Source organism: Arthrobacter sp. 05T420 (assembly GCF_056396305.1).
On the sequence record NZ_JBFTLG010000007.1, the window covers coordinates 1 to 115343 of the forward strand.

Here is a 115343-nt window from a genome sequence, read left to right on the forward strand (position 1 = left end):
ACCCGATGCCTTCGGAATAGCCGCTGCTTGCGGCCTTGGCGTCCTTGCGCTCAGCGTTCTGCTTAGCGGCGCGCTGAGCATTTTAGCCGTCCGGGTCGATACGCCTAAGAATCTGACCTAGGGCTAGTAGCGCGCCCGTAAACCGATCCTTTACCGGACACAGGCGCGACGCCCAGCGGGAATAGATGATCCTATGGACAAGTTCGACAGGACCGAGCTAGTTCAGGGCTCGTTCGGTGAGCAGGTTCAGGCTGGATGCCGATGCAGCCAGTTCAATGCTTCCCTTGTTCGTACTCAGAACAATGACGCTTCCTTTCGGGAAAACCGTCCATGGTGCTTTTACCCCGTCGCGCACAAGCCGTGGCTCTGAATAGATTTCGACTGGACCGGCCACGGAACCGGTGAGGCCCGTCTTCGCTTGAAATAGCACTTTGCCTGGCTCTGCCTTCACGTACCCTAAAGCCCATTTTCGCTTGAGCGCTGATCCTTCCTCACGATGCGCGCATTCAAAGAGTCCTTGCTCCGCGTCCAGCGCAATCCGTTTTCTCTTCATCGGCTGTAAGAGCACTTCAACTAGCTGTAGTGCCGCGAAACCTGCCAGAAAGACGGTAGCCAAGGCGGGCCAAAATCCTATCGATTCCTCTAGAGGTGAAAACAGCGACACAAGAATTACGATCAAGAGGTAGCTGGGAACATTGGCGTCTTGCAGCTTCTCAACCCATCCCCTAGGCGCGGGACTCAGGTCTTGTTGTCGCATCCGTGCCCGTCCTTCTTTCGGGTCGTCCAGAAATTGGCCTCCCGCTTTGCCAGCTCGTCGCTGTCGAACCGTGCATCCGGGGAACTTCTCCTGAATTGTCCAAAGCCTAGCCCCACCAGTCAACGTGCCCACGGCATGATGTTCGCCCACTCCTGTTCGGTCAAATGCGGTCCTAGGCATCCACTTAGCATCGTCCGTAAGCCGGTCGATCATCGTGCCGGCGGAGTACGCCGACGCGTACCGCGCAGCTGCTGGCCCAGGCATGTACGTAGGACCCGCACGGTGATATGCACGGTGACGGGGGGATTACTGCAACCATGGTCCTCATGACTGGAATGAAGATCGGCTATGCCCGCGTCTCAACGAACGATCAGGATTTAACCGCTCAACGAAACGCCCTCCTTGCCCTGGGTGTTGAAGAGCAACAGATCTTCGTCGATCACGGACTTACAGGGGCTAACCGTCTTCGCCCTGGACTCCGTGAAGCGATGGCGGCCTGCCGAACCGGCGGTACCCTCGTGGTGACCAAGCTCGACCGGCTGGCCCGCTCCCTTTCCGATGCCCGGGACATTGCCGATGAGCTCACGGCCAAAGGGGTTGTGCTTAGTCTCGGCGGCAACAGTCACGACCCGACCGACCCGGTAGGCCGGCTGCTGTTCAACATCCTGGGAATGGTGGCCGAGTTCGAAGCGGATCTGATCCGGGCGCGCACCCGCGAGGGCATGGCGGTCGCAAAGGCCAAGGGACGGCTGAAAGGCAAGCAACCAAAATTGTCCAAGACGCAGCGGAAGCATCTCCTGACACTGCATGACGCCGGCGAGCACACGCAGGCCGAACTGGCCGAACTGTTCGGAGTGTCACGGACGACGGTGTACCGCGAGCTCCAAAGGCGCATCACGTGAAGACCGATGCGGCGCCCCCTGTTAAGAGTGCCACTTAGGCTGTAAAAAGACCGCGATTCCCTGGACGCCCGCGTCAAGGGACGCACCGCCGAGGACGCCGCGCGTCTCGTTGGCTGGAGCCGCGCAACGTCTACAGTCCGTTCTGCACGCGAGAGCACCACAAAGTAGAGCGGAAACCACGCGCTGCCTGAAGACACTGGTTTCCGGCCCTCGCCCAGCTAGCGCCCAGGTCTACTGCACGGACCTCGCTGCGCTCGGGCTGTAGAAGCGCTTTTTCTGTTTTTGCTGCTGTCCTCCGGATCGTACGTGCCCGCTCCACCGGCTCAACCGTCCTGCGGACGGCTGCGCAGCCGATGCCTTGTGTCGGCGCTTCGCTTATTTCCTCCCACAACCCAACGGCTGCTTGCCCTGCGGGTTGCCCCGGCTCCGTCGGGCACAGCTACGCGCTGCTCCGCCAGCAGGCAAAAACAACCGGGGGAGAGGGAACGCTGGCCGGTCACCAAAGCCGCCCCACCCACCGGATCCTCAGCAAAGGACGAGAGAAACCATGAACGATCGCATTGCACGCGCAGCACTGACCCGACTCTTCGAACCCGGCGACCGTGTCGGTCGGGCCCTCGTGGGCAGGCTCGGCGCGTACGCCGCGTTGAGGCTTGCCACCGGCGCGCAGCCCGTACACACCTTTCCGGAGGCCATGGCGGAAGAACTGTCAGAGGCCCTCAAGCGGTGGGCTCCACGGGTTCCGGAAATCGACCCGGAGAAGGACCTGGTCACCATCGAACGCCTGGGCGGCGGGTTCCTCATCCCCGGAGATGAACACTGGCCGGAAGGCTTGGACGATCTGCCCGACGCCCCGTACGGGCTTTGGTACCGGGGTAACATCGACAACGGCATCCCGGCGCCTTCGAAGTGTGTGGCCCTGACCGGTTCCCGGGACTCGACCAGCTACGGTGCCTCCGTGACAGGGGATATGGCCTACGGGCTGGCGCAACGCGGAATCTGCGTGATCTCGGGGCTGGCCTACGGCATCGATGCGCACGCGCACCGGGCCGCGTTGGCCGGAAGCCAAGGAGAAGGACCGGCAACCCTCGCGGTACTGGCCGGAGGCCTTGACCGGGACTACCCGTCCGGAAACGCTGACCTCGCGGCCGCGATCCGCGGCAACGGCCTGACCCTCTCCGAGCTCCCGCCCGGTTCCGCCCCGACCCGGCACAGGTTCCTGCAGAGAAACCGCATCATCGCAGCCCTCGCAGGCGTGACCTGTGTCGTGGAAGCCCGCTGGCGTTCAGGGGCGCTGAACACCGCCCACCACGCCGAGACCATTGCCCGGCATGTCGCGGCCGTTCCCGGGAGCGTGCACAGCGCCAACTCGGCAGGATGCCACCGGCTGCTGAAGGACGGCGCGGCGGTGCTGGTGTCGGATGCTGCCGAACTGGCCGAACTCCTCGCCGGGTAGTCCCTTTAGGTGGCCGTCCCGTTGCCGGGGCGGTCACCGGTGGCGGTCCGCCGTCGTGGCCGGCTTGGGCGGTGGGTTGGCGGCGGCGGACCGCCATTCGCGCACTCAGTGCCGGGGACCAGGGTGCGCGGCCGACGGAGTCGGGGATGCCGTAAGAAGACTCGGGGTGCTGATGAAGGGTTCGCAGGGCTCACCCAGGAAAGGGCGTCCGCTGGCGCGGTCGGCTGTGGGGTCCAGTGCCGGCTCCGCAGGGCTCCGCCGCCTCTGGCCCTGTTCTGTCTACGACGTTTTGGCTGCTGTCCTGTCGGATTGTACGTGTCCGCTCCGGCCCGTCTAGCCCCTCCTTCGTCGGGGCCTGCGGCGCACGAAATGTCCCTGCGGCGCTCCTTCGTCGCTGATTTCCTCCGGGAATTTCCCGGCCCTTGCCCTGCGGGTAGACAGGCCTCCGTCGGCCACAGCTCGCAAGCTTCGCCAGCAGCCAAAACAACGGGGGGAGAGGGGAGCTGGCCGGTCACCTGAACCGCCCCCGCCCACCGGAATCCTCAGCAAAGGACATCAACCATGAACGCCGCAATCCGCATCTCCAGCCCCGCCGACATCCTCGGGTTCATCCCGCACACGCTCGGGTTCGTGCCGCGGGAATCCTTTGTGTTCCTGACTCTGCGCGAGAACACCCTCGGCGCCACACTGCGCGTCGACGCACCCCTGTTCGGGGATCCTGTCAGTTTCGCACGGACCATGGTGGACTACCTCGCGGTAGACGAACAGGCCACCGCGGTCCTGCTGGCCATCTACACGGACGATTCCCCGGACGCTGGGGCGCAGCGGCCGTTCCACGACCACGTCGAGGCTGTGATTCAGGAACTGGAGACCGCAGGCACCCCGCTGAAAGACGCCTGGCTGGTCACCCCGTCGCACTGGCAGAACCTGCTGTGCGACAGCGACGACGGGTGCTGCCTGCCCGAACCGCTGGAATCCATCACCGACGGGCAACTGAACGCAGAACTGATCTTCCGGGGGAGCAGCTACCAAAAGGAACCCGGCACCACCTACCGGCCGTATACCGGTCCCGCGGACGCCGCCGAGCAGATCCGGGAGGCCTTTCCCGGAGTATTCGCCGGAGAGCTGCAAACCGGCCGGACACTGTGGGCCGATGCCCTGACCCGGGACGGCTGGACCGACCCCACCACGGCGGTGGAGCTGCTGGCATGCTTTCAGCGCCCTGACCTGCGCGACGTGATGTTCTGCAACGTGATTGATCCGGAACGTCCCGACGCGGAGGGGAGCGGAAACCTGCTGATCGGGCAGGGAATCACGCCGGACTGGAACCGGGTCGACCGGGCACAGGAAAAGGCGCGGCTCCTGATCGACGCGGCCCCGGAAGGCTATCGTGCACCGTTGCTGACCCTGATCGGCTGGCTGGCGTACCTCAAAGGCCACTCCTCCGTGGCCGGAGACCATTTCGCCCTCGCGATCGCGGATACACCCGGCTACCGGCTCGCTGAACTGATGGAACAGCTGGTAAACCGGGGAACCATCGCCCCGGTCGCGCAGGACGCAGCCACCGCTTATAAGAGGCACCGCTAGGAACAAACGGGGCCGGACCGGTAACGGTTCGGCCCCCGCGCGGTGGCGGCCTCCCCCGCTGGCGCTCCTCCGGCCGCCGATCAACGCTGACGCGGGCGCAGCACCCACGAGCGAGGCAAAGGACTGCCGCCGGGCTACAGTGAGGAGGCAACGGACCCCACTCACGCCACGGAGCACAACCTTGAGCCACGACTTCATCCTCACGGACGACGACGCCGCACCCGCCGATGCCACCCATGCCCAGGACGTTCTCGAGCTCTCGATGTTGACCATGCCGCAGCCAGGCGCCCCCATCGTTGATATCTCCTGGGAGAAATCCCCGCTGGGCCTGTAAATTTCCGCAGCAATGACGCTGCAGCACTGAGTTTCCTTTTGCTGAGGGAAAAACGGAGGCCGGCCCCAACGGGCCGGCCTCCTCCCTTTTAACCGCTGAAAAGGGCCTCGCTCCGCTCGGGCTGTAGAAGCCTTTTTTCTGTTTTGGCTGCTGTCCTGACGGATTGTACGTGTCCGCTCCGGCCCGTCTAGCCCCTCCTTCGTCGGGGCCTGCGGCGCACGAAATGTCCCTGCGGCGCTCCTTCGTCGCTGATTTCCTCCGGGAATTTCCCGGCCCTTGCCCTTTTGGGTAGACAGGCCTCCGTCGGCCACAGCTCCGCAAGCTTCGCCAGCAGCCAAAACAACGGGGGGAGAGGGGACGCTGGCCGGTCACCACGAGCCGCCCCCCTCACCGGCGAAACTTCTTGGTCCGCGCCCGCACCCGTCTCCAGCCGCCGCTTGACAGACATAGAAGCGTCGGGGGAGAGGGGAAGCTGGCCGGTCACCACAGCCGCCCCACCCACCGGAATCCTCTGCAAAAGGAGCAACACCATGAACACCGCACCCACCCTCGAAATGCTCGACCCGGCCACCCTGACCGTGGACATCAACGTCCGCAAAGACGCCGCCCTGACCGCCGATTTCATTGCCAGCATCAAAGAGCACGGCGTGATGGAACCCGTCATCGCCCACCGCAGGGACGACGGGACCGTGCATGTCCTGATGGGACAGCGCCGCACCCGGGCCGCCGTGGAAGCCGCCCGGCCCCTGATTCCGGTGATGATCATCGAGTCCCCCGAGGAAGCCGAACGGATCGTGACGCAGGTCGTGGAGAACATCCAGCGCGCCGAACTGACCGAAGCGGACGAGGCCGACGCCTACCACCAGCTGTCCCTGATCGGTGTGTCAGCCGCCGCGATCGCCAAGAAGACCGGGCGGACCAAGACCACCGTGGAAGGGGCGCTGAAGGCCAAGTCCTCGAGCGCCGGAGCCGCCGCCCTGGGCAAGGGATACACCATCGATGAAGCGCTCATCATGGCCGAATTTGAAGGGGACCAGGACGCCACGGCGGAATTAGAGTCCGTGATCGCGGACGAACCCGACCAGCTCCTGCACGTCGCGCAGCTCCTGCGGGACCGCCGCGACCGCGCCGCCGCCCTCGCCGCACTAATCGCCGAGTTCGAGGCGCAGGGCAAGACCGTCGTCGCGGACGCCGGGCACTACTCCAACGAAGAGAACCTGTACGTCTCGGCCGCGAAGCGGGCCGACGGGGAACCGGCCACCGACGAGGACGCCAACGCCTACCTGATCAGCACCGACTACCGGGGCCAACATAACGCCAACCCCGTCATCACCGGCTGGAAGGACCTGGGCTTCACCCCGAAGTACGAACGCTACGACGGCGGCACACATGCCCAGAAAGGCCCGATGACCGAGGAACAGAAAGCCGAGCGGAAGACCCTGATCGCCAATAACCGCGAGATGGAAAGCGCCACGAAGGTCAGGCGCGAGTTCGTGAAGACCCTGCTGTCGCGGAAGACCGCGCCGAAGGGCTGGCAGTACTTCACCGTCCACGCCATCACCCACGACCCCGAAGCCGCCAGCGGCTACGACGGCAAGGTCGCCACCGAGATGATCGGTGCCAAGACCGGCGAGGACACCGACCGGTGGGGCTGGAACCCGCTCCGGGACCACACCGCTAAGACCACAGCCCGGCCCGAGTTCTCCCTCATCGCCCTGATCTGCGCCGGGTATGAAAAGACCATCCAGAAGGACTCATGGCGGTCCGCCGAGAAGCGGCACTTCCACTACCTGAACCAGCTCACCGCCTGGGGCTACACCGCCAGCGCCGTCGAGAAAATCATCCTCGACAAGCACACCACCGACACCGAGTAACCGGACAGTGCGCCGGGCGGCTGTACCCCAGAGGCAGCCGCCCGGCCCACTCACCCCAGCAAGGGCCAGGAACCTTCCAGAAGTGGGGCGGTCCGCCGCCCAGGGCGAACCACAGCAGCCACTCACCCCAGCAAGGGCCAGGAACCTTCCAGAAGTGGGGCGGTCCGCCGCCCAGGGCGAACCACAGCAGCCACTCACCAGCGCCGGACCGCCATTAACCGCGACAACGCGGCCGGCACTCCACCACCCGCGCGACTAGGAACAACGAGGTACCAGGCCGCGGCAGCACCACAACCCATTCAGCTAAGCTGAACCACAGATTTCCTTTGCAGAGGGAAACAGGAAGGGCCGGCACATATGTGCCGGCCCTTCCGCATTACATCAGGAGTGTGGCGTGGTCGGGATCGTGAACCGCGGCGCGTCAGTTAGGCCGCAGCCTCGTCCTCGTCCTCCGAATCCCCGTTCTCCGCAAACGCGCCGTTCACAAGCGCGGTGCACGCAGCGATGACGTACTCCGGAACAGCGTCGAAGTCTCTTGGATTGAGCTGCATCACATACTCGTTTTCGATGTGATAGGTCTCGTTGACGAACTTCGTAAAGACTTTGTCCCCCTTCAATGCGATGGGGTTTAGCTCGGACATGATTCTAAAGAGTTGCACCTTTTCATAGCCCACGTCCGTAGCGTCAAACTTGGCCTTCAGGGCAACGGCGTCCTTGAGCTCCGAAAGGATCCGCGCGTAGTCAAAGCTGGGGATGTGCTCTTTGACGGCCTCGGTTGCTTCGAGGATGCCTGTTTTTGTGAGTGGCGTCTGCTGGGTTCCCGTCTTTTGTGTCGGGACCTCCCGCAGATGAAGCAGGCTCGACAGGAGGTCGTACTCACCGCCGCGGGAACCGTGCACCTCGAACCGGCGTCGCAGGTAGATGCACTTGATGGCATCATCGCTGGCTGACGAAATATTGGAGTCGCATACCTGGGAGAACGTATTGATGTCGTTGGCCTCGATGGGCTTCTCGCTCACCAGACCTGCCCGGCCGCTAAGGAAGTGCACAGCAGGATCTGCCGCCGTGAACTGACCCGACGTTCCGGTCAGCACGATGTCTACGGCCGGTTCGATATCGTGAGTAAGAAGAAGCGATGTTACATCGCGGAGACTGTTCTTACCGTGGAACAGCTGGTGGAGGATTGCGAACTTCTTCGTCTTATCGAAGCTGGAGATCGGATCGTCCAGCACAACCAGGTCCGGTTGCTCCCGATTTACATGATGCATGAACAACACGAGTGCAAAGGCGTTCTTCTCGCCATAGCTCAAATGACTCGACGCAGACTCGAGATGTCCGGGAGCGTCCTTGTGTTCCAGGAGCATGCGATATGAATCCCCAGTGGCCTCAATCCGGACAGAGTACTGATAGCCCGCGGAACTGAGGAACTCATTTATCGATGCTTGATTGACCTGAATTAGGTTCGAAACCCTCCTCTTCTGGTCTGAAATGCTGCGTCGAACATCGATGATCTGGATCGCAACTTCGTCAAGCTTCGCGTTTATCAGGTCTACGACCAACGTAGTTGCGTCCGAATTGAGTGCATGCAGTAGGGACAGATCGACCTTGAGGTCTTTTAGGACGGCTCCCACATCTTTTTCGTCTCGCAGGGCATGAAACGACAGTCCTTGCAGCGCGGAAAGCTTTAGGAGGAGCGTCTCCACCTGCCCTCGCAAAGTGGCAAGGAAGAGGCCCTCCTCCGGCGTGATTTCAGTGAGGGATGTCGTCAAGGCTTCTAGCTGCTTTAGGTAGCCGGGCTCAAAGTAGCGGCCGAGCTTATCTATGGCGTTCCGCAGCGCACTCATGTTCTTGACCGCGGCGGACTCGTATTCCGCAGATACCTGGGTTGCAGTGGCCTTGTCCACACTCTGGACCGAGCAGAACGGGCAGTTTTCGGAGAGGTCGAGGAACGCCTTCCCCTTCGATTGCCAGGTGATCCAACCCGCTGGATCACTGCTTTGCAGAAAACCTGTGTAGCCCTGTAGCGGCGCAGGAATGTTCTTGAGCTTGCCGCCAACTCCCAGGGCTTTGAATCCTCGGCTGGTCTTTGCGACGACACCTGTCTTTGTAACGTTGAAAGCATCACGCAGCTCAGTGAAGCTGATCAGAGCTTCGTTGAACTCTGTCTGCTGCGCAAACGTCTCCTTCAGAGACTGGAACATGGACTCGATCTTTTCGAGTCCCTGCTTGTAGTCGTCTGTGTTGATGAAAATCTCGAAGCTGTTTTTGAGTACCTCGTCAGGCTGGAACACAAACTGCGATACGTAAGCATCGTTGAAAGTCAGCACGCTGTTTATCTCTTCAGCGCCTTCTACGACCGGTCGTGGGCCGTCGGCTTTTGCCCGGTACTTGAAGGGGGTCAGTTCATCCAGGTTTCCGCCCTCGGTACGTAGAGTGAGCGCTCGAGCGATCGTGCTCTTGCCGAGGCCGTTGGGGCCGTACTTGATGTTTAGAGATGACCGGCGAAGGGAGATATTCGCCTCGCCAATACTGTTGCAATCCTTGATCCTGATTTGATAATCAGCTGGCACGTTTGGTTCCACTTTCACAGTGTCAATCTCGGGCTCAGTCATGGCCCACCCCCTATATATTTCATGACGATCTGCTTTAATCTGCCCTTCCGGCTCGTGGTTCAAGTTCGACGAAAACGTGAGCTGCAGGGATTTTGACGGGTGAGCCATGTGTGTCGGCCACAGAGTCAGCCGCAGGTGCCTCCCGCGCCTAGCTCGACAGCCGTGTGCCGGCGGGGCGGGGTCATTTACCGGCGGGTGTGCTGCGTTTGCGGAACGTGCCGGCGATGGAGAGTTTGCTGGAGTATTGGATGGATCCGTAGCGGAAGAGGTGCACGGCAAGGCGGAGGATGAGAAACCCGATGATGAAGAGTTCGGCGATGACGATGGTTGCCTCGACGGGTGAGAGGGTTCCGAAGCCGTTGCGGAGCAGGGCTGTTACGGGGGCGGAGAGCGGGAAGTAGGTGAAGATCTGCACGATGGGTGCGTTCGGGTCGGAGATGATGAGGGTCATGGCGTAGAAGGGGACGAAGATCAGCGCCATCAGGGGCCCGAAGATCGTGCCGGCGTCTTTGGCGGTGGGCATGACCGCGCCGATCGCGACCAGGACACCGGTAAAGACGGTAAAGCCGCCCAGCAGCAGCAGCGCCCCGACGATCATGGTGCCGGGTTCGAAGCTCAGGGTCGACAGGTCCAGGTCGGGCATGGCGAGTTTGTCGCGGAAGAAGGCGTAGCCGACGGCGATGGGGGTGAGGAAGACCAGGATCTGGAGAAGGCCGACCATGAACAGGGCGATGACCTTGCCGATGATCAGGGTGGTCGGGTTCAGGGTGGTGAGGATCATTTCGGTGACCCGGTTTTCTTTCTCTTCCAGGGTGCTGTTGAGCATCTGGTTGGAGAGCAGAATGATCGAGACGTAGAAGATCAGCAGGAACAGCAGCGGCGGGACCGCGGAGCCGAAGCCGCCGGCTGACTGGCCGTCCTTGAAGGTCTGGGATTCGGTCTTGACGTCGCCGCTGGCCGCGGCCATCAGTTGCGGGGAGCCGATCGTGGCCTGGGCCGAGGCGGTGAGGAGCTGTTTGGCGACGGCGTCGTACTTGCCGTTGTCGAAGATCCCCTGGTCCTGCCCGTAGACCTTGACCGGCTGGGTGGCGATGTCGGCGGGGTAGGCGAAGTAGGCGTCGGTTGCCCCGTCTTTGACGTCCTGCAGCGCCTTGTCCGGATCGCCGGCTTCCCGGCCGCCCATGGCGGTAGCGATCGCCGGGGTGATGAGTCCGGAGGCATCGGTGTAGGTGAAGGACATGGCCGCGGTCTTCTGGGCGTCGGCGCTGGCCGCGGTGGAGGAGTTGCTGAGGTAGATGAGCGCGAAGACGATCGCCATCACTACCGGGATGGCCAGGGTGGCGATCCAGAAGCGGCGTTTCTTCACGGTGCGGGTGAATTCGAACCCGACGACGGTGCCGAGGTTGTGGCCGGCGAAGGGGCGCTTCGGCGTGGGCGGCGGGGTGGACTGCGCCGGGGCGGGGGAGGGGAGCTGCGTGGATGTTTTCTGTGTCATCGGTCTATGCCTCCGCCATGTCGTGGGTTTCGCCGTAGACCTTGATGAAGACCTCGTCCAGGGACGTCCGGGCGGTGGTGAAGGACTTCACGGCCACGCCGTGGCCGACGAGTGCGCGCAGGACGGCGGCTTCGTCCGCGCCGGGGTTGGGGGAGAGTTCGGCGTGCCCGCTGCCGGCACTGGCGATGTCATACAGGGCCGAAGAAGGCAGGGTTCCGCTGTAGGTGAGCCGGTAGACGGTGCCGCCGAATTGTTCCTGGACCTCGGAGACGGTGCCGTACGCGCGGGCGGTCCCGTCCTTGAGCAGGATCACCCGGTCGCAGAGCCGTTCGACTTCTTCCATCTGGTGGGTGACCATGATGACGGTCGCGCCGGCGAGTTTCTGGTCTTCGATGATGTCCATGAGCAGGCGCCGATTGACCGGGTCGAAGCCCTTGGTCGGTTCGTCCAGGATTAGCAGTTCGGGGTCGTTCATGATGGTCACACCGAGCTGGATTTTCTGCTGCTGGCCGCCGGAGAGCTTATCCAGCCGGGTGGTGGCCTTATCGGCCAGGTCGACCCGTTCCAGGTAGTCCCGGGACCAGGCCCTGGCCCGGCTCTTGTCCAGGCCCTTGAGCCGGCCGAAGTAGACCATCACATCCAGGACGGACTCTTTCTTGTACAGGCCGCGCTCCTCCGGCAGGTACCCGAGCCGGGCCCCGTCCTGCGGGGCGAAGGGTTTGCCGCCTATGTGGAGGATCCCGGCGGTCGGCTGGTAGATGCCCAACAGCGCCCGGAGGGTCGTGGTTTTCCCGGACCCGTTGCTGCCCAGGAACCCGAAGGTTTCCCCCGCCCGGACATCGAAGGAGAGGTCCTTGATGACCGTCGTATCCCCGAAGTCCATCCGGAAGTCTTTGATGTGTACGAGCGGCTCGGCGGCCGCGTCCCCCAGCGTCATGGCAACACTCTAACCGGGGCGTGCCGTCGCCAGTGAGGAACCGCACCGGAGGCGGAATCTTTCGGGGGTTAGGCACCTGCTCTGCCTGGCGTCCGGAAGCCGATGGTTCACCGCAGCTCTCCGCTGACTGGGCAGGAACCACTGCTTTGAAGCTTCAGCAGTGCCTGCGGCCGGAACCCACCGGTAGAGCGTCGGCACGGAGACGCCGAGGCTACTGGAAAAATGTCGCACCGGCACGAAGGTGGATCGGAGGCCGTACCTTACCTCCAGAGTTTAGACGGAGACAGGCTAATGCGTCTCCAGACTGTGCTATTGCATTGGTAGGCGGCATTAGCTAGTCTGGAGACACAAATTAGAGTCTCCGAAAGGATCAGCAAATGTCTCCCAGTGAAATTTACCCTGTACCGGTTCCCGCCGAGGACCTCGATGCGGTGTACCAGCTGCTTGCCGAGCGATCGCGAGCTCGCAGCGCCGCTTCGTCCGCGTCCGCCCCAGAAACGCCTCTCCACGAGGGTGGGTCCGAACGGTCCGATGCTAAAGACGATGTGTGGACGGAAGAGCAACTGGCACGCCTCGCTCAGGGTGACACGATCACCACCCAAGTCCTTACCGACATCATGGACGTCATCGCACGCGACCCTCGCGGCACGCACGAGTACAACCAGGAGAGTCTCGTGGAGGAGACTGGGCACTCAGCGGGTCGCGTCAAGGCCACGTTCACCAAGCTCACCCCCCACTTTCGGAAGCACTACGGGACGGGCTGGTGGCCGATTATGGCCGACTCGGGGGCCAGCTTCAAGCCGGCGCGCTCAGGCATGTATTACTGGATGACTCCGACGATCACCGATCGGTGGAAGCGAATCCGAAACCTCTGAAATCCCCGAAACGAGGCACCTGAGCAGTTCGATCACTCGGGTGCCTCTGCATGTGAGCCGTGTGCCGGCGCGGGGCGTGGACGAACCCACATCGCCAGGAGTCAGCGACGTCCCCCAAGTGGCTCTTGTGCGGCCGGCTCTTCCGCTGTGCAGATGACTTCGGAATCTGACAGTGACTGTCGTTTTCAGAAGCTGACTGCACAAACTTCCGCTGAATTCCAGGGTTTGTGCAGGCGGCTCGTGACCGCGGGGTGTCCGGCACTCCTATGCACAAGTTCTCTTTCGCTCGGTACTGCTATTCACAAATGCACAGACAGGTCTCGAAACCGAGGGAACCGTGTCGCTTTCTTTCTCGCAGGTAGCGGCGCCCGGCCGGATAGCTCAAAATGACCGACGATGCCCTAAGCCCCGTCGGCTAGCTCTTTCATCCGCAGACGCTGCCCTTCCCACTGCTCGGGCGTGAGGTCTGGAATGTTCGGCGCGGATGGGCGCAAACCGATGAAACCGTCTAACTGCTCGCGCACGATGTCCAGGTGTCCGGCATGACGGTGAGACTCGGCGATCATATGCACCAGAAGGCGTTCCACCGTAGTGTGCCGATGCTTTATCCACCACTGCACCACGGCCGGTGAATCCAGCTCCATTCGTCGAGCACTGCATCGGATGCGACGTTTGTCTCCCGATAGATCTTAACCGCATCGACCAGCGTCATATTCGGCGGCGGGAGGAAGGCTGCCTGAGTGTCCTCGGCTTCGATAACGTCCCGGATAACGGGGTTCTCAATTTCCCGTCCAAGACACGAAATGAAGTACTGGGGTTCGGTGACGGCCAGGTGGAGCAGTAAGCCCATGACATGGGTGCCTGTCGGAGTCAGGGGAGTACGTGCCTGGGCATCACTCAAGCCCTCACATTTCCACAAGATTGCTTCGCGGGCATCGTTCAGATATTCACGAAGCTGTGCCCCTCTGCCATTTTTATCGATTGGCATGAACTGAACGCTGCTTTCTACTCGGTGCCCCCAGGGCTCTCTTCAACGGAATCCATAAGCACACGAAGTGAAGGAACCCAACGCACCAGGGAGTCAAGCCGATCCCACTCCACCTGGACAGAGAAGCCTGCCTGTCGGGGTCGTTTGCCGTGCGTTGGACGCAGGACAACAGCAACTGAGTAAGGCACTTCTAGAACGTCAAGATGATTCGTAATCTCGTCCACGCTGACCTGCCATTCCTCGCTACCTCGCGCACGCCAGATGCTCAGTCCCTCTTTACGACTGACGACGGCGCTACCAGCCCGAATGAGACCAACAAGTGACCGTTGCGCAGACCGCTGCGCCGAAGTGAGTGCCATAGTCACCAAACTTATCCCGCCGGTTGCTGATCGCTCAGTCGTACCGTCTAGGTTGAGCAGGCAGCCAGCTTCTGACAATGGCGGATTTGGCCCTCTAACCAGGCGAAGTGCAGAGGACTTCTGACATAAGTGCAGTCAGCTTCTGAAATCGACAGTGACCGCCCGGAGATGACGGTCCCCGCCGTCGTGAGTCTTGCCAAAAAGTGATGCAAAAATGCCTAGAAATCAACGAATTGCGGCTATTCATTCAGTTGAATGATTGCTATAATGGGATGTAGCAGGTCAGCCAGACGGACGAAACTTATCGAGATACGAAACCAGGTGCTGAAGTGACCCTCACCATCTACACCAAGGCCGCCGGATGCTTCGGCTGCACCAAGACCAAGCAGAAGTTCACTGACGCCGGCATCGCCTTCACCGAGGTCGACGTGACCACCAACCAGGCCGCCTTCGAGTACATCACCGAAGAGCTCGGCTACTCCCAGGTGCCCGTCGTGGTCTACGACAAGGAGAGCAGCGAAGACCACTGGTCCGGGCTGAATCCGGCCAAGATCGCCCGGGTCATCGAGATCGAAGCCGCCGTGCGGCAAGGCGCTCTCACATGAGCGTCGGAACCGGCCTGACCGTTATCGGCAACCTCACCGCCGACCCTGAGCTGCGGTCCACCGGGTCCGGGACGGCCCTCGCCCGCTTCACCATCGCCTCCACTCCGAGGACCTTCGACGCCGCCACCGGCAAGTGGGCCGACGGGGACACCCTCTTCCAGCCCGCCACGGCATGGCGGGGCATTGCCGAACACGCCGTCGCATCCCTGACCAAGGGCATGCGCGTGATCGCCACCGGAACCCTCAAGCCCCGGTCCTACACGACCAAGACAGGGGAGGAACGCACCGTCGTCGAGCTCGACGTCGAGGACATCGGCCCGTCCCTGCACCACGCCGCCGCCGAGGTCACGCGCAGCGGTCCCGGCCCGGAGCAGGACGAGGAGCACCCGCCGGACAGGTTCAGCCTGTCCCCCCGGGACTACGGGGACGACGATGCGTGGTTCGGCCTCGCAGCCAATCCCACCGGCAACATCGACGTCCCGGCCCCCGCGACTGAGGCCCTCTAGATGGCGCGCATCCCGGCCTTCGGAGAAGGGGTTCGGCTGGCCCGATGTCGTGCTGGCGTTAGCAGGTGTGTTCTTGCCGGTCTTCTGGCCCTTCGGCTCGTTCTCTATACCGGCCCTCAGGAGCCACGCCGGAAGCAAGCATTCATGAGCCGGGCACTGCGTGAGGGAAGATCAACGGGATGAAGAAGATCGCGGCATTCACGCCCTATTTCACAGAGGATGAGGCCGGGCAGGTCCGTGCGGCGTTCCTGGCAGCCGGCCACCTGGAGGGCGACGCGAGCGTGTCGGACTTCATCGTGCGGGCCACGATGCGGGAGGTGAAGCGGCTGCAGCGCCGCCACAACGCCGGCCGGGCGTGGGCCCCTGTCCCCGCGGGCGGCCTGCGCCGCGGACAACGCACCAAAGATGAACTGCAACACCGGAACGAGGGAACCTGATGATGGCAAGACGGACCGAGGACACCGACGCGCCGCCGACGCCGGCGGCTGGTCCGGCGCTGCCCAGGATGCTGACGCTGGACCAGGTGAAGGAGGTCCTGAACGTCAACACGCCTTTGGTGTATGCGCTGGTGCGCAGCGGGGAACTGCGGGCCGCGCAGTTCGGCGGCCGGAACGTCTGGCGGGTCCGGGAAGATGACCTGCTGGCCTACATCGACGCCGCGTACGAGAAGACCGCGCACCGGATCGCGGCCGGGCAGGTCCCCGAGGAAACCACCACCGAGGACTGACCCGCCTGGGGTTCCCTGGACCCGGTGCTGGGGCAGAATGAAACCATGTGCGGCAGATACGTGATGTCAAAGGCGACCGGTGATCTCCTGAGTCACTTCGAGGCCAAGGAAGTCGAGGGCAGCCCGCCCCCGCCGAGCTGGAATGTAGCGCCCACGCAGGACGTCCCCATCATCACCGAGAAGCTTGATGAGGACTCCGTGGAGCGCCGACTCCTGATTGCCCGCTGGGGTCTCGTGCCGTCCTGGGCCAAGGACATCAAGATCGGCTCTAAGCTCATCAATGCGCGCAGCGAATCCATCCTGGACAAGCCCTCGTTCCGCAAAGCAGCCATCACGCGGCGCGCCCTGATCCCGGCCGAGGGATATTACGAGTGGGAGAAAACCGAGGACGGGAAGAAGATCCCGCACTACTTCTATTCCGAGAAGAATGACCTGCTCGCATTTGCGGGACTCTACGAATTCTGGCCCGACCCGTCCCTGCCGGAGGATGACCCGCATCGGTGGCTGCTCAGCTGCACCGTGCTGACCACGACGGCCCACGATTCCCTCGGCCACGTCCACGACCGCGCCCCGGTCATCGTCCCGCCGGAAATGTACGGGGCCTGGCTCAACCCCGGCACCACCGGAAAGAACGATGTGCAGCACATGTTGGACGCCATGCCCGAACCGGTCCTGACACCGCGGGTCGTCACGGACCGGGTGAACAGCGTCCGCAACAACGGACCCGAACTCCTCGACCCGCCAACCTGAATCCGCCCGACCTCCCTTTCGGGGCAGCAGGGAACACGTCGAGGCAAGACAACGCGGATTGGCCGCCACCCAAAGGTGACGGCCAATCAGTGGGTGCGGTGCACCCGCTTGCGGGTGTTCTTTGTGGTCCTTGGCTGAAGAAAGCCGGCCCTGACGTGGGGTGTGCCGGGCGCACCGTCTTGGACCATGGGGAAGGGCCCCGCCGCTCCTTAGGACTGTGTGGGCGCGGTGTCCAGGATGTCACCGTGCGGGGGAGCGGACGCCTGACCTGCGGTCTGTGACGCGGAGGTTTTTCGCCGGCGTGAGACGGCCCCTGGTTCGAGTCCAAGCTTCTTCAGCTCCTCGGTGCTCCACCCGTCCTTGGTGGCCCGGACGTATGAGCGCTTGTCGTCGCGTTCAGCATCCGCGAGTTGTTCCTTGAGGTCAGCGACCCGCTGCCGGGCCTTGACCAGCTGCGTGACGGATTCGATGCGCGAGTCGAGCAGCGCGCGGGCCTGGTTACGTGTCTTTTCAATGTCGAGGTTCGCCATGCCTCCACCCTAACCACCACATCCCCGAGTCCACGGGACGAACCGCCGCGGAGACAATGATCCGGAGAAGCGGCGGAGCAAGCTATACATTTACACGGGTGTAAATGGCGTGTCGCTCCCGCGCCTTCGGCGGTTTGCTTGGCACACTCGTTGGTGTGGTCCCCGGCTTCGGGGTCGCTGCGCTGGGCTTTGAAGGATGGGGGAGTGCTTGACTGAGCAGAATGAGTCCCGTCCGCGCCTGTCCAAACGCCGCCGCGAGAATTCGCCGGCGGGGACGAAGAAGCGCCGCGAAGTATGGGTCACTGCTGGGGAAGAGGCCGCGCTGGTTGCGCGCGCCGCGCGGGAGAAAGTTACTGTCCCGAACCTGCTGATCACTTCGGCATTGACGGAGTCGTCTGAGACACCTACCGAGCGCAGGGCGGCGATGGCGGAACTGATGGCCCTGCACACGCTCCTGGCGCGGGTTTCGAACAACGTGAACCAGATCGCCCGTCACGCGAACGCCGGCGATGAATTCCCGCGGGATGCAAAGGCGGCGCTGGCCTATGTGCGCGAGGTCGCCATGCGGATTGACCGGACCATTGAGGGGCTGATGTAGCCGATGATTCCCAACATCACCCGCGGTTCCAGGATGTCCGGGCTGCTGCTGTATCTGGCATCGACCGATGCTGACAAGACGAAGAACTCCCACACCGATCCGCACCTGGTGGCCGGTGATGCGGCGATCATGGCCTGGTACGACGACGGCGTCCTGGACCGCGATGATGCCGTGGCGATCGCGAAGCACCTGGACCAGCCCCGGAAGTCTTTTGGCGTCGAGATCGTACAGAAGGATTTCCGCTGGGATGCGGCATCGAAACAGCGTGTGGAGAACGGCCACAAACCGGCTGATGTGTGGCATTGCTCGCTGAGCCTCCGCGCCGAAGAGGGGCCGCTGACGGATCAGCAGTGGGGCGACATTGCCAACGACTTTGTCGACGCCATGGGCTTCACCGAAGCGGGCGGCAAAGCCCAGTGCCGCTGGGCCGCGATCAACCACGGCACGTCCGAGAACGGCAACCACCACATCCACATCGCCGTGTCCCTGGTCCGCGAAGACGGCACCAAAGCCTCCACCCACGGTGACTACAAGCGCGCACAGGAAACCTGCCGCGAGCTGGAGGTCAAGTACGGGCTGGAAGAACTCTCCACGGTGCACGCCACCCGCGGCTATGACCGTGCCGAGAAGGCCACCGCGAGCCGGGACGACCGCGAGATGCACCGCTCATCCCTGGCAAGGAAAGTGCGCGCCAGCGCCAGCGCCTCCGGGACCGAAGCGGAGTTCGTCCGCCGGGCCCGCGACACCGGCCTGCTCGTGCGTCCGCGCTACGCGAAGAACACCACCGACGTCGTGGTCGGCTACTCCGTGGCCGAACGCCCCACCCGGGGCGAACGTCCTATCTGGTTCGGCGGCGGGACCCTAGCCTCCGACCTGAAACTCGGTGCCCTCCGGGAAGAATGGCCAGACACCCCGCAGCTGGCAACGGACGCCGCAGCGGAATGGAACGCGGCCGCCCGCAACAAGCGCACGGTCTCCAGGACCGGCCCCGAGAACTCAACACCGCCGGCAGAAATGTGGGTGGAATACACCCGCAACGCGGCCGCCCTGGCCGACCAGCTGCGCACCATTCCACGGGATGATCACGCGACCTGGGCGAAGGCTGCACGGGACGTCTCCGGCGCGTTCGCGGCATGGTCCTACCGGCTTGAACCGACCCCCGGTCCGCTGGCGGCCACCGCCGCTGAACTGTCCCGCACCGCCCAGTTGCGCGCACCACGGCAGCACAGTAAACCTGTCGCTCTCCCATCGATTGCCGGGACGGCCATGTTGTTCATGGCCGCGTCGAGCAAGAACAAGACGGCCGCCCAAACGGCACTTATGGTGCAGCTGATCAACACCGCCTTCGCCGTGTATGAGATGCACGCCCAGTCGGGACGGACCCGTGAGGCCCAGCGCATCCGGTCCGTGGTCGAGGAGCGGCTCGCCCCGTTCACCGGCACCATGCCCAAGCCGGTTCTGGTCGGTGCCGGGCAGCCGGCACTTGAGGCTGCGCCGCGGGCGATCGATATCGCCCGGCGCGGCATGGTCCCCATCCGTCCCGGGTCAGTACTGCCCACAACGCCAACACCGGCGACGCCGGCGAAGACCTACCAGCCCAGCCGGCGCGACGCCGGTCCGGGCCTGGACCGATAGACCACCACCAACTGCAAGGGGGACACGATGAGTGAATCAGACGGAATGGATGACGTCCTGGACGGCGGCCTGCGGCAGTCGCTGATGATCGCATCACGCATTGCCGAGACCCTGGCCCGCCGACGCCAGGAGAGCCAGCGCCAGATCGAACACCAGGACGCCCAGACAGCGCACGAAGCCCAGGCCCGCCTCGCTGCCGAACGCAGCGCCGCGCACGCAGCGCTGGCACCCGTGGAGAAGGACCAGTGGTGGGACAAGGCACAGCCCAGCGACATCGCCACGGCACACGCCGCCGCGGAAGGGTGGAAGCACCACGACCCCGCCGCCCTAGCAGCCTCGGCGAAAATCCGGCAGGAAGTCCTCACTCGCTACGGCATCGACACCCACGACGTCGGCACGGACACCGCCTATCTGGAATCAGGGATCCAGACCATCACCACCGGGAAGGCCCGGCAGGACGAACTGGCCCAAAGCCAGGAAAAGACCCGCGAAGCCGCCGCCGAACACGGGAAAGCCATGCAGCTGCTCGCCGCTGCCCGCGCCGAAGAACTCCGCGCTCAAGCCGAGACACTCGCCCCGGAAATGGAACGCCACCACGTGCCCGCAGAATATCTGGCCAACCCCGAGCTGACCCGGGCGCTGCAGACCGCCCACAGCGCGAAGACCCCCACGGCAGTGGAGGCCGCGGACGCCACCGTGCAGGAACGCATGTTCCTCATCGGCAAGGACGGGATCAACGGCCCCGACATCGACCAGCTTCGGAAAGAGACCACCGCGATCGTCAACGGCGCCGCCGACTCCCACTTCGAGGACCCCGGGTTCGTCAAAGCCGCCAAGGAAATGCACGAAGCCAAACTCCTGGCCGAGGGCGGGTTCAAAGGCTCCGGGCGGAAGCCCGTGGAGCAACGGTACGAACAAGCCGAAAAGGAACTCTTCGTTCGCATGGAAGGACTCGGCCGCGAGATAGAAAACCGCGTCACCGGCAACGACAGCAGCCCGCTTAGAGACCAGGGGCTGAAGGCAGAAACCGTCTCGGTCGCCGACTACGGTTCAGCCGCCCACCACGAGAAGTTCGCTGAGTCCCTGGCAAACACCGGCGCGAATGAAGCCCAGATACGCGGCCGCCTCGCCGCTGCCCGCAGCGAGGGCAGCCACCCTATCGCAGCCGTCACCATGGGCAAGGATGCAGCCAAGGCACGGAAGTCCCGCTCCGGGACAGCAGTAGGCTCAGAGCGCGGGAAGAATGGACTGAGTCGCTAGAACGCGTCATGCAGGCCCACGAGATGAAGAGGGCGTTGACTCAAATCGGCTGACATCGTGAAGATTAGCGGTGAAAGCTCCGCGCGCGATGTCCCCGGATGTCTGACGGCGAAATTTTCCCCACTCCTCGTGTGTCATCGGGGCGCGCAGGACCTCACTCGTCACATGACCTGCTGGCTGAGCATGGCAAAGCCGCTAGTTGCCGGCTGGGGTGGCAACTAGCGGCTTTGACGGTTTGTCGCGCTTCAATGCTCTACGCGAAAAGGGAGTGGATCCACTCGATCAGCGTATGTACGTGTTTTTGGGCTGCTTCGTCGTAGGCTTGCTTGCCGGCCGCGAAGGCAATGCCTCGCGCAAGCTGCCGTCCGAGCTCTCGGGCCGGGTCGAAGGTGGGGTCGTCGTGGTTTTTAGGCTCGTTCTGCTGTGGGGGGCCCTCGTTTCCTTCGTAGGACGGATTGTGTTTGTCGCTAGGGTTCTTGGCCATGATTGACCTTCTGGCGCTTTTTTGTAGACCGATGCGGTTTACATTCGGTCCGGCGGGGCGCCACCCGACGACTGTTACTCCGATGCGTCTCCCGACTCCCGATAGCCATCAAGCGTGGCGAGCAGCGCAGCCTTAGCGAGCTGTTGCTTGCTGATACCAAGCTCCTTGGCGATCTTCGTTGCGAGGCGATCGTCCTTGGACGACAAACGGAGCGAAATTACGGGACCGGACGAATCGCGATCCTTCAGCTCTTGAATCCTCTTGTTGAGGAATTCCGTAGCCACTACCTCGGGTCGCCTCCTTCAAGGGAAACGGCGGTGAAGCGACGTGCTGGAAATCCTCGTGGCCGTGCGGCCAATGTGATGTTCATCTGGTTCCTCCTATATTTCTGACATCCCTGGTTGGGATGTGCTTCAACTTTGTACATCCCTTTGATGGGGATGTACGTCTAATTGTAGACGTAGCGGATTCTTTTTGTAAACAACAGGTGTTTACAGTTGTATACGAGCCTCAAGAGGACGCGAAGTCCCGCTCCAAACGACAACGTGAGCAATGTCAGACTCTGTGCCTCAGGTCGGGTACGGTCACCAGATGGACTTCGAAAACATGGTGGCCCCTCTGATGGCACCCAAATACGGAACTGCTGATCAGTGGCTCTTTGGAAGTGGTTTCCTCGTCCGGATCAACGGCGAGATCTTCCTCGTTACGGTTGCGCATCTGTGCGATCACCAGTTGGCACCGAGCGCTGACTGGTCGCTGTGGCCGGACAACATATTTCTTGCTGACACAGCGGATGTGGATGAGGACGATGGATGTCCCAAACGGATGGAGAAGTTTGATCTTTTCTTTGAAGGCCACAAGGGCAAGAGGGTTCCCCGGTTCAAATACCTGCTGCGTCAGGAGCGGCCCGGTACTATCGCGGACATCATCTTGCTGCGTCTGCAGTCCGACGACCGCATTGTGAAGATGTACAGCAGTTTCGATCTGCCTGCCGACAAGGGCGAACACGAACCCGGTGCTGTGGTTACCCAACTTGGCCGCCGAAGCGAGTTTCCGGCGCTAAGCGTTACCGAACACCGTTTCACACTAAAGGACGGACCCGTTCGCCTTATGGTTCCAGAGGGTCAGGAGGGAGATTCCGGAGGTCCTGTCGTAAGTTCAACCGGACTCTTGTTTGGCATGAATGTCGGGTCACACGTGAACTTCCCCGAGGCAGCCATGCTGATGTCGCCGGAGGCTATCGAATCCCTTGCCGAAGCTGTACGCGGCGTCGCCAAGAGATGGCCACAGTTTGAGTCCGGGGGTCCGACCCCACCGCAGTCGTAGACATAGTCAGTAACGCAAAAGGGGTTGACCGCCGAGTGGCACTCTCCTTCTCTTCTCGTGCCCAGCCCGAGTGACCCTTGTCTGCCGTTCTCCTGAGCCAACTCCGGCCCACTGTCCGAATCCGATACGGAAGTAGGCCGTTGAAAAGACGACTTAGTCGTTCTCCCACTGCAGCCCGAGGAGGTGGAAGGCCTTGCTGATTTCGGGGCTGTCGTGCTCCAGCGGTTCTTCGCGGGTTGCGTCATGGATGTTCGGCGTGATCTGTGGATCGCCGGGGCGCTCGAAGATGGCCCAGAGGTGGAGATCGTCACCGTGACGGGAGGTAAAAGTGACGCCGTCGAAGTCTGTCATTTCGTAGAGCCAGGCTGCGACAGCCTGGGTCAGGCGCCGGGGCCGGGCGTCCTTCAGCGCCGCGGTGTCAAAATCGGCCAGGCCCAGGCTCAGGGCCACGCCGATGAAGTGCGGGTACAGGGCCGCGACGCTGCCCGAGGCGGTCACCTCGCAGTAGCGGCCGGACAGCTTTGCGGACGCGGCGGCGCGCACTTCCAGCCACTCCCGGGGGACACGCCCCTGGGCGATGGTGGGATGCAGGACCTTATCCTCGTCGTCCTCGACGATCTCGTCCAGCTCCAGGCTCAGCCGTGCATCCTTGCGGAAGTGCGCCAGAACCTCGAGCAGGCACGCCAGAAGGGTGGAACCGGCGTAGATGGTGCGGAAGTTGCCGTGCAGGTCATCCCACCGTCCCGGGAATCGGCCGTCGGTGGCCCATTCCCAGCCGCTCCAGGCCCACGGTTCCGGGCGGAAGCCGACACGCCAGACCCTGCCGTCGGCCTCGGCCACGGTCAGTTGCGCAGAAACCACCGATCAGCCTGCGGCCGCGAACGCGCGGGCGGCGGCCAGCACCTGCGGACCGGCGTCGTCCAGCTGGCCTTCGCGGAGCAGACGCGCCGGCGGGACATCGTCCAGCTGCGGGTTCATGCCCTGGAACCATGCCTGCACCACGGCCCGGGAATCCCGCTCCGCGAGCAGGGCAGCCACGTGGTAGGCCGTGCGGAGCCGGTGCATCACCTCGGCGGAGGGTTTCCGTTCCCCGTCGGCCCACTGCCGGACGGCACGGGTTTCCTTCACCGAGCCGATGTAGGCGACCAGTTTCGCCCCCAGGAGGTCCCTCAGATCCCGGACCAGCACATCGTCGGCCAGTCGGATGGAGTCCTGGTGCGCCTTCAGCCCGCCACGGGCGCCTGTCACTGCAGTCATAGTTCATGGTCCCACGAAAACCCGCCCCGGATCAATGGTTCAAACATATCTCAGATCACACCCTAAATCACCGATAACAATGATTATGTCAGCCTGAATGATGATTATTGCATCAGATGCAATATCGCTGACCCCAGGGACTCTCCCATCGCAACGGAACCATTCCGACCAGTTAACCTGGCCCTGACCTGAGTAAACGCTTCGACGACGGGCGGCGCGAGGCGTTCTGCCGGAGTCATCCGGACAGCCTCCCGGACACCTGTTCCCACAGAACATGAACCATTGACCCGCGGATTTGCAACGATCGTGCATTAATTGCATGATTCATTCATCCAATGCAATGTCAGGAAGGGTTGTTGTGGCGGTTGATTCTGCCGGCCGGGTGCTGGAGTTCGGCGATGTGCGGTTCCTGCATCCCGAGGATCAGGTGTTCGCCCAGATGCTCACCGGGTGGCGCAATCAGCAGCTGAGCCGGAATCTCGCCCTGGGCACCATCGAGTCCCGGGAACGGCTGGTGACACGGTTCCAGGAGTCCACGAACGAGTACCCCTGGCAGTGGACACCGGCGCACGTCGATGAGTTCTTCGGCGATCTGCGCAGTGTGAAGCATGCCGCCCAGTCCACGATCCGCAGTTATCAGGCGGCCTTGCGGGCTTTTTGCTCCTACGCGGCCTCTCCTGACTACGGGTGGGACAGGGTCTGCGAACAGTACTTTGGAGCGCATCCCTCGCAGGTCTGTTTCGACTGGAACACCGCCGTCCACGCCCAGGCCACTGAATCGTCGCCAGGCCGGCGCCCGTTCACCCGCCGCGAGCTGCAGGCCTTCTTTGACCGTGCCGACGATGAAGTGGACCGGATCGCATCGCTGGGCCGCAAGGGCTGGCTCCCGGCCTACCGTGACGCGGTCCTGTTCAAAGTCGCGTACTGCTGGGGGCTGCGCCGCAATGAGGTCCGGCACCTGCAGACCGTCGATTTCGCCAGGAACCCGCACGCCCGCGAGTTCGGCAAATACGGGGTCCTGCAGGTCCGGTACGGGAAGGCCATGCGGGGTTCTCCCCCGAAGCGCCGGAGTGTCCTGACGGTGTTCGACTGGTCGGGCGAAATCGTCTCCGACTGGCTTGAACGCGGCCACGCGCACATGACGGACGGGCTGGATCTCTTTTCGTCCGAACGCGGCACCCTGGTGTCCGAGACTGCGTTGAACCGCCGGTTCAACCGCTACTGCGAGGACCTGGGCCTCTCCCCCGGCCTGGACATCCACTCGCTGCGCCGTTCCTACATCACGCATCTGATCGAGGCCGGCATGGATCCCCTGTTTGTCCAGCATCAGGCCGGCCACGAGCACGCCTCGACCACCGCCCTCTACACCTCGGTCTCGAGTGACTACCGGGTAAAGACCCTGCGCCGGGCCCTGGATTCCACGGTCCGGGACGCGCTGGCCGGAATGGGAGACTGATCCTCATGAAACGAGAGATCGACTACCGCTGGCGGCTTCCGGAACTGATGGCAGCGCGGGGACTGCACAACAGCACCGACCTCAGCCCTTTACTGCGGGAACGCGGTATCGAACTGTCGGCCTCCCAGGTCTACCGGCTCGTCACCCAACGCCCGGAACGGATCTCGCTGATGATGGTCGCCGCCCTCTGCGACATCTTCGGCTGCGGACCCGAGGAGCTGATTACGGTCACGGCCTCGGACGCGAAAGTCCGCAAGGTCGCCTCCGACGCCAACGTCGTCGATCTGAACAAGACGATCCGGCCCAAACGCGCCCGCGTGATCCGCGATGACGGCTGAGATCACCCCGCGACCCATCAGGCGCGGCCGCCCCCGCACCACAGGCGCGTTCACCTGTGACAGGTGCTCGAGGGCGGCCGGCCGGCACCGGGCCAGCTGGCCCGAAGGCAGGATCTGTGGGACCTGCTTCACCGCGGCCATGCGCACGCACGGCCCCTGCCCGGGCTGCAGCACGGACCGCATGCTCCCCGGACGATCCCCGGCCCACGGCAACGAACCTGTTTGCGTTGACTGCGCAGGCATCACGCAGGACTATCACTGCGGGCGTTGCGCCACGGAGACAGAGCATTACCGCCAGGACATCTGCGCCCGCTGCTCGCTACGGGACGACCTGACCGTGCTGCTGCGCGTTGACGAACCAGCCCCAAGTCCCGAAACGGCACCGGCAAAGCTGCTCACTGCCCTCTGCGGAGCACAACGCCCCGAAAGCATCCTGACCTGGCTGCGCAGGGCCGGCGTCCGTGATCTGCTCGGGCGGCTTGCTGCCGGCGACATCCCTCTCAGCCACGAGGCGCTGGACAAGGAACCGAACAGCCTGAGGGTGGAGCACGTCCGCAGCCTGCTCATCCATCACAAGCTGCTCCCGGAGCGGGACCACTACCTCGCCCTTTTCGAACGCTGGCTCACCAGCAAGGTCGACGCCGTCGAAGACCCCGAGGTCCGGCGGCCTGTTGAATCCTTTGCCCGCTGGCATCACCTGCGACGCATCCGGAGCCTCTCCGGGGACGGGAGCCCCACGCGCGGTCCCGTGCACAGCGCGAAGCAGGAAATTACCGAAACCATCAAGTTCCTTACCTGGCTCAAAACCACCCACGGCCGGGTGGTTGAGTCCTGCGTTCAGGGCGACGTCGATGCATGGCTGGCCGACGGCCCGACCACCAGGCACGCCATCCGGACCTTCTTCATCTGGGCGGTCAAGAACCGGACCTGCACAAACATCACTATCGGCCACCGCCAAGCGAAAACCATGCCGTTGCTAGGTCAGGACCAGCGGCTCACCATGCTCAAAGCCTGCCTCACGGCCGACGTCGACACTCTGCCATACCGGGTCGCCGCCACGTTCCTGCTGCTTTACGCCCAGCCAGTCGTGAAGATCGCCGCAATGAGAAGCACCGATGTGATCCTTACGCCCGATGGCCTGCGTCTGTCACTCGGGGAAGGAGATCCAGCGCCAGTACCGGAACCTTTCGCCGCACTGCTCACAGAACACGTGGCCTCACGCCCCAACATGCGCACCGGCAACACTTCCGGCAGCGAGTGGTTGTTCCCCGGCTACCGCCCCGGCCGGCATATCCACCCCAACACCCTCATGGAACGTCTCCGGGAGGTCGGCATCGACCTCCTAGGCGCACGCAACGCAGCCCTCCGCGCACTCGTCAACGAGGTGCCCGCACCGCTCGTCGCCGAAATGCTCGGCTACAGCTACCAAGTCACCCACAAGCACGCCATCGCAGCAGCCGAACCATGGTCTCGCTACTCGCGCCAAGAGAGGCTGCCATAGTCACCGGCAGGAAGCTTCCGTAGATTTGTTGCCACCGCTAGGATCGCTGGATGCAAGCCGAGGAGAAGAACGGTGGAATCAATCCACGCAGCATTGCCCGCGCTCTGAATACGTGCCTGGCCTTTGGTATCGCGCTTCTTGTCATGGCGTATGCCCTGGGCTTTCACAACAGCACCCCCCAATACTCCGCGATATTAGGTGGGGCACTCCTCTGCTTCGTAGCCGCGCTGGTCATTTTGATGCGGCACCTTGCCAAGCGGGCACAAGATTCGTCTCGTTCGTTTCCTCGATCGGCCGCATGGGTTGTTTCCATACTGATGGCCGGGTCGGCGGCACTCTTAATTTGGGGAACATTCGTTGACCAGCTAAAAAGCTGACACAACCGGGCCTGCGCTTCAGCAATCCACGGCGCGCACGACCACTGAGATTGCTCAAATAGTTCGAAAACGAATATCGACGGTTACCAGTAAGGGTGACGAAAGGTTGGGGACGGGCGGCCTTCGTCAGCTCCCGGCGGAAGTGCTGCACCGGTGGCCGGTTCGTTGTCGGTGAGCATCCCCGCAACGGGTCGTTTTGTTTCTCGCTGCATCTGCTTTAGCGGATGCTAGATCAATCTGAAGTTGGTGAATAGGAGGCCCATGCCTGGTATGCCAACCAGAACGCAGAAAGGTCCGCTGACGATGAGATATCCCTACCGGTGATCTCTTTGATCTTGGCTAACCTGTAAGACAGGGTTTGGCGATGGATCCCTAGTTCCGCGGCCGTTTCGTTCCATCTGCGGTCTTTTGCAAGGAAAGCGAAAAGCGTCTCACGAAGAGCTGAGGATTTGGCGTCGGGCGCAGCCAGTTCACCTAGCACTTGCTGCACAATTGCTGACGCCTCTTTCCTTGATCGGGTCAGTAGCGAAATTGGTACGCCCGCGAAGTCGAGCCACTGGTGATTTGCTCCACCGGAGGACAAGACTTTATGGGCTTCCTCTGCGGCGAATTTTGCGTCCCGGAGATCAATATAGGTTGATGACGCGGCGGCTCGGATTCCTAGCCCTTCAAGGAGCTGCCGGACGTCCTTGCGGATTCTCTCGGGCATAAGAAGCATGAACGAGTTGCGTCCGGGGCCGGCGAGCACTGGCATTCCCCCGATCGAGACTGCCCTGGCGGCTTTGGGCCCTTGGTCCGTCGCGATCGCAACCATCTGATACCCAGCCGCGATGGCACCTGGCTTCAGAACAGCATCGAGATTATCGGGTATGTGGCCGTCGAGAAGGGCTTCAAGCGCGTGTGCGGAGCGTTCAGCTCGTTCTCTAATCGAACTCAGAAGTTGGCTCACTGCGACGTCGATAACCTGCAGGACGTGGATCAGCAGGAAGCTACCGATTTCTTCGCCGGGAAATTCGGTGACTCTTAGCTTTACCTTGGTATCGCCGGGAAGGGAGTATGAACGCTCGCGAGCCTTCGGCGACATCGTGGTAACGGGCGGCCCCTCGAGGATGGTCAGGCCCGTCTGGGTGTCAAGCACGCTGAGCCTAGCCCCTAAGAGGGCCTGAAGGTCGTCCATCAAACGCTTCGGATCGGCGTGGGCATATGTAGAAAGCTGGTAAAGCTTGCTCAGCTTGAGCACCTGCAGTGTCTGAGTGGAGGCGGTTGCGGCAGCAACGGTGCGGCCAAGGGCCGCAAAGGGGGTTTCCTCATTGGTGAGCAGAACTGGAAATGCTCGGCGGTCGGCCTCATCCAGGAGTTCCTGAGTTAATGGCGGCAAGCTTGGGTGGTCGCCAAGGGCTACTCCGGCCAAACCCGCTTCGTCCAACCTTCTGATAAAAGCCAGTTGCTCCTCGGCTTCGTGCGGGACGCACAGCCCAACGGTCATGAGCAGTTCGTGGGGCCCCAGCCAACGGTCCGGATCGCTTAGCTCGCAGCTGTGGGCCCAAAGGACTTGTCGGTCAAGACCATTTGCCCCTGCCAGGACTCGGGTCCCCAAGCTCTGGGTGCTTACTAGGTCATTTACGGTCAAAACAGACTGGTCCACGTATGAAATGGTACGCCTAAACCAAATTGCAGTGAAATTCTTGCATTCGTACGATATATCTCCCCTTTCATGGTCAGTACTGTGAGTCACACGACATGGAAGCAACCATCAAAGGAGATGCACCGATGGCCCCAAGCTACGGGCTTGCAGCTGATTTATGGCGTAAAGCAGCACACCGCCCAGGTATAGCCGCGGCCAACGCCTCGTTGTGCGTCGGTAGGGAGACAAAACAATGAGTACCCTTCGTGAAGGTGCCAGAATTGCCGTGCTCGGCGCTGGTCTTGCCGGTCTGGCCGCTGCTACCCAGCTCAAGAGCGACGGATTCCAGGTAACCGTTTTTGAGGCCCGGGACCGCTCCGGCGGCCGCGTCTGGTCAGAATCCATTTCGGCCGGGCGTGAGGAACCGTGCATCATCGAGCGTGGCGCAGAGTTCGTGCTTAACGGTTACACGACGATGCGCCGCCTCTTGGCTCATACCGGGCTTGAACTCGTCGACACGGGGATGAGCTACTACGTCCGTGCCTTGGCAGACACGCCGAAAATCAGCACGGATGATGTCGTCGAAGCAGGACGGGCCGCTGCAGCCATCGCCCGGACCTACGATACGCCGCCCTCAGCCGAAACCGTTCTGCAGCGGTTGGAGCTAAGCGACCGCCTCGTCGACGCACTGCGGGGCCGCATTGAGATCTCGACCGCTGTAGCGGCGGATCAGGTCAGTGCTGACACCCTCGAGCACATAGCCTCTTTCGAGCCACTCCCTAGCTGGCGAGTCAGCGGCGGCAACCAGGAACTGCCAAAGGCCCTGGCGGCCCGTCTTGGTAGTGCAGTCCGCTATCGGGAATACGTTCACTCGGTACAGGATTCCGGAGCCGGCGTCGTCGTGGAAACGACAGGCGGAGTGGCAGTTTTTGATGCAGTGGTTGTGGCGCTGCCCCTGTCTCTGATTAGGGACGCGGCCACCATCGCGCTGCCCCTGCCCGGATGGAAGAAGGCGGCACTGGGTCGGGTGCTGCAGGGAGACGCTGCCAAGCTCCATCTTCCTCTCCGCTCTGCGCCAAAGACCAGCGCAGTTATGTCGACGAACGGTCGTTTTTGGACCTGGACCGCGACCGACAGTACCGGGACAGTGACGCCGGTGCTCAACTCATTCATGGGCTCCCCCGGAGCGCTGGACAGGGCCGCCGGCAGTGACGATGACTTTCAGGCCTGGATTACACACGCCCAGCACATACGACCGGACTTGGACTTCGATGAGTCCGAAGCTGTAACCACAATTTGGCGTCACGACCCCCTCGCCCGGGGCGCCTATGCTGCGTTCGGCCCAGGCGGAGGGAAGAAAGACTCCGAAGAGCTCGAACGATCAGTCGGCCATATCTACTTTGCAGGCGAATATGCAGACCCCGATTTCACGGGCCTCATGGAAGGTGCCTTGAGAAGCGGGGAGCGCGCAGCCGCCAGGATTCATCACGCTGCCGTCGGCGTTGCTGCCGAGGTGGTGGGTGTCCAATGACAAACGTCGTAGCAACGATAGCCACTGTTCAATGGCCAAAGAAGGTAGCCATCAGCCCAGAACGTGTGATTTCCGGGAGTCCTTCCGCAAGCACCTTTGTCCTTTACCGCGATTCCCGCACAGAAGCCGGGCTCTGGAAGGTCGAACCAGGTGAGTTCACGACCAGGCTGACCGGCTACAGGGAATTTATCCACATCGTCGAGGGCGCAGGCCAACTCATCCACGATGACGGCGAAACCATCGACCTGCGCGCCGGGACTGTCGTAGCACTGCCAGAAGGATGGGCAGGCCGATGGCGAATAACCGCGCCTTTGGTCAAGTCCTACTCCATCGTCAGCCAGTACTGAGGCCGCCAACCTGCGGATGCTCCGGCAACCAAAGGCCGTTCAATCCAGCCGGCACCCCGGCCCCTATCCACAGAAACAAATCCGAAAAGGAACCAAGTCATGAACTCCGACATCGAATTCGCCCGCGTAAGCAACAGCTTCTTCAGCAACGGTGAATACTTGGCAGCGCCGCACGGGCGTGACGTTATCGATCCCTCCAACAACACCGTGTTGGGAAGCATGGCCGAAGTCCCCCATGACGACATCGAGACAGTCATTGCCAATGCCAACTCCGCGCAGAAGCTCTGGTATGCGAAGACCGCCCTCGAACGGGCTGAAATCCTTCACGAGGTCGCAGCAGAGATGAAGAAAATCAGCCCGGAAATCGCTGAATTGCTGACGCTTGAAACCGGCAAGCCCTATAAGGAAAGCGCAGATGAGATGGGCTGGTCCGTCTCGGCCGTTGACTACTATGCCGAGCTGGGCAGGCATTCAATCGGTTCCATGCTTGGCTCGACCGTCCCCGGGCAAACCCATTACACGCTCAAGGAACCTATGGGCACTGTCGTGAGCATTCTGCCCGCGAACTTCCCGATTCTGCTGCTCATGTGGTCTGCGGCGGCAGCGCTGGCCGCCGGTAACTCCCTCATCATCAAGCCCTCGGAGACCGCGTCTCTGACAACCCTTTCGTTCATGCGGGCCTTCGACGCTCTTCCGGCCGGCCTGGTGCAGTGTGTGACCGGCGGACCAGATGTCGCCAAGCAGCTTGTCTCCCACAAGAACACACACATGATCGCATTCACCGGCAGCATCTCCACCGGCCAGGCTGTCTCCCGCGCCTGCGCCGAGCACTTCAAGCCGCACCTCATTGAAGCCTCTGGGAGTGACGTCTTCCTAGTCATGCCCTCGGCACCCATCGATGTGGCCGCACGGGCGGCCACCTTTGCCTCCTTCTTCAATGCAGGTCAGGTATGCACCTCGGCAGAAAAGTTCCTTGTCCACGAAGACGTCTATGACGAGTTCATGGAGGCCTTCATCGCCAACGTAAAGAAACTGCGCATAGGACACGGCCTCGACAAGGTTGACCTTGGCCCTCTGGAAACCGCCCGTGAGCTTGACCGTGTTGAGGCCATCCTCGCCCGCGCGGTGGAACAAGGCGCGACAATCACCCTTGGCGGAAAGCGGCTGAACCTCGGCGGAAAGCTGGAAAACGGCTTCTTCTTCGAACCGACCATCCTCGAAGGCCTGCGCCCGGACATGGACATCTTCACCACCGAGGTCTTCGGCCCCGTTGCCCCTGTATACAAGGTATCAAGCTTCGAAGAAGCCCTGAAGATCACCAACGACTCCCCCTTTGGCCTCGGCTCCACCCTGTACTCCAAGGACGTGGAGGAGATCACCCGGGCAACGAACGAAATTGTCGCCGGCATGGTCTGGATCAACGCCCCGATCCTCGACAACGACGCAGGACCCTTCGGCGGACGCAAAATGTCCGGCATCGGACGCCAGCTGGGTGCCGAGGGCCTGGACACGTTCCGCCACACCAAACTTGTCATGATCGACCCGGCCGCCACCAGCCATGACTTCTGGTGGTTCCCGTACCAGGACGATGAAGCCTGGAAGGGTGCAGACAACCAGTCGGCCGAAGCCGTCGAAGAGCAGCCCATCCACCACTTCGCACCTGCCGGGGCCTGACCGCCAATCCAGCGCAGCACACATTAGAGGGAACCCGGTTGCCGCCAGGCCGGGTTCCCTCCCCCCCGGACGTAGCTGATTTCAGTCGAGGCAGCACGCGTCCAAATGATCTGCCGGAGTCTTGCCCACCTTTCCAGCGAGGCTGCAGCTGGGTACAGAGACCCCTAAGTTTCTGACCAACCACATCCCGGCCACCACCCACATTCCTAAAGGAAAACATCATGATCGCCACGATCAACCCGGCCACGGGCGAACACCTTCAGTCCTTCGATGCACACTCGAACCGCCAGGTTGATTCCATCCTGACCACAGCAGCCGAGGCCCAAAAAGCGTGGAGGCTTGTGCCTGTTGAAGACCGGGTGCAAATACTGCGAAACACCGCCAAGATCCTCCGTGAAAACAGCGGGGAATACGCCCATCTCATCACCCTAGAGATGGGCAAACCCATAGCCGAGGCCCGTGCTGAAATCGAAAAGTGCGCCCTAACAGCGGACTACTACGCCGAGAACGCCCCCCGGTTCCTGAGCTTCGAAAGCATCGAGAGCGGGGCTCAGGACAGCGGAGTCGTTTTCGAACCATTGGGTGTGGTGCTAGCGATCATGCCCTGGAACTATCCGTTCTGGCAGTTCTTCCGGTTCGCGCTTCCGGCACTCGCTGCCGGTAACGGAGCCATTCTCAAGCACGCAAACAATGTCCCGCGCTCGGCGCTGGCCGTCCAGGACGTTCTCGATAAGGCGGGCCTGGCCCCCGGCCTATGCGCTACCGTCCTCGTCGAGCCTGAACGGGTAGCCAGCATAATCGCAGATGACCGGATAGCGGCAGTCACATTAACCGGCTCCACACAGGTCGGCAGCATAGTGGCTGCGCAAGCCGGGGCTGCCCTGAAGAAGCAGGTGCTGGAGCTAGGCGGGTCAGATCCATTCATCGTATTGGCTGACGCGGATATCAAGGAAGCAGCCAGGGTTGCTGTCAAAGCCCGATTTACCAATGCAGGCCAAGCTTGCGTTAATGCCAAGCGTTTCATCGTCGATGAAAAAATCGCTGACGAGTTTGTTGCCGAGTTCGTGATTCAAACCCGGGAACTTGTCATAGGAGATCCTTCAGATCCTGCAACAGAGGTCGGGCCGATGGCCCGTGAGAACCTTCGGGCCTCACTTCACGACCAGGTCCAGCGCACCCTGGATGCAGGCGGACGCCTCCTGCTCGGAGGCGAGGCTGTTGAGGGACCCGGATTCTACTATCGCCCCACCATCATCGACCGCGTCAAACCGGGCCAGGCGGCCTTTGACGAGGAAACGTTTGGACCCGTCGCAGCAATTACTCGCGTGGCATCCACCGATGAAGCCATCGCGCTGGCAAATCAAACGGAATTCGGCCTCGCAGCCGCGCTGTGGACCCAGGATCTTGCTACCGCCTGGGACCTGTTGCACCGGATCGATGCCGGAGCGGTATTCGTCAACGGTATGGTCGCGTCTGACCCGCGCCTGCCCTTTGGCGGCATCAAAAAATCCGGATACGGACGCGAGCTGGGTCCTCAGGGAATCCGAGAGTTCACGAACATGAAGACGGTCTGGATAGGCCCCAACACCGGAGGGAGTTAGAAAAGCATGAAAGGCCAGTTACAACAACCGGGAAAAGGACATACCGTCTCAAACCCTGTGCCTGACGACTTCACTTCGGCCAACGCCGTGTGGGACTGGATTGACCTGACCCCCGGAGACGTTGTCCATGTCCGCACGGACACCGGGGTAATTAGCCGGGCGGTGGTCGACACGCTCACCGATGACGGAACCATGGTCTGGCTCCGGAATGATCCCATGGGCTACCGATCCCTCCACCTCATCACTGACCCACTCACCTTGTACAAGCAATGACCAGTAAGGACAGCGATCAGCCGCTCCGGTCGCTGTCCTTCAAATGGAGTGCTTCTCCGACCAAGTTTGATGTGGTGAGCAACGGGGGCTTCATCACTGACTTCCCTGTAGGTGGCCCCCGCACAGACTTCCGGCCAAACCAGCTGTACTTAAACGGGTGTCGGTAAAACCTTCCGTAAGCAGAACCGTGCCCAATCCTCGCCAAGCGGGTCGTCAAGCCCTAATCCGTATAACATGATGCCGTCGAGCATCGCGATGACGAGTTTAGTGTCATCGACTGAAAGGTGAGGTCTGAGCAGTTCACTGAACGCCACTTCCCACCGCTGGTTGAGGGACCGCAGGGCTGGCCTGCGGTAGGCAAGCACGTGCACTTCATACTCCAAAATGCTCATGTCGCGGCGAGTGTTCGTGTAGATGAGCGCCAGGTCAACCAGCGCGTCTTCAAGATCGCGGGTCAGGTCCCATGACCGGTGCCATTGATCAAGGACCTCAAGCTCACCATCGCTGATCCACTCCAATGCGGCGGCTAGAAGGCCGTCGAGATCCTCAAAGTGATAGGCGATAGAGCCGACCGGTACATCGGCATGAGCTGCTACCGCACGGTGATTGAGCGCTAAGAAGCCGTCGCGTTTCAGCACGTCGGCGGCCGCCCGGGTCAGCCGCATTCGACGGTCCGGGTCGTAGCGTCGCGGGCGGCGTCCTCCTCCGGACGGCTTGCTTGCCTCGGGGATACTCGGGGCAGCAGGTTCCGTAGGCTCTGGTGAACTATGCACCGTCGTCTCTGTTCTCATGACTGGACCGCCGGACTTGCGAATAGAGTCTGCTTCGGACCGGCCACGGTTGCTTCCAAACCGGAGTGCATGGAGCCGCCGGGAGTTCGCGGCCTTCCCTGCCGCGCCTCGTCATCCCGACGTGCACCGTTGACTCCAAACATCGGGACGGGCATGGCTTCCAGAATGCGTTGAATTTTCAGAGCGACATGCAGTTCGACTAGATCGTCCATATTGTCCAGCCGGCGGCCGGTTAGCTCGGTGACCCGGCCGAGCCTATATCTCAGCGTCTGACGGTGCACATGAAGGCCGGTGCTGGCAGACTCCCAGGAACGGTTGCAGGCCAGAAAGTATTCAAGTGACCGGACCAGGTCGCTGCGATGCGACGCATCATATTCCACGAGCGCGCCGAGTACCGTTTCGACAAGCTCTCTTGCTCCGGTCAGGGTGGCAGGGGCCAGTGCGCGGCCTATCAGGTTAGGCCTCTGGTACTGCTCTGAAGCAAGGTGGCGGGCCCATGCGGCAGAGCGGGCGGCATCAGTGAAGGATTCAATCGACCAGAACTTGTCGCTTTGCGGTAGCTCTTGGCCCGCACCCGCTGCCCCGCGGTCTTCGTCGAACCTGACCGCATCGACAAGAACCGACACTCCTCCCGCGTATGTCAAGGGGATATGCGGAATACCGGCCTGTTTGAGACAGAGCAGAAAGTCTGATGAGGCTTCTGCTCCCACATCGATGACCCGCCAGGGAGGTTGCCCCAATCCTCTTCGGGCAAGCGAATTCAGGGCCTGCTCGACGTCGATTAACCCTCCAAAGTATCTGACCATTGTCTCCGTGAGGGCTGAGCTATCTCCATTGTGCTCCACGTAGTAGCGCTCGACCTCCACGGCGAACAACGTACAGAGGTGGAGCAAACTGCGGCGGTCGACGACTTCCTGATCAGCCGGTGTCATTAGCCACACATGGTGTCGTCCCTTGATCGGCAGTACATAGTAATCGCGGCCGGCAATGGCTGCCCGGCGGTCAGCGGAGCCGGTACTACCGATATTGAGAAGCCGTCGCCGCTCGTTCAGGACGCCTGAGTCCACCGTCGATCGCGTAAAGAGTGAGCATCCGGTCTCGGCCTCCACCACCTCTACCCGTATGCCCAGCATGGAGGAAATTTCGTCACTCAAAAACGGCCGCGCCGTTCGACTAAGACTCTTGCTGTAGGCCTCGTAGACGTCGGCAACTTTGTTTAAGCCGGCCTGGGCCTGCTCTGCGGCGTCTTTCGAGACAAAGGCCGCCAAAGTCGAAAAAGGTGTCTCCCAGTTGACTTGAAGCAGCGGAAACCCGAGGTGTTCGGCAGTTCTGCACATCACCTCGCTGAATGGCGAATTCCCGCGCGGATCCGAGGCTGCGAGGCCTACTATGCCGTGGCGATCCAACTGCTGAATTAGAAATTGTTGCCCTCGTGAGTCTGCCGGGAGCGCATCACGGGTCACCATCAGCAGTTCACCACTGGAGAGCCACCGCCAAGGGTCGGTCTCGGCGCAGACGTTGGCTGCGTCGATGAACCGCGTTTCACCGCGGCCGCCCGCGATCAGCCGAGCTCCGGCATCAGGGAAGTGCACTAGTTCGCGAATCGTTGTCATAGTCAATCCTGTCCTGCAGCGATATGAACCATTGTACATATGGATGAGTGCTGGATCACAACTCTGTGCGAACCGACGATATTCAGACGCGGCGGTGGGATCTAAGCTGGCTCAAACGCTTCCGCCGGGGCCTCGGGCTCCATAGCCGAACGGGACACGGGGGGCTACCTCTGAACAGCAGCCCGGGCAACACGCGCGGCTCCGCCACCAGAAGCCAACGACAAGGCACCAGTGGCCGCAAGCAGACACTCACGAACAGGAATTCGCAAATGACTTACGTTTGGACACAAGAACAGATCCAGCGATACTTCGGCTACTACGAGGGCCTCGCGACCCGCAACACGTACTCGTACCTCACCTTCTCCACTTCCGAGGAATTCGCACGTTCGGTGCTGCCGCCTTGTTTGGAACCCACGGATACACCTGAAGTGACCGTATCCTTCATGTCTTTCATGGAGGTCGCGAACGGCCGCACGAACAGAACAGGCCGGGACCGCTGCGCCATGATCCACATCAACGCCAAGTTCGGTGACGCCGAAGGAATCTACTACCTCAGCGTTTTGGAGACCGAGGAAGTCAACCTCGAGACCGGACGCGAGCTCTGGGGCATGCCGAAGAAGCTGGGAACGATCGATTCGTTCGACGACGGCGACACCCTGTTCGCGTTCGTCGAACGCAAGAACCACCGGATCATGGAGTTCCAAGCCGAAATGGGACCGGAACAGGGAGCCCAGCCCTTCCAGGAGGAGTTCTACTTTGAACTCCGTGGCCACTTCGGCGCTAACGGGTTCACGCTCAAAGACCGCGAACTGGTCGTCTTCAAGCTCGGCTCGACAGTGAACCGCTACCGGGAACTCCACAACCCGCACATCGTCCTCAAGGGCTCCCCCTGGGACCCCGGCATCGGCAGTGTCCCCCTTGGCGAATTTACAGGGGGAGGAATGACGGGCGGAAGGATGACGTGGGAGATCGTCGACGTCGTCAATCTGAACGACGACGGCCACGACTACGCGCCCTACATCCTTGGCCGCATGTACGACGACTGGCCGGACCTGCGCGAGACCGCCGGCCGCCACACTGAAGAAGCAACGCTCAAGCAGGACGTTCCCACACTGGCCCTGGCCTGAGCCATGGGTGCCAGGCCTATGGTGTTCCGCTGGCCGCACTCGTGCCAGCCCATCCTTCCGTCAAGTCCATGGAGACTCTCATGACACAGCAACACAACGCGATCAGTCCGCCGCAAACTGATGAAACAACCCTCAGGCACGGTCAGGCATCACTTCTTTCCGTAACCATCCTTGGGCTTTCCGCCCAACAGATCGGCCCCGGGATCGCTCTGGCCGGAGGCTACATGATCGTCTATGCCGGCGATGCTTCCTGGGTGTCGATGCTCATCGCCTTTCTGGGTGCCTGTGCCATCGGTGCCATGGTGACGACGTTCTCGCGGCGCCTTGTAGCCACCGGCGGGCTGATGTCTTATGTGGCCTCAGTGCTGGGCCCCTACGCCCGAGCACTCGTTGGCGCGGGATATGTCGTGGGCATTCTGATCGCTGTGGCAGCTGTTGTGACGGGCGTTGTCATCTTCAGTTCCAGTTTCCTGGTTCAAATGGGTATGGACTGGGCCGCGACGCCGATGGGTCAAGCGCTTTCGGCCATTGTCATAGCTGTCATCGCGGGGGCCATCGCCTACCGGGGGCTGGACGCTTCAGTGAAAGTATCTGCAGTTCTGTCCTTCATCGGCATCCCTTTCGTCATCTGGGTTACGGTGGCGGCGGCAGGAGCGACTGAAGGCTACTCCCTGGCGCCTCAATTCGATTTCGGCAGCGAGGCAATGTCGTGGGATGCCATCCTGCAGGGAACCCTGATCGCGCTTGCCTACTTCGTGGGCTTTGAGGGATTGAGTGCCATGGCGGGCGAAACCAGGAATCCTAAACGCAATGTGCCCCGATTGGTCTTGTGGCTTCTGGGTGTCACCGGTTCGGCATACATACTGACCCTTTGGTTTCAGATTCCGTCACTGGGAGCCGGCCTGGACCAGCTGGCGGCCGGTGAATCACCCGCTGCGGTTCTGGCGCACATCGGCGGGGTGGGGTATCTGGCGGCACCGCTGGACCTCCTCCTCGCGGCAGCGACATTCGCTGGCCTTATCGCGACGTTCAACTATGGCTCACGTATCGTGGCGACCGCGGCGTCCGCAGGGCTCCTGCCAAACAAGCTTTCGCGCATCCACAAGCGTCATCACTCTCCCTCGGCTGCGGTGTTCTTTATGACATTCATCGCTGCGGGAATTCCCATCACCCTGCAGCTGGTTTCGTCTGCCCCGCCGTTGGAGTCATCTGTGTATCTCTACACACTGTTTTCCTACTGCTACCTGCTGCCGTACGTACTGGCATCCGTGGCTGCTGTGGTTTTAGTGGTTCGGGAAGGGCGCCCGAATCCAGTACTGGTTGCGACCTTTATTGTCGGCGGGGGCGCCTGCGCCTACGTGCTCTACTACGCGCTAACAAGCGCAGGTGAGGGTGTCTTCGGAGCACTCCCGTGGATCGCGCTAGTCCTGACCTTAGTCGCCTTCCTGGCCTTCGTCGTTGCGCATAAGCGCAAGCCCGCCGCGGAAGACGCTTTGGCGGACCTCCTCTAACAGAACTCCGAACATCACCGGTGCCATGGGCGCTGGAGAATTGGATTGCCTCCCGTAAGCAGAGGGCGCCCCGTTTCCAAACGAAATGGGGCGCGCCCTGCTTAGAGGGAGCTACAACGTGTGCAGCTCCTTTTCCTTCACCGAAAGCGGGCACGGAAGCACGCGTACAGGTGTTGCGAGCCTGCGGCGCCGTGCCGCATCCGGCGAAACCATATCGCCGCTGACGCTCAGGTTGAAGTCAAGGACTTCCGCGCAGCGGCTTCCACGACATTAGCCAAGAGCATGGCCCGGGTCATTGGACCAACTCCCCCGGGATTGGGCGATATCCAGCTGGCGACTGTGCCGGCGTCGGCTTCAACATCGCCCCTGAGTTCCGCCTTTCCGGTGTCCTCATCAACAATGCGCGAAACGCCAACGTCCAATACAATCGCTCCAGGCTTCAGTTGGCTGGCTTTAACGAGTCCCGGCACGCCTACAGCGGCAACAACGACATCCGCGCGGGCTATCAGGCCGGGCAGGTCCAGCGATCCTGTATGAGCCAAAGTAACAGTGGCGTTGATAGCCCGGCGTGTCAGGAGTAGGCCCAGCGGACGACCGACCGTCACCCCCCGTCCTATGACCAAAACCTCCAGCCCCTGAAGTGCTATCCCGTGCCTGGCCAACAGCTCCACGATGGCGTTGGGAGTGCAAGGTAGAGGAGAGCTAAGGTCAGCACCAACATTGAGGACAAGTCGTCCAAGATTTGTTGGGTGCAGGCCGTCGGCGTCCTTCTCCGGCGAAATTTTTTCCAGGATGGCGTTCTGATCGATGTGGGCTGGCAAAGGAAGCTGGACAATATAGCCGGTGGTTCTGGGGTCGTCGTTCAGTTCTTCCAGAACGGCCTCCAGTTCGGTCTGGGAGATGGCCGCTGGAAGATCCCTCCGGATTGACTTAATTCCTACTTCCGCACAGTCGCGGTGTTTTCCTGCGACATAGGAGCGGCTTGCAGGGTCGTCGCCAACCAGGACCGTTCCAAGCCCGACGTTTGTGCCGCTTTCCTTCAGCGCAGCAACGCGGTGAGCCAATTCGCTCTTGATGGCCCCTGCCATTGCTTTCCCATCCAGGACCCGCCCTGGTCTGCCCGCCACGGCGTTTTTCTCCAGTAGATTCCCTGCCATCTTTTGCTCCTTACTTGATGCTGAGGTTCTGTTTGACCGGCGCTGGCCCGCGTACGCCGATTCTTCGGGAGGCGGTGCAGTGCACAGGCGTGATTGTTAGCCGCGGAGCCGTTCGCCCTTGGGGTCATAGAACGGTCGCCGTGAGACCGTTGCCGCGTAGTTCTGTCCCTTGCATTGAACTTCGAAGGCACCGGAGAGGTCGGTATCAGGGTTGATGGCTGCGATGCCCACGGCTCGGCCGAGCGTGTGGCCGTAGCTGCCGCTGGTCATGCGGCCGACGGGGAGACCGTTGCAGTAAACGGTCTCATCGTGGACAAACACGGGCTCCGGGTCCTCCAGCGCCACATAAACCGTGCGGTGTTCTGGTGCAGCGGGGTCCAGCTTGAGCAGCGCGTCCCTTCCAACGAAACCCCCTGGTTTGTCGAGGGCCACCGTGAAGCGCAGACCCGACGAGTAGGGGTCGTCGATAGGGCCAATGTCGTGGCCAAGGTGCCTGAAGCCCTTTTCGCTGCGCAGCGAATCCAAAGCATGATAGCCAGCCATTTTGATGCCCAGATCCTGGCCGGCTTCCCACAATGCATCAAAGACGTTTACTGCCAGGTCGGCACTGGGGTACAGCTCGTAGCCGAGTTCCCCCACGAAGCTCACCCTCAGGCTGTAGGCGTAGCCGTCCGCGATCTCTACCATCCGGCCATGGGTGTACTCCTGGGCCTCGTCGGACCAGTCCTCAGGTGAAACCCTGGAGAGCAGTTCCCTGCTCTTAGGTCCCATGACGCCGATCGTGGCAAGTCCCGCAGTGCAATCGAAAACAGCCGCTGCCTTTCCCTCAGCAAGGCGCTGAAGGTAGGTCAGGGTCTTTTGCTGGGTAAAGGATGGCGTTACTACCAGGAAGCGGTCCGCACCCAGGCGGGTCACCGTGCCGTCAAGTTCGATCCCGGCAGCCTCGTTGAGGAACAAGGTGTAGACAGCCTTATCGAGCTGTACATCGACGTTGGCCGTCGTCGCTTGCTGGCACACCGCCAGAGCGTCAGGACCGGCAACTTCAAACTTGGCGAATGGGCTGAGGTCGAAGAGGACTACGCCTTCACGGGCTGCCTTGTGTTCGGCGGCGACCCGCTCAAACCAGGTCGGACGGCCGTAGCTGTAGTCATAGCTGGGCGTCATTCCAGCCTCGCCGTACCAGTTGGCCCGTTCTCCGCCGTTGACTTCACCAAAACAGGCTCCAAGCTCTGCCAGCCTGGAATGCAAGGGCGTGCGGCGAACATTTCGTGCCGTGTCCATCTGCAGACTCGGCCAGTGCATGGCATACAGCCGGCCCAGGCCTTCTTTAGTTCGTGATTGCAGGTACCTGCGGTTGTTTTGGTGCCTTGAGAAGCGCTGCACGTCTACACTGGACGAGTCGAAGCCGGGAGTTCCTGAAATAACCCAATCCGCCAGTTCCTTACCCACTCCAGGGGCAAAGATGATTCCTTGTGAGTTGAAGCCCGCCGCCACGTACAGGTTCGGGGCTTCCGCGGTCTCACCAATGGCGAAATTGGCGTCAGGGGTGAAGCTCTCCGGGGCGTTGAGGAATCGGTCATACCCGACCGTAGTGAGCGCTTGGACGGTTGCTTCTGCCTTCGACCGGATCGGAGAAAAGTGGTCCCAGTCCGGATAGAACTCGGCGAATCCATTGCCGGGAATGTCTTCGACAGGTCGCGGCAGGCCATCGGGTTCGAACGCTCCCACCAGAAGACGCCCAGCCTCATGGCGCAGATAATAACTGCTGTCCAGATCCCTGAATACGGGCAGCGCCGGACCCGCCCCATCTATAGGTTCGGAGCGGACGTGAACGTGTTCGGCCGCGTATAGCGGCACCTTCACCCCCGCCGTCGCAGCGAGTTCCCGGGTCCACAGCCCGCAGGCAAGGATCACCCGTTCGCAGTGCACAGTGCCCTGATCTGTGAGGACACCGACGACCCGGTGCCCTTCGCGCAGAACCCTTTCGACCTTTACGCCTTCGCGGATCTGTGCATCCAGTTCATGAGCCAGCTTGGCGAAGGCAACAGTTGCGTGCCCAGGGTTGATGTGTCCGTCATCCGGCAGCAGTAGCGCGCCCAGGACCCCTTCATGGCTGGCCAGAGGCCACACTTCTTTAAAGCGGTCTTCGGTTAGCCATTCTGTTCGCAAACCCTGCTGGCCGGCGACATCCTTTGCGTAAAGGATCTCATCGACCCGCCCGGCTGTACGGGCCACGCTGAGGGACCCTGAGCGTTGGAATGAGACGTCAACGCCGGACATCTGCTCGAGCTTGCCGTAGAACTCCAGCCCGTACTTTGCGAGCTTTGTCATGGTTGTCGAGCCGCGCGCGCCCGTCACGAGACCGGCGGCGTGCCATGAGGTGCCGCTGCCGAGGACGTTGCTCTCCAAGACAAGGATGTCGCTCTCCCCCGCCGCGGCGAGATGATAGGCGATGCTGGCGCCGACGATGCCGCCGCCAACGATGACGGTCCGGACTCGTGCGGGCAGGGGGTCGTGGGACGTGTCCGTGAATGCTTTGGCGCTGATGCTGCGGTCGACAAGCCTGTCCATGGGGTTCTCGCTTCTGTGATGGTCAGTGCCCTGCGTGGCAAGGGTGTTGAAGTTGGTAGTTAGTTGAAGACGACGGTGCGGTGGCCGTTAAGCAGGACTCGCTGTTCGGCGTGCCACTGGACAGCCCGCGACAAGGCAAGCCGCTCGGCGTCCTGGCCTGTAACCGCGAGCTGCGCCGGGCTGTAGTCGTGCCCGACCCGAAGGACTTCCTGCTCGATGATCGGCCCTTCGTCCAGTTCTCCGGTCACGTAATGAGCGGTGGCGCCTACGAGCTTGACCCCCCGGTCGAAGGCTTGGTGGTAGGGCCTGGCGCCCTTGAAGCCGGGGAGGAACGAGTGATGGATGTTGATGGCCTTGCCGGCAAGTTTCCGGCAGAGCTCGTCGCTGAGGACCTGCATGTAGCGGGCCAGCACGGTCAGGTCCACTTGGTGTTCGTCAATGAGGGCGAGCAGCTTGTCTTCTGCTGCAGGTTTCGTCTCAGGTGTGACAGGGATGTGGAAGAACGGGATCCCGTGGGCGTCGGCCACAGGCTGGAGCGTCTGGTGGTTCGAGGCAATAAAGGAAAAATCGACTTTCAGTTGGCCTGCCCGCCAGCGGAACAAAAGGTCATTGAGGCAATGTTCGGCTTTGGACACCATCAGCGCTACCTTGGGACGGTCAGCGGTGTCAGCCATGGTCCAGGACATGCCATAGGCATCCGCTGTGGCCCGGAATGCCGTCTTCAAGTCACCAATTGATACCGTCCCCGGATAGGTTGCATGAACCCTCATGAAGAACGTGTCTTCGGACGCGTCGTCGAACTGCTGGCTGGCGAGGATATTGCACCCATGCGATACCAGGAAACCTGATACTGCATGGACGATTCCAAGAGTGTCGTGGCAGCTGAGGGAAAGAATCACTTCGCGGGGATGTGCGTGATTCATAGGAACTCCTAGGTGGGGATTCGTCACGTTGGTGTCCTCAAGCCGGACGCCATCCGTGGATGGGCGAAAATTCCAGAGGTTTCAGAAGGAACGCCTCACAGCACTGGAAATATCGCGTTCAACATCGACCATATGCGACCAAAAATCCCAACTCCATGCTGAAAATGCAAGAAATGCGGGCATTTTTCATACTCTGGTACCCCCGAGGGGCGTGAAGTGAAGTCCCGGCCGTGCACTTCTTTGCGCTATTGCTCGGGGTCGGGACGAGACTGATCGGGTGCAGAATTTTCCTGAGAAATGGCGCTGCCGTGCAGCACCTTGTCGGTGCTGCACGGCAGTTGCTTTTCAAATCCCACGGAGGGGGAGGATCACACGGGGGCAGCGGGGTGGGATTGGTCGGATCCAACGAAGTAGCCGGCCGTAGCACCACCGTCGACGGCGTAGACCGTTCCGTTGGCATACGTGGATTCCATAAAGTGGCGAACAGTGGCCGCAATTTCTTCGGGCTTCGCGAAACGGCCCAACGGCACAGAACTCTTGTAGAACTGCACCTCCTCTTCGGAGCCTTTCGCAAAGAGTCTCTTCGCCATGGGTGTTTCCACGAAGCCGGGACAAATGACGTTGCTGCGCACACCGACGGGGCCGAAATCCAACGCGAGACACCGAACCAGCCCGACCACTCCGTGTTTTGCAGCTACATAAGCCGAGTACCCCTGGGCACCATTTGTCCCTGCGTCCGAGGCAATCGCGGTGAACGTCCCCCGGGTCTTGATCAGCGAATCAACGGTTGTCTTTGCGGTCACGAACGTTCCCGTTAGGTTGACCGCAAGGGAACGGTTCCATTCCTCCAGCCCAAGATCCAGGACACTTCCCTGGACTTCCACGCCGGCGCAGGCTACGGTCGCGCTGATCGTGCCCAAGAACGACTGACCGTCTTTCACTGCACGCCGCATTGATTCCAGGTCAGTAACGTCGGCAACGAAGGCTGCGGGGCGGCCGCCAGCCTCCACGATCAGGGCTGCGGTCTTTTCAAGCTCTCGTTGATCTCGGTCCACAATGATGACCGCATGCGTTCGTGCCAGCTCGAGCGCCGTAGCTCTGCCAATGCCGCCCGCTGCCCCCGTAATCAGTGCTACGGGTTGGTCGTTGGAGTTCATGTCTTTCCTTTCAGGGTTCGTGCAGCGCAGCTGCAGGCAGCGGGGCTCAGACGTCCTGTCGTCCGATGCGGGCGTAGGTATCAGGCTTGGTGCGGCGGAAAATCAGCGCCAGGATGATTCCAATGACGAGGCATCCGTAGAACAGTGCCATCAGGAATGCCGCCAGGGTTTCGTCGCCTCCAATCATTACTGCGATGTTCTGGGTGGCGAGGACGCCGGCGACGATGAGACCCAGCGTCGCGGCGACGGGTGCAACCTGGCTTCTCCAGCGGTTGACCTTGAGTTCGGGACGTTTGTGGAAGTAGACGACGACGGCTGCGCTGGTGAGGATCAGCAGGAGGATCAGGGCATAGCCGCCGACTCCTACTAGGACCGCATAGAGTGTTGCGCCCGGGGCTCCCGCGATCACTACGACTGCCAAGAAGATCACTGCAATCACGCTGGTGGCTAGGGACGCAACGTGGGGGGAATCGTGGCGGCTGTGAACCCGGCTGAGGGCTGCCGGAAAGACACGGTCGACGCTGAGGGAGTAGAGGTAGCGGGCGCTGATGTTATGCGTGGCCAGGTTGGCCGCGAAGATGCTCGAGCAGAGAAGCACGATCATCACATCCATGACGATCTTGCCCAGGAGCTGGGAGACAACGCCCATGACCGTCCCGGTGGGGTCTGTCGCAGAAGCTTCAACGACGGTCCCGGGACCGATGGCAATGATTTGTGCCCATGCCGTCAGGGCGTAGATAGAACCCATGGAGAGAATGGCGATGTAGGTTGCCCGGGGCACGGTCTTTTCCGGGCTACGGGCTTCCTCGCGGAAGACAGCGGTGGCTTCGAATCCGGCGTAGCAGACAATGCCGAAGAGGAGGGCGAGCCCGATGTTTCCCGACAGCATGTTCGCCGGTTCAAAGGGTGCCGTCGTGAGCCCTTCCGGACCACCGTTGATGAAGGCAGCAACATCGAAGGCCACCATCAGGATCACTTCGAAGATCATGGAAACCGTCAAAATCTTCGCGGAAAGAGTGATCTTGAAGTACCCCAGGGTTCCGACGATTGTCATCAGCAGCAGCGTATAGGCCCACCACGGCACTTCCGGGCCGCCAAGCACGTCAGTTACCAGCGCTTCCAGTGAGATGCCGCCGAATGCGTAGCCTCCAACCAGGATGAAGAAGTACGACACAATAGCCAGGAAAGATGCCCCAAGTCCCAGGGGCTTGCCCAAACCTGCTGTGATGTAGGCATAGAAGGCGCCGGGGTTGGGAAGGTGCCGGCCCATCGAGGTGAATCCGACGGCAAAGACCAGAATCAACGCCCCTGCTGCGAGGTAAGCGGTGGGTGCCCCCAGCTGGTTTCCGGATCCAATGATGACGGGAATAAACCCAACAAACACCGACAAGGGTGCATTGAAGGCCAGGACGGTGAAGACGATGTCAAACGTGCTGAGTTTTCCGGTCAGCCGGCGTGAGGGTGTCCCGGGCTTTGAGCCCGGGCCTGCCGCTAATTCGTTGAGGGTGCTCATAACTGGCTCCTTGGGGGTGATTCAAGATGTGTGTGCGGCGCGTTCGAAGAGTTGCCGGGTGTTGGGGTAGACGCGTCACTGCAGCTGAATCCCCTAGGTTCAGGCAGAAGATGTGTCAGAGAGGATTGGTATTGGTCGTCCAGCGTGGCCGTTCAGGTGCTAGGACAGGGCTGGTTTGCCCGGTTGGCGAAGTTGAGAAGAACAACTCCGCCGATGATGGCGGCTATGGCTGCGGCTTTCCCCCAGGAGATCACTTCGTTGTGTAGGAGGACTCCGGCAAGTGCCACGGCCACCGTGCCGATCCCGGACCAGGTGGCATAAGCAATGCTCAGAGAGACGGATCTGAGCGCACGGGTCAGGAGGTAAAAGGACAGGGCGTAAAGGGTGAGCGCCGTTGTTGTCTGCACAGGGAGCCGAAAGCCCTCTGAGAAGTCGAGAAGTATCGTGCCTGTGATTTCGGTGACGATCGCTCCTGCGAGGAACAGCCAGCCTGTGACTGGCTTCTTCCGTAGATCTGGCTCTGCCGGGTCATTTTGGGTGGTTTCTTCCTTAGAGTGCAAGGTACCCCCCATCCACAATGAGATCGGTTCCAGTCACAAACGATGATTCCTTTGATGCGAGGAACAGGACGGCGTGGGATATCTCCGCCGGGGCAGCCATTCGCTTCATGGGCGTGGCGGCAACGTATGAGTCCGCGTCGACTTCGGCTTCATTCATGGGTGTCTGGACCATGCCTGGACATACTGTGTTGACGCGGATGTTTTCCGGGGCGAGTTTGACGGCGGCACTGCGCGTCATGAGTCGTAGTGCGCCCTTTGTGGCGTTGTAGGCGAAGTATTCTCCGTCCCCGATGTAGCCGAGTATGGAGGAGATGTTAATGATGGACCCGCCTCCAGCCCGCCGCATGGAAGGAACGACGGCCCGCATCCCGAGGTAGGCGCCGGTCTGATTCACTGCGACGGTCTTGGCCCAGTCGGACGGTCCCTCGATTTCAAAGCCACCGGGCGTGCCGGTTATGCCGGCGTTGTTGACCAGCACGTTGATCTGGCCGAAGGATTCGTTGATTTCCCTGACCGCATCAAACCAGGATGCTTCATCCGTGACGTCCAAGTACAGGTAGTGGATAGATAGGCCCCTGGAAGCGGCATCTTTTGCGAAACCTTTTCCCTCCTCGTCGAGTATGTCCCCAATCACGACCGTTGCTCCACGCTGGGCGAGGATTTCGGCATGGCTGGCCCCCATTCCCCGTGCTCCCCCGGTGATCAGGACGGTTGTGTCGGAAAGTCGTTGATTCGTTTGCATGTCAGTGTCCTAGTTCATGGGATGAGAGCCAGCACGAGACTGGGAAGACCGGCGGACTGGCCTTGGGCTTGTCGGCGGCTTAGTGTCCGCCCTGAAGATTGAGAGTGACGACGCCGGCCACGACGAGTCCCATCCCCAGGGCATGTTTCCAACCGGCTTTTTCGCCTCGGAACATGACGCCTACGGCCGCGACGGCCGCAGTTCCCAGCCCTGCCCAGAGTGCGTAGGCGACACCCATGTCGGTGAATTGCAGGATCTGGGCCAGTAAGGCAAACGCGATGGTGTACAGGCCTGCGACCGCCAGGGTGGGTTTCAGTTTCCTGAACTCGTTGGTCCTTGGAAGCAGAGTTGTTGCGGCCACTTCAGCTGCGGTGGCGAGTAGGAGAAGCGGCCAGATCATAGCGGCTTCCTTTCCGGTGATCGGGGCGGGTTGCCGTGGTTGTACTTCACGGCAACCCCGCCATTGTCAGAATCCGATTCCCGGGCGCCACCGGCCGGGTGGGCGGCTTGCGCCCCGGCGGGAGCTTGGGCGTGGGCTACAACTATGCGTTGAGCTGCTCTGTCTGACGGTCGGGATCAGGGTTCAGCTGGTCCAGGCCCTTAAACCGGTGTGCGATCGGCATCCAGGTGGGATCGTCGAAGCCGCGGCCCCACATGTACCCGGCGTAGATGTTGTCAGGGTCTTCCAGTTCGATCTGCTGCCCGAGAGGCCAGTAGCCGGCAAACTGGGCGTCGATTGCCTTGTCGATGGACACGATGGGGATGGTGTCCGTGGGATCCCATTTGGAGTGGCCCCACTCGAGTGTGGCGGTTCCTTCCCGGTAGGAGGTGTACTCATACTTGATGTCCCAAATGTTCAGCAGGGGCGGGTACTGGAGGCCACGACCGTTGGAGTGGGGGAACATCTTGATGTCGAAACCGTTGCTGTCAACCACGTGTGGGCCATGGTCCGGGCCGGTGATGTCGGCGTTGATTTCCATGAGCTGGATGCCACGTCTGTCTCCTGTTGCGCGGACGTTAGCCCCATCGCGCCAGATTCGCCCGTTGCCGTTCTTCTTGACCTCACCCCAGAGCTCGCGTCCGATCGCTACGGGAAGTTCCGGAGAAATGATCTCAGTCAACATCCAGTAGCCCTCGATGTCGCCGTACTTGCAGAGGATTGAGACAATTGCTCCGTCGAAAGTCCCACAGTAGGCGCTTTCGTACTGGGTGACGTTTGCATACGCGTTGCAAGTTCCTGCTTCCTCGTCGCCCAGTGGCTCAAAGATGGGAGGCAAGACAGACTTTGCGTACTCCCAGGTCGTCTTGAAGTAGACTCCGATTTCGTCGCAGGTAAACCTGGACGGCGCAACGAAGTCCTCGATTCGCTGCACTTCTTCTTTGTTTTTCACATAACCCGGCATGGGAAGCCCTCTCTTAGCTGGTGACACGCCCTTCGCTGGTGCTAAGGGTGTTACATAAACAACACCACTCCCTGCCGAGCATCCCAATAGTACAAAGGCAAGAAATTGTGATGGCTGTCATACTGATGGCCAAAAAAGTGACAGTAGTCACTGTTGGATTCCTTGCGGGTTGGGCAGCCCACCGTCCTCGATCGGACGTGAGCGCCCGATCCTTCGTTCAGCCCACCGAGCACCGCGGTCCCCCAGTGTTTCCGTCAGGTAGAACCACACCCAAGCTGACGGTTAGGGGCCTGGATGTCTTGACTTCCTTCTGGGACGGGCCTCCTGTGAAAGTACACCGTGAATCCACGGCATGTGCTTTGCACCGCATGATTGCCAGGCTGTCGCCGGACATCCGGTCCGGCGACAGCCATGCGTTTCCTTTGCCTGCTCCTACCCGAACAACGCCCGCAAGGGAGCGTTTAGGAAGGTACCGTTGGGGTCGAGCGCCCTCCGCACAGCATTGAAGTCGTCCCATTTGGGATAGCGGGACCGCAGGAGGTCGGGGGCAAGAAAATATGGTTGTTTGCCCCAATGGGGTCTGGCATCGAATTCGGACATTGCACGGTCAATCGCTTGGAAAAAGGGCAGATTGTCGGCGCCGAACGTCCTGCAGAAACCAAGAGCCACGGAATCCCTGCCAAACATCGGGGAGAGCCATGATTCGTCTCCTGCTACCGTCCGCACCTCCAGCGGAAAATCATCCGGGAAACGATCCAAGATGGGCAGGCAGGCCGATATCGCATCCTGCGCCTTGTCGTAAGGGAGGAAATACTCCACTTCATCCCATGGCGTGGAATACAGATCAGGGTAAATGCGGTATGGGCGGTTGACGCGTGCGCCTGGTGTGGGATCGTCTTCAGCGTCTACTGGGACTGTGTCGTAGGTCCGTACCAGCGTTGGATCATCCAGATCGCGGGGCAGCGGGGGCAGCTCAGCGGACATGTCGTACATGGGGCCGCGTACGAAACTGAAGTGTCGGTGCGTCCGGTTCCTCTCATCCCAATCGCTGAGAACCTCCGCAAAGGGGTGGAAAGTCAATGATTCCTTCAACTTGAATGCGGGCTCAAGCTGCAGATCTACGCTCACAAGAATGCCAAGCATGCCCATGGACGCCCGGAGAGCAGGCAGACGTGGATCGTCCGGTCCGATTCGTTCAAGTGTGCCGGCCGCAGTTATCAACTCTGCTCCGATAACCGATCCCGACAGGGCCGTAAGCTGCAGTCCTGACCCGTGGGTGGATGTGCTAATGGCACCGGCGATCGTCTGGAGATCAATTGCTCCTTGGTTCTTCAAGGACAGGCCGGCGTCCCATAAGGGTTCCCCCATCGCCCAGATGGGGGTGCCTGCCTTGACCCGCACCTGTGCCGCTTCCCTGTCGATGTCTACGATTCCGGAGATAGCCGAGATGTCGAGCACGATTCCGTCGGTGGGCACCAAGGGAGCAAACGAATGGCCGGCCCCCACCGGTCGAACCGAAATCCCCCGTTTTGTGGCGTCCTTGACTGTCTCGCTCACCTGCTCAACAGATACTGCCTTCACGACCGATTCGGGCTGGCATGTTTGTGTTCCCGCCCAATTGCTCCACCCCGTCTGAATGCTCACTTTTCCAAATCTCCGTTCTATGGCACCTAATGGGTATCCCGCCGCTGAACCAACCGATTCAGTTTTGGACACGGTCATACGTCGCGGTTGGGACGGGCTCATCGTGAGCTGATGCTCGTGACGAAGATGAAGAACCCGGCCGCGGCGATTAAAAAGGCTGCTGCACCCGCTGGTACAAAAAGAATGCGCCGCATGTTGGCCATGTTTCGCGGTTGACGGGCGGGCTTGTCCACATGTGGGCCAACCAAGCCCAACCCGGCCGCGACCAAAATGAGGAAAATTCCGAAGTATTCCACCTACCCTCCCTCTCTGGCATTGTCAGGGTCCATCGCCACGGCGAGGTGCTTGCTCGAGCGCCCGGGGTCTATCTGCGAGACCTGCATGGCGCAACTGAAGCCGTCGGTGAGAACAAGGGCGTCAGCGTCACCTTTCGCGAGGGCGGCGATGACGGAGTGCTCGGCGACATTCATGGACATGTCGAAGTGCTCGGCCTCAAAACCGAAGTTGCCGGCGACGCCGCAGCAAGAGGATGATTCCACGAGGTTCTGAACTCCCCAGGCTTTCAGGACGCGTTTCTGGGCACCTGAACCGAATACGGCGTGCTCGTGGCAGTGAGTTTGCAGCACGGCTGTTTCGGGCGCCGGCGCCGTGGGCTTCCACCCGCGTTTGATGGCCTCGTCAACAGCGACGGAGAACGAGCGGACTCTTGCCGCGACCCTGGCGGCGGCCGCGCCGCCTACCAGCTTCGGGCCTTCGTCACGGATGGTCGCGGCGCAGCTGGGTTCTAGGACGACGATATCCCGGTTCGTGCCGTCGTCGAGCTTTCTGATCAGCCTGGCCAGCCGCCGTCGGGCTCCATCACGTTGCCCGGTGGAGATCCAGGTTAGGCCGCAGCAAGCGTCCGGAGTGCACCCTACCGAGCTGCCGGTGTCGCGGAGCACCCGGGCTGCAGCCGGGACGACCTCGGGCCGGAACGCGCGCGTAAAGCTGTCGATGAACAGAAGGACGTCGGCGTTGGCCGCGAACCCGGCTTCCCGCACCTGTCGCCGGATCCTGCCGGTCGTCGCGAAAGCTGGAAGCCGCCGTCGGGCGCTGATGCCCAACCATTCCCCGACAAGCCGGAAGGGGCGTAAAGCTGTCCCCACATTCGCCAGGGGTGCTACGCGGGTCAGCAGCGGGAGCCACCGGGGCAGCCAGCCAATGGAGTAGTGAGTGAAGGGCCGGATGCGCCCGCGGTAATGCTCGTCGACCAGTTCCGACTTGGCCTCAGCGATGTCCACTCCGGTGGGACAGTCGGCGGAACAGGCCTTGCAGGACAGGCAGAGGTCCAGTGCCTCCCGGACTTCCGGGCTCGACCAGCCGTCCTTGCTGCTGCCTTGGGTCCGGGTCAGTTCCTGCAATACCCGGGCCCGGCCGCGGGTCGAATCCTTTTCATCCTTCGTGGCCCGGTAACTGGGGCACATGAAGCCGCCAGTGGTGGACCGGCACCGTCCTACACCGATGCATGCGTGGGTGTTCCCGACGAACGGACTCGCCACCGGGAGCAGAGTACGGTCTCCGGAGGAAGGTACGACGGCGGCAGTCGCGGTTGCGGTCAGCTCACCATGGGCGGAGCCGGGTGCAACTACTCCTTCCAAAGCCAGCGAGGCAGAGAAAGGTTCCGGGTCGACGATGATCCCGGGGTTGAGGATACCTGCCGGATCCCAGAGGCGCTTGAAGTCCTTGAAGATGCCCACCATCTCCTGGGAGTACATGACCTCAAGTAATTCGCTGCGCGCCCGACCGTCACCATGTTCCCCGGACAGCGAGCCGCCATGGGCCACCACCAGCTTGGCCGCTTCACGGGTGAAGTCGCTGAACACCCTGCGCCCGGAGTCACTGCGCAGATCGTAATCCAATCGCATATGGACGCACCCTGCACCAAAGTGGCCGTACATTAGGGCCGTATAGCCGTACTTTTTTACCAGTGGGAGCAAGTCCGCCAGATAGTCGGCAAGACGCTCCGGTGCAACCGCGGAATCTTCCCAGCCGGGCCACGTTTGCACTCCATCGATCCGTCTCGATGAGAGCCCCGCGCCGTCTTCTCGCACCCTCCAAAGTGCGGCCCTGTCCAGTGGTTCCGTGACGATCGAATGGTCAAGGACGCGGCCGTCGACGCTGAGCTTGTCAACCAGGTCTTCACAAGAGGCGGCCGCCTGCAGAAGGGTGTCATCCGAAAACTCGACCATGAGAAAGGCCTTGCCCTCCGGCAATGATTCGACGCTGGCCGCTCCCCGGCGGTGCCGCATGATGTCCACGATCGATACGTCCAGGCCCTCGATGGCGCTCGGCTTTGCGGCCAGGATGGTCATCACATCGCGCGCGGAATCGATAGTGCTCGCGTAGCCAAGGCACAGCAGCGCCGTGGTCAGGGGCTTCTGCACAAGGCCCACCTTGGCCCGCACGACAACGGCGCATGTGCCTTCGCTGCCTGCCATTGCACTGGCAACATTAAAGCCGTGTTCCGGCAGCAGATGGCCCAAGTGATATCCAGAGATCTGCCGGGGAATGGTCTGCAGCTCCACCCGGAGGGCCGCCAGATGTGCTCCCGCCAGCGCTTTGAGGCCCTCCAGCAGCTCCTCAGCCCGGGCAACGGAATGGGTGTCGTTATCGTCGACAGCGCGGAGGAATTCCCGCCCCGCCCTGAGGTACGCGCCGTCGGCCGTGACCAGCTCCAACTCCTGCACGTGATGGGTCATGCGGCCGTAGGCTACTGAGTGGTTTCCGCAGGCGTCGTTACCGATGGAGCCACCCACTGTGGCGCGCGTCAGGGAAGAAGGGTCTGGGGCAAATGTCAGCTTGCCTCCGGTGACCTTCTCAACCTGCGCACGCAGCTCACCGAGGACGACCCCCGCGTCGGCCCACACCGTCGCCTGGCCTGCATCGAGGGATCCCACAGAGGTCATGTGGCGGGAAAGGTCGATCACCACACCGTCGCCTACGGCGTTCCCTGCCATCGAGGTTCCCCCGCCGCGTGCGGTGGTCGGTACTCCCGTGGCCGAGCATGCCCGCAAAACTGTCCGAACGTCGTCGACGTTTTTCGGGAAGGCGACGGCGGCAGGCCGTACCCGGTAGTTCGATGCATCGTAGGAATACTCAGAGCGTCTTCGCGGAGAGTCGTCCACCTGGATGCCGTGATCCCTCAACCTGGCGAGCAGCTGCCTGAGTTTCGTGTCACCGTCGTCATCGTCGGGCATGGTTGCATTCTCCATTCGTATTGGTCCGCAGGAAGTGTAGGCAGCTGCGGTAGACGCGGGGGTGTGCCAAAACAGAACGGGCACAGCAGATGAATCCGCTGTGCCCGTTGGATTGATGGAACTGCCTACTTCAAGAACTCGGAAAGGTTGTCCTTGGTGATGAGCGTGAATGGCAGCGTGTAGCGGTTCTCCACGTTTCCGCCTTTAAGGAAGTCGGTGACAACCTCGACTGCCTTGGTGCCCTGTCCGGCTGAGTCCTGGCGTACAGTTGCCGAAATTGTCCCTGCCTTGATGTCCTGGAGGGCGGGGTCGGTGCCGTCGACGCCAACCACTGCCTTGAATTCGGCCGTGCGGCCCGCGTCAGCAATGGCCGAGGCTGCACCGATGGCCATTTCGTCGTTGTTCGCCACCACGGCGTCAATCTTTCCGGACGGGAAGCGCTGAAGGGTGTCCTCCATGTTGCGCTTGGCGTCGTCACGGCTGCCCTTTGCCTGGAATTCGGCGACAATCTTGAAGTTCTTGTTGATTGTCTTGTCGAAGCCCGACTTGCGGCGGTCGGTCCATGACGCACCGTAGACGCCCGCCGCGAAGACGAGGTTGCCGCCGTTGGGAAGGAGCTTGTTGAGGTACTCGGCCTGCATTTCGCCGGCCACCGTGTCATCGACACCGATGTAGCTCTTGTAGCCGACGTTGGCACCTTCTGCGAACTCGGTTGACAGGATGAACAGCGGAACGTTGGCGGCGATGACCCGTTTCGCAGCGTTCTGGCTGGCATCGCCATCGAGAGGCTGCATGATGATGGCGTCAACCTGGCGGGTGAGGAGGTCCTCAACCTGGTTGAGTTCGCTTCCGACGTCTTTCTTGGAGTCGGTGATGTTGAGCTTGACGCCCTTTTCGTCGGCCGTCTTCTTCATGGCGTCAGTCATGTGGGCCAGGTCCGGGTCCTGCAGGTCGAGGACCACAACTCCGATGTTGTAGGTCTTGCCTGCGGCTGAGCCGTTGCTGGCATTGCTGCCGCCGGCACACCCGGTCAGCGTGAGGGCACTCGCGGCCAGCATTGCTACAGCCGCGGCGAGCTTACGTCGCATTCCCATGGTTGTTCCTTTCAATGATTTTGTCTGTGGTGAAGGAAATTGGTGGTTTGTTTGTCGTTGGTGAGGGTCAGTCCGACTTCCAGCGGTTCAGCAGTACGGCGAGCACCAGGATGATGCCCTGGACTCCTTGCTGGAAGTATGAGGAGACGCCCAGCAGGTTCATGCCGTTCATTACGACGCCCAGCAGGAGCACGCCGACGACGGTTCCCCGGATGGTGCCCACACCGCCGAACAGGCTTGTCCCGCCGATGACGACGGCGGCAATCACCTGCAGCTCGTAGCCGGTGCCGGCCACGGGGGCCGCACCATCGAGACGGGCAGTCAGGACGAGGCCGCCCAGCGCGGCGGTGATGCCGCCGATGAGGTAGACGGTGAAAAGCACCCGGCTTGTGGAGATACCCACTTTCTTGGCGGATTCTTCATTTCCACCCACGGCGTAGACGTGCGAACCAAACTTGGTGCGGCTCAGCACGAACTCACACAGCAGTGCAGCCAGGAGGAAGATAATCACCGGCACCGGGACAGGACCAATGAACCCGGAGCCGAGCCACTCAGCCGGGCCACTCAGCCCGGAGACAACCTGCCCGTCCGTGATAACCAGAGCCGCCGTGCGGGCAATGGCCATCGTCGCCAAGGTTGCCAGAAATGGCAGGATAGCTCCCCACACCACCAACGCTGCGCTGAGGAAGCCGACCAACAGGCCCACTCCGAGCCCGGCTATCAGCGGCAACCAGAAGGCACCTCCGCTGGCCGGGGCCAGTAGCGCGAAGGTCATGCCGGCCAAACCCACTACGGATCCCACAGAGAGGTCGATTCCTGCGGTGATCATGATGAAGGTCATCCCCAGCGCAATCAATCCGATGATGGATGATTGCCGCACGACGTTGACCAGGTTGTTCAGCGTGAGGAAGTTCGGGGCGGCAGCAGCCAAGAAGACGATGATGAGGACGAAGAAAATGAGGATTCCGTAATCCCCGATGAGGCGCTTGGTTTTGGTGGCAGCGGATTCCTCATTAAGCTCAGCCGGTCCCAGCTTTGTCTTCAGATTTTCCATTGTGAGGCTCACGAGTCGCTCCCGTTCGTCGTACCGCGTCCGGCCAGCGCGTCAACGACACTCATCGACGAGGTGCTTCCGATTTTGCGGCGCTCGTCCGGAATGCCGCTCCCATTGTCGACATAGTCGTCCAGAGTGCCGTGTGAGATGAGGTGCGCCACTTCGGCTTCAGTGACGTCTCCTACGTGGAAGCGCCCCACCACCTGGCCTTGGCGCATGACCGCGAAGCGGTCGGCCACTGCAAATGCTTCATCCAGGCGGTGAGTGATGATGATGACAGCGATGCCCAAATCCTTGAGCCGCTGCGTCACCTCGATGAGCTTGTCCACCTTGGCCACTGACAGGTTCGCGGTGGGCTCGTCCATGATGATTAGGCGTGCATCAAAGGCCAGTGCCCGCCCAATGGCAACGGCTTGCCGTTGTCCACCCGACAAGCGCTTGACCTTGAGCCGGGGGTTGATAGGGATGTCCAGCCGCTCCAGCACCCGCCTGGTTTCGGCTTCCATTTTTTTCCGGTCGATGATCTTCAGCAGCGGACCCAGAATGTTCTTCTGCGGCTCCCGCCCCAAGAAAATGTTGGTACGGACATCCAGGTTGTCAGCCAGGGCAAAGTCCTGGTACACCATCTCGACCCCTTGGTCGCGGGAGGCCGACGGAGTGGGAAACTCCGTCCTCTTTCCGTCCAACTCGATGGAACCCCGATCGGGTTGGTACACGCCCGTGAGTACCTTCATGAGCGTTGACTTGCCGGCGGCATTGTCGCCAAGCAACGCGAAGGTTTCGCCGGGCTGGACATCGATGCTGACGCCGCGCAAAGCGGACACCGCCCCGAATGTCTTATGTATGTCCTTTAGGGCGACCAGTGGAGGGGTCGCCGGTGGTGCGTCGGTCATCTCATCCTCGTTCGATAGGGCTATGCAATGAACCGGTGAAACGTTAGGCGGCGGTCGATCAAATTTTTGTTTGATCCTGCAGTTTCAGGGGTAATCCGGGGAAGCCCTATATCTGCGTGACCCCCACCACACTGTTTCACTTACTTGAACTTTGACGGATTCGAGAATGCGGGATGTGTGCCAATTTGAAACAGGGGAAGGAATGCCGAACAGACCATGTGGATCGTTTCAATTAATAGCGGATTTAGGGGCTCGTGCTGGCCCGAGATTGGCCGGACGCCGGCTTATCTCCCTATAAGAAGGCTGCAGCCGTCCTGTGAAAGAGGCGACGCTCACCCCTCGAGACAACCCACATGATGTCCCCTCGGGAGCTTTGTCCTCTACGTATCCGTCGAGCAGTACCCGCCCGGCTTTTGCAAACGGACCAAGGTCCCCTGTCTCTGTTTGCAAATGCCAACCGACGCCGTCCAGCCAGTCAGCCGTCATGTCCTGGGCCTATGAGCTGCGACGACACCGGCTTTCCGCCCAGCTCATCTGGGTTGGTTCTGTGTGATCAGCGAAAAGAGCCTGACCTGGGTCGCAGATGCTGTTGCGAAACATCGGGGCCCAGTTCAGGCGGCATCTTTGGCCCCTCTAGGTATGGTCCACTTCTATCGCAACCCCGGCCCGGGCCGATTTCTCTGCGGCGTCGGCCAGGATCAGCGCTGCGCGGCCGTCCTCAAAGCCCGGGTTCCGCGAAGGAAGTCCCCGCACTGCGCGCAGGAATTCGGCCACTTCAAGACGGTAGGCCTCCGCATAGCGCTCCAGGAAGAAGTTCTGGTAGGGACCGATCGCTTCGACTGCCCTGGCACTCCAGTGCCGGACGAGCGTGTCATTCTTGTTGCCCACTTGCAGCAGTCCCGTTGAGCCAAATGCCTCAATTCGCTGGTCGTAGCCATAGGCTGCATGACGAGAATTCACAATCGTCACTAGCTCGTCCTTGGACCCGCGCAGAGTAACCACTGCCGAGTCGAAGTCTCCGGCGTGGCGGGCGTTCTCGCTGAAAACGTTCGCGCCCTGCGCTGATACCTCCACGATGTCCGGTATGAAGTACCGCGCCATATCCAGATCGTGGATGGTCATGTCCCGGAAGATCCCACCCGAGTCTGCAAGATACGATGCCGGCGGCTCCCCAGGGTCGCGACTGGTGATCACCATCTGCTCCAACCTGCCAATCTCGCCAGCTGCTACACGACGCTTTAGCTCCACAAAATGCCTGTCGAAGCGCTTGTTGAAGCCCAACGCGATGGGAACGTCCGACGCCGCCGCTTTCGCACGGAGCGCATTCACACGCGCGATATCCAGATCGATTGGCTTCTCGCACAACACGGGAACACCTGCATCAATGGCTCTCTCCACCAGGTCCACGTGGGTTGCAGTTGGTGAGGCGACAATGACGGCATCGACTTCTCCTGAGGCGAACACTTCCTCGGGGTCGTCGCTCACACGGCCGCCAAACTCGGCGGCTGTCCGTTTGGCACTTTCGATAATGGGGTCACATACCCAGGCAAGCGTGGCTTCGTCCAAGGTAGCCAAACTCATGGCATGCACCTGACCGATCCGTCCGGTACCGAACAGGCCAATCCTGATCTGTTTCGTCATTGCAATCTCCCAGATGTAGATATGTCGCTGAGGGGAAATGGGGAACTGTCAGTCGACCTTCTGCCGCCCCAGCCGTGCATACACCTCAGGGCGCTTGGCACGCAGGACGAGGGCGTAAGCAATGCCGCCTAAAAACAATGCGAAAGTGAACGTCATGAAGATGACCGTCAAGACAGTGGATCCGCCGATGAGCTCAGGGTAGTTGGTGATTGCCAGGTAAGTGATGAGTCCGAGGAATCCGGCGCTAATGAGCGGTGCGACTATTGTCTTCCAGACCGACTCCGGCGCAAAGCTACGACGGCGCAGGAAGTAAACGAGAACCGCGCAGCTCGTGATGAACATCAGGAGCAAGACTGCGAAACTGCCGCTGCCGCTGGCGATTGGATAAAGGTTGTCCGGGGATACTGCCAGGATCGTGAAGATCACGGTCGCCACGCCCCAGACCAGACCCACAGCCAGCCCCGACACGTACGGGGACTTATGGCGGGGGTGTACCCGCCCAAGGATTGACGGCAGCACCCCATCGGCCGCGAGGGAGAAGCTGTACCGGGCCGCGATATTTTGCACAGAGAGCATCGACGCCAGAATCGAGGTGATCAAAAGGATCGTGCCCACATCTGCGAAGATTTTTCCGAGCAGCGCTGTGGCGGCGTCATTGAACAAGTTGACGGTGTTGTCTTGGGCGGCAGTCTGGGCGTTGTCAGCTCCCAGGAACGCGATATAGGCCCAAGCCGCAATGGCATAGAACAGGCCGATACCGGCCACGGCAAGGTAGGTTGCCCTCGGGATCGTCCGCTCGGGGTTCTTGACCTCGTCGCGGTAGATCACTGTGGCCTCAAATCCGAAGAAGTTTCCAACAGCGAAGAGCAAAGCCAGTCCCAGTCCGGCGTCTGCCAGCCCCGGCATGGCAAAGCCGATGCTGTGCTCCATATTGCCGCCGCTCGAGGCGAAGGAGGCGATGTCGAAGATGACAACTACCGTGGACTCAAGGAGCATCACGATCGTCAAGACCCTCGCCGAAAGATCGATCCGATGGTAGGCGAGAAACGTCGTCACCGCGATAATTCCGAGTGCATACCAATACCACGGGATGTCCGGGCCGATTAGGGTGTTGACGACGAAAGCCTGCAGCGTTACCGCGAACAGCGGCGGCGCGAAGAAGCCGATGAACATGTAGCCAAAGAGCGCAAGGAAGGCCCCTCCCAGACCGGCGGGCTTACCGAAGCCCGCCGTGACGAAGGAGTAGAAACCACCGGGGTTCTTGACGCTCTGGCTCATCTTCACGAATCCAACGGAGAAGATGAGCAGCATTACAGTCAGCAAAATGTAAATGCCGGGCGCGGTGTGGCCGCTGAACATCAGCAGCACAGGGATGAAACCTGCGACCGTTGTCAAGGGCGAGGAGAACGCGAGCACGCTCATCACGAGCTCGCCCACGCCCATATTTCCGCTGAGCTTATGTTCCTGCGTATGGGCCGGCGTCTTCGTCGTACCTCTTGGTGTGCTTGACATGTAAAATCCTCGTCACGAAATAATTTTGAGTGCTAAATCACACTATCGACGGGGATCGTGAGAGCACTGTACCAGCTTGGGACACGGGATCCCATGGGGGTATTCCGGCCCGTTTCTAGAACCCGGAATACACCCCATGGAATGGCTTCATCAGGGCGCTTCAGACGCCAAGGCAGGAGTAGCCGGACCAAGCTTCTTCAGGTCCACCACGTCCTGGAGCGGCTCACGGGCCTTCCACAGCCTGAGATTCCGGGCAAAGCAATCCACTACTCTTCCCCGCCAGCCGATCAAGTCGCCGGAGGCATGCGGGGAGACCAGGATGTCCCGACGACTCCATAGCGGATTCCCGATATCCAAGGGCTCATGTTCAAACACATCCAGTGCCGCCCCGCCCAGATGTCCGGCGTCAAGGGAGTCAAGAAGGTCCTGCTCCACCACCACCGCCCCGCGGCCTACGTTGACCAGACGCGCCCCGGGCCGCATTGTGCGGAGCCGCGACGAGTTGAACAGCCCGCGGGTTTCTGATGTAAGCGGCAGGGTCAGCACCACGTCATCGGCTTGGCCAAGAAGCTGGTCAAGCTCATCAAAGCCGGAGATTGAACCCAGCTGGGGATCGTTCCTGGCAGACCGGCCCACAACGTTGACGTCCATTCCTGCAGCGCGCAGGAGGAGGACGGTTTCGCGGCCCACCGGACCCGGCCCCACTACCAGGACTTTCCGTCCCAGCAGCGGCTCGGTTTCTCGGTGCTGCCAGATGCGCGCCTGTTGCAGCTCTATGGTGCGGCGCAGGTCTTTGGTGAACATCAGCAGGACGCCCAGTACCCACTCTGCGATCGGCCGCTCGCACACGCCGCGGGAGTTGCTCACAACGATGTCGCTGTTGACGATTTCATCGGTCATCAGGCTGTCAACGCCGATGCTTGAGGTGTGTATCCAGCGCAGCTCTCCCGGCCCCACCTCACGCAGGAGCTTGGTCCTGAAGTCGTTCAGGAACAGGATCTCCGCACCGGGCTGGGCAGCCCGGAACTCGTCCGCGGTGCGCACCACCACGACATCTGCCTCGGCTTCCAACCGTTCAACAGGAGGGCGCGGGCGGCCCTCCTGGACAATCACCATCACTTTTGGTCTTGACACACTTACCCCTTCCCGGGGCTGCCCCTCAGGAGCAGCCTCCGCTTGTTCTTGTGTTTGGAGTTTGCTGTCGTTTACCAGCCGCCCTGCCAACCGCTCATCAGACCGTACGGCAAGCGTTGTGGCTCCTCGTCCGGCAGGCCCTTGAGGAAGTCGAAGTCGCAGCCTTCATCGGCCTGGTTTACGTGATCGATGAAAAGCCGTCCGTAGCCGCGCCGGTATTTCGGTTCCGGGAGCTTCAGTTCCGCCAGTCTGCTCTCGATCTCCTCGGCTGGGATGTCCAAATCCAGGCGCTGGTTCTCGACGTCCAGCACAATGGGATCTCCGTCCCGGACAATCGCCAGCGGCCCACCCACGGCAGCCTCTGGAGAAACGTGCAGCACTGTGGTGCCAAAGGCGGTGCCGCTCATGCGGGCATCCGAAATCCGGACGATGTCACGGATCCCCTGACGCAGGAGCTTCTCGGGAATGGGGAGCATGCCCCATTCGGGCATGCCGGGAGCTCCAACCGGTCCACTGTTGCGCAGAACCAGCACAGAGTCTTCGGTGATGTCCAGATCGGGGTCGTCAATCCTGCGTCCCAGGTCGTAAATGTCCTCGAAGACCACTGCTGAGCCTTTGTGCTGCAGCAGATCCTTGGACGCAGCACTCCGTTTGATGACCGCTCCGTTGGGTGCGAGGGAGCCACGGACGACGGCAATGCCTCCGGAAGCATCGAAAGGGGCCTCGAGAGTACTGACCACGACGCCGTCAGGTTCGGGGGCCGAACGGTAGCCATTCTCAAGGGACTCCCCAGTGACCGTGATGGCGTCCCTGTTCAGCAGCGGCGCCAGTTCCTTTAGTACGGCGGAGATGCCGCCGACCTGGAACAGTTGCTGCACCAAGTACTCGCCGGAGGGACGGACGTTGACAATGCGGGGGGTCCGTTGGGAGATCTCGTGGAAGCGGTCCAACGGCAGTTCATAACCAACCCGCCGGGCCAGTGCCAGAAGGTGCACCACGGCGTTGGTGGAACCACCCACAGCCATCAGGAGGGTGATTGCATTATCGAAGGCCTCTTTTGTCAGTATTTCGCTGGGCTTTGGCCCCTGCGACAGTGCCATCTCCACTGCCCGGCGGCCGGTGGCTTCCGCCGCTTGAGCGCGACGCGCATCTACCGCAGGGATCGACGCAGTGCCCGGCAGACACATGCCGAGTGCTTCGACGAGGGACGTCATGGTGGAGGCCGTGCCCATCTCGCTGCAGTGTCCTGCAGAAGGTTTCGCAGCCGATTCAAGCTCGTCGAAGTCCGCCTCGGTGATCTTCCCTGCGCGGAGCTCATCTGCGTACTTCCAGGTGTCTGTGCCGACCCCGAGCTGCTTCCCCCGGAAGTGTGCGGGCTCTTGGGGGCCGCCTGTCAGCATGATGGTTGGTACATCTGCACTGGCGGCCCCCATGAGCTGGGCTGGGACTGTTTTGTCACAGCCGCCGAGCAGCACGATGGCGTCCAGCGGGTAGGCGCGGATGGACTCTTCAACGTCCATGGCCATCAGGTTGCGGAACTGCATGGCCGACGGCTTCATCAGACTTTCACCCAGGGAGATGGTGGGGAATTCCAGCGGAAGACCGCCGGCCATGAGAACGCCGCGCTTCACGGCGTCCGCCAACAGCTTGAAATGGATGTTGCAGTTGACCAGCTCCGACCAGGAGTTTGCGATTCCAATCACCGGCTTGTCCTTGAGAGCAAAGCGCGAGAAGCCCTCGGCCTGGATCGCTGTGCGGTGAACGAATCCGGTGAGGTCGTGCGGTGCGAACCATCGCGCACTTCGGAGGTCCTTGTAGTTCGACTCTTCCATGTCCTTTAAACTCCTTGGGCTTGTTCGGTCTTGGCGGGTAAATTGGGGCGTTCCTACGCAGCGGTTGTGCCGCCGTCGAACGCCATGCTGGTTCCGGTAGCAAAAGTCCCTTCGACAGCCAGGAAATAGATAGCCGCTGCCACCTCGTCCGGATCCGCGAGCCGGTTCAGGGGCACGGTGCTTTCCTTCAATCTCCGGGCTTCCGTTGGATCCGGCGCCGCCGCCAGGCCTGCCCGCACCATGGGCGTATCAATCGGCCCGGGGCAGACTGCGTTCACTCGGACAAGGGGTGCCAGTTCCAAGGCCAAAGCCTTGGTGAGTCCTACAACGCCGGCTTTGGCCGCGCAGTAATGGACAAGCCCGGGTGCACCCATGGCGGCGAGGTCGGAAGCGACGTTCACGATCGAGCCTCCCCCGGACCGCCGCATATGGAGCCCGGCCTCACGGGAAACGTAGAAAGTCCCGGACAGGTTTGTCTCCAGCACGTCGTGCCAGCGGTCCTCGTTGAGGTCTTCCAAGGCCACATGCCCGGCCACACCAGCAGCGTTGACCGCTACGTCCAGGCCCCCCAGCGTATGGATCGCACCTCGGACGGCGTTCTTGACTGCGGCGGCATCGGAGACGTCGGCAACCACTGTGTGCGCGCCGGCGCCGATCTCGTCTGCGACGCGCTGCAGACCGGCCGACCGCCGGCCCAGCAGTGCCACCCGGGCGCCTCGTTTGGCGAAAAGCTTTGCGGTCGCTTCCCCGACGCCGGATGCCGCACCCGTGATGAGCACGCGCAGGGGTTCCGTTCGAAGCTGTTGATTTCGGTCCATCATCATCGACGGAACTCCTTCTGTAGGCACAGGTGGCTGGCATGTTCCACTAAAGCAGTGCATCCCCGCCGCCAGCTGTCTCACATTGAGACACATCGCACACTGCCTGCGTTCTTAGGCTGGTCAGCAGATGCCGCCTTCATTCCGTGGCACAGCACCGCTGAGAGCGGCACAGACTAAGGAGTCCTTTTGGAACAGCAGAACCGCATTGGGGTTGGCTTGATTTCGGTCGGATGGATGGGCAGGTTGCATTCGCGCGCGTACCTGGCCACCAAGCAGTTCTTTCCGGAACTGCCTCGGCATCCTGAGTTGGTGATCGCCGCGGACCCGGACGACGCCGGTCGCCACCATGCCGAGGACGCACTCGGTTATAAGGAAACGGCCACGGATTACCGCAAGGTGCTGGAGAACCCGGACGTGGACGTTGTGTCCATTTGCTCCCCCAACTTCCTTCATCACGAAATAGCACTTGCCACCATCGAAGCCGGCAAGCACTTCTGGATTGAGAAGCCCATGGGCCGCAGCGCGCAGGAGTCCCGCGAAATAGCCCAGGGCGCAGAGGCCGCAGGACTCATCACATCTGTGGGATTCAACTACCGGCACGCACCCGCTGTGGCGGAAGCCAGGCGGCTCATCCGGTCCGGAGCCCTGGGCCGAATCACCAACGTGCAGATCCGCCTCCTCACCGGATACGCCTCGGATCCAAGCCAGGTGTTTACGTGGCGCTATGAGCAGGCCCGCGCAGGCTCCGGAGTCCTGGGCGACGTCCTAAGCCACGGCTTCGACCTCGCACAGTTCCTGGTGGGCCGCATCACCTCGCTGAATGCCGTGACGGAGACCTTCATCAAGGACCGGCCGCTGCCTGCCGGCAACTCCTCGAATTCCTTCGACATGGGCCAGGCCTCGGACGTCACCCGGGAGGTGGAAAACGAGGATTACACCGCCATGCTGGCCCGCTTCGAAGGCGGCGCGATCGGCATGTTCGAGTCCACGCGCGTGGCCATCGGACCCCATGCCGAATACATCATCGAGGTCTACGGCACTGAAGGCTCCCTGCGTTGGAACTTTGAGCGCATGAATCAGCTTGAACTCGCCACAGACCGCAGCGGCTACCGCACCATCATGACACCGCCGTCCTTCGGCGAATTTGGCCGCTTCCAGCCCGGTCCCGGGCCCGGGATTGGATTCAACGACCTCAAGACCATCGAGGCCGCGCTGTTCCTGCGTTCAGTTGCGGAAGGAAAGCAGCTTGGTCCGTCCGCCGCGGACGGCTGGTCAGCCTCCGAACTCGTGGATGCATCGCTGCGCAGCGCCGGTTCCGGCGACTGGGTTGAGATCCCGGAAGTTTCCGGGAACACGACCTACCAGGCCTAAGCCCACACCGCACTCCACTCGCAACAAGAGGAGGCCGGATCTGGATGATCCGGCCTCCTCTAGCGTTTTAGTGCTTGCATAAAAGGTTGCTACTTGGCGAAGCGGAACAACTTCTTGTTCGCGAACTCCAGCATGCCCACCTTGCCCAGTTCGCGGCCGTAGCCGGACTTCTTGACGCCACCAAAGGGAACATCGGCTCCGCTGAGGTCGTATGCGCCGATGAAGACCATTCCGACGTCGAGCTGGTTGCCGACGCGCTCAGCGCGCTCAAGATCGTCGCAGATCACCACGGAACCGAGGCCGTACGGCGAGGAGTTGGCGAGCTTGATCGCTTCCTCGTCGCTGCCGACCTTGTAGAGCTGGGCCACCGGGCCGAAGAGCTCTTGGCTGTAGACGTCCATGGACGGCGTGATGTTGGTGATCACCGTTGGGGTGAAGACGTTGCCCTGGGGCTGGTTGTTGCCCACCAGGATTTCGGCGCCCTGGTCGACGGCTCCCTGCACCTGCTCTGTGAGGAACTTAGTAGCCGAATCTGAAGAGAGCGGGCCGAAATCGCCGTTTTCGTAGGATTGCCCGGCAATGGCTGCTTTGAACTTCTCTGAGAATTCATCGAAGTACTTGTCCAGCACCACGATCCTCTTGGAGCCATTGCAGGACTGGCCGGTGTTGCCCATACGGCCCATGACGGCCTTTTTAACGGCCTGGTCAACGTCATCGGTGTCCAGCACAATGAACACGTCAGCGCCGCCGAGCTCCAGCACGCACTTCTTCAGGGCACGCCCGGCCTGCTCAGCCACGATCGCACCTACCTGCTCCGAACCTGTGAGTGATACCCCCTGGAGGCGGTCGTCGGCGATGATGTCCGAGATCTGCTGATGCGTGGCAAAAAGATTGACGTAGGCACCCTCCGGGAAACCGGCGTCGCGGAAGAGTTCCTCAAGGGCCAGGGCCGACTCGGGGCACTGGCTCGCATGGCGGACGATCACGGTGTTGCCCAGGATGATGTTGGGAATCGCGAAGCGTGCCACCTGGTAGTAGGGGTAGTTCCACGGCATGATGCCGAGGACCACGCCCAGGCCTTGGTACCGGAAGAAGGTCCGCAAGCCGTCGGCTACCTCAAGTTCTTCATCGGCGAGCCATTGATCCGCGTGCTCGGCAAATGCTGCCGCGATGGCGCCGGAAAACTCTGCTTCCCCCACTGCCTGTGGAAGGGGCTTGCCCATCTCCCGGTTGATGATGGCCGCGAGCTTGTCCTTGCGTTCCACAAACAGGTCGGCCAGTCGCCTGGCCAAGGCTGCCCGCTCGGCCACGGAGGTGGTGCGTGACCACTCCTGATAGGTTTTTTGCGCTGCGCTGAGGCCTGCCTCCACCTCTGCGTCGGTAGCCGCAGGGTATTGCGCGTGGGTGGTTCCTGTGGCGGGATCTACAACAGCGAATGCACTCATGGTGGATGCTCCTTTGTCAGAAAATTGAAAGAACGGGGTTGCCCCGTAGAACGTCGGGCGGGACCGCTCCAGAGCGGTCCCGCCCGGTGCGTTTAGCGCGCGTTAGGTGCGACGGTGGCTGCGTAGAAGCGCTGGCGGGCACGGCCTTCCAGGTGCTTCGCAGTCCCTTCCTGGCTGCCCGGGCGCTCCGAGGTCATGGGAACTCCGACATCCCAGAAAGCACCGTTGCCGGACAGGTAGCGCGCACGCTCGACACGGGCCACAATGACTGCAGGCCCGTCCACTTCTTTGGCCTCGGTGAGCGCCGCCTCGAATTCCTCGATGGTGGTCGTGGACCAGGCTGCACAGCCCATGCTGGCAGCATTGGCCGCAATGTCGAAGTCCAGAATTGCTCCGTCGAGGCGACCGGACTCCTTGCTGCGTTCCCGGTACTGGGTACCAAACTCGCGGCCCCCGCCCTTCGCCACCTGGAGCGGCCAGATGCACTGGTGCCCGCGGTTGTCGACCACGATAGTGATGATCTTCTTGTGTTCCTGTACTGCAGTGACCAGTTCAGTGGGCTGCATGAAGTAGGTGCCATCACCGATCAGCACGTACACCTCGCCCGGTGCGTCCCCGCGGGCGATCCGGTAACCCAGTCCGGCCGGGATTTCATGGCCCATGCAGGAGTTGGCGTACTCGAAGTGGATCTCGGTGCCGTTGGACGGATCCCAGGCCTTGTGGATTCCTTCAACCGCACCGCCAGAGCCCAGGACCAGGGCGTCCTGGCTGGTGGCCGTCCGGTTGAGCACGTCGATCACCTGGGCCTGGCTCATGTTCTCACCGGGGAATGCCTGAAGGTCGTGCCGGCGTACCTCGAAGGTGGCCTTCCGGGCGTCCGCGATGTCGCTGCGGAAGTCCTGGGACGTGCCGTAGTCAACAGCTGCGAGGCGTTCCCGCAACGCAGCAAGGGACAGTTTGGCATCGCCAATGACGGGGAATGAGCCCATCTTGTGGGCGTCGAATGAGCCAACGTTGAGGTTCACGAACTTCACATTGGGGTTCTGGAACAGTGAGTGTGATGCAGTGATGAAGTCCTGGAGGCGTGAGCCTACAGTGATGACAACATCCGCGCCGTCGGCGATTTCGTTTGCCCCCACCGTGCCGGTCACGCCGAGGGCGCCCAGATTGAGTTCACTGATGGGGCCGCTTCCCTTGCCGGAGTACGTCTCGGCCACCGGAATGCCGAACTCGGCGCTGAAGCGTGCCAGCTCCTCCTGTGCCTTCGAGTAACGGACGCCACCACCTGCGATCAGAAGGGGGCGCTCGGCGTTCGCAATGATTTCGGCAGCATCGCGATACTCGTCCTCCACAGCCGGACGACGACGGATGTGCCACACACGCGGTGTGAAGAAGGATTCCGGGAAGTCGAATTCCGCGCCCTGGATGTCCTGGGGCAGGCAAACTACTACGGCGCCGGTTTCGACGGGATCGGTGAGGACCCGCATCGCTTCAGGGAGTGTGGACAGCAGCTGGGCCGGGTGGGTGATCCGGTCGAAGTAGCGGCTGACCGGGCGGAAACAGTCGTTGGCGGATACATCCCGTTCTACCGGGTGCTCGATCTGCTGCAGCACGGGATCACCGAAACGGTTGTTGATGATATCCGCGGGGAACAGAAGCACCGGAAGGCGGTTGGTAGTTGCCGTGGCGGCACCTGAGATCATGTTCGTCGCTCCCGGGCCGGCGGAGGCGGTGCAGGCGAGGGTTGCGGCGCGGTTTGAGGCCTTCGCGAAGCCAATGGCCGCGTGCACCATCGATTGCTCGTTCTTGCCCTGGTAGTGGGGGAAGTCCACGCCATATTCGTCGATTCCCTGCGCCAGGCCGACGGAGTTGCCGTGTCCGAAGATGCCGTACATTCCGGCAATCAGGCGCCTCCTTTCACCGTCCAGTTCGCTGTACTGGACCTGAAGGTATTCAACGATTGCTTGTGCGACAGTGCGGCGGCGGACGTTCTTGATGTCGACCTCGGTGCCGATATCAGCAGCGGCTGTGCTGGTCATGCGATCTCCTAAATTCGTAGGTGCGTCGGCATTTGCAAACCGATTCGCCAGAACATCAGGTTTTCATCCTGGGGAGGCAATGTTGTGTCCCAGTTTGATACGCAGCTTGCCCACGGGACACAAAACAGCAGCCGACGACGGCACGTCAGTACCGCCGTCGGCTGCTGCAGTTGTTTACGTCCGTCCCTCTAGTCGAAACGGTAGGGCTCCTGTGGCCCCACCGAAGGCAGCGGCCGTGGCCGCTCGCAGGTGCTTTCAATCTCGATGTGACGGCCCTGCTCCGAGGATGCTTCAAAGGCCAGAAGGACTTCCAGCACGTGGTAGGCGAAGTCGCCACCGGTGCGCGGCTCCACGCCCTTGCGGATGGCATAGCCGAACTCGGCCAGGCCGATGCCCCGGTAGGCATCGTCACGGTGAGTGATTGACGTTTCCCGCCAGTCGCCACCGCCTGGAGGAGTCATGTCCAACGCCAGGTCGCCGGGCTCGCCACGGCGCAGAACAGGTGCCCCGGAGAAGTGGTCCGGGTTTGGCGCCGCCAGCGAGCCACCCGTTCCGTAGATCTCCAAATGCGGCAGGTTGTGGTTCCAAATGTCCCAGCTGACGATCACGGTTGCGGCCGCACCGGACTCGAAATCAATGGCGCCTGTGACGTGCGTCGGGGTCTTGATCTGAATGACTTCGCCCTCTTTGCCGGGACGGGGCCGGGTCTCCGACGAACGCGGTGTTGTTGCAGAAACCCGCTTGACCGGGCCGAAGAAGTTTACAAGATTGGTGATCAAGTACGGCCCGATGTCCAGCATGGGGCCGGCTCCCGGGCTGTAGAAGGGGTCGACGTTCGGGTGCCAGTGCTCATAGCCGCGGCACGCGAAGGACGCGAAGGCGGCCACGGGTTCACCGATCCAACCGTCATCGATGAGCTTGCGGCTGGTCTGCATGCCGGAACCGAGGAAGGTGGTGGGCGCGGAGCCCACTTTCACCCCGGCTTCGCGGGCTGCGTCCAGGATCTGGCGTGCTTCCTCCAGGGAGGTGGCAAACGGCTTTTCCGAAAGGACGTGCTTACCTGCGGCGATGGCTTGGAGGGTCACCGGCGCGTGGAGCTTCGGCGGGGTGAGGTTGAGGACCAGCTCTACCTCGTCGTCGGCCAGCAGTTCGTCCGGCGAGAGGGCCTTGGGAACCGAATAAGCTGCTGCCCGGGCTTTCACGGCCTCCGCGTTAACGTCTGCCAGTGCCACAACCTCGACATCCGGGTGGACGTCGATCTTGTCCAGGTATTGGTTGAGAACGTTTCCGACGCCGATGATGCCGACTCGAATGGGTTCCATGTGAATCTCCGTCATTAGTTGGTGAAACCTCCCGGGGCGAGGAACATACCCCGCCCCGGAATCAGTTGCTATGGCTGATACTTCTAGCTGGGCAGACGCTCTAGGCGGGTCTTTGCCGTGGCCGCTTCGTCGACGGCGTCGTCGGTGATGACGACGCCATATTCGGCAACCGCCGCTTCAAGGGAAACCCGCGACTCGCGGTAGTCATCGAGGACCGCCAGTACGTCACGTTCCAGCGGGTCGCCGTATCCGCCACCACCCGGGGTGATGGACACTACCTTCTCGCCGGACTGCAAGTCGTAGCGGCCCACCACGGGAATTTCACGGCGTTCACCGGTCTTGAGATCTTCCACCCAGGTCGACGGCACGGTCCCGTCGTGTCCGCCGCGGACGCCCTTCGGCGGGTTGAGCTTACCCTCGATGCCGTATGTGAGGGTGACGCTTTCCCCCCGGGGTTCCATGGTGACGCGGGTTGCGAGTCCGCCGCGCTGCCGACCTGCTCCGCCGGAGTCGGCTACCAAAGTGCGTTCGTGGACCAGGATCGGATAACGCTGCTCATCCACCTCCACGCTGTCGTGGTAGAGAAGAGCACCGCAGACTGGCCGCTGGTACGTCGGCCAACCGTCGACGTAGGGGGTGGCGGGGCCACCGACGCCGCCCACCAGAATCTGGTTGACGTAGGCATTGCCGTTGCGTTCGTCGATGCCCGAAATGACCGACTTGGCGGGTGCCTGCCCGGCTGCCCCCTCAGCGGTGCCGTAGCCGTCGTCGATTTGGGAGAACGCGGCCTGGACGATGTTGACCACGCGGTCGGCGAGGTTGGTGGTTCCCGACGAGCAGGAGTAGGGGTGCTTCGGGACACCGACTGCGCAGCCGTCACGGAGCAGCACCTCCACCCTGCGGAAGGTTCCGGCGTTGCTCGGCAGGTTCTCCGGGATACCGGAGAGGATACCTGCCAGTGCTGCACCCGTTGCCGTTGCCCTGGTGAGGTTCAGGCCGTTGGGGAGGTTGTCCGGGTTGTCTCGAAGGTCAATGGTGATCTTGCCCTGCTTGGGCTTGACCTCGATGGTGGCCTGCAGGTGCACACCGTCCGGGCCGGTGCCGGGGAAGGGATCGTGGACCGAGGTGCCGTGGAGGACGTACTCGGGCAGCGTTTCGATGGCACTGGCGGTGAGGCGTTCCGAGTAGTCGAACCAGGCGTCAACGAAGTCCACCAGGTCATCGACGCCGAATTTTTCGGCGAGCTCGTGGATGCGGCGCTCGGCGATGCGCGATGCGCCCACCGATGCGAGGTAGTCGCCGTACCACTGGTCAGGAACGCGGATGCGGGAGCGGCACATGCGGATGATGTCGTCGATGTCCGTGTAATCGCGCTGGATCCTCACGCAGGGGAAGATCAGGGCGCCTTCCTCGTAGACGTCACGGGCGGTGGCGAAGAACGTGGTGGGCAGCGAGTTACCGCAGTCGGCCTGGTGGGCCTTGGTCACGGCGGTGAAGAGGTGGCGTCCCTGGATGAAGATGGGCACCAGGATGACGTGGTCGGCGGCGTGGGAGTTGCCCATGTAGGGGTCGTTGTGGAGGAACGCGTCACCCTCACGTATGTCATCATGGAGTTCCACCATGTCCTCGCCGAGAGGGCCGGCGCCGAAGACGTGCACGGGGACGCCTTCCGCTGCTGCGAGGAGCTGGTTGTCTGCGGTCAGCACGGCGCAGGAGAAGTCGCGGGCCGTGTTAATGACGGACGAACGTGCCGAGCGGAGCAGGCCGCTGGTCATCTCGCGGACGATGCCGTCGAATGCATTGGCAAGTACCGAAAGCTTTACAGGATCAAATTCGCGCGTCACGGTTATGCCTCCTTACGGGTGAGGTAGATGTTGGATCGTTCGTCGAGCGTGGCGTTCCACTCCGGCGGAACGACGATTGTGGTGGTGGGCTGGTCAATGACTGCAGGCCCCACGATCTTGTCCCTCGGTGCCAAGGTGACGCCGCGGTACCGCTGGGTGCTGAAGGCCTCGCCCCCAAAGACGATGTCATCGGTACGGTGGACCTCGCTGGTGCCGGTGGTGCCGGCCTCGTCCTTCGTGTGCTCGGGCCGCGGGATCTCCACACGGACGCCCCAGGTGATGATCTCGACGCGGCTGTCCGGATCGTGTGTGCCGTTGCGGCGGTCGTGTTCTTCGTGGAAGGCCCGCTCAATGATTCCAGCGGCATCGCCGGAGGTGTCGGGGGCGGCATCCAGGTACACACGCAGATCCCAGGCCTGGCCCGGGTAGCGGGCGTCGACGAAGTAGGTGACGTTGGCTGCCTCGCCCACCCCATCGAAGCGCTTCACGAAGAACTCGGCCTTGGCCGTCAGGTCCTCCACAGCGCGGGAGGCCGAACCGGCGTCGAAACTGCGGGTGTCGTTGTGCAGCGGCGAGAGGAACTCCGTGGCGATGGGTGCACGGTGGGCGCCGTAGGCCGCCAGCACACCTGCGGTGGCCGGAATGAGGATAGTCTCAGCTTCGAGGAGGACACCAATCGCGGCGGCAACCATGGCCCCGGCGCCACCGCCGGCAACGATGAGCGCACCCCGGGGGTCTACACCCTGTTCCAAGGCAGCCTGCCGGATAGCCGTGGCCATGTGGTTGGCAGAGACGTCCAGAATGGCCTGTGCGGCCTGCAGGGTGTCCATCTTCAACGGTCCGGCGATGCGGGTATCGATGGCCCGCACGGCGGCCTCGCGGTCCAAGGTGAACCCGCCTTCGAAGCCCTCGGTATCGAGGTAACCGAGTGCCACACATGCATCCGTAACCGTTGGCTCTTCGCCGCCGCGGCCGTAGGCTGCCGGGCCGGGGGTGCTGCGCGCGCTCTGCGGACCCACGCGGAGCAAGCCGCCGCCGTCGATCCACGCGATGCTGCCGCCACCGGCACCGATGCTGGAGACGGCAACGGAGGACAGACCGGTGAGGTGTCCTACGAAGGGCTCACCCAGCCAGGCCTCCCTCGTGTGGCGGACCACGCCTTTTTCAACCAAGGACACGTCGAAGGTCGTGCCACCCATGTCGCAAACAACCACAGTGTCGCGGTCCGGAGCCGCTGCCGCGCCGACCAGCGGCGCCATGGACGGGCCGGAGTTCAGCAGCAGAACGGGACGGTCCAGGACATCGGCGACGTCGAGAACAGCACCTTCCGAGGTCACCACCAGAAGGTCACCGGCGAAGCCGTACTTCTGGAGGTCCGAGCGTAGCTTGCCCAGGTGGTCGGCCATCAAGGGCTTCAGGGAGGCGTCGATCGAGGCTGCAGAGGAACGGCGGTATTCGCGGATGGTGGGGTTGGCCTCGTTGGAGAGCGTGAAGGGAACATCAGGGAGGATTTCCTTTATCAGCTCGGCAACCCGCTTCTCGTGGGTGTCGTTGATGATCGACCAGAGGAAGGATACGGCAACAGCTTCAATCCCCTGTTCCTTGAAGGAACCCAGTACTTCCCGGACCTGCCCTTCGTCCAGCGGCACCAGGACATCGCCTTCGGCGGAGATGCGTTCGGTGATCTCGAAGGTCAGCTGGCGGGGAACGTAGGGCGGCGGGTAGGCGGCCTTGGAGTCGAAAGCATCCCGGCGGCCGCCTTCGCGGAGCAGCAGAGTATCCGCGAACCCGTCCGTGGTCAGCAGTGCGGTCTTGGCAACCTTGCCGGTCAGCACTGCGTTGGTGGCGTGGGTGGTGCCGTAGACGATGACGTCGGCGTTGCGGAGCACCTCGTCGCCGCTCCAGCCGACCGACTCCGCCGCACGGCGGACAGAAGCTTCGAAGCCGGTGAACACGCGGTCGTAGGTGGTCAGTGCCTTACCGACCGCCATGTCGCCGCTGTTGGAATCGACCACGACGTCGGTGAACGTACCGCCGGTGTCGACGGCGATACGGTACCTGGCCTCGCCTGGTTGTGTTTGTACTTCACTCATGGGTCTTCATTACTTTCGTAGAGCTTGCAGGGAATTAGAGTTGGGGCTTGCCGACGGTGTTGCGAAGCAGTCCGACCTTTTCGATCTCGATCTCCACGGTGTCTCCGGGCTCAAGCCAGACAGGCGGGTTCCGCTTGGCACCGATACCTTGCGGGGTACCTGTGGCGATGACGTCACCCGGTTCCAGGGTGAGGAAGCTCGAGACGTAGGAGACGATGCGGGCGATGGGGAAGATCTGGTATCGCGTGTTGGAGCGCTGGACCTCATTGCCGTTCACGCGGGTTGCCAGTTCCAGGTTTTGCGGATCGCCCACTTCATCCAGGGTCACCAGTGCAGGGCCCCAGGGGGTTGAGCCGTCGACGGCCTTGCCAGCAAGCCATTGGGTGCCGCGGTATTGGAGGTCGCGTGCCGTGATGTCGTTCAGCGGAGCGAGGCCGCCGACGTACGCCAGCGCGTCCTCTTCTGATACTTCGCTGGCACGTCGTCCGATGACCACTGCCAGTTCACCCTCGAAGTCAAGGTTCTCGCTGACTTGTGCACCACCGATCTCGTCTTCAGGACCAACCATGGTGGAGGCGAACTTGGCGAAAACGTCCGGGTACTCGGGGAAGGCTCGTCCGGTTTCTGCTACGTGATCTTTGTAGTTCAGTCCAACGCAAAGGACCTTGGAGGGATCAGTCACGGGTGTGGTGAGGCGGATCTCGGCCCGTGCACCAACGCGGGCCACGGGGTCCTGACTTGCCAACGTGTTGACCTCGGCAGAAATGGCCTCAAGCCGGTCACCATACAGCTCGAGGAACTCACGGACGACGGTGGTGGCTCCATGAACGGCTTGCTTGGAACCCTGCAAGAGCAGCTCCAGGTCGTAGACGGTATCTTCGATCAGGACACCGCCACGAACGCCGGATTCGTGCTCGTAGGAAACGATCTTCATGGTTATTTGCCGCCTTCCGTTGCGGGAGTCTTTGCGGCAATTGCCAGCACGGCATCTGCCAGACGGTCAGCGATGTCGCTTACCACCTTCTCGTCCATGGGTGTGGACAGGGACAGCAGGTTGGCTGGGGAACCGAGCAGCCCCCGTTCGTAGGTGGCCCACCACAGCTGGTGCTGGGTCTGTTCGTCCACTTTCTCTGCGCCAGCCGGGACCGCGCGGAGCAGTGAGCCACGGCCGCGGATTTCCCAGCCTGCCTCAGCGACCCGGGAGTTCACTGTGTCCCGTGCGGAATCGCCCAGATGGTTCAGCCGCTTAACTTCCTCTTGAGTGTAGAGACGCAAGGCCACGGCCCCTGCGGCCATGCTGACCGGGTTGCCGGAGAATGTGCCGCCATGCGGCAGGCTGCCCGGCCGGGTCGGGTCCACCTCGGCCATGAGTTCGGCCTTGCCGCAGAGGGCTCCAACGGGGAAGCCGCCGCCGATGAGCTTGCCGGTTGTCAGCAAGTCGGGGGAGACGCCGTATTCGCCGCTGAAACCGTTGAATCCGAGCCGCAGGCTGATGACCTCATCGATGATCAGGACGATGCCGTACTGGGTCGCAAGCTCCCTGGCCGTCTGGACGAACTCTTTAGAGATCGTGAGCAGGCCGGCGCGGTTGGGCAGCAGGTCGAGGATGATTGCCGCGTACTGATCAGGGGCGGCCTCAATCGTCTGGCGCAGGAATTCGACGTCGTTGATCGGCACTGCGGTGACGTCGTCGATCACGCCGCGGGTCACCCCACGCTGGTAGGAGGGTCCGCCGGGCACCAGGGCTACCTCGGACGTTCCGTGGTAACCGCCCTTGGTGACGACGACGCGTTCACGGCCGGTACTCGCCCGGGCGACGCGGATTGCGGACATGACGGCTTCTGTGCCGGAATTCGCGAAGCGAACCTGGTCGAGGTCGGGCAGGCGGGATAGCAGGAGGTCGGCAAGTTCCCATTCGTAGAGGTTTGGGATGCCCCAGCTGGCTCCAGCGGTGAGGGCTTTGGTTGCGGCCTCCGTGATTTCCGGGTGGGCGTTGCCGTGGATCAAGGACGTGAAGTTGTTGTTCGCGTCGATCAGTTCGCGGCCGCGGTCATCCCATACACGGTAGCCTTCGCCTTTGATGGCATATGGGCTCGGGGCTCCGGTGTAATAGGTTGATCGGCCGTAGCCGCCCGGCAGCAGCGGAAAACCGCGCGGCCCACGACGCACGTGCGGATCTTCCGTGGGATTGAGCTCCGCGACGTTGTCCAAGTTTGTTGTTCCCAATTTCGAGTCTCCAGTCTTTTCAGTTCACGAGGTCGATGAGCGGTTGCCCGGTCAGTGCCAGGCGGACCCGTTCCACGGCTCCGTCCTGCAGTGCGCCCGTTGAGCGGTTGGAGCGCCAGGCGATGTGGGGAGTCAGGATGGTGTTGGGCGCTGAGCGGAGCGGGTGTCCATCACGCAGCGGCTCCTCGGCGAAGGTGTCGATGCCGGCGCCGGCGATGTGTCCGGAGGTCAGTGCTTCGGCAAGAGCTGCTTCATCGATGAGGCCGCCCCGGGACACGTTGACGACCACCGCGCCCTTGCGCATCCGTGCCAGGACATCCCCGGAAAGGAGGTTTCCCGTGTCTGCGGTCAGTGGCAGGTGCAGCGAGACGACGTCGGAGTTCTCCAGGATGTCTTCCAGGGCAGCCAATTCCACAAAGCTGTCTGTGACAAAGGGGTCATAAGCCCGGACGCGGGCTCCGACAGCCGAGTACATTCGGGCCACATGCTGGCCGATGCGTCCCATTCCGAGCACGCCGACCTCAAGCTCGGAGAGTACCGGTGTATCGTAGCCGATGGTTCCGGCCCAGCCCAGGTCGCGGATCGAGGCATTACCGGCCGGCAGGCGACGGGCCAGAGCCAGGCCCATGGCAAATGCGTGAGAGGCGACTTCCTCGGATGCTGTTCCTGGAACAATTGATACCGGGATGCCGGCTTCCGTGGCTGCGGCAACGTCGATGTTGTCGTAACCGATTCCGTACCTGATGACCGCACGGCATTTGGACATGATCGGAAAATCGTCGGCAGTGAGTTTGGCGTAGGGCGTGATCATCACAATGTCGGCCTCAGGAAGCCCGTCGCGGAAGGCATCGGTGTCTGCCGCAGGGTTGAGTGTGTAACCGAACTCTTCCGCGAGTGCGTGTTCGCGGTCCAGATTCGGGAAATGGTGGGGAGCCACAAGAATGGTTCCCTGGGCATCGAGGGTCATAGTCTGTCGTCCTGTTCGTGTCGTACCGTCGTTCGCTGCCGAACACTCCATGGGACGGGGTGCCGGTGTCGGGTGATTTCAAGTACAACGCGATATCGAAGCCTCTATCCGTGCCAGATCGAGACACAAGAGTGGGACACCTGTCCCACGGGACAGGGTTGCCGGGCAGCACGCAGGAGCCGGTCATCCTTTGATGGCCGGCTCCTGCGTGCTGCCCGGTGGAATCAGAGGTCGATGCCCCGACTGCGGAAGTAGTCCATGCGCCTATACAGGGTGGAGCGGCCGATCTGCAGAGTTTCCGCTGCGAGGCTGCGGTTGCCTTTCGCCTCCTGAAGCGCGGTGCGCAACTCGCTGAGCTCGGCGTCTTCCAACCGCGAAAGCCGGCCCTTGGTCAAGACCCGGTGGAAGCCCTGTGACAGGTCGTCCCCCGTCACTTCGGCACCTTCTGCCCGCTCCACGGCGTTGGAGACGACGGACCGGAGCTGGTCTATGTTTCGCGGCCAGTCGGCGTGTGTGAGCGTCGAGACGAGCCTGCGGGAAAGCCTGCGCTCCCCCAGTTCCTCCGCAATGGCAGTGGCGAGTTGCGGGATGTCTTCCCGTCTGTTCCGCAGCGGGGCCACTGGGATCTCAAGGACGTCAAAAGACTCGGAAAGCAGCAGGGTGGCTTCTGTGGGCCGAGCAATGGTGAAGATCAGTTTGGTGGCCGAATTGCCCCGCAGGTTGCGGGCGATCTCGCTGGCTTCGTTCTGGGAAAGCTCATCGGCGTGCTCAACAATCAGCGTCGCAGGCAGTTCCGTAGCCACCCGGTGGAGCACGTCCCTGAATTGGTGGTTCCTGAGGGTGCCACTGCGTGCATCAACTGTCATTTGGCCACCGCGCAACGATGCGATGGCGCTCGCCAAGCGGCGTTTCCCGCTGCCAAGTTCACCGATCATTACCACGGACCTGCCCTCGTCCACCGCCTTGCGGGCCAGGTTCAGGGTGCGCTTGAATTCGGTGCTGGTGCCATCCAAGTGCTTCATCAGCCGCTCAACTGTTCCTTGCGGGGAAGACTCCAACTGCAGAGGTATGGCTGCAGCAGCGACAGCCCGATCCTTGGTCGGAGCATGGGGCCGGACCACAACAATCGCCCCGACACTCGCAGGCGACAGGGTTACAGGGGAAACTTCCAGAGTGGACAGTCCAGGCCCCCGCAGCATGACCTCGCAGTTCATGCTGCGGCCGGAAGACATCACCGCCGTGGCGTAGCCGGATATGATCGAGAAATCGCTGTCTTCCAAAGAAGCCGATGCAGAGGTGTTCAGGAGGGAGTTCTTCCCATCAACTGCTATCACCGCGTGGTTGCCCCTTCGGCGCGAGATTCTCAAGTACTCATTCAGAAGCGCCCGCTCCTTGGAAGAGGTCCGCACCTCGATGTCGCGTTCGATCCGCGAGGCCACGCCCTCAAGCATCAGCAGCGTCGAGGAGGGTTCCAAGGTGGAGACGCGGTTGGCTGGGAGTGTCAGACCAATCACTGCCCGCACGCGGTTGTGGAGCGGGTCCCGGACCAGGGAAGCAAAGCACCAGTTCCCCCGCATGTCTTCGCGGAAATGTTCCTCCGGGGCAAGCCAGACTCCGCGGCCTTCCTCCAGCGCCAAGCCCTCACCGTTGCTGCCGCAACTTTCTTCCAGTAGCGAATATCCGGCCGGGAAGCCGTCGTCACGAAGGAAATTGGCCTTGACGAGTACGCCGTTCGGTGCCGTCAGGCTGACATATCCGCCCAAGTCGGCAGCCACTTCATCCAGCTTCTGCAGATGCGGGCCGGCCGCATGGATTGTGTATTCGTCTACCCGGCCTTCGTCAAAAAAGCCTCGATCGGCTACGGCGTCGACCCCGGCGGCCCGGCTGCGGTACCAAGAGCGCGCCACGATCGGCCGGATTCCATGGAGATCCGCATGAGGTTGCATGAGGAAGAGTTCACGAACTCGATCTGTTTCGCGCAATGAATTCTGCGGCCAAGGGGATAGCAGTTCAGCGGAGGCCATGGATTAACGGTCTTTCTGGAGAAAGTAAGAGGGTCTAGGAGACAGCGGCAGCACCGCTGCCGTGTGATGCGCGTCGCCGTGCGAGCCACCCCGGGATCCGAGGGCGGAAGGCCTGCTGGGCCTGCCAAGCTTCGTCTTGGGACGCGTTATCTTCCAAGGCTCTGGCGCTGATGTGCGCGGCAATCATGCCCGAAAGGCCGCTTCCAAAGTTGTTGCTTTGCTGGCTGGCCCCCCAGCTTGTATTTTCGGTGACCATGTTCCGCTCTTCCTGCTCAGAACCGCATCTATACAACGCCCAAGGCGGTTGTTTCTTCGTGCCACTCCAAGAGTACCTAACGAATGATCGTTAGCCAAGAGTTTTTGAGACGTTATTTGCTTGTTAGGGTCGAGCTATGAGTGGTACATCTTATGTGACTGCACGCGACGATTTTGCAGACCGCCTCGAGGAGTGGGGCTGGGCCGGACAGTCAGTCTCGCGTCGGCATATCCTTGAGGCTTTCCTTGAACTAGCCATAGCGAACGGGTTCAACTCAGTCTCGATGCGGACCATCGCGAATGCCGTCAACATCAAGCCTCCAAGCCTTTACTCACACTTTCCGAATGGCCGGGATGAGATTGTCACAGAGTCGCTGAGGTGGCACTTCCATCGGTTCGGCGTCGCACTGTTAGAAGCGGTTGGCCAAGCCGCATCCGCTGAGGACTTCTGGGATGCCATGGTCAGGCTCCATTTCACCCGTCAGGTGCGGCTTCCGGAGAGCAATCTGTGGGATCTGCTGGTTGCCACGGACAGAGCGGCACGAATCCTTCCGGCCGAACTCCGCGCCCAGGTCGATGACTGGGTGCGGATGCACCAGAACATGTATGTAGCCGCAGCCATGGATATGGGTTATCCGGAGGCGGAAGAGCGAGTCAAAGTTGTCGTGACATTGCTTGAAGGTGCGACCCGGTGGGCATCACCCGACTGCGACGATGAAGAGTTGGAGAAGCTGACCGACCGGGCGGTCCTGCTTTCACACGCCGTTCTCAAGCTGGATCTCCATGCTGCAGCGCAACCGCTATAAACGGGACGGTTCGACTATTGACGGGCGTGGCTTCGAACGGACTCTTGCCGCTCCCGAAAGAGTGGCCCTTTACTGCATCTCAAGGTGTAGCCAGGAGGCTCGCAGGATGCAGGGAAGAAATGAAACGTACCGCGATGCTGCTCTCGGCAGCTGTCAGAGCGATCCGCGACTCCAATATGTAACCAGGACCTGCAGGACGTCGCATTCGGTTTGCAAGTGAAAACCTTTACCGATCCACTTTCACGAGGTCGTAACCGTCGTGCTCATGAAAGAGTCGCCGCTCTCCGAGGCTGTCCAGAAGCCACACGAAATCACCGTCGGGAGTACACTCATCAACGGTTCCCACTTGCACGAACCTCCCCGCGAAACTTACTTCCACTACGTCGCGTCGAGCTACGTTGTCTCAACGTGTCCCTAAAATTCTCGTCATAGATGCTGCACCATTTCTTTGTCGAATTGCTTGATGGTATTAAGCCTTAGTGTCCAAATAACTTGCGCATTAGTGGATGTCTGGAGATGCTTAAAGCATCAGCTTTGGGTTTACCAAGAGACCGTGTCAGTTTGGGACACCCTGGCGCGACCCAGAGTTTGAACGGCCCATTAAAGCTCCTGGACTTGGAGTACGCTCAAACCGTAGTCTTCTCAGCGCTTCCTAAAACGAGGACGCCCCTAGCCTGGAACTCGAAGTCCCGGCCCCCGACCTGAGCTAGAACTCGCCAATGGCCTCCTGGGCGGCGAGGGTCTGGGTGCCTGGGCTCAGATCCCCAAAGTCACGGCCGAGGCCACCCTCGGACGATACCTGTCCTGCCGGCCATCCGGGCAGAGCAGTTTTCAGCGAGCTTGCCGAACCGTCCCGTGGGGTTGCACGGACGGGCTGTTGGCTGGTCCGTCGTTTAAATGATGCTGCCCTCGATTACAGGGCTTCGGCGTGCGTGATACGGAGCGAACCCCACGGCAGCGGGATATGGAACCCGGACCAGTCGGGGCTCGGGATGGTTGCGGGACCCATAAGGAACGTCTGCTTGATGCGGGCTACTTCCTGGCCGGCACTGCACTGAGGTCTCTGGTGAGGGAAGCGATGGCATCAACGCCGCCTTCGTGCAGAGCCGACACAAGCTCCGAGCCGACAATGACGTCATCAGTGTAGGCGGCGATTTCGGCAACCTGCTCTGCGTTGGAGACACCGAGGCCAACACACACCCGTTCGGCGCCGGCAGCCCTGGCAGCGGCCACGACGTTCGTGGCGGGCGAGCTCACCGATGCCCGGGAACCGGTGACACCCATGATGGAGGCGGCGTACACGAAACCACAGCTCGCCTCCACGGAGCGTCGCATGCGCCCCGGGGTCGAAGAGGGCGCCATCAGGAAGACGCGATCGAGGCCGTACTCCTCGGAGGCCTCCATCCACTCGGCTGCCTCGTCTGGAATCAAATCAGGGGTAACAAGTCCTGCTCCGCCAGCCTCCGTCAGGCGCCGCGAGAACTCGTCCACACCCATGCAAACCACTAGGTTCCAGTAGGTCATGACCAGGACAGCAGCGTCCGTTTCGCTGTGATCCCCGCAACCACGTCGAAGACCTGGCGGACGGAGAACCCCTTGGCCAGGGCCTCGGCAGTGGCCGCCTGGATGACCTGCCCATCCATGACTGGGTCGGAGTAGGGAATCCCGATTTCGATAAAGTCGGCACCGTTGCGTGCCAGGGCGATGCCTGCCGCAATGGTCTCCTCCACACTGGGGTAACCCAGGGCAGCCCGGCCTTCCGCTCGGGCCTTGTCGATGGCACACGCTGATTTGCTGGTCGACTGCGCGGTGCTCACAGCTGTTCGCCTTCCTTGCCGATGGCTGCCTCCGGCGAGTTCTTGTCCTGAAGGTCGAACCATTCTGCGGCGGTCGCCACGTCCTTGTCGCCCCGGCCGGACAGGCTCACAAACACGACCTTGTCTGCTGCCCCGGCGGCGCCGACCTCGGCAGCCAGCCGCTGTCCGACTTTGATGGCCCCGGCCAGGGCATGGGAAGACTCGATTTCGGGAATAGTGCCCTCGGTGCGGCACAGAAGGCGGAAGGCTTCCATGGGCTTCGCTGTCCGTAATCGGCTCGTAGCCGACACGCCCGATGTCAGCCAGATAACAATGCTCGGTCCGACGCTCGGATAGTCCAGGCCGGCCGAGACGGAATGTGATTCGATGGTCTGCCCGTCGTCGTCCTGCATGAGGTAGGAGCGGGCGCCGTGCAGCACGCCGGGACGACCAAGCGTGATGACGGCGGCGTGGCGGCCGGTTTCCACGCCGTCGCCGCCGGCCTCGAAGCCGTAGATCTTGACGGACAGATCATCCAGGAAACCGTGGAAAAGGCCGATGGCGTTGGGCCCGCCACCAACACACGCGCAGGCGGCGTCTGGCAGGCGGCCGGTCTGCTCCAGTATCTGGGCCCGGGCCTCCTCGCCGATGACCTCGTGAATGTAGCGGACCATCACCGGGAACGGGTGCGCCCCGGCGGCTGTACCCAAGAGATAGTGAGTGTTCCCGACATGGGCCACTCAGTCCCGGAGAGCTTCGTTGATGGCGTCTTTCAGCGTCTGGGATCCATTGGTGACCGGCACGACCGTGGCACCGAGGAGCTCCATCCGGGCCACATTCAGCGCCTGCCGCCGGCAGTCCTCCGCCCCCATGTAGACGACGCACTCCAGCCCAAGCAGTGCCGCAGCGGTGGCGCTGGCCACGCCGTGCTGGCGCGGCTACCTTGGCTGCTGGCAGTGGTCGCGCGGTGGTGCGCTTCATTTCGATTGCCATCAATTCCTGTGAACAAAAACCCCGTCCGACTTGAGAAATGCTTGGTTTTGGGATTGGTTATTCACAATCCACAGCACTCCCCCGCTCTCCGAGACTTCTTCCACTCGACCTTGGGCAACGATCATTGCATTCCTCAAAATGTTTACTCGTTCACCGTCTTGCAGTTCTCGCCAGTCGGAAAGCGCAGCATGCTTTCTCTGTCTCTTGTGAGCTTCTCGAGCCTTCATTGCTTTCACCCTAATCTGTAAAAAAGGAACTGTTTGTGCGCAGCAGCTTGGGCGCCGATTGAGGTCGCCAATGACCTAGACGCTGAGAGCGGCTAGTCGGACCTGCCCAGCCGGTAAGAACCTGTGGCGGAACGTACCGTCACTGCCACGCGGGCCTGTTCACAGACCCTGAGCGCCAAACTCAATAGTGGGTGGATCCCGTGACCCCCGCGCAAGCATTACTTTGTATCCGCGTCCTCGCCGCACCGTGTCAGGCCACTGCCGCCATGGTGTCCGGCCAAATGCCATCGAGGGTATGGCCGACAACTGAAACCATTGATTCGTTGGAAGCAGGCAACCGCGGCCCCATGGGCTCACTCAACTCCGAGCGCTGCTTGCGCTGGACCGACTCGTCGTCGAAGGCCCCCTGCGGGTTGCATTGCTCATTCGCGCGTAGCCCCCACTCGAGGTGCCGACCGTGCGCAAGCTTCCGGTTCATCATTCTGATCAACTCACCAAACTTTGAGATCTAAAGGGTCTCCTCCAGCATGAGATCGGGGGCAAGGAACAAAACGTGTCACTTTGAGACAGCTGGCGACGCCAATTCCCCGCCATGGCGAGGGGTCTTTAGGTAGCAACAAAATCCATCAGAGCAAATGCAGCATGTACCTGCGGCCAATGGCCAGGTGGCCGGGGCGCTTAGGTTTTCAAACATTTCTCGCCCTGTTTCCGTAGCGGTCGACGCGACGCTACCCACCCAGATGCCTTCAGACGGTGTGAGGACGTCTTCGATCCTCTCGACCGGAAGAACACTGGGCTGGACGCTCTGTCCGCGGTGAACGCGTCGACACCACAGACAACACCTTGCCGAAACACCGGCGTCCGGGCGGTATCAAAAGAGGGACATAAACCCCTCCATCCCGGCTTTCCAAAGGGCAAGCCGCCTCGGCGACTTCGCTGTCGTGAATGAAGACAGGCCCGCTCCGTTATGAGCATCCTAGGCTTCGTCGTAGGCATTAGGCCATGTGTCCCAGGAGTGGGGCTGCTCCTTCAGCCGGTCCCTCGAGCGGCCCCCGGGATCCCAAAATACCGCGCACGCCACGGCCAGTACTTCCGCGCTGCAAGGGTTGCCAGAGATGCAGAGACCGTACTCTCACATCCGGCTAATTCGGAAAAGACTCTTGACCGGTCTCTAGGCACAGGGCATGATCTACAGGCATTCGCATTTTACGAAGGGTGTTCGCATATATCAAATAGCTCTAGGACCTCAAGCACAGTTGCAATGGCCCTCCGGGTGCTCAAGCTGCTGAGTGAGAATCCTGATGGTATTGGGGTAAGCGACGTTGCCCGAAGGATGGGAATTGGGCGCAGCACAGCACACATGCTCCTAGCCACCCTTGTCGAACAGGAATTCGCCCTGCAGAACGAGGAGAGCCAGTATGTTCTGGGCATTACAGCTTTTGAGGTCGGAGCAGCTGTACCGGACGCGGCCCGCTTCGGGGGTGAGCTGCTTGGGCCGATGCGCGAGCTTGCAGATCTTTCCGGCGAGGCCGTATCACTGGCAATCCCGTGGCATCGCGACGCGGTTATTGTCCAGCGCTTTGAGACCAATCACGTCCTAAGGGTGGACATTGGGGTTGGGACTCGGATGCCACTCATCAGTTGCGCGTCCGGAAAAATCATATTGGCTTCCCTGTCGGATGCAGAGATCGACAATCTCTACCCGGAGGACGACCTGCCCCCCGTGACGGAACACAGCATCCGTTCCAAAGACCTCCTTAAATCCGTGATCCTCCCAACTGTGAGGAGGCAACGATATGCGGTGACCGAAGGCGAATACGCAGTAGGGATTGATGGTGTGGCTGCCGGAGTCGCCGATTCCACGGGTTCTGTGGTGGCGGCACTGAGCGTGGCGGGACCAAGCAGCCGATTCTCAACAGACAAATGGGTGAGCGGCCTGCTCCAGGCCGCAGACGACATGACTGCACTTCTTGCAGCCCGCCGCCGCAACTCAGCAGTGAACACACGTTTCTAACGAGAACGATGAAGGAACAAAACTTATGGAATATATCGCTGGGATCGACGTCGGAGGCACATTTACCGATGTGGTCCTCCACGATGCAGAAACGGGAAGACTACGGATCGCCAAAGTCTTCTCCACACCCGGGGACCAGGCAGAGGGGCTCGTGTCTGGACTCAACCAACTGGAAGTACCGCTCGAACGTCTAGGTGCAGTTGTCCACGGAACGACTGTTGCCACCAATGCTGTCCTGGAGCGCAAGGGTGACCGCTGTGCCCTTGTAACGACCCGCGGATTCCGGGACGTGCTTGAGCTTCGCCGCCGCGACCGGCCCACGACCTATGGTCTGACTACTGGTTACACCCCAATCGTGCCTCGAAGCCTGTCCTTCGAGATCGATGAACGCATCGATTCGAAAGGCCGTGTTCACGCTCCTCTTAACGAGGATGAAGTACATGCCCTGGCAAGACGGCTGCGAACGGCGAACATCGAAAGCGTCGCCATATGTCTGCTCAACAGCTACGTCAATCCCGCTCATGAACAACGAATTGTCGAACTCCTGACGAAACTACTCCCGGACGTGGCCGTTAGTGCGTCCTATGAGCTTTGCCCCGAGGCCGGCGAATTCGAACGGGCCAACACCACGGCTGTCAACGCTTATGTAAGCGCCACGATGAGCCGATACCTGGACAGCGTTCAGAAACGTTTGAACTCCCAGGGCTTCAGGCACGAAGTTCAGGTCATGCAGTCCAACGGCGGGCTGACTCCCGCCAGCCGAGCTGGGCATTTGGGCGCACGGACCCTGTTGTCCGGACCTGCCGCGGGCACCGTCGCCGCGGCCGCATTCGGGGCCGCATCGGGCCTTGCCAACGTCATTTCCTGCGATATGGGCGGCACCAGCTTTGACGTGGCGCTCATCCCTGATGGCAGCCCAGCCATCACTTCCGAGAAGAATATCGACTACGGAATGCCGATCAAACTGCCGATGATCGACATCACTACCATTGCCGCGGGCGGAGGATCAATCGCTTCAGTCGACCGCGGAGGCATACTGCAAGTCGGCCCTGAGAGTGCAGGATCTGACCCCGGACCTGCCTGCTACGGCCGTGGAGGTATTCGGCCCACCGTGACAGATGCCAACGTCGTCCTCGGCAGAATCGCCCCTAAGCAGCAGTTGGGGACACAAGAAGGTTTCAAGATTGACCTCAACGCCGCACAAGATGCCATCCGCAATGAAGTCGCCGAACCTCTCGGACTCACTGTTGACGAAGCCGCGCTGGCGATCATCCGCATCGCCAATGAAAAGATGGCCGCTGCTATCCGAAGCGTCAGCGTTGACAAGGGCTATGACCCGCGCAACTTCGCCTTCGTCGGTTTCGGCGGCGCCGGCCCAATGCACATTGTCGAACTTGCCCGGACTGTCGGTGCCACCACAGTGCTGATCCCTCCCCACCCAGGCGCCCTGAGCGCCTACGGCTGCTTGATCGCGGATGCAAAGTACGACTACGTAACCGCAGTCAATGCCACCGTTGAAGGCAGCAGCTTTGCCGACACAGTGCAGCACATTCTCGCCGAACACCGCGTCACCGGTGACGTACTGCTGACCAACGACGGCTTCGACAACACCGTCATAACAGTCGAACACTTCGCTGAAATGAGTTTCAGCAAGCAGAGGTACACACTGCGGATTCCCCTCGGGGACGTAGAGACCAACTGGACAGCCAAGTGCCTCATCCAGGCGTTCCTCGATCAGCATGCCACTACATATGGGGGCAGGCACCCATCACGGGATATCAAACTGATAAACCTCCGTACCGTCGCCACCGGAAAACGGTCACTGCAAATGGGGTCAGCTCTACCCGCAAGTACCGGTCACGCGCTGGCAAAACGAACCATAACGTTCGACGGCATGACAGTAATGGTCGACGTGCTCTCCCGGGACACATTGACCGTGGGCCAGACACTGGAAGGACCTCTGGTGATTGAACAAACAGATACAACCATCATCCTGCCGCCAGGCACAACGTCGGTGGTCCAGAACGATAGTTCTCTTCTCGTGGAGGTGGCCCGATGAGGCCCGAAGTAGATGCCCTGTCTTTGGCCGTGATCCGCGGCCGACTCGAGCAAATCGCAGACGAAATGGACACTGTCTTTGAACGCATGGCGTTCTCCCCGGTCATCTCAGACGCATGGGACCGCGCCGACGGAATCTATTCCGCGGTTGACGGATCGATGATCGTGCAAGGCGTCCGCGGTCTGCCCATCTTCGTCGGCACCATGCAATACACGGTTGCCAGCGTCTTATCCGCAATCGAGGATCCGAAGCCTGGCGACATGTACTTGGTGAATGATCCTTTCGCCGGCGGTACTCACATCATGGACACCAAGATGGTGCGGCCGTTCTATTACCGCGGCAAATTATTTGCGATGCTGGCAAACACAGGCCACTGGACAGACCTCGGCGGACGCGTCCCCGGAGGCTTCGCAGCAGAAGCGAGCGACTGCTACCAGGAGGGCCTGCGCATCCCGCCTGTGCGTCTCTTCACTGACGAGGCATTGAATTCGGATATCCTCGCAATCCTGCAGACTAATTCCCGGCTGCCGGACGATGTCCTGGGCGACGTCCAGGCACAGGCGACGGCGTTGCGAGCCGGGGATGCACGATTGACCGAGCTCCTTGATGAATACGGTGCCGACCTTGTCTCCGCGGTGATCGATACACTGCGCGAACGTTCTTCGATTCAGATGCGTAGCTATATCAAGGACATCCCTGATGGCACGTACCAGTTCACTGAGGACATGGACAACGACGGCATCGTCGATAAGGCCCTAAGCATCGCAGTTGAGCTCACCGTCTCCGGCGAGGAAATGACAGTCGACTTCAGCAAATCCTCACCCCCTTGCGAGGGGCCGATGAACTCCGTTTACGCGGCCACCGTCTCCAGCGCCATTGTCGCGATCAAACACGTCTTCCCCGATGTGCCCATCAACTCAGGGATCTTTGAACCCCTTACTTTCGTAATCCCCGAAAGTGTCTTCCTGAACGCCAAGGTGCCCCGGCCTGTGGCCGGATGCGCAGCGGAAACAAGCCAGCGGATCATCACGGCGGTCATGGGCGCGTTGGCCGGGGCCCTTCCGGACCGAGTGCCCGCGGGCTCCTCGGCTACCTCCAACAACCTGTCCATCGGCGGCGTTGACGAGGAAGGCGACCCGTTTGTCATGTACGTCTTCCTAGGCGGCGGCTACGGGGGCCACAAAGCTGGAGATGGGCTCTCAAACGGCTGCTCGCTCATGAGCATTGGCCTGATCCAGTCAGTCGAAACACTGGAACAGCGCTATCCCATTCTCGTCCGCCAGTACTCGCTCCGCGAGGACTCATTCGGTGAAGGCGAATTCCGAGGCGGACTCGGTGTGCATTTCGAGTTCGAGTACACCGGTGATCGAGGACGCGCGAGCCTGCTCGGAGACCAATCGAAAACCGCTCCAGTTGGTCGCGCCGGTGGAGGTCCCGGGGCGGCATCGGCGCCCTGGTTCCGCCTCCGGGGCGAGAAAGTCATCCTTCCCATGATCAGCAAGGGAGAGAACATCCCACTCACGCGGGGTGACCTCATCTGCATGCTCACTCCTGGAGGAGGTGGCTACGGCCACCCTTCAGCCCGGTCCGACAAGGCCCTAAGGGCCGATGTCGAGTCAGGCTACGTCCGGGCAGCGCCCTCCGCCCTGTGACACGCAACCATCGCAAAGCATCAGCTTCGGCACCACCACCTGGAGGCATCATGGAAAACACCGGACAAGCAGCGCACGAACAGACAAAATCCCTGCGGCGGGCCATCATGGGAAGCCTTGTTGGCACGTCTCTGGAATGGTACGACTTCTTCCTCTATGGGACGGCAGCCGCCCTCGTCTTCGGCGAGGTATTCTTCCCGTCATATGACCCTCTAACGGGAACGCTCTTATCATTCATTACATTCGCTGTGGGCTTTGCTGCCCGCCCCGTTGGCGCAGTGATAGCTGGCCACTTCGGCGACAAGATCGGACGCAAAAAGGTTTTGCTGGCCACCATCATGGTGATGGGATTGTCAACTATCGGTATCGGACTCCTCCCAAGCTACGCGACCGCAGGAGTGCTCGCTCCGATTCTGCTGGTCACGGTCAGGCTCATTCAGGGCCTTGCACTTGGCGGTGAATGGGCTGGCGGCGCGCTAATGATCGCCGAACGTGCACCCCAGGAACGGCGAGGCTTCCTAACAAGCTTCGTTCAGGTCGGTGCATCCATCGGCAACCTTCTTAGCACCGGAATCCTGCTGCTGATGTCCACGGCCCTTCAACATGACGATTTCGTTGCTTGGGGGTGGCGCGTACCGTTCCTGCTGTCGGCAGTAGTAGTTGTCGTGGGCATCTACATTCGTCTGAAAGTCACCGAGACACCCGCCTTTGACGCCCTGAAGCAAAGTGGCAGCGTCAGCAAATCCCCCGTGCTTGAGCTGTTGCGGCGGCAGCCCCTCGACGTCCTTCGCGTGATTGGGATTCGGGCCGGAGCGGACATTATGTTCTACCTGCTCATTACCTTTCTCCTGACCTACATTTCGAAGACCCTGGGCCTGCCCACTACGGTTGGCCTCACCGCAGCAATGCTTGGAGCGGGAATGCAGCTCCTGACGTATCCGGCTTTCGCCGCACTCAGCGATCGCTTCGGTCGGAAACCGCTGACCATCTTCGGCGCGGTAGGGGCGATCATCTGGATGGTCGTCGCCTTCTTCCCGCTGGTCGACACCAAATCTGTCGGGTTGATCATCCTTGCCGTGCTGGTCGGTCTCGTCTTCCACTCTGCGATGTACGGCGTCCAGGCAGTGTGGATCTGCGAGCTATTTGACGCCAAGCACCGGTACAGCGGCGCTTCACTCGGATACCAGCTAGCCGGCATCGTTGGCGGCAGCCTGGCGCCTACCATCGCGATCGGTCTTCTGCAGATCTTCGGTTCCACAACTGCCATCACCGTCTACGTCTGCCTCGCTCTGGCCATTGTCGCTGTGACGGCTGCCTTCACCCGGGAAACCCGGGGCGTGAGGATGAACGACCACGAAGAACAGCAAACTGCGGACACATCTGTTCACGCATAGCGTCCGGCCGCCGGCCCCACCAAATGAACTAGGAAGAATTATGACCAGCACAAGCACGCTGAAGGCACTCGAGGCTGAGTGGTTGGAGACGTATCACCGGCGAAATGCCCGATCGAAGGCGGCGAACGAGTCCGCACAAAATTTCATTGCCAAAGGTCAGCGAACACGGTTCAACTCGGGAATGCCATATCCCGTCTACATCCAGCAGGGATCGGGTTCCCATTTCACTGACGTGGATGGCAATGACATCCTGGACTGCAACGCTGGGTGGAACGCAAGCTTTATTGGACGGTCCCACCCAGTCGTGGCCGCCGCAGTCCACGACGCTATGAACCAACTGGGGGCGCCTGGAGGCGCGATGCACCCCTCCCCCATTCGGGACGAATTCGCGCAACAGTTGTGCGAACGCATCCCGGGTGCGGAACGGGTCGTGTTCGCTCCCTCCGGGTCGGAAGCCAATACGTACGCGCTGCGCCTGGCCCGGTCCTTTACAGGACAGCAGACCGTCATCAGGGTAGCTGGCGGCTTCCACGGCCAACACGACGCCCTCCTCGGCGAACAATCGTCAAAAGCGGGTATCTCCCCAACTGCGCATAATAACGTCATCACCGTGCCGTTCAATGATCTCGCAGCCGTTAACGAGGCCTTGGATCTCCATCCGGGGTCAGTCGCGGCAGTGATCGCTGAGCCCATGATGACGATCCCCGGTGCTGTGCATCAAAGAAATGGGTTCCTTGAAGGCCTCCGCTCTGCCACACAGCGCCATGGGACGCTCTTCATCCTTGACGAGGTCATAACTGGTTGTCGATTCGCTGTCGGCGGCGCAAGTGAGTACTACGGCTTTGAAGCGCCGGACCTGATTGTCATGGGCAAAATGCTTGGCGGCGGCCTGCCTGTCGCCGTAGTGACCGGGCGGCCCGACATTCTTGAGCAACCAATCAGCGCATCAAACACGCATGCTCAAAATCCTGTTGCCCTTGCCGCGGCCGTAGCTACGATGCGACTAACAACCAGGGAGGTATTCACAGAAGCGGCGTCTAAGGGCGAAAAGCTACGAGAGGTCCTACGCGGCCTCTCGGCAAGGCTTGCAACCCCGCTGGCAGTCACTGGTGACGGCCCGTGCGTGGGACTCCACTTCACCAGTGAAGAAGTCACTGATTTCGCGTCAGCCGAACGTGCAGACCACGGGTTGTGGCGCCTAATGTGCTTGGGATTGGCCAACACTGGGCTCGGGCTTACCAGCAGGACCTTTGGTCCGAATGCAGCCTGGACCGAGGAAGATCTCGAATTTGCCATCCAAGCCTTCACATCGACGCTCACGGCCATTTCGAGAGCGCAGAAAAATACATTGCAGGAGGCCAGCGTATGACACATCCAACAAAGAGGACGGAAGTGTTGAGCATTGACGTACCAAGCCCCCGCGGTCACTTTTCGCACGCCGTAATCGCCGGAGATTTTGTGCACGTGTCCGGCCTGCTCGGCTTTGACGCCTCCGGACAGCTCCCTGAACCGGGGGACATCGAAGCTCAGACGGCGCGAATATTGGACTCACTCGAGTCGATCCTTCATGCAGCAGGTTCTTCTCCAGCCTCCTTGGTAAAGCTCACTGTCTACGTCACCGACATCAGCGAACGTTCCGCAGTGAACAGGCTGCGGGCTACTCGCTGGCCCGACACAAAACCGGCCAGCACCCTTGTCGAAGTCAGTGACTTGGCCGCCGAAGGTGCCGTCATCGAAATCGATGCCGTCGCCGTACGCTGACCCGCAGTCCCTGGCCTACACAAGCAGGCCAGGGACTGCCCCCAACGCCCCAGCTGAAGAGAATCGACACAATGCCAACGTCCACCAAACATTTGCCCGACATTTTCGATCGAGCCAAGAGGGTCATGCCAGGCGGCAACACTCGTTCGACCGTGTTCGTCCCTCCCCATCCACCGTATGCCGCCGAAGGTTCCGGCGCCCTTGTCACCGATGAAACCGGACGATCGGTCATCGACTGCAACAACAACTACACATCCCTGATACATGGGCATGCCAAGGAAGAAGTCCTTGACGCCGCTCTTGATGCCGCCAAAAAGGGAACTGCATTCGGCCTGCCGACCAGGTACGAAGTGGAAATGGCTGAGTGCCTTGCAGAACGAACCGGTATCCAGCAGTGGCGCTTCTGCAACTCGGGAACTGAAGCCGTTCTCATGATGCTTCGCGCAGCGCGAGCCCACACGGGGCGCGACATCATCATCCGCTTCGAGGGCAGCTACCACGGCACCGGCGATGAAGTTGTGGACCAAAAATCGCTGGGCGTCCCGGCTTCGACACGACAATCTGTTGTTGTGCTCCCCCAAAACGACCTCCGGGCTCTTTCGGATGCACTCCAAAACCACAGCCACAGAACTGCAGCGGTTCTTATCGACCTGATGCCTAACCGCGCGGGGCTGCAACCAGCAACCCAGGAATTCGTCCAAGAGCTCAGGGCACTCACACGGCAATACGATGTGCTGTTAGCGGTAGACGAAGTGATCAGCCTTCGCCTTAGCTGGGGGGGGTTTCATAAACATTATGGCGTGGAGCCGGACCTGATCTCGGTAGGGAAGATCATTGGAGGCGGTTTTCCCGCCGGAGCGATCGGCGGAAGCCCCGACATTCTCAAGACGTTCAGCCCAACAACGACCGGCAACGTCATGTGGGGTGGCACGTTCACCGCCAACCCCGTGACTATGGCAGCTGGCCTCACTGCCCTCCGCCTATACGACGAAGAAGCCGTATTAGATCTGAACATCCGAGGCGACCGCTTGCGCAGTCAACTGAAATCCGCGGGAATTCCGGTCAACGGCTTCGGATCACTGATGCGCATAGTCACCCCAGACATCGAATCCCTTTGGTGGAATCTCTACGATAAGGGCGTCCTGGCCGGCTCCAATGGACTCCTTGCCCTCTCAACAGCAATGACCGATGACCACATCCAACAAGTCGCAGAAGCAGTCATTTCTAGTACCGCTGACCTCTCAGTCAAATGAAGGTGATTCAAATTGAGAGAGCTGGTCGGTTGAGTGCAATAAAACCACAACCAAACCGGCTTTGCTGCTTTTGACGTTCTTCCGAGATAGGCCTAGAACTCACCTGACAGGATGAGTGTTGGAGGCCGGCGGTGGCTGGTCAGCCGATTGGGAGTGTGCGCGTGAGTACCTGGATCAGAACGAGGAGCGTCAGCTCGAAGGCCTGGTTCTGGACCGGGTCTTCACCGGGATATAGCCAGGCCACAGCTCATCGAACTGCTGCCGTTCGCCCGCGACGGAGACGCCGTGGTGTAGCGGTTGGCGATGGCGCGCCATTGTTTCTTCTGCCCGGTGACCCAGGGGGTGGCGGCAGCTGCTGCAGCGAGGGGCACTTCGTCTTTCTCCGGCCTGGGGCTGTACTTCTTGATGGACGCCTCCACGGCTTCCCTGTGGGCCCCGGTGTACCAGGGCATGGTGCGGACCAGGGTGCCGGTGCGTCGGAAGCGAGGACGACGGCGCGGCCGCGGTCGAGTTCGGCGAGGTTGGAGACGTCGAAGATGCGTTCCTTGCCCTCCTGCCGGGAGCGGCTGGAGCCGGACTTGCCGGAGGAGATGGAGACGTTGGTGTAGCTGTAGTCCCCGATCAGGTCCGAGAGGGCTCGGAGGAACCCTTCTTCGGCGACGTCGCCGCCGTAGACCTTGACGTTGGCGGTCGACCAGATTTTCCGCATGTTCGCTTCGCCCCACAGTTAGTAGAGGGGACGCCCCGAGGGGCGTGTCCCATTGCCAGGGACTACTGCTGCGGCTGGGGACAGCCGACGAGTGCAGGGCCGGTCAAAGAATATTTCAGAAAAGTGCTGCTACTTCAGCCTATTCCTGCTAAATTGATTGCTACCTAACGTTAGTTAGGTCACTCTCTGGCATTAGGTACATCACTGAGGGGAGCTGCGGTCGTGAGCCGTCTGGCGATCGCATCGTGGGCTCCCATAAGCAGGAAGAGCTTCACAATGTCAACCACTGTTAATGAGGCCGGCAACCAGACCGATGCCATCATCGTGGGTGGCGGCCTGTCTGGAATGGCCGCCGCCTACACTCTGGCGAGCGAGGGCCTGCGGGTCACGGTGCTCGAAGCGAAGGACCGTGTGGGAGGCCGCACGCATTCTGACCCGGATGTCCCGGGCGGTCCTCTTGATCTGGGCGGCATGCTCATTGGAACAACCCATCATCGTTCGCGAGCTCTGGGGGAGGGACTTGGCTTGGCCTGGGTTCCGGCGCGACCGAAGGGCGATATGAGCTACCGCGTCGAAGGGCAGGTCGTGAGGGCTCCTGATGGGGGCTACCCGGAGTCCATCGCCGGGGCCACCGACCTGGAAGTGGAGCTGTCGAAGGCAAACGCACTGTTCGATGAACTCGCCAAGCAGGTCGGAGCGGAGGGGCCGTGGAACACCCCTGAGGACATCGCACTGGACAGCATCACCGTTGCGTCGTGGCTTGAGCAGAACGTTGCCAATCCGGTGGTGCGTCGCATCGTCACCACGGATCTGAATATCATCGTCGGTGCCGATACCTCGGAAATGTCCATGCTGTTCTGGGCGCAGTACGTCGCCAAGTGCGAAGGCATGCGCTCTCTGCAGGTCACCGCCAACGATGCCCTTTGGCTCGGCGGCTCCCAGCAGATCTCGCAGCGAATCGCAGAACTGCCTGGGATCACTGTCGTCACCGAGGCACCCGTTCACGCCATCTCCTACACCAATGACTTGGTCGTAGTGGAGTCGGCGCAGGGCCGGTTCACCGCACCGGCGGCCACCATCGCGGTTCCGCCGTCCGCGGCGAACACCATCCAGTTTTCACCTGAACTGCCCCTTCCCCGCCGGCAGCTGCAGGCCCGAGCGCCCATGGGTCGGGAGTCGAAGGTCCAGATGCGCTATGACCGCCCGTTCTGGCGTGATGCCGGCCTTTCAGGCGAAATTTTCGATCTCGACCTTGGCTACCTTTCCCTGGACGTCACCCGGCCCGGGGACGACTGGTCCACTATCGTGGCGTTTATCGGAGGAAAGGACTACGACGCCTGGTTCGCCCTCGGCGCCGAAGCCCGGAAGAAGGCGGTGCTCGATTCGCTGGTCGCAGTCCTGGGCCCTGACGCCGCCCACCCACTCGGATACCACGAGACGGACTGGCCGAGCGTCCCGTACACAATGGGCGCCCCGGTGACCGTCCTGCCACCGGGTCTGTTGAGCAGCATCGGCAACGCCCTCAACGCACCCGTGGGGCCACTCCGGTTCGCCGGCACTGAAGCCGCGCCGATGTGGACCGGCTACATGGAAGGTGCTGTCCAGGCCGGCGAAGCCGCAGCCCACAGCATCCTGGCCACGCACAAGACCCGGGCGGCAGGTGCCGCCCGATGACTAAGGAGCCATCAATGACAGAAGATACCGCTGCCGGTTTCACCTACCTCGTTCCAGAGGGAACGGAAGAGGTGGGCGAAACCTACGGGCTGGCTCCGGGACTGCGAACGGGCGACCTGATCTTCGTTTCCGGCCAGCTCGGAATCGACGAGAACGGCGCGATCCCGGCTGACGGTGCGCGTCAGGCTGAGCTGGCGATTCTCGCCGTGCAGCGTGTACTGGCCGAGGCAGGGGCTACCCTGCGTGACATTGTTCAGCTGCAGACCTTCCATAAGGGAGGAATGGCTGCCACGAACGAATGGTTCCTGCCGGTGAAGTCGCGCTTCTTCACCGCTCCTTACCCTACGTGGACGGGCTTCGGAGTCGCGGACCTTGGCGGAGAAGGCGCCCTTATCGAGATCGGCGCGATCGCCCGCGTCCGCTCCTGAATCCTGCATGGCCGCCGGCACCACACATGTTGGCGGGCGGCCATGCAGGCGGGATCCTTAGGGTCCCACTTCTTTCTGGCGGCCAGCTTGGGGCGGCACCAGGTCCATCTATTGATTCGCATCCAAAAAAGAGGCAAACAAGATGAGGAATGATCCCCCTCCCACGACACTGAACACCGGCCCAGCCTCGGAGACGACGACCAGCCGTCTTACCGGCAACATGGGCATCACCGAGCTCGTGCTGAGCGTGCTCGCCTTCTCCGCCCCGATCGTCACCGTCTCGGGTTTCATCGCCTTCACGGTCATCTTCGGCGGAACGACGTCCCCCGTCGCTTTCCTGACGGCCACGGTCGCCCTGACCATCTTCGCGGTCGGATTTACGACCATGACCAAGCACATCCCGCGCCCGGGCGCCTTTTACGCCTACGTCAGTACAGGCCTAGGCAAGATCGTCGGGCTGGGGGGCGCCTACCTGGCCATCGTCTCCTACTCCATGATCATCACGGGACTATACTCCTTCACCGGAATCACCATGTCTGCGCTGGTCCAGAGTTTCGGCGGACCAGAGACCCCGTGGTGGGTATGGTCCTACACCGCTTTTGCGCTCGTCGGTGTTCTCGGCTACTTCAACATCGAACTCTCAGCGAAGGTGCTGAGCGTGGTCATGATCCTCGAAGTCGTGGTCGTCATGACGTTCAATGTCGCGACCCTCTCCAAGGGAGGAGCGGAAGGACTTTCCGCCGCACCGTTCAACCCGGTGGAATTCTTTTCCCAAAGCGAGGTAGGCGTTGCGTTGCTGTTCGCATTCCTGACCTTCATCGGATTTGAAGCCACGGCCATGTACCGGGACGAGGTCAAAAACCCCAACAAGACAGTTCCCCGGGCCACCTATCTTGCCGTGGTCCTCATTGGTCTGCTGTACTGCCTGTCCTGCTACGCCCTCGTTAGCGCCTACGGCTCCAAGGCCGTGGATACTGCCACGAACAATCCGACGGGCATGTTCAACGACGCACTCGACCGATTCGTCATGCCGGGTTTCTCGAACGTCGCGCTGGTTCTGGTAGCTTCCTCCTGTGTTGCTGCTCTGATCTCTACCCATAACGTCATAGCCCGGTACCTGTTCAACATCGGCTCTGACCGGGCGCTGCCGCCCTATCTCTCCAGGGTTCACAAGCGCCATCACTCCCCTCACCTGGCATCTATCACCGTCTCGATCGTGGTTGCACTGGCCCTGCTTTCCTTCGTCGTCGCAGGCACCGACGCCGCTCAGCTTTACGGTCAGATGGCCGGCCTCGGTTCCACCGGCGTTCTCGTCCTGATGGCTTTGGTGAGCCTTGCCGTAGCGGTGTTCTTCTTCCGCAAGGGAGTGCCGGCCAGTGAAAACATCTGGAAAGTCTTCGTCGCACCCATCGTGTCCTTCCTGGCGCTTACGGCCGTTGTGGTGTTCGCCATCATGCGCTTCGAACTCGTCGTCGGCGGTGAACCAGGGCAGAACCTTGGACTGCTGTACGTTCTGGGTGCAAGCCTCCTCCTCGGAACCCTCGTTGCGGCATACTTCCGATGGGCCAAGCCGCAGATCTACCAGGGACTTGGCCGGAGGGACACAGGACCAGTCGACCTGTCCTGACTGGACTGTGGACGGGGGGCTGGAGACAGTGCCCCCTCCACAGCCTCGGCCAGCGCCGCTTTCCCCGTCAGCATCCCCGCAGGCTGGGGACGTGAACGGCGGTTGGCGGCGATCATGGCTGATGAGTGGACTTAAGATAGGCAGGTGGCCATCTGCCGGCAGCTGGCCATGCCAAACAGATTCAGGAGAGAAATGTTAGAGCGACCGCAGCGCATGCAGGCTCTTGACGTCGTGCGCGACCAGATAGCTTCGTTCGACTGGACGAACCTGACCGATGGACGACGACTCATACTTGAGGCGTTCCTACGCATCGCCACTACCGCCGGTTATTCAGCAGTCACAATGCGGGCCCTCGGCAGGCAGGTGAACGTCAAGGCACCCAGCCTGTACAGTCACTTTCCCGGCGGTCGGGATGAGGTCGTCAGCGAAGCCCTTACGTGGCACTACTCCCAATTTGCTACCGGGACCATCCAGGCAGTCGAAAGCACGGCTGACGCCATGGAATTCTGGACGACGCTTGTCGATCAACACGTCCGGCGCCAGCTGCAGACTCCTGAAAATGACATGTTCGACCTGATGCTCGCAACGGACCGGATCAGCGGGTTCCTCCCGCCCGAAACCCGCGAAGAAATTAGCCACCTCGTTGATTTGAACGCCGGGCTGTTCAAAGGCGCTGCCTTGGACATGGGCTATCAGGGCGACGTCGACCAGGCCGTCGCGATTGTCCTCACCGTCCTGGACGGAGTCCGGTCATGGAGCCGCTGGAACGGTGACATCGCTGCCTTGGATGGCATCGCGGAAGTCGCCATCCGCACCTCCTTAGCGACCCTGGACGCGCACCTACTCAGCAGCACAAAGTAACCGCTTGCGACGACGGGGTGCCCCTGAATACTCAGAGTATTCAGGGGCACCCCGTTTGCTTCGGCTCAGACCCGTGAATCGATGATCGCCTTCTCGGCGACGTGCACCGCGACTTCCCGCGCCACGGCCAGGTGCAGCGGATGTTCCATGTAGGTCTCCAGGGCGGCTTCGGATTCATGGTGGGAAACGAGAACCAGATCCCAGTGGGCGGCGACCTTTCCCAGATCCGGCCGCACCCGCAGGTCAACCAGACCGGGAATCCGGCCGGTGTCCAGTTTCCTGAGTTCAGCCTGGGCCAACGATGACTGCCGGCGCTTTTCCTCGATGTCAGTGCCGGAAAGGCGGAAGGCTACGATGTGCTGGATCATGGGGTTTTCTCCTGAAATGGATGGCTAAGGGGTATCGATTCGAAAGAGGGCTCCCGATCGTGAATGATCGGGAGCCCTCTTTCATGTCCAACTCTCAGTCGCGGTAGTCAATCTCGATGTCCGCGACCTCATGATCCGGGAGGTTCACCACGATGTTGTCCGGCTGGCGGGTGGTGAGCCAGATCAGTTCCTTACTGCGGCTGGCGTTTCCCTCGATGTGCGGCATGTGCGGGGGTACGAAGATGAAGTCTCCTTCATCCGCGTAGACGATCTCCTCGAATCGTTCCCCGAAACGAAGGTATGCGCTGCCCTGCAGGACATAGCCCCCGGTTTCGGCCACCCCGTGGTGATGCGGATCGGAAGCTTCGCCTACCGCCGTGTATACCTTTCCGAACCAGAGGTGCTCGACCTCGGTGTTCCGCGGCGTCACACCGGCGTAGCGCCGCGCCTGTGAAGTCTGGTCCTGATCCAGAAAGGGGAGATTGTCTCCCTTCTGTACGCTGGGGCGCTTGTACTCGATGCGCTGTTCGGTCATTTTCTTCTTCCTTCCTTAAGTGCGCCTCTGGCGCACTGTTCAAACTTGGTTGGTTCTGCCGTATGGGGGGGGAAGCTCAGTCAGCCGTTCCGATGCGGATGGTGTTGCGCAACTCGCCGATTCCTTCAATCCGGGTCCTCATCACGTCCCCGTCCCGCAGGTATCGCGGGCGGTGTCTTGACGAAGCCGACGCCTCCGGGAGTGCCGGTAGCTATGATGTCTCCGGGCTCCAGCGTCAGAAACTGGCTGATGTAAACCACCAGCTTCGTGACGCTGAAGATCAGGTCGGACGTGTTGCCCGACTGCTCCACCCTGTCGTTGACAAGGGTTTCGACTTGCAAGCCGTCCTCGGGAGAAACTTCGTCGGGTGTGACGATGACCGGACCCAGCGGTGAGGATTTATCGAAATTCTTGCCCTGGAACCATTCCGAGGTACGGCGTTGCCAATCCCGGACGCTCAGGTCATTGAACACCGTGTAGCCTGCTATCGCCTCCCGCGCCCGCTGCTCGTCGGCCTGGTTGGTTCGTGTGCCGATCACGACTGCAAGTTCTGCTTCCCAGTCGATTTCTGCGCTCAGGTCGGGTAAGCGGATCTCGGCCCGCGGCCCGGTCAAAGCGGTGGAGACCTTGGTGAACAAGGTCGGCACTTCCGGAGCCGTCTTGCCGACTTCTGCGGCGTGGTCGTAGTAGTTCAGGCCGACGCAGATGGTCTTGCCCGGCCTGCTGATCGGGGCCAGGAGGTCTTCAGGGTCGGGCGCTTCGCCCTGCTGCGCGGGAAGTGAAGTCCATTCTGGAGTATTCAGGAGCTGCCCCACGTCATGAACGTCGTAGTAGTAGGTGCCGGTTTCGTCTTGCCGGAATGCACGGCTGTGATCGCCGTTCCGGGCGGTGCCGAGCCTCATGGAACCTCCTCCTAGACCAGGGTCATACCGCCGTCGATCATGATGCACTGGGCGGTCATGTAATCGGAGTCGCCCGAAGCCAGGAAGAGCGCGGTGCCGACGATGTCCTTCGGGTACGCCTTCCGGCCGCGGATGATGCCCTTCTCATACTCATTCAGCGCCGTTCCGGGCTTCTCAATGTCACCAATGGCGTACAGGTCCTGATCCAGCTTGTCCCAAAGGGGCGTGGCAACGACACCCGGAGCAAAGGCGTTCACGGTGATCTCATGCTTGGCCAGCGCCTTGGCCCCGGACTGGGTCAAGGAAATGACGGCAGCCTTCGAAGCACTGTAGGGAGCAAAGGTGGGGAACCCTTCCCTGCCGGCAATTGAGGACGTGTTGATGATCTTGCCGCCCTGTCCCTGCTCGACCATCTGCCTGGCCGCTTCCTGGGTGCCGATTAGCACGCCCAAGGCGTTGATATCCAAAACCTTCCTGAAGTTCTCTTCCGTGATGTCGAGGAACTGCATTGGGGCATTAAAGCCCGCGTTATTGAACCAGACATCGAGGCGGCCAAACTCGCTGACTGCTGTTTGAACCGCCGCGCGCACCTGGGCCCGGTCAACAACGTTTGCGACGGCATAGGCGGCCGAGCCGCCAGCTTCGACGATGTCGTCGACAGCCTTCTTCGCAGCGTCCTCGTTCAGATCGACGATCAGGACCCTCGCACCCTCACGGGCGAAGGCCTCACCGAACGCCAGGCCCATACCACTGGCACCGCCAGTGATTCCAATTACTTTGCCTTCAAGCCTTCCAGCCATGAGAGCCCTTCCTCCCTGCGCGTCTCTGCGCGGTCGATAGTTCAAACGCTAGTAGTGCCTAACTAACGTTAGGTAGCAATGTAGCAGATATCACACCAGAAAGCAGCACCTTTTGGAAAATCTGGCCCGCTTCCTCGGAGTCTTATGGCTGGCTTATCGGCAGAAGCCCCTCGCATTCAGGGTTCGCAATTTTTGCACTGGGATCGCAGGGCGCCGCTCGCAGCACTCGAATAAGGCTGCCGCGGCCTCTATCCAATCTACGCCGCCCGAGCTAACGTTAGTTAGGTTGATCCACAAACCAAAGGAGTATTTCTTGAGTGTCATAGTTACCGCCCACTTCGAAGCGCACGAAGGGCACGAGCAGAACCTCATCGATGCACTGAGGGAGTCCATCCCTGCGGTTCATGCTGAGCCGGGCTGCCTAATGTTCGCCCTCCATAGGGCTGAAAACCGCTCTGTAGTCCTGCTCGAAAAATGGGAGTCGGAGGAGCTTCTCCAGACGCACCTGGATGGAGATCCGGTGGCCGCCTTAGTGGACCGAATCGAGCCCCACATCGCCAAATCCCCGGAAGTGGTTCGGCTAACGGCTGTACCGGCTGGGACCGGACATCAAGGAATTCTCTAAGATCACGACGCCGCAAACCATTTGCATGTGACCCTCCCGTTCCTCAGAGGAATGCAGCCACCGGAGCCTCCTGACTCTCGCAACTCGGGAGGCCCCGGTTCCACTCTCCGGATCATTCCATCGTCAAGGTTTCGCACCACCAGCCCCTGAGATACCAACACGACTTTTCGGATGGTTGGCTCGAAGAGAGCCGCCAGCCAGGATAGGAGTAATGTGATGGCCAATTTGTTCTGGCCATTCTTGGAATATTCCTCCTTCTCACCGCTCTAGGGTTGCGGCGACTCAAAGCCGCGCCTGGTCACATGCAGCCCCGCGGTACAGCTGTTTTTTCAAGCAGGCCATCGGCCTTTGCGGTCACCGCAAAAACGGCTGCCGCTCTCGTAACAGCAGTGGCTCATCTTTTGTCGTGCTATCGATCCTCGCGCCGGAGCGGTAACTAGCAAGTTCGAGGTGCAACCGGTTCCACTGAGGGCTCCGCCTCCCCTAGGAGCCCAGCCCTTGCGGGCCGGGCGGGATCAAGGCGGACATCGGGGAACCATCCAATCGGGGCCTTCTTCGGTTCCAGGTGCTCGGGATCCCGGTGCTTTTCCATGTCGCATTTGTAGAACGGTCCGCGTGGGTCGAGGAGCACGCTCATGTGGTGGTCTGCGTGGTCTTTGAACCACACGCTGATGCCGGTGGCCCCGTCGAGTCTGAGGTGTTCCCAGGCCCGCCACAGAGCTTCTATTCGGGAGACTGCTTCGGGGTGGAAGTACCATTCGATGCACCATTTTGCTGCGCGGCCGTCGACGTCGCGGACGTAGGTGGGCAGCAGCTGCTCGTGCAGGAATTCCTCGGCTGAGCCGTAGACGAGTTCCGGTGGCTTTTGCTCGTCTCCAGCCGTGCTGGCGGGCTCTTCTGCGCTGGTGCCGGGCGCTTCACGGAATCGGCCGATATCGATGGTCATGTCAGAATCTCTTACCCGGTGACCCAGGGGTTGGCGGCAGCTGCTGCAGCGAGGGGCACTTCGTCTTGCTCCGGCCGGGGGCTGTACTTTTTGATGGACGCTTCTACGGCGTCCTTGTGCGGGCCGGTATACCAGGGCAGGGTCCGAACCAGGGTGGCCGGTGCGCCGGAAGCGAGAACCACCGCGCGGCCGCGGTCGAGTTCGGCGAGGTTGGAGACATCGAAGATGCGTTCTTTGCCTTCCTGGCGGGAGCGGCTGGAGCCGGATTTACCGGAGGAGATGGAGATGTTGGTGTAGCTGTAGTCCCCGATCAGGTCCGAGAGGGCCCGCAGGAACCCTTCTTCGGCGACGCCGCCGCCGTAGACCTTGACGTTCGCGGCGGACCAGATTTTCCGCATGTTCGCTTCGCCCCACAGTTCGACGCCCTGGGACCAGGACTGCAGGATGCCCATGACGATCAGGCCCTTGGAGCCGTAGTGGCTGAACTGGTCCGGCAGGGCTGCCCAGCGGACGACGTTGGCCAGCTCATCGAGGGCGAACAGCGCAGGCTTCGGGAGGCGGCCGCCGCTGCGCTCGGCGCGTTCCTCCATCGCCTCTGCGATCGCCACCGTCAGCGCTGTGGTGAGCGGGGCTGCTGAGCCGGCCCCTTCCTTGGAGAGGATGTAGATCGTCTCCTGCGAGGCCGCGAACGCGTGAGGGTTGAACTGCCGGCGGGCATCCGTGGCCACGGACGCGCCATGGGCCGGGGCGACCCAGCGCAGCGTGTTCCTACTCTTGAGGCATTGGATCATCTTCTCGGCGGTGCCGAAGATACCGTCGCGCTGCTTGTCGGCCAGCTTCAGTGTGGATTCCAGGCCCTTGTACTGCAGCTCGTAGTCGTGCTCTTTGAGGATTTCGATGGGTTCCCGGCTGACCTGCTCCGTCACCCACAGGTAGACCTGCGTGATGGGCAGCCCACCGAGCGCGGCCGCGAGGAAGTAAGACGAGAGAATGTCCTCGGCCTTGGGGTCGAAGTAGGCATCCGGCTTGGACCCCGGAAGGCGTGAACCGACCGCGAAGTGCTGGGTGAGTTTGTAGGCTTTCTCTTCGTCGGTGACGTAGGAGAGCGGGTTCCACCACCACTGTGCTTCCTCTTGTGCGATCTTCTGCGGATCGAACACCCATACCGGGGCCGTGAGCTCGCGGACGCCGCGGGTGCCGTCCACGACGTCGCGCTTGTTCGAGGTGGAGACGACGGCGCCGGGTGCGTCCAGGATCGCGGGCATGACCCGGGAGGTCGACTTACCGGTACGGGGGCCCCAGATATCGAGGCTGAGGTCTTCCCAGGACTGAATGAACGTCTGGCCGGTGGAGACGACTTTGCCGACGACGATGCCCGGCGTGCCTGTCACGCCAAGGCGCTCGGCGGTGGTTTTTGCGCCCTTCTCGGAGAACGCGGCCAGGGATTTACCTCGCCCCAGGTATCGGGCCGCCTTATCGACGCGGGCACGCTTGGATGCACCCTGCCGCCAGGCCACGAGCACGACGATGGCCAGAACCACGAGCACCCCTGCCATGAGGGCGGCCGCGACGGTGGACTGGACGGGCCAGGGCACCCGGCCCTTGATGAGCCCGGCGATCAAGTCGATGGGATGGGCAGGGGGTGAGTCGATGCCGGCCATCCAGGAGCCGAGGTGGGCGGCGGCGTAGGTCCCGCCGCCGAAGACGACGATGAAACCAACGGCGAACCAGACCAGCAGTGCATCGCCGAGGCCCATTCCTTTACGGTTCGGTGCGCTCACAGCGTGCCTCCCTCAGTCGGTAGGTCAGGGGTCATTGGCTCGAGGAGGGTTTCCGGGCTGTCGTGCCATTTTTCTTCGGTGTCGTTGACTCCGTCCGGGCCTTGCTCCAAGGACGTCAGTCCCACCAGAACCGGGATCCCGGGACGGCCACCGACCTTGATCAGGAACTTCCCGCGTCCGGGAGGTTCGACGTCGAGGCCGCGGGAGTCCCACGCGGGCGGGTCCTGCCAGGAGATGAGCTTCTGCTGCTCCTGGCGGGACAACGGAATGGCCGAGGTCAGCAACGGCATCTCCGAGGCCGGGAGGCCGCCGCAGATCACCATGCCGGAACGCTCAACGAAACCCCGGGCTTTCATCCGGTCCTCTTCCGCCGGCAGTGCCAGCAGGTCGGACATGGTGTGGGAAATCATGATCTGCCCGACACCGACGGAGCGGTTCAACCGGGTCAGGGCGTCCACCCGGTCCACCATGCCTTTACCGGCGCGCAGTGCCCGCCACAGTTCATCCAGGACCACGAAGTAGTTCCGGCGCGGTTCCAGGCCGGCGTCGGCGAGGGCGTTGGCGACGTTGACGGTGCCGAATCCGTAGGACCAGCACGCGAGAAGGACGGCGGCCTGCAGGTCGGTTTCTGTCTCGTCAATGCTGGAGACGTCAAAGACCACGGCGCGGTCCCGCATCATGGGGTTGGTGGTGTGCCGGGAGAAGATTTCTCCCAGCTTCCCGCCACCGGTCAGGCCCAGCAGGGTTGCTTCCAGTGCCCGGGTTTCCTGCAGGTAGACGGCCATGTCGCCGCGGTCCAGGGCGACCTGCCGCAGCTCATCGGGGGCGGAGATGATCACGTCCAACAGGTCCTTCAAGACGGGAACACCGTCGAACCGGTCATCGAGGACCCGCAAGGCCCGGTCCAGGATCGTCTGTTCCTGATCGGTGGGCGGATTGTTCCGGCTGATCGTGATTAGGGAGACGACCATTGTCAGGCGGCGGCCGTGCGCGTCGGCGCGGACCCGGGCGGCGTCCTCATGGTGGCCGCTGTCTTCGAGCAGCTGCGCCGCTTCGACGGCCTGCCCGGGATCGAGAATGTTCAGGTAGCCGACACCGCGGCCGAGCTTGATGACCTGGCCGCCGAGCGCCTGCACCGCTTTGACGTGCTCGCCTTTCAAGTCCCCCAGGATCAGGGGGTGGACGCCCTGGGCGGAGAGACCGATGAACATCCGGCGCACCACGGTGGACTTTCCCAGCCCCGGCTTGCCCAGGATGAACGCAGACGGATTGGAAATCAGGCGTGCCCGCTGGAACCAGCTGATCGGGTCACAGCAAACCGTGGCCTGGGTCTCCTCATGGCGTCCAAGCGGGACGCCGATCATGGGCGAGGACGCCCCGGAGGAAAACGGCCACAGCCCGCAGACCTGAACCGTGGTTCCCCGGTATTCCTTCACGGACGGGACGAGCTGGGCCATGCCGCCGCCGCGTCCGGTCCAGCCACGGGCAGTCGGCCCGGCCTGACGTGGTTCCTTCTCAGCCTTCCTCTTCGGCGCAGCTTTGACCGGTGCTCCAGCCGTCTTGGCAGGTCGGGTGAAGAGTTTCATGCGGGCCATTACAGGGCGGCCTTGATTTCGGAGGGCAGCATGCTGTGCTTGGGAAGGACCAGCCCTAGGGGCAGCGACGCCGCGAACGCGGTGTCTTGGGCACCGTAGGCCCGGCGCAGCAGCACCCGGGCAGTACCGGAGGTCTGTTCCACGGCGGCGACGGCATCGGGGAGGCGGTCCTTGTCGGTCACGGTGGCCGTGACGACCATGCCGAAGTTCACCAGTCCGGCGCCCTGGGCTTCTTCCTGCGCCGTCTGTACAGCGGAGCGGGCATCGACCAGGGCGCGGGCGGAGGGCCGGGTCCCGGAGGTGATGCGGACGTTGGCGTTGTTCTGGTCCCGCTCCACCACGGCGGCGGCGCGGGCTGAATCCATCGGGCGGTACAGCAGCGAGATCCGCTTCCGGTCGATGTCCCCGTGCGGGGCCAGCAGCCGGGACAGGACCGAGGAGTTCACCGACCCGCGCGGGGCACCGGTCATGGTCCAGGAGACTGAGAACGCGCCGTCGTGCCGGTAGTCATCCCAGGCCGCCTGCGTCGCGGAGGGTCCGACTTCGCCCCAGGTCAGGGTGACCGGGGAGCCGGCGGCGTGCGCTTGATCAATGATCAGGGCGGCGGGAGGATCGTAGGCGATCCGGACAACCTCGCAGAGTTCCTGCGCGGACATCGGACGGGCGATACCGGCGCCGGTGGACTGCAGCCGGGCCGACAGCCCGGGGATCCGGGACGCGAGGTCACGGGCCACGTCCTCCGGTGTGCGCTTCTTCCCTCCTGCCCGGAGGGAGGCATTGAACGACAGGGACACCCAGGCCCGGACCGTGGCCGAACCTTCCGGATACGTGTCGACGACCTCGTTGAGCACGTTCTTGGCAAAATCCGGGGCGTTCGGGTCGATGTTCATCATGACCTCATTGCGGAGCCGGTAGCCGGAGTCCGGTGCGGTCTCGACCGTCACGGCCGCGGCGTCCAGGCCCGCTTCGTCCCCGAGGCCGGCGAGCCAGCCGCCCCAGTTCGCCACCCACGCATCGACCTGTTCCGGGTCCACCAGGGACGCGCCGTCGGGTTCGGTGGAGAAGATCAGGGTGTAGTGGCTGGTGGCCGGGACGTGCAGCAGCGCGAACGGGCGCTTGTAGGAGTCGGTGAATTCGTACAGGGTCGACTTCGCGGCAAGGCCGGGCAGCTGGTACATGCCCCAGGCCGTCACACCGAGGGGGCCGGAACGGTAGAGGTTCGTTCCGGAGGACTTGGAGAGACGGAAGCTCATCCGGGTTCCGAACCGGTCAACAACGGACTGGCCGTGCTTGTCCTTGACCGTCAGCAACAGGGCGCTGGCCCCGGCCACAGCCAGGACGGCAAGGCCCGGGAACAGGCCCCAGATGGCGAAGCTAATGATGCCCAGCAACAACCCGGCCATGACAATACCGGTGCCGATAGCGCCGAGGTTGCCCAACCCGGCAGAGCGCGGGACGCGCCAGTTGCCGTAGGACGGTTCCTTGTATTCGGTATTAATTGCTGCCACTGGGGCCCTCCACTGTTTCTGATTGGCCGGTTGAATCCTGCGCGGTCTGTTGTGCGGCCTGAGAAACCCTGGACGCTGCTTGTGCTCCTACGGCGACGGCCATGCCAGCCGGACCTGCGGCCTTCGCCGCACCCGACGCGGCGCCTGCGCTGCCGGCGGCAGCTCCTGCGCCGGTGGTGCCTGCTGTCCCCGCAGTTGCGGCGCTGGCTGCCCCACCCGGACCGGTAGCCCCGGGTGTCGGCTGGCCGCCGCTCCCCTTCGGGCCAGGTGTTCCATTGCTGCCCTTCGGAGATGCGCCTGACTGGTTGCTTTGTGTGCTCGCCGGGGTCGGGGCGGCATGGCCCTTACCGCTGCCACTGCGGCCCATGGACACAGCGCCTGTGGCCATAGCCCCAACGGCAGCCCCGGCCCCCGCTCCCCCGCCGGAGGCGACGGCACCGACCATCGGCGTCACGAACCGCATCAGCGCCGGCAAAGCGAACAGGGCGACAACCATCAACGTGAAACCCGTGATGGACCCGATCAGGCCGTCCTTCCCGCTGTTGTGCCCCATGAGCACGAACGCGACCGAGTAGACGATGGCCGCGGCTGGTTTGTAGAGGATGAAAGCGATGGTCCAGCCAACCGCTTTTTGAAACCACTGCTTTCCCATCTCCGTGTTCGTGAAAGCAGCGGTGGTGGGCAGAATGCCCGCCAGGATCACCAACATGCCGCTGCGGACCACCATCAGAACGATCTGGACGAGGGAGGCAAGCAGACCGATCAATCCCAGAACGATAAGGATGAACACGCCCACCCCCGTCTGGCCGGTCACGATCAGGAGGTTCATCGACTCAGCAAAGCCCTTTCCGTCGGTGGAGCGCTCAATGATGGCGGCAGAGAAAGCATCCGCGGCGATTACCAGAATCGAGATGACACCCAGGCCCAAGCCACTGACAAATGTGAGCGTGACGAGGGACCGCAGTAGCTCCTTTAGCGGTGCTCCGCGTTGTTCCCAGATCATCCGGATACCGCCGAGAATGACGGCGAGGACCGCAAGCGTCAGAGTCCAGACCATCAATTCGCTGTTCACCATGGAGACGACGGGGCTTGGCGTCGCTCCGTCCACACTGGCAAGGTTCACCGTTGGCATGGAAACCCAGAAAGTCGACAGAGTCGTCACCATCTGGCTCATGCCCTCCATGATGGCCTTCGCCATGTTGCCCATGGCGTCATCAGCGAGCCCTGAAAACCAGTCCCCTACGGGGTTCCAGGTAGGCCTCATGCTCCGCTCCAAAGGATGAATCCGGAAAGGTCACGGACTTGCCGTGGTTCCTCCAAGGGTGCGCCGTTGTCGTCAACAACGCCCTTCCAATCCCCGTCCTGCCAAAGCAGAGCCGTCCGCACCGAAGCAAGCGCTCCGTTGTCCGCCTTGAATGCCAGTTCAACAACGGTTTGGTTCGCCGTGTATGAGACATTGAAGCCCGCTATCTGGACTTTCACGGCCGAGGCTGGGGCCGCGGTCGTGGGTGTCTTCATCCCTGCGTCACGGCCAGGTCCTTTGGCTGCAAGATGCTCCGCGATAGCTCGTTCTTTGGAGGGGTCGATGCCCAGAGCCCAAAGGTTCACCGCCGCATAAAGCGCCCCTGTCGGAGTGTGAGCGAAGCAGGACCGGATGCCCTGATCGTCCGTCTTTCCCGGACCTATTTTCGGGTCGGTTGGTGCGGCCATTGTTCCGACGAGTTCCCACTTCGTCTTGGGGGCCGCTCCCAGCGATGACTCCGACGAGGAGGGCAGGCCACAGATACTCTGTCCTGCTGTCGCCGAAGCGCTGGGGCTGGCTGTAGTTGTGTTGCTGGATTCCGCCGGAGCCGGTGCCGGCGGGGCGCTCTCCTGTCCTTTGGGGAGCAGGAAGATGACGACGGCTGCTGCAATCAGCGCGACCACCAGCGCGGCAGCAATGATGAAACCGGGTTTGGTGAACGGATTGCTTTCGGTGGTGCTCTCAGTTGACTGGCTCATGCTGAACCTCCCGTTGTTGGTGCTGGCTTAGACGAAGGCTCGGACGATGCCGGCGGAGCCGGTGATGATGATGCAGCCCATCAGGACCCAGCCGAGCTTGCCCATGGCTTGGGCTCCCTCACCGCGTTGGAGCTGGATGACCATGCCGATGCCCACGATGATCACGCCTAGGACGCCCAGGACCAGGCCGATGCCGGAGGCCCAGTTCAGGATCGTGAGCAGGCCACCTGCCTGTGCCGGGACGACGGGGGTGGGGTTGGGGATGACGCTTGCTGCAATTGCGGAGAAGGGGTTCATGGTGAGACCTTTCAGTGTTTGGTGCTGGGTGTGGTGTCGGTGGCCAGGGCGGCTAAGTCAGTGATGAAGCGTTGGTATTCGCGGGCCGGCGGCGGCGGGGTGGTGGAGTCCCCGTGTCGCCAGGCCTCGACCCAGGGCAGGGTCCAGAGCCGGGGTGCGCCCCCGCCGACGATGGCGACGAAGTCACGCAAGGGTTTGGGAGTCTTCCCCGGTGCGTCCGCCAGAACGGCGAGGCCGAGCAGATCAAGCTCCGGTGCCGCGCCTGATGCCCACTGCGTCAGGGCGCTCTGTGCAGCTGTCAGGCCGCGCATATCTGCACGGCAGATCAGCAGCACTCGAGGCTTGCTGCCGTCCTGGAGAACGGGCCAGCAGTGATCGGTGACCCGCGCACCGCCGATCAGATCAGCGATGCGGCTTTCACCGGATCCACCGTGGGCGCCGGTGACCCACAGGGCTGCGGAGCCTGAGACCGTGCGGCGGGCCAGACGGTCTGCGGCGTCCGGTTCGACCATTCCCCTCAGCGGCGCACTGATCACAGCCGCAGGCGGCACATACGCATCCGGTGCTGCGGTGTCCGCGCCGTCGGCGGGGACCGGGTGGGTGATCCAGGGGTTCAGGGACTGTTGCACGATTTCCTCCTTTCAAAGTCCGTTGGTGGGTGGTTTAGAAGCCGGCGGCTACGGCGGCCGCGGCCGCCAGCCAGGCACGCTGGGTTGCGGGCTGAAGGGCTTCATAGCGGATGGGGCCATTGACCAGGGCCGGATCGTATGGAATCCGGACGACGGCCCGGACGTACGGGGCGAAGCCGTCCGCGATCCGCTGGGCCTCGTCTTTGGCCCGCTTCAGGGCATCCCCGCTCATGCTGCGTTTGGCGTCGGTGGACTCGGAGACGATCACGACGGCGTTGCGGGCCAGTTCCGCGTCGTGGCCGCCACGGGATTCCAGCGTCTGCAGGGTCAGCCGTGCGGCTTCGGCGCGGTCCTCGATGGCGGTGACGGGGACGACGAGCTGGTTGGTGTGATCGATCATCCGCCGCCAGTTCGCGGCCCGGGCGGTGTTGCCCGAGTCCATGACCACGAGCCGGTAGTAGCGGGTGAGGACCTGGTGGGCGATGTCGACTTCCTCGGCGGTCACTTCGTGATCGCCTTCCTCGTTTTCATCCGAGCGCAGGACATCGAACTTGTCGGCCGTCTGGTGATGAACGAACCTGGCGATTTCGGCGGCGTTCGTTGACGGCGAGAGCAGAGTCTGGGAGGAGTCGATCAGGTCCAGTACGCTGCGGTCGTGGGCGCCCTTTTCCGTCCGCCACCCGAGGGTGCCCTGGGACTCGTTGTTGTCCCACGCAACCGTGGCGGCCCCGCTGTAGCGGGCGAGGATGGCCGAGAGCATCACCACAGTGGGGGTCTTGTTCGCCCCGCCCTTGCGGTTGACCACGGCAACGGTCCGGGGGCCGGGCCAGTGCTGGCTCACCGTGCGGATGTCCTCCCGCTCTGAGAGTTCTTCCTCTGAGGGGTCCATCCGGAAGCCCAGGCGCGTGAGCGTTCCCCGCCAGCCTTGGGTGGCCGGTTCCAGCACCGGGGCGCTGACCAGGAACGAGGTTTCCTTCAAGCTGCGCCGCGTCGGCGCCGCTTCCCCGGCCATGACAGCCGTATGCGGTTCCGGGGTGGCCGGCACCGGAACGGTATCGGCTCCCATGTGGGCGGGTGGCCGCGGCTGGGCGTCCACCGGTGCTGCAGGAGCTGGAACTGGCGAGGGCTCTGCTGGAGTGGCCACGGGCTCCGGGGCGGGGACGGTCTCAATGATCGCCGGGGCGGCTGTCTTGGGCGTGGTTTCGGGGGCTTCTGCCTGGCGGCGGGTCTGCCGGGGGTCGTAGGAGACGGATTCGATTTTGTTATCTGGGTGGACGATGAGTTCACCGTGGCCTTCGGGGTCCTCGATCTGGACCCTGACGGGGCGCTGGAGGGTCTGTGCCTCGCCCACGATAAGGGCCAGAGCGTTGTGGCGCAGTTCCTGCACGGTATCCCCGGCAGGGACGACGCGGGAGTTGCCCGCGACGACGACCTCGGCGGTGCCGTTGTCCCGGACGATGGCCCGGATGTTGGGAAAGGCCATTACCTCGGTTGGTGTAGTACCCATGAGCTTCTTCCTTACGTGTGTGAGATGGAGGGTGCGGCGCTTAGGTCGAGGGCGGGGTGAGCCGGTTGACCTTCCACGGGGCGTCCTTGCCGGTGCGGAGCAGCTGCACCGTGTAGGTCCCGGCGTTTGTGGGGACCGCTGCCATGACACCGAAGCCGTTGGCTTCATCGACGCTCAGAGTGGCGGGGCCGGTGACGCGGCTGACCGGGATGTTAGCCGGATCCACTGCCGAGTAATCGGCGGTCGCCTGCGGGGTCAGCCAGCGGGCCAGGTCATTGGCCCACTGCTTTTCCTCCACCGTGGGACGGGCGAAGTCCGCCATTGCCTTCCCGGCGACGTCCACCGCCTGGTCCTTGCTGGCCTGATCCCAGGTGATGCCGATCGTGGCCGGGACCGTTCCCCCGGGCGCCTGGGGTCCGCTGTTGGCGCTAAGTGAGACCGGCGCGGACGCCGTGGTGGTCGTTGGTTCCGGCGGTACCGGCGTCGTGTTCGCCACCGGTGCGCAGGACACGCAGAGCAGCGCCACGGCGAGCAGGGTCAAGGGCTTTTTCACTTCTTCTCCTCGTGAGTGGGCAGGTACAGGAAAGCGGAGGGGACGGTGTTGGCCACTGTCCGGGTGTAATAGGTGTGGTCGGCCGGGGCCGGATTGCCGTTGTAGCCCTCTTCGACGTAGGTGCCGTTGTCCTTGACTTCCTTGACTACGGCGACGTGGCCGAAGTTGGGGTCCGCTCCCCCGGCACCGGGCGCGTACCAAACGACCGCACCGGCCCGGGGTGTGCTGCCGGTGGGCCAGCCCTTGGCGTCCCAGCCGGCCCTCCAGGTCAGGGCCGATCCGAGGCCCTGCCCGTCCGGGCGGAAGGTGCCGTTGAGGAACTTGAACGGTGCGCTGGTTGAACCCATCTGCTGGTTCACCCGCCACAGGGCGAAGTCCACGCACTCGCGGTAGTACATGCCCAGCGGCGAGGTGCTGGCTGTAGTCGCTCCGACCTGCAACCAGGTCGGGGAGTTCTTCCACGGGTAGTCATCCCCCGCGCCCGACTGTTCGGGGATGGCGCAGTCGCTGCCTTCCAGGGAGAATTTCGAGTTCGAGAGCGCCTGGACGAGTTTGACGGCTTCGGGCCAGTATTTCTGGTAGTGGTACGGGTCGGCGTTGCGCTGGACCTTGTTACCGGCAATGGTCGGTTCCAACAGCTCCCAGCCGGCCACGGCCTGTAGGGCCTTGATGAAGTTCGTCGCGCTGATGGACGGGTTCATGCGGTCTGCGTAGGAGCCCCACGCGCCGTTATCGCGCTGCTGGAACAACCCCCGCGAGTCCGGGCCGGCACCGTCGCCGGCATCCAGCACACGCAACCCCGACTCCCCCAGGGCCACCATCACGCTGACCATCTGACCGTTTACGGACAAGTTCAGCGACTTTCCGGCGCCCATGATGGCTGCGGCGTTCTTGAGCTGCTCCTGGGTGTAGCCCTCAACCTTGGTGCTGCCGTCGATGACGACGGAAACGACCGGACCGCAGTCGGCCGCAGCAGGTATCGGCCCGAAGAGCAGAACGATCGACAGAACCAAACCCAGGAAGAGCGTCGGCACAATAATCGCAGTGCCGATCAGCAGTCTCGTCGGCTTCATGCGGGCCACAGAGTCAGGCCGCTGCAAACTCTATTGCTTAGTAATAGAGTGCGTCGGCAAAGGAGGCATTGGTTCGTCGTTGCGTCAGGCAAGATGGATCCATGCCAAGCTTGATTCGACCAAAAATGCCGCCCGAAGTTGAGATGGCAATCAGTCTTATGGGCAACCGTGCCCGGGTAGATATCCTGCGCCGCCTGTCGATGCTCGGCCCGTCGACCATCGGGCGTCTGCACGCTGCGTTGGATATCAGCCGACCAAGCCTGAACCGACACCTCGATTTTCTGGCCAAGGCGGGCCTGGTGCGGACGGACCCACCGGCAGGTATGCGCCACGGCAAGGATGTCGTCTATATGGTTCAATCCGCTCGGGTTCGCGAGCTGACCCAGGAGTACACCAGCTACGTCGAAGGCATGTGATCGCGACTGTCCCGGGGCGGGCCGGCGGTACGCCGGTGCTCGTTGGGGGGTAGTACAACTTATCGCGGTGGGCACACGTCCACGATAGCAGGGTTGAAACATGTTTCAACCATGATTCAGTCGCGTTCGGGGTCGTTGCTTTCGTAGGTGTCCACATCGTCCAGGAGTGCGTTGATCGCCTCGAGGGTCTTAATGTCGATGTCGCCGAGAGTTCGGGCCGCGATGTTCTTCAACTTGTTCCGGCGCATCTTTTTCAGGAGTTGCAGCTCCCGCTCAATCCGTTCCGGGAGTTCACCGGATTCATCGGTCAGGTATGCCGGTTCCACTTTGAAGAATTTGGCCATCGCAACCAGGGCTTCTTTGGGGACAGCATCGGGTGACTCACCGGAGCGAATTCGCCACCAGCGCGTTCGAGATAGCTCGTACCCGTTTTCGCGCACGCCTGCCTGGATGTCGGCGAAC

At 61.8% G+C, this 115343-nt stretch carries 99 protein-coding genes and 5 pseudogenes (1 of these 104 running past the window's edge); 42 read left to right on the forward strand and 62 right to left on the reverse strand.

Annotated features, from left to right (window positions below; translation table 11 throughout):
• Nucleotides 1-217: 217 nt before the first annotated feature.
• Nucleotides 218-757, reverse strand: a complete 540-nt coding sequence (locus AC1DEM_RS08365; protein ID WP_476884037.1) for a hypothetical protein — start codon at nucleotides 755-757, stop codon at nucleotides 218-220.
• Between the two features lie 326 nt (nucleotides 758-1083).
• Here AC1DEM_RS08365 and AC1DEM_RS08370 point away from each other — a divergent pair, with 326 nt between their 5' ends.
• The 6 genes and pseudogenes from AC1DEM_RS08370 (at nucleotide 1084) to AC1DEM_RS08395 (ending at nucleotide 6910) form a co-directional block, all read left to right on the forward strand.
• Nucleotides 1084-1659: a recombinase family protein gene (locus AC1DEM_RS08370; protein WP_476884038.1), complete on the forward strand. Its 576-nt coding sequence runs from the start codon at nucleotides 1084-1086 to the stop codon at nucleotides 1657-1659.
• Between the two features lie 63 nt (nucleotides 1660-1722).
• A pseudogene (locus tag AC1DEM_RS08375) lies at nucleotides 1723-1827 on the forward strand (recombinase family protein); the annotation flags it as partial.
• Between the two features lie 379 nt (nucleotides 1828-2206).
• Complete coding sequence (gene dprA / locus AC1DEM_RS08380; protein WP_476884039.1) at nucleotides 2207-3115, forward strand: DNA-processing protein DprA; 909 nt, start codon at nucleotides 2207-2209, stop codon at nucleotides 3113-3115.
• Between the two features lie 561 nt (nucleotides 3116-3676).
• Nucleotides 3677-4702, forward strand: a complete 1026-nt coding sequence (locus tag AC1DEM_RS08385) for a DUF4192 domain-containing protein (protein WP_476884040.1) — start codon at nucleotides 3677-3679, stop codon at nucleotides 4700-4702.
• A 181-nt stretch (nucleotides 4703-4883) separates the two neighbouring features.
• Nucleotides 4884-5036, forward strand: coding sequence for a hypothetical protein (locus AC1DEM_RS08390; protein ID WP_476884041.1), 153 nt, complete (start codon nucleotides 4884-4886; stop codon nucleotides 5034-5036).
• 530 nt (nucleotides 5037-5566) lie between these two features.
• Nucleotides 5567-6910, forward strand: a complete 1344-nt coding sequence (locus tag AC1DEM_RS08395; RefSeq protein ID WP_476884042.1) for a ParB/RepB/Spo0J family partition protein — start codon at nucleotides 5567-5569, stop codon at nucleotides 6908-6910.
• Nucleotides 6911-7335: 425 nt separating this feature from the next.
• On the opposite strand, the gene AC1DEM_RS08400 is transcribed toward AC1DEM_RS08395, so the two are convergent.
• The 3 genes from AC1DEM_RS08400 to AC1DEM_RS08410 all read right to left on the reverse strand — a co-directional run bounded on the left by AC1DEM_RS08400 (nucleotide 7336) and on the right by AC1DEM_RS08410 (nucleotide 11954).
• The gene (locus tag AC1DEM_RS08400) at nucleotides 7336-9522 is read right to left on the reverse strand and encodes an AAA family ATPase (RefSeq protein ID WP_476884043.1); all 2187 of its coding nucleotides are present in this window, start codon (nucleotides 9520-9522) and stop codon (nucleotides 7336-7338) included.
• Nucleotides 9523-9703: 181 nt separating this feature from the next.
• Entirely contained in the window at nucleotides 9704-11017 is a 1314-nt protein-coding gene (locus AC1DEM_RS08405) for an ABC transporter permease (RefSeq protein ID WP_476884044.1), read from the reverse strand.
• A gap of 4 nt (nucleotides 11018-11021) precedes the next feature.
• Nucleotides 11022-11954, reverse strand: a complete 933-nt coding sequence (locus tag AC1DEM_RS08410; RefSeq protein WP_476884045.1) for an ABC transporter ATP-binding protein — start codon at nucleotides 11952-11954, stop codon at nucleotides 11022-11024.
• A gap of 377 nt (nucleotides 11955-12331) precedes the next feature.
• On the opposite strand from AC1DEM_RS08410, the gene AC1DEM_RS08415 reads away from it, so the two are divergent.
• Nucleotides 12332-12829, forward strand: coding sequence for a hypothetical protein (locus tag AC1DEM_RS08415; RefSeq protein ID WP_476884046.1), 498 nt, complete (start codon nucleotides 12332-12334; stop codon nucleotides 12827-12829).
• A 401-nt stretch (nucleotides 12830-13230) separates the two neighbouring features.
• On the opposite strand, the pseudogene AC1DEM_RS08420 reads toward AC1DEM_RS08415, so the two are convergent.
• A pseudogene (locus tag AC1DEM_RS08420) lies at nucleotides 13231-13817 on the reverse strand (DinB family protein).
• 688 nt (nucleotides 13818-14505) lie between these two features.
• Between AC1DEM_RS08420 and AC1DEM_RS08425 the strand changes: the two are divergent.
• The 5 genes from AC1DEM_RS08425 (at nucleotide 14506) to AC1DEM_RS08445 (ending at nucleotide 16764) form a co-directional block, all read left to right on the forward strand.
• Complete coding sequence (locus tag AC1DEM_RS08425) at nucleotides 14506-14781, forward strand: glutaredoxin family protein (protein ID WP_476884047.1); 276 nt, start codon at nucleotides 14506-14508, stop codon at nucleotides 14779-14781.
• Complete coding sequence (ssb, locus tag AC1DEM_RS08430; protein WP_476884048.1) at nucleotides 14778-15287, forward strand: single-stranded DNA-binding protein; 510 nt, start codon at nucleotides 14778-14780, stop codon at nucleotides 15285-15287. The genes AC1DEM_RS08425 and ssb overlap by 4 nt, the downstream gene beginning before the upstream one ends.
• A gap of 179 nt (nucleotides 15288-15466) precedes the next feature.
• The gene (locus AC1DEM_RS08435; RefSeq protein WP_028278114.1) at nucleotides 15467-15724 is read left to right on the forward strand and encodes a ParB family protein; all 258 of its coding nucleotides are present in this window, start codon (nucleotides 15467-15469) and stop codon (nucleotides 15722-15724) included.
• Nucleotides 15724-16014 carry a helix-turn-helix domain-containing protein gene (locus tag AC1DEM_RS08440; RefSeq protein ID WP_476884049.1) on the forward strand — a complete coding sequence of 97 codons (291 nt, stop codon included), beginning with the start codon at nucleotides 15724-15726 and terminating at the stop codon, nucleotides 16012-16014. Before AC1DEM_RS08435 ends, AC1DEM_RS08440 begins: the two co-directional genes overlap by 1 nt.
• 45 nt (nucleotides 16015-16059) lie before the next feature.
• Nucleotides 16060-16764 carry an SOS response-associated peptidase gene (locus tag AC1DEM_RS08445; RefSeq protein ID WP_476884050.1) on the forward strand — a complete coding sequence of 235 codons (705 nt, stop codon included), beginning with the start codon at nucleotides 16060-16062 and terminating at the stop codon, nucleotides 16762-16764.
• A 209-nt stretch (nucleotides 16765-16973) separates the two neighbouring features.
• On the opposite strand, the gene AC1DEM_RS08450 is transcribed toward AC1DEM_RS08445, so the two are convergent.
• On the reverse strand, nucleotides 16974-17294 hold the full coding sequence (locus AC1DEM_RS08450) for a hypothetical protein (protein WP_476884051.1): 321 nt from the start codon (nucleotides 17292-17294) through the stop codon (nucleotides 16974-16976).
• Nucleotides 17295-17502: 208 nt separating this feature from the next.
• Between AC1DEM_RS08450 and AC1DEM_RS08455 the strand changes: the two genes are divergently transcribed.
• Genes AC1DEM_RS08455 through AC1DEM_RS08465 form a run of 3 tightly spaced genes read left to right on the forward strand, consistent with a single transcriptional unit; the run spans nucleotide 17503 to nucleotide 20787 of the window.
• On the forward strand, nucleotides 17503-17892 hold the full coding sequence (locus AC1DEM_RS08455) for a MobC family plasmid mobilization relaxosome protein (protein WP_476884052.1): 390 nt from the start codon (nucleotides 17503-17505) through the stop codon (nucleotides 17890-17892).
• Nucleotides 17893-17895: 3 nt separating this feature from the next.
• Nucleotides 17896-19527, forward strand: coding sequence for a relaxase/mobilization nuclease domain-containing protein (locus AC1DEM_RS08460; RefSeq protein WP_476884053.1), 1632 nt, complete (start codon nucleotides 17896-17898; stop codon nucleotides 19525-19527).
• 27 nt (nucleotides 19528-19554) lie between these two features.
• A complete protein-coding gene (locus tag AC1DEM_RS08465) occupies nucleotides 19555-20787 on the forward strand; it encodes a hypothetical protein (RefSeq protein WP_476884054.1) in 1233 nt (410 codons plus the stop codon).
• A 253-nt stretch (nucleotides 20788-21040) separates the two neighbouring features.
• Here AC1DEM_RS08465 and AC1DEM_RS08470 read toward each other — a convergent pair whose 3' ends face one another.
• Nucleotides 21041-21271 carry a hypothetical protein gene (locus AC1DEM_RS08470; protein WP_476884055.1) on the reverse strand — a complete coding sequence of 77 codons (231 nt, stop codon included), beginning with the start codon at nucleotides 21269-21271 and terminating at the stop codon, nucleotides 21041-21043.
• A gap of 74 nt (nucleotides 21272-21345) precedes the next feature.
• Nucleotides 21346-21555: a hypothetical protein gene (locus AC1DEM_RS08475; RefSeq protein WP_476884056.1), complete on the reverse strand. Its 210-nt coding sequence runs from the start codon at nucleotides 21553-21555 to the stop codon at nucleotides 21346-21348.
• A gap of 307 nt (nucleotides 21556-21862) precedes the next feature.
• Between AC1DEM_RS08475 and AC1DEM_RS08480 the strand changes: the two genes are divergently transcribed.
• Entirely contained in the window at nucleotides 21863-22597 is a 735-nt protein-coding gene (locus AC1DEM_RS08480; protein WP_476884057.1) for a serine protease family protein, read from the forward strand.
• A 153-nt stretch (nucleotides 22598-22750) separates the two neighbouring features.
• Here the strand turns inward: AC1DEM_RS08480 and AC1DEM_RS08485 are convergent, their stop codons facing one another.
• Nucleotides 22751-23458, reverse strand: coding sequence for an RES domain-containing protein (locus AC1DEM_RS08485; protein ID WP_476884058.1), 708 nt, complete (start codon nucleotides 23456-23458; stop codon nucleotides 22751-22753).
• Between the two features lie 3 nt (nucleotides 23459-23461).
• Entirely contained in the window at nucleotides 23462-23854 is a 393-nt protein-coding gene (locus tag AC1DEM_RS08490; RefSeq protein WP_476884059.1) for a hypothetical protein, read from the reverse strand.
• A 358-nt stretch (nucleotides 23855-24212) separates the two neighbouring features.
• Between AC1DEM_RS08490 and AC1DEM_RS08495 the strand changes: the two genes are divergently transcribed.
• The 4 genes from AC1DEM_RS08495 (at nucleotide 24213) to AC1DEM_RS08510 (ending at nucleotide 27526) form a co-directional block, all read left to right on the forward strand.
• Nucleotides 24213-25310, forward strand: a complete 1098-nt coding sequence (locus tag AC1DEM_RS08495) for a tyrosine-type recombinase/integrase (protein ID WP_441410092.1) — start codon at nucleotides 24213-24215, stop codon at nucleotides 25308-25310.
• 5 nt (nucleotides 25311-25315) lie between these two features.
• Nucleotides 25316-25648: a helix-turn-helix domain-containing protein gene (locus tag AC1DEM_RS08500; protein WP_441410093.1), complete on the forward strand. Its 333-nt coding sequence runs from the start codon at nucleotides 25316-25318 to the stop codon at nucleotides 25646-25648.
• 181 nt (nucleotides 25649-25829) lie between these two features.
• The gene (locus AC1DEM_RS08505) at nucleotides 25830-27149 is read left to right on the forward strand and encodes a hypothetical protein (protein WP_441410094.1); all 1320 of its coding nucleotides are present in this window, start codon (nucleotides 25830-25832) and stop codon (nucleotides 27147-27149) included.
• A 50-nt stretch (nucleotides 27150-27199) separates the two neighbouring features.
• A complete protein-coding gene (locus AC1DEM_RS08510; protein ID WP_441410095.1) occupies nucleotides 27200-27526 on the forward strand; it encodes a hypothetical protein in 327 nt (108 codons plus the stop codon).
• Between the two features lie 232 nt (nucleotides 27527-27758).
• Here AC1DEM_RS08510 and pmfR read toward each other — a convergent pair whose 3' ends face one another.
• On the reverse strand, nucleotides 27759-29171 hold the full coding sequence (pmfR, locus tag AC1DEM_RS08515; RefSeq protein ID WP_441410096.1) for a transcciptional activator PmfR: 1413 nt from the start codon (nucleotides 29169-29171) through the stop codon (nucleotides 27759-27761).
• A 232-nt stretch (nucleotides 29172-29403) separates the two neighbouring features.
• Between pmfR and AC1DEM_RS08520 the strand changes: the two genes are divergently transcribed.
• From AC1DEM_RS08520 to AC1DEM_RS08540, 5 genes are all read left to right on the forward strand, one after another.
• Complete coding sequence (locus AC1DEM_RS08520; RefSeq protein ID WP_441410097.1) at nucleotides 29404-30681, forward strand: flavin monoamine oxidase family protein; 1278 nt, start codon at nucleotides 29404-29406, stop codon at nucleotides 30679-30681.
• Nucleotides 30678-31028 (forward strand): cupin domain-containing protein, encoded by a 351-nt coding sequence (locus tag AC1DEM_RS08525; protein ID WP_441410098.1) that lies wholly within the window; start codon nucleotides 30678-30680, stop codon nucleotides 31026-31028. The genes AC1DEM_RS08520 and AC1DEM_RS08525 overlap by 4 nt, the downstream gene beginning before the upstream one ends.
• Before the next feature lie 99 nt (nucleotides 31029-31127).
• Nucleotides 31128-32702 (forward strand): aldehyde dehydrogenase family protein, encoded by a 1575-nt coding sequence (locus AC1DEM_RS08530; protein WP_441410099.1) that lies wholly within the window; start codon nucleotides 31128-31130, stop codon nucleotides 32700-32702.
• A 221-nt stretch (nucleotides 32703-32923) separates the two neighbouring features.
• Nucleotides 32924-34303: an NAD-dependent succinate-semialdehyde dehydrogenase gene (locus AC1DEM_RS08535; RefSeq protein ID WP_476884060.1), complete on the forward strand. Its 1380-nt coding sequence runs from the start codon at nucleotides 32924-32926 to the stop codon at nucleotides 34301-34303.
• Nucleotides 34304-34360: 57 nt separating this feature from the next.
• Nucleotides 34361-34576, forward strand: coding sequence for a hypothetical protein (locus tag AC1DEM_RS08540; RefSeq protein ID WP_441410101.1), 216 nt, complete (start codon nucleotides 34361-34363; stop codon nucleotides 34574-34576).
• A 149-nt stretch (nucleotides 34577-34725) separates the two neighbouring features.
• Here the strand turns inward: AC1DEM_RS08540 and AC1DEM_RS08545 are convergent, their stop codons facing one another.
• On the reverse strand, nucleotides 34726-35241 hold the full coding sequence (locus AC1DEM_RS08545) for a TetR/AcrR family transcriptional regulator (protein ID WP_441410102.1): 516 nt from the start codon (nucleotides 35239-35241) through the stop codon (nucleotides 34726-34728).
• Nucleotides 35242-35363: 122 nt separating this feature from the next.
• Nucleotides 35364-36980, reverse strand: a complete 1617-nt coding sequence (locus AC1DEM_RS08550) for a helix-turn-helix domain-containing protein (RefSeq protein WP_441410103.1) — start codon at nucleotides 36978-36980, stop codon at nucleotides 35364-35366.
• 269 nt (nucleotides 36981-37249) lie between these two features.
• Between AC1DEM_RS08550 and AC1DEM_RS08555 the strand changes: the two genes are divergently transcribed.
• The gene (locus tag AC1DEM_RS08555) at nucleotides 37250-38107 is read left to right on the forward strand and encodes an acetoacetate decarboxylase family protein (RefSeq protein WP_441410104.1); all 858 of its coding nucleotides are present in this window, start codon (nucleotides 37250-37252) and stop codon (nucleotides 38105-38107) included.
• An 80-nt stretch (nucleotides 38108-38187) separates the two neighbouring features.
• On the forward strand, nucleotides 38188-39618 hold the full coding sequence (locus AC1DEM_RS08560) for an APC family permease (RefSeq protein ID WP_441410105.1): 1431 nt from the start codon (nucleotides 38188-38190) through the stop codon (nucleotides 39616-39618).
• 227 nt (nucleotides 39619-39845) lie between these two features.
• On the opposite strand, the gene AC1DEM_RS08565 is transcribed toward AC1DEM_RS08560, so the two are convergent.
• From AC1DEM_RS08565 to AC1DEM_RS08660, 20 genes are all read right to left on the reverse strand, one after another.
• Nucleotides 39846-40775 carry a bifunctional methylenetetrahydrofolate dehydrogenase/methenyltetrahydrofolate cyclohydrolase gene (locus AC1DEM_RS08565; protein ID WP_441410106.1) on the reverse strand — a complete coding sequence of 310 codons (930 nt, stop codon included), beginning with the start codon at nucleotides 40773-40775 and terminating at the stop codon, nucleotides 39846-39848.
• A 96-nt stretch (nucleotides 40776-40871) separates the two neighbouring features.
• A complete protein-coding gene (locus AC1DEM_RS08570; protein WP_441410107.1) occupies nucleotides 40872-43346 on the reverse strand; it encodes a GcvT family protein in 2475 nt (824 codons plus the stop codon).
• A gap of 59 nt (nucleotides 43347-43405) precedes the next feature.
• Nucleotides 43406-44269 carry a formyltetrahydrofolate deformylase gene (gene purU / locus AC1DEM_RS08575; RefSeq protein ID WP_441410108.1) on the reverse strand — a complete coding sequence of 288 codons (864 nt, stop codon included), beginning with the start codon at nucleotides 44267-44269 and terminating at the stop codon, nucleotides 43406-43408.
• 368 nt (nucleotides 44270-44637) lie between these two features.
• Nucleotides 44638-45426, reverse strand: coding sequence for an SDR family NAD(P)-dependent oxidoreductase (locus AC1DEM_RS08580; protein WP_441410109.1), 789 nt, complete (start codon nucleotides 45424-45426; stop codon nucleotides 44638-44640).
• Nucleotides 45427-45472: 46 nt separating this feature from the next.
• Complete coding sequence (locus AC1DEM_RS08585) at nucleotides 45473-46939, reverse strand: APC family permease (protein ID WP_476884061.1); 1467 nt, start codon at nucleotides 46937-46939, stop codon at nucleotides 45473-45475.
• A 152-nt stretch (nucleotides 46940-47091) separates the two neighbouring features.
• On the reverse strand, nucleotides 47092-47499 hold the full coding sequence (locus AC1DEM_RS08590) for a DMT family transporter (RefSeq protein ID WP_441410111.1): 408 nt from the start codon (nucleotides 47497-47499) through the stop codon (nucleotides 47092-47094).
• Entirely contained in the window at nucleotides 47489-48241 is a 753-nt protein-coding gene (locus AC1DEM_RS08595) for an SDR family NAD(P)-dependent oxidoreductase (RefSeq protein ID WP_441410112.1), read from the reverse strand. The genes AC1DEM_RS08590 and AC1DEM_RS08595 overlap by 11 nt, the downstream gene beginning before the upstream one ends.
• A 79-nt stretch (nucleotides 48242-48320) precedes the next feature.
• Complete coding sequence (locus AC1DEM_RS08600) at nucleotides 48321-48641, reverse strand: DMT family transporter (protein ID WP_441410113.1); 321 nt, start codon at nucleotides 48639-48641, stop codon at nucleotides 48321-48323.
• 142 nt (nucleotides 48642-48783) lie between these two features.
• The gene (locus AC1DEM_RS08605; RefSeq protein ID WP_441410114.1) at nucleotides 48784-49632 is read right to left on the reverse strand and encodes an acetoacetate decarboxylase family protein; all 849 of its coding nucleotides are present in this window, start codon (nucleotides 49630-49632) and stop codon (nucleotides 48784-48786) included.
• Nucleotides 49633-50076: 444 nt separating this feature from the next.
• Entirely contained in the window at nucleotides 50077-51288 is a 1212-nt protein-coding gene (locus AC1DEM_RS08610; protein ID WP_441410115.1) for a D-arabinono-1,4-lactone oxidase, read from the reverse strand.
• A gap of 98 nt (nucleotides 51289-51386) precedes the next feature.
• Entirely contained in the window at nucleotides 51387-51584 is a 198-nt protein-coding gene (locus tag AC1DEM_RS08615) for a hypothetical protein (RefSeq protein WP_476884062.1), read from the reverse strand.
• A complete protein-coding gene (locus AC1DEM_RS08620; RefSeq protein WP_476884063.1) occupies nucleotides 51585-54524 on the reverse strand; it encodes an FAD-binding and (Fe-S)-binding domain-containing protein in 2940 nt (979 codons plus the stop codon).
• Between the two features lie 125 nt (nucleotides 54525-54649).
• Complete coding sequence (locus AC1DEM_RS08625; protein ID WP_476884064.1) at nucleotides 54650-55618, reverse strand: sugar ABC transporter substrate-binding protein; 969 nt, start codon at nucleotides 55616-55618, stop codon at nucleotides 54650-54652.
• A 67-nt stretch (nucleotides 55619-55685) separates the two neighbouring features.
• Nucleotides 55686-56684 (reverse strand): ABC transporter permease, encoded by a 999-nt coding sequence (locus tag AC1DEM_RS08630; protein WP_441410119.1) that lies wholly within the window; start codon nucleotides 56682-56684, stop codon nucleotides 55686-55688.
• Nucleotides 56681-57565, reverse strand: coding sequence for an ATP-binding cassette domain-containing protein (locus AC1DEM_RS08635; protein WP_441410120.1), 885 nt, complete (start codon nucleotides 57563-57565; stop codon nucleotides 56681-56683). Before AC1DEM_RS08635 ends, AC1DEM_RS08630 begins: the two co-directional genes overlap by 4 nt.
• Before the next feature lie 633 nt (nucleotides 57566-58198).
• Nucleotides 58199-59206: an inositol 2-dehydrogenase gene (iolG, locus tag AC1DEM_RS08640; RefSeq protein WP_441410121.1), complete on the reverse strand. Its 1008-nt coding sequence runs from the start codon at nucleotides 59204-59206 to the stop codon at nucleotides 58199-58201.
• Nucleotides 59207-59254: 48 nt separating this feature from the next.
• A complete protein-coding gene (locus AC1DEM_RS08645; RefSeq protein ID WP_441410122.1) occupies nucleotides 59255-60718 on the reverse strand; it encodes an APC family permease in 1464 nt (487 codons plus the stop codon).
• Between the two features lie 150 nt (nucleotides 60719-60868).
• Nucleotides 60869-61852, reverse strand: coding sequence for a D-2-hydroxyacid dehydrogenase (locus AC1DEM_RS08650; protein WP_441410123.1), 984 nt, complete (start codon nucleotides 61850-61852; stop codon nucleotides 60869-60871).
• 71 nt (nucleotides 61853-61923) lie between these two features.
• Nucleotides 61924-63684, reverse strand: coding sequence for an IlvD/Edd family dehydratase (locus AC1DEM_RS08655; protein ID WP_441410124.1), 1761 nt, complete (start codon nucleotides 63682-63684; stop codon nucleotides 61924-61926).
• A gap of 53 nt (nucleotides 63685-63737) precedes the next feature.
• Nucleotides 63738-64508 carry an SDR family NAD(P)-dependent oxidoreductase gene (locus tag AC1DEM_RS08660; RefSeq protein WP_441410125.1) on the reverse strand — a complete coding sequence of 257 codons (771 nt, stop codon included), beginning with the start codon at nucleotides 64506-64508 and terminating at the stop codon, nucleotides 63738-63740.
• 183 nt (nucleotides 64509-64691) lie between these two features.
• On the opposite strand from AC1DEM_RS08660, the gene AC1DEM_RS08665 reads away from it, so the two are divergent.
• Nucleotides 64692-65876 (forward strand): Gfo/Idh/MocA family protein, encoded by a 1185-nt coding sequence (locus AC1DEM_RS08665; RefSeq protein WP_441410126.1) that lies wholly within the window; start codon nucleotides 64692-64694, stop codon nucleotides 65874-65876.
• 89 nt (nucleotides 65877-65965) lie between these two features.
• On the opposite strand, the gene AC1DEM_RS08670 is transcribed toward AC1DEM_RS08665, so the two are convergent.
• The 9 genes from AC1DEM_RS08670 to AC1DEM_RS08710 form a co-directional block, all read right to left on the reverse strand.
• Entirely contained in the window at nucleotides 65966-67321 is a 1356-nt protein-coding gene (locus AC1DEM_RS08670; protein ID WP_441410127.1) for an aldehyde dehydrogenase family protein, read from the reverse strand.
• A 92-nt stretch (nucleotides 67322-67413) separates the two neighbouring features.
• A complete protein-coding gene (iolD, locus tag AC1DEM_RS08675) occupies nucleotides 67414-69360 on the reverse strand; it encodes a 3D-(3,5/4)-trihydroxycyclohexane-1,2-dione acylhydrolase (decyclizing) (protein ID WP_441410128.1) in 1947 nt (648 codons plus the stop codon).
• Nucleotides 69361-69548: 188 nt separating this feature from the next.
• Nucleotides 69549-70682 carry a Gfo/Idh/MocA family protein gene (locus tag AC1DEM_RS08680; RefSeq protein ID WP_441410129.1) on the reverse strand — a complete coding sequence of 378 codons (1134 nt, stop codon included), beginning with the start codon at nucleotides 70680-70682 and terminating at the stop codon, nucleotides 69549-69551.
• 83 nt (nucleotides 70683-70765) lie between these two features.
• Nucleotides 70766-72526, reverse strand: coding sequence for a hydantoinase B/oxoprolinase family protein (locus AC1DEM_RS08685; protein ID WP_441410130.1), 1761 nt, complete (start codon nucleotides 72524-72526; stop codon nucleotides 70766-70768).
• Between the two features lie 2 nt (nucleotides 72527-72528).
• Nucleotides 72529-74619 (reverse strand): hydantoinase/oxoprolinase family protein, encoded by a 2091-nt coding sequence (locus AC1DEM_RS08690; RefSeq protein ID WP_441410131.1) that lies wholly within the window; start codon nucleotides 74617-74619, stop codon nucleotides 72529-72531.
• Nucleotides 74620-74653: 34 nt separating this feature from the next.
• Nucleotides 74654-75553: a fumarylacetoacetate hydrolase family protein gene (locus AC1DEM_RS08695; RefSeq protein ID WP_441410132.1), complete on the reverse strand. Its 900-nt coding sequence runs from the start codon at nucleotides 75551-75553 to the stop codon at nucleotides 74654-74656.
• A 2-nt stretch (nucleotides 75554-75555) separates the two neighbouring features.
• Complete coding sequence (locus tag AC1DEM_RS08700; protein ID WP_476884065.1) at nucleotides 75556-76845, reverse strand: aspartate aminotransferase family protein; 1290 nt, start codon at nucleotides 76843-76845, stop codon at nucleotides 75556-75558.
• Nucleotides 76846-76864: 19 nt separating this feature from the next.
• Entirely contained in the window at nucleotides 76865-77812 is a 948-nt protein-coding gene (locus AC1DEM_RS08705) for a C-terminal binding protein (RefSeq protein WP_441410134.1), read from the reverse strand.
• A gap of 224 nt (nucleotides 77813-78036) precedes the next feature.
• A complete protein-coding gene (locus AC1DEM_RS08710) occupies nucleotides 78037-79719 on the reverse strand; it encodes a sigma-54-dependent Fis family transcriptional regulator (protein WP_476884066.1) in 1683 nt (560 codons plus the stop codon).
• Nucleotides 79720-80228: 509 nt separating this feature from the next.
• Here AC1DEM_RS08710 and AC1DEM_RS08715 point away from each other — a divergent pair.
• Nucleotides 80229-80897 (forward strand): TetR/AcrR family transcriptional regulator, encoded by a 669-nt coding sequence (locus AC1DEM_RS08715; RefSeq protein ID WP_476884067.1) that lies wholly within the window; start codon nucleotides 80229-80231, stop codon nucleotides 80895-80897.
• A gap of 1032 nt (nucleotides 80898-81929) precedes the next feature.
• Here the strand turns inward: AC1DEM_RS08715 and trpA are convergent.
• Together trpA and AC1DEM_RS08725 are read right to left on the reverse strand one after the other, a co-directional pair.
• Nucleotides 81930-82714 (reverse strand): annotated as a pseudogene (gene trpA, locus AC1DEM_RS08720) (tryptophan synthase subunit alpha).
• Nucleotides 82711-83616, reverse strand: a pseudogene (locus AC1DEM_RS08725) (pyridoxal-phosphate dependent enzyme). The pseudogenes trpA and AC1DEM_RS08725 overlap by 4 nt, the downstream one beginning before the upstream one ends.
• A 1570-nt stretch (nucleotides 83617-85186) precedes the next feature.
• Between AC1DEM_RS08725 and AC1DEM_RS08730 the strand changes: the two are divergent.
• From AC1DEM_RS08730 to AC1DEM_RS08760, 7 genes are all read left to right on the forward strand, one after another.
• Entirely contained in the window at nucleotides 85187-85927 is a 741-nt protein-coding gene (locus AC1DEM_RS08730; RefSeq protein WP_441410137.1) for an IclR family transcriptional regulator, read from the forward strand.
• 25 nt (nucleotides 85928-85952) lie between these two features.
• Nucleotides 85953-87986, forward strand: a complete 2034-nt coding sequence (locus tag AC1DEM_RS08735; protein ID WP_441410138.1) for a hydantoinase/oxoprolinase family protein — start codon at nucleotides 85953-85955, stop codon at nucleotides 87984-87986.
• On the forward strand, nucleotides 87983-89638 hold the full coding sequence (locus tag AC1DEM_RS08740; protein ID WP_441410139.1) for a hydantoinase B/oxoprolinase family protein: 1656 nt from the start codon (nucleotides 87983-87985) through the stop codon (nucleotides 89636-89638). Before AC1DEM_RS08735 ends, AC1DEM_RS08740 begins: the two co-directional genes overlap by 4 nt.
• Before the next feature lie 50 nt (nucleotides 89639-89688).
• Complete coding sequence (locus AC1DEM_RS08745) at nucleotides 89689-91032, forward strand: MFS transporter (RefSeq protein WP_441410140.1); 1344 nt, start codon at nucleotides 89689-89691, stop codon at nucleotides 91030-91032.
• A 40-nt stretch (nucleotides 91033-91072) separates the two neighbouring features.
• Entirely contained in the window at nucleotides 91073-92401 is a 1329-nt protein-coding gene (locus AC1DEM_RS08750) for an aspartate aminotransferase family protein (protein WP_441410141.1), read from the forward strand.
• A 26-nt stretch (nucleotides 92402-92427) separates the two neighbouring features.
• Nucleotides 92428-92793: a RidA family protein gene (locus tag AC1DEM_RS08755; protein ID WP_441410142.1), complete on the forward strand. Its 366-nt coding sequence runs from the start codon at nucleotides 92428-92430 to the stop codon at nucleotides 92791-92793.
• 71 nt (nucleotides 92794-92864) lie between these two features.
• Nucleotides 92865-94046 carry an aspartate aminotransferase family protein gene (locus AC1DEM_RS08760; protein WP_441410143.1) on the forward strand — a complete coding sequence of 394 codons (1182 nt, stop codon included), beginning with the start codon at nucleotides 92865-92867 and terminating at the stop codon, nucleotides 94044-94046.
• Between the two features lie 221 nt (nucleotides 94047-94267).
• Here the strand turns inward: AC1DEM_RS08760 and AC1DEM_RS08765 are convergent, their stop codons facing one another.
• Both AC1DEM_RS08765 and AC1DEM_RS08770 read right to left on the reverse strand, forming a co-directional pair.
• On the reverse strand, nucleotides 94268-94498 hold the full coding sequence (locus AC1DEM_RS08765; RefSeq protein WP_441410198.1) for a hypothetical protein: 231 nt from the start codon (nucleotides 94496-94498) through the stop codon (nucleotides 94268-94270).
• A 113-nt stretch (nucleotides 94499-94611) separates the two neighbouring features.
• Nucleotides 94612-94755: pseudogene (locus tag AC1DEM_RS08770) on the reverse strand (TraM recognition domain-containing protein); the annotation flags it as partial.
• A 276-nt stretch (nucleotides 94756-95031) separates the two neighbouring features.
• Between AC1DEM_RS08770 and AC1DEM_RS08775 the strand changes: the two are divergent.
• The 4 genes from AC1DEM_RS08775 to AC1DEM_RS08790 all read left to right on the forward strand — a co-directional run bounded on the left by AC1DEM_RS08775 (nucleotide 95032) and on the right by AC1DEM_RS08790 (nucleotide 99345).
• On the forward strand, nucleotides 95032-96429 hold the full coding sequence (locus tag AC1DEM_RS08775) for a flavin monoamine oxidase family protein (protein WP_441410144.1): 1398 nt from the start codon (nucleotides 95032-95034) through the stop codon (nucleotides 96427-96429).
• Between the two features lie 14 nt (nucleotides 96430-96443).
• Nucleotides 96444-96857: a Rid family hydrolase gene (locus AC1DEM_RS08780; protein ID WP_441410145.1), complete on the forward strand. Its 414-nt coding sequence runs from the start codon at nucleotides 96444-96446 to the stop codon at nucleotides 96855-96857.
• A gap of 142 nt (nucleotides 96858-96999) precedes the next feature.
• Nucleotides 97000-98484, forward strand: a complete 1485-nt coding sequence (locus AC1DEM_RS08785) for an APC family permease (protein WP_441410146.1) — start codon at nucleotides 97000-97002, stop codon at nucleotides 98482-98484.
• A 192-nt stretch (nucleotides 98485-98676) separates the two neighbouring features.
• Nucleotides 98677-99345: a TetR/AcrR family transcriptional regulator gene (locus tag AC1DEM_RS08790; protein WP_441410147.1), complete on the forward strand. Its 669-nt coding sequence runs from the start codon at nucleotides 98677-98679 to the stop codon at nucleotides 99343-99345.
• A 65-nt stretch (nucleotides 99346-99410) separates the two neighbouring features.
• Here the strand turns inward: AC1DEM_RS08790 and AC1DEM_RS08795 are convergent, their stop codons facing one another.
• From AC1DEM_RS08795 to AC1DEM_RS08810, 4 genes are all read right to left on the reverse strand, one after another.
• Nucleotides 99411-99713 carry a Dabb family protein gene (locus AC1DEM_RS08795; protein ID WP_441410148.1) on the reverse strand — a complete coding sequence of 101 codons (303 nt, stop codon included), beginning with the start codon at nucleotides 99711-99713 and terminating at the stop codon, nucleotides 99411-99413.
• 94 nt (nucleotides 99714-99807) lie between these two features.
• Nucleotides 99808-100248 (reverse strand): cupin domain-containing protein, encoded by a 441-nt coding sequence (locus AC1DEM_RS08800; RefSeq protein WP_441410149.1) that lies wholly within the window; start codon nucleotides 100246-100248, stop codon nucleotides 99808-99810.
• Between the two features lie 125 nt (nucleotides 100249-100373).
• Nucleotides 100374-101150 (reverse strand): fumarylacetoacetate hydrolase family protein, encoded by a 777-nt coding sequence (locus tag AC1DEM_RS08805; RefSeq protein WP_441410150.1) that lies wholly within the window; start codon nucleotides 101148-101150, stop codon nucleotides 100374-100376.
• Between the two features lie 11 nt (nucleotides 101151-101161).
• Nucleotides 101162-101950 (reverse strand): SDR family NAD(P)-dependent oxidoreductase, encoded by a 789-nt coding sequence (locus tag AC1DEM_RS08810; RefSeq protein WP_441410151.1) that lies wholly within the window; start codon nucleotides 101948-101950, stop codon nucleotides 101162-101164.
• 313 nt (nucleotides 101951-102263) lie between these two features.
• On the opposite strand from AC1DEM_RS08810, the gene AC1DEM_RS08815 reads away from it, so the two are divergent.
• Nucleotides 102264-102575, forward strand: coding sequence for a putative quinol monooxygenase (locus tag AC1DEM_RS08815; RefSeq protein WP_441410152.1), 312 nt, complete (start codon nucleotides 102264-102266; stop codon nucleotides 102573-102575).
• Nucleotides 102576-103011: 436 nt separating this feature from the next.
• On the opposite strand, the gene AC1DEM_RS08820 is transcribed toward AC1DEM_RS08815, so the two are convergent.
• Genes AC1DEM_RS08820 through AC1DEM_RS08870 form a run of 11 tightly spaced genes read right to left on the reverse strand, consistent with a single transcriptional unit; the run spans nucleotide 103012 to nucleotide 114465 of the window.
• Entirely contained in the window at nucleotides 103012-103521 is a 510-nt protein-coding gene (locus AC1DEM_RS08820) for a DUF4913 domain-containing protein (RefSeq protein ID WP_476884068.1), read from the reverse strand.
• Between the two features lie 11 nt (nucleotides 103522-103532).
• The gene (locus tag AC1DEM_RS08825; RefSeq protein WP_441410154.1) at nucleotides 103533-105302 is read right to left on the reverse strand and encodes a type IV secretory system conjugative DNA transfer family protein; all 1770 of its coding nucleotides are present in this window, start codon (nucleotides 105300-105302) and stop codon (nucleotides 103533-103535) included.
• Entirely contained in the window at nucleotides 105299-106897 is a 1599-nt protein-coding gene (locus AC1DEM_RS08830) for an ATP/GTP-binding protein (protein ID WP_441410155.1), read from the reverse strand. Before AC1DEM_RS08830 ends, AC1DEM_RS08825 begins: the two co-directional genes overlap by 4 nt.
• A complete protein-coding gene (locus AC1DEM_RS08835; protein WP_476884069.1) occupies nucleotides 106897-108405 on the reverse strand; it encodes an SCO6880 family protein in 1509 nt (502 codons plus the stop codon). Before AC1DEM_RS08835 ends, AC1DEM_RS08830 begins: the two co-directional genes overlap by 1 nt.
• Nucleotides 108392-109669, reverse strand: coding sequence for a TrbL/VirB6 family protein (locus AC1DEM_RS08840; protein ID WP_476884070.1), 1278 nt, complete (start codon nucleotides 109667-109669; stop codon nucleotides 108392-108394). The genes AC1DEM_RS08835 and AC1DEM_RS08840 overlap by 14 nt, the downstream gene beginning before the upstream one ends.
• On the reverse strand, nucleotides 109666-110406 hold the full coding sequence (locus tag AC1DEM_RS08845; RefSeq protein WP_476884071.1) for a DUF8175 domain-containg protein: 741 nt from the start codon (nucleotides 110404-110406) through the stop codon (nucleotides 109666-109668). Before AC1DEM_RS08845 ends, AC1DEM_RS08840 begins: the two co-directional genes overlap by 4 nt.
• A 27-nt stretch (nucleotides 110407-110433) precedes the next feature.
• Nucleotides 110434-110703, reverse strand: a complete 270-nt coding sequence (locus AC1DEM_RS08850) for a hypothetical protein (protein WP_476884072.1) — start codon at nucleotides 110701-110703, stop codon at nucleotides 110434-110436.
• Nucleotides 110704-110714: 11 nt separating this feature from the next.
• Entirely contained in the window at nucleotides 110715-111332 is a 618-nt protein-coding gene (locus AC1DEM_RS08855; protein ID WP_476884073.1) for a DUF6668 family protein, read from the reverse strand.
• 34 nt (nucleotides 111333-111366) lie between these two features.
• Nucleotides 111367-112839 (reverse strand): MinD/ParA family ATP-binding protein, encoded by a 1473-nt coding sequence (locus AC1DEM_RS08860; protein WP_476884074.1) that lies wholly within the window; start codon nucleotides 112837-112839, stop codon nucleotides 111367-111369.
• A 40-nt stretch (nucleotides 112840-112879) separates the two neighbouring features.
• A complete protein-coding gene (locus AC1DEM_RS08865; RefSeq protein ID WP_476884075.1) occupies nucleotides 112880-113392 on the reverse strand; it encodes a hypothetical protein in 513 nt (170 codons plus the stop codon).
• A complete protein-coding gene (locus tag AC1DEM_RS08870) occupies nucleotides 113389-114465 on the reverse strand; it encodes a CHAP domain-containing protein (protein ID WP_476884076.1) in 1077 nt (358 codons plus the stop codon). Before AC1DEM_RS08870 ends, AC1DEM_RS08865 begins: the two co-directional genes overlap by 4 nt.
• Nucleotides 114466-114566: 101 nt before the next feature.
• Between AC1DEM_RS08870 and AC1DEM_RS08875 the strand changes: the two genes are divergently transcribed.
• Nucleotides 114567-114881, forward strand: a complete 315-nt coding sequence (locus tag AC1DEM_RS08875; protein ID WP_476884077.1) for an ArsR/SmtB family transcription factor — start codon at nucleotides 114567-114569, stop codon at nucleotides 114879-114881.
• Between the two features lie 116 nt (nucleotides 114882-114997).
• Here AC1DEM_RS08875 and AC1DEM_RS08880 read toward each other — a convergent pair whose 3' ends face one another.
• Nucleotides 114998-115343 carry the 3' portion of a hypothetical protein gene (locus AC1DEM_RS08880; protein WP_476884078.1) on the reverse strand. Its footprint extends 50 nt past the window's final position, so only the last 346 of its 396 coding nucleotides appear in the window; the start codon falls outside the window, past its right edge — the gene reads right to left on this strand; the stop codon is at nucleotides 114998-115000.

Bases quoted from the DNA above. Each gene is read 5' to 3' on its own strand.
- AC1DEM_RS08365 (WP_476884037.1), bottom strand. From the start codon at position 757: ATGCGACAACAAGACCTGAGTCCCGCGCCTAGGGGATGGGTTGAGAAG.
- AC1DEM_RS08370 (WP_476884038.1), top strand. From the start codon at position 1,084: ATGACTGGAATGAAGATCGGCTATGCCCGCGTCTCAACGAACGATCAG.
- dprA (WP_476884039.1), top strand. From the start codon at position 2,207: ATGAACGATCGCATTGCACGCGCAGCACTGACCCGACTCTTCGAACCC.
- AC1DEM_RS08385 (WP_476884040.1), top strand. From the start codon at position 3,677: ATGAACGCCGCAATCCGCATCTCCAGCCCCGCCGACATCCTCGGGTTC.
- AC1DEM_RS08395 (WP_476884042.1), top strand. From the start codon at position 5,567: ATGAACACCGCACCCACCCTCGAAATGCTCGACCCGGCCACCCTGACC.
- AC1DEM_RS08400 (WP_476884043.1), bottom strand. From the start codon at position 9,522: ATGACTGAGCCCGAGATTGACACTGTGAAAGTGGAACCAAACGTGCCA.
- AC1DEM_RS08405 (WP_476884044.1), bottom strand. From the start codon at position 11,017: ATGACACAGAAAACATCCACGCAGCTCCCCTCCCCCGCCCCGGCGCAG.
- AC1DEM_RS08410 (WP_476884045.1), bottom strand. From the start codon at position 11,954: ATGACGCTGGGGGACGCGGCCGCCGAGCCGCTCGTACACATCAAAGAC.
- AC1DEM_RS08415 (WP_476884046.1), top strand. From the start codon at position 12,332: ATGTCTCCCAGTGAAATTTACCCTGTACCGGTTCCCGCCGAGGACCTC.
- ssb (WP_476884048.1), top strand. From the start codon at position 14,778: ATGAGCGTCGGAACCGGCCTGACCGTTATCGGCAACCTCACCGCCGAC.
- AC1DEM_RS08435 (WP_028278114.1), top strand. From the start codon at position 15,467: ATGAAGAAGATCGCGGCATTCACGCCCTATTTCACAGAGGATGAGGCC.
- AC1DEM_RS08440 (WP_476884049.1), top strand. From the start codon at position 15,724: ATGATGGCAAGACGGACCGAGGACACCGACGCGCCGCCGACGCCGGCG.
- AC1DEM_RS08445 (WP_476884050.1), top strand. From the start codon at position 16,060: ATGTGCGGCAGATACGTGATGTCAAAGGCGACCGGTGATCTCCTGAGT.
- AC1DEM_RS08450 (WP_476884051.1), bottom strand. From the start codon at position 17,294: ATGGCGAACCTCGACATTGAAAAGACACGTAACCAGGCCCGCGCGCTG.
- AC1DEM_RS08460 (WP_476884053.1), top strand. From the start codon at position 17,896: ATGATTCCCAACATCACCCGCGGTTCCAGGATGTCCGGGCTGCTGCTG.
- AC1DEM_RS08465 (WP_476884054.1), top strand. From the start codon at position 19,555: ATGAGTGAATCAGACGGAATGGATGACGTCCTGGACGGCGGCCTGCGG.
- AC1DEM_RS08470 (WP_476884055.1), bottom strand. From the start codon at position 21,271: ATGGCCAAGAACCCTAGCGACAAACACAATCCGTCCTACGAAGGAAAC.
- AC1DEM_RS08480 (WP_476884057.1), top strand. From the start codon at position 21,863: ATGGACTTCGAAAACATGGTGGCCCCTCTGATGGCACCCAAATACGGA.
- AC1DEM_RS08490 (WP_476884059.1), bottom strand. From the start codon at position 23,854: ATGACTGCAGTGACAGGCGCCCGTGGCGGGCTGAAGGCGCACCAGGAC.
- AC1DEM_RS08500 (WP_441410093.1), top strand. From the start codon at position 25,316: ATGAAACGAGAGATCGACTACCGCTGGCGGCTTCCGGAACTGATGGCA.
- AC1DEM_RS08505 (WP_441410094.1), top strand. From the start codon at position 25,830: ATGCTCCCCGGACGATCCCCGGCCCACGGCAACGAACCTGTTTGCGTT.
- AC1DEM_RS08510 (WP_441410095.1), top strand. From the start codon at position 27,200: ATGCAAGCCGAGGAGAAGAACGGTGGAATCAATCCACGCAGCATTGCC.
- AC1DEM_RS08520 (WP_441410097.1), top strand. From the start codon at position 29,404: ATGAGTACCCTTCGTGAAGGTGCCAGAATTGCCGTGCTCGGCGCTGGT.
- AC1DEM_RS08525 (WP_441410098.1), top strand. From the start codon at position 30,678: ATGACAAACGTCGTAGCAACGATAGCCACTGTTCAATGGCCAAAGAAG.
- AC1DEM_RS08530 (WP_441410099.1), top strand. From the start codon at position 31,128: ATGAACTCCGACATCGAATTCGCCCGCGTAAGCAACAGCTTCTTCAGC.
- AC1DEM_RS08535 (WP_476884060.1), top strand. From the start codon at position 32,924: ATGATCGCCACGATCAACCCGGCCACGGGCGAACACCTTCAGTCCTTC.
- AC1DEM_RS08545 (WP_441410102.1), bottom strand. From the start codon at position 35,241: ATGCGGCTGACCCGGGCGGCCGCCGACGTGCTGAAACGCGACGGCTTC.
- AC1DEM_RS08550 (WP_441410103.1), bottom strand. From the start codon at position 36,980: ATGACAACGATTCGCGAACTAGTGCACTTCCCTGATGCCGGAGCTCGG.
- AC1DEM_RS08555 (WP_441410104.1), top strand. From the start codon at position 37,250: ATGACTTACGTTTGGACACAAGAACAGATCCAGCGATACTTCGGCTAC.
- AC1DEM_RS08560 (WP_441410105.1), top strand. From the start codon at position 38,188: ATGACACAGCAACACAACGCGATCAGTCCGCCGCAAACTGATGAAACA.
- AC1DEM_RS08565 (WP_441410106.1), bottom strand. From the start codon at position 40,775: ATGGCAGGGAATCTACTGGAGAAAAACGCCGTGGCGGGCAGACCAGGG.
- AC1DEM_RS08570 (WP_441410107.1), bottom strand. From the start codon at position 43,346: ATGGACAGGCTTGTCGACCGCAGCATCAGCGCCAAAGCATTCACGGAC.
- purU (WP_441410108.1), bottom strand. From the start codon at position 44,269: ATGAATCACGCACATCCCCGCGAAGTGATTCTTTCCCTCAGCTGCCAC.
- AC1DEM_RS08580 (WP_441410109.1), bottom strand. From the start codon at position 45,426: ATGAACTCCAACGACCAACCCGTAGCACTGATTACGGGGGCAGCGGGC.
- AC1DEM_RS08585 (WP_476884061.1), bottom strand. From the start codon at position 46,939: ATGAGCACCCTCAACGAATTAGCGGCAGGCCCGGGCTCAAAGCCCGGG.
- AC1DEM_RS08595 (WP_441410112.1), bottom strand. From the start codon at position 48,241: ATGCAAACGAATCAACGACTTTCCGACACAACCGTCCTGATCACCGGG.
- AC1DEM_RS08600 (WP_441410113.1), bottom strand. From the start codon at position 48,641: ATGATCTGGCCGCTTCTCCTACTCGCCACCGCAGCTGAAGTGGCCGCA.
- AC1DEM_RS08620 (WP_476884063.1), bottom strand. From the start codon at position 54,524: ATGCCCGACGATGACGACGGTGACACGAAACTCAGGCAGCTGCTCGCC.
- AC1DEM_RS08625 (WP_476884064.1), bottom strand. From the start codon at position 55,618: ATGGGAATGCGACGTAAGCTCGCCGCGGCTGTAGCAATGCTGGCCGCG.
- AC1DEM_RS08635 (WP_441410120.1), bottom strand. From the start codon at position 57,565: ATGACCGACGCACCACCGGCGACCCCTCCACTGGTCGCCCTAAAGGAC.
- iolG (WP_441410121.1), bottom strand. From the start codon at position 59,206: ATGACGAAACAGATCAGGATTGGCCTGTTCGGTACCGGACGGATCGGT.
- AC1DEM_RS08645 (WP_441410122.1), bottom strand. From the start codon at position 60,718: ATGTCAAGCACACCAAGAGGTACGACGAAGACGCCGGCCCATACGCAG.
- AC1DEM_RS08655 (WP_441410124.1), bottom strand. From the start codon at position 63,684: ATGGAAGAGTCGAACTACAAGGACCTCCGAAGTGCGCGATGGTTCGCA.
- AC1DEM_RS08660 (WP_441410125.1), bottom strand. From the start codon at position 64,508: ATGATGATGGACCGAAATCAACAGCTTCGAACGGAACCCCTGCGCGTG.
- AC1DEM_RS08670 (WP_441410127.1), bottom strand. From the start codon at position 67,321: ATGAGTGCATTCGCTGTTGTAGATCCCGCCACAGGAACCACCCACGCG.
- iolD (WP_441410128.1), bottom strand. From the start codon at position 69,360: ATGACCAGCACAGCCGCTGCTGATATCGGCACCGAGGTCGACATCAAG.
- AC1DEM_RS08680 (WP_441410129.1), bottom strand. From the start codon at position 70,682: ATGGAACCCATTCGAGTCGGCATCATCGGCGTCGGAAACGTTCTCAAC.
- AC1DEM_RS08690 (WP_441410131.1), bottom strand. From the start codon at position 74,619: ATGAGTGAAGTACAAACACAACCAGGCGAGGCCAGGTACCGTATCGCC.
- AC1DEM_RS08695 (WP_441410132.1), bottom strand. From the start codon at position 75,553: ATGAAGATCGTTTCCTACGAGCACGAATCCGGCGTTCGTGGCGGTGTC.
- AC1DEM_RS08705 (WP_441410134.1), bottom strand. From the start codon at position 77,812: ATGACCCTCGATGCCCAGGGAACCATTCTTGTGGCTCCCCACCATTTC.
- AC1DEM_RS08715 (WP_476884067.1), top strand. From the start codon at position 80,229: ATGAGTGGTACATCTTATGTGACTGCACGCGACGATTTTGCAGACCGC.
- AC1DEM_RS08735 (WP_441410138.1), top strand. From the start codon at position 85,953: ATGGAATATATCGCTGGGATCGACGTCGGAGGCACATTTACCGATGTG.
- AC1DEM_RS08740 (WP_441410139.1), top strand. From the start codon at position 87,983: ATGAGGCCCGAAGTAGATGCCCTGTCTTTGGCCGTGATCCGCGGCCGA.
- AC1DEM_RS08745 (WP_441410140.1), top strand. From the start codon at position 89,689: ATGGAAAACACCGGACAAGCAGCGCACGAACAGACAAAATCCCTGCGG.
- AC1DEM_RS08750 (WP_441410141.1), top strand. From the start codon at position 91,073: ATGACCAGCACAAGCACGCTGAAGGCACTCGAGGCTGAGTGGTTGGAG.
- AC1DEM_RS08760 (WP_441410143.1), top strand. From the start codon at position 92,865: ATGCCAACGTCCACCAAACATTTGCCCGACATTTTCGATCGAGCCAAG.
- AC1DEM_RS08765 (WP_441410198.1), bottom strand. From the start codon at position 94,498: ATGCCCTGGTACACCGGGGCCCACAGGGAAGCCGTGGAGGCGTCCATC.
- AC1DEM_RS08775 (WP_441410144.1), top strand. From the start codon at position 95,032: ATGTCAACCACTGTTAATGAGGCCGGCAACCAGACCGATGCCATCATC.
- AC1DEM_RS08780 (WP_441410145.1), top strand. From the start codon at position 96,444: ATGACAGAAGATACCGCTGCCGGTTTCACCTACCTCGTTCCAGAGGGA.
- AC1DEM_RS08785 (WP_441410146.1), top strand. From the start codon at position 97,000: ATGAGGAATGATCCCCCTCCCACGACACTGAACACCGGCCCAGCCTCG.
- AC1DEM_RS08790 (WP_441410147.1), top strand. From the start codon at position 98,677: ATGTTAGAGCGACCGCAGCGCATGCAGGCTCTTGACGTCGTGCGCGAC.
- AC1DEM_RS08795 (WP_441410148.1), bottom strand. From the start codon at position 99,713: ATGATCCAGCACATCGTAGCCTTCCGCCTTTCCGGCACTGACATCGAG.
- AC1DEM_RS08800 (WP_441410149.1), bottom strand. From the start codon at position 100,248: ATGACCGAACAGCGCATCGAGTACAAGCGCCCCAGCGTACAGAAGGGA.
- AC1DEM_RS08805 (WP_441410150.1), bottom strand. From the start codon at position 101,150: ATGAGGCTCGGCACCGCCCGGAACGGCGATCACAGCCGTGCATTCCGG.
- AC1DEM_RS08810 (WP_441410151.1), bottom strand. From the start codon at position 101,950: ATGGCTGGAAGGCTTGAAGGCAAAGTAATTGGAATCACTGGCGGTGCC.
- AC1DEM_RS08820 (WP_476884068.1), bottom strand. From the start codon at position 103,521: ATGACCATCGATATCGGCCGATTCCGTGAAGCGCCCGGCACCAGCGCA.
- AC1DEM_RS08830 (WP_441410155.1), bottom strand. From the start codon at position 106,897: ATGGCCCGCATGAAACTCTTCACCCGACCTGCCAAGACGGCTGGAGCA.
- AC1DEM_RS08840 (WP_476884070.1), bottom strand. From the start codon at position 109,669: ATGAGGCCTACCTGGAACCCCGTAGGGGACTGGTTTTCAGGGCTCGCT.
- AC1DEM_RS08845 (WP_476884071.1), bottom strand. From the start codon at position 110,406: ATGAGCCAGTCAACTGAGAGCACCACCGAAAGCAATCCGTTCACCAAA.
- AC1DEM_RS08850 (WP_476884072.1), bottom strand. From the start codon at position 110,703: ATGAACCCCTTCTCCGCAATTGCAGCAAGCGTCATCCCCAACCCCACC.
- AC1DEM_RS08860 (WP_476884074.1), bottom strand. From the start codon at position 112,839: ATGGGTACTACACCAACCGAGGTAATGGCCTTTCCCAACATCCGGGCC.
- AC1DEM_RS08870 (WP_476884076.1), bottom strand. From the start codon at position 114,465: ATGAAGCCGACGAGACTGCTGATCGGCACTGCGATTATTGTGCCGACG.
- AC1DEM_RS08875 (WP_476884077.1), top strand. From the start codon at position 114,567: ATGCCAAGCTTGATTCGACCAAAAATGCCGCCCGAAGTTGAGATGGCA.